Origin of the sequence: Sporobacter termitidis DSM 10068, assembly GCF_900130065.1 — a bacterium.
In the GTDB taxonomy this organism is placed as follows: Bacteria; Bacillota; Clostridia; order Oscillospirales; family Oscillospiraceae; genus Sporobacter; species Sporobacter termitidis.
On sequence record NZ_FQXV01000008.1, the window covers coordinates 1 to 115,343 of the forward strand.

95 protein-coding genes, 2 pseudogenes and 2 riboswitches (1 of these 99 running past the window's edge) are annotated in these 115,343 nt (G+C 55.4%); of the genes and pseudogenes, 75 read left to right on the forward strand and 22 right to left on the reverse strand.

Annotation, left to right across the window (positions count from 1 at the left end; genetic code table 11):
• Positions 1-367: 367 nt before the first annotated feature.
• Positions 368-525: riboswitch (M-box (ykoK) riboswitch) on the forward strand.
• 244 nt (positions 526-769) lie between these two features.
• Both BUB60_RS11645 and BUB60_RS11650 read left to right on the forward strand, forming a co-directional pair.
• The gene (locus BUB60_RS11645; RefSeq protein ID WP_073079161.1) at positions 770-2,020 is read left to right on the forward strand and encodes a magnesium transporter; all 1,251 of its coding nucleotides are present in this window, start codon (positions 770-772) and stop codon (positions 2,018-2,020) included.
• Positions 2,021-2,033: 13 nt separating this feature from the next.
• On the forward strand, positions 2,034-3,287 hold the full coding sequence (locus BUB60_RS11650; RefSeq protein ID WP_073079163.1) for an Nramp family divalent metal transporter: 1,254 nt from the start codon (positions 2,034-2,036) through the stop codon (positions 3,285-3,287).
• Positions 3,288-3,807: 520 nt separating this feature from the next.
• On the opposite strand, the gene ytaF is transcribed toward BUB60_RS11650, so the two are convergent.
• Entirely contained in the window at positions 3,808-4,431 is a 624-nt protein-coding gene (ytaF, locus tag BUB60_RS11655; RefSeq protein WP_073079165.1) for a sporulation membrane protein YtaF, read from the reverse strand.
• A gap of 98 nt (positions 4,432-4,529) precedes the next feature.
• Between ytaF and BUB60_RS11660 the strand changes: the two genes are divergently transcribed.
• The 5 genes from BUB60_RS11660 to BUB60_RS20145 all read left to right on the forward strand — a co-directional run bounded on the left by BUB60_RS11660 (position 4,530) and on the right by BUB60_RS20145 (position 13,165).
• The gene (locus tag BUB60_RS11660) at positions 4,530-7,214 is read left to right on the forward strand and encodes a calcium-translocating P-type ATPase, PMCA-type (protein ID WP_242941195.1); all 2,685 of its coding nucleotides are present in this window, start codon (positions 4,530-4,532) and stop codon (positions 7,212-7,214) included.
• A gap of 622 nt (positions 7,215-7,836) precedes the next feature.
• On the forward strand, positions 7,837-8,688 hold the full coding sequence (locus BUB60_RS11665) for a hypothetical protein (protein ID WP_073079167.1): 852 nt from the start codon (positions 7,837-7,839) through the stop codon (positions 8,686-8,688).
• A gap of 1,031 nt (positions 8,689-9,719) precedes the next feature.
• Positions 9,720-10,517: an SDR family NAD(P)-dependent oxidoreductase gene (locus BUB60_RS11670; RefSeq protein ID WP_084726436.1), complete on the forward strand. Its 798-nt coding sequence runs from the start codon at positions 9,720-9,722 to the stop codon at positions 10,515-10,517.
• A 146-nt stretch (positions 10,518-10,663) separates the two neighbouring features.
• A complete protein-coding gene (locus BUB60_RS11675; RefSeq protein WP_073079169.1) occupies positions 10,664-12,610 on the forward strand; it encodes an FAD-dependent oxidoreductase in 1,947 nt (648 codons plus the stop codon).
• Between the two features lie 267 nt (positions 12,611-12,877).
• Positions 12,878-13,165: a putative quinol monooxygenase gene (locus BUB60_RS20145; RefSeq protein ID WP_073079171.1), complete on the forward strand. Its 288-nt coding sequence runs from the start codon at positions 12,878-12,880 to the stop codon at positions 13,163-13,165.
• A gap of 241 nt (positions 13,166-13,406) precedes the next feature.
• Here BUB60_RS20145 and BUB60_RS11685 read toward each other — a convergent pair whose 3' ends face one another.
• Both BUB60_RS11685 and BUB60_RS11690 read right to left on the reverse strand, forming a co-directional pair.
• The gene (locus tag BUB60_RS11685; protein WP_073079184.1) at positions 13,407-13,589 is read right to left on the reverse strand and encodes a capping complex subunit for YIEGIA; all 183 of its coding nucleotides are present in this window, start codon (positions 13,587-13,589) and stop codon (positions 13,407-13,409) included.
• Positions 13,586-14,500: a YIEGIA domain-containing protein gene (locus BUB60_RS11690; RefSeq protein WP_073079187.1), complete on the reverse strand. Its 915-nt coding sequence runs from the start codon at positions 14,498-14,500 to the stop codon at positions 13,586-13,588. Before BUB60_RS11690 ends, BUB60_RS11685 begins: the two co-directional genes overlap by 4 nt.
• Before the next feature lie 132 nt (positions 14,501-14,632).
• On the opposite strand from BUB60_RS11690, the gene BUB60_RS11695 reads away from it, so the two are divergent.
• The 3 genes from BUB60_RS11695 to BUB60_RS11705 are packed head-to-tail and all read left to right on the forward strand — an operon-like array spanning position 14,633 to position 18,281.
• The gene (locus BUB60_RS11695; RefSeq protein ID WP_073079189.1) at positions 14,633-16,963 is read left to right on the forward strand and encodes a xanthine dehydrogenase family protein molybdopterin-binding subunit; all 2,331 of its coding nucleotides are present in this window, start codon (positions 14,633-14,635) and stop codon (positions 16,961-16,963) included.
• Positions 16,960-17,811: an FAD binding domain-containing protein gene (locus BUB60_RS11700; RefSeq protein ID WP_073079192.1), complete on the forward strand. Its 852-nt coding sequence runs from the start codon at positions 16,960-16,962 to the stop codon at positions 17,809-17,811. Before BUB60_RS11695 ends, BUB60_RS11700 begins: the two co-directional genes overlap by 4 nt.
• Entirely contained in the window at positions 17,799-18,281 is a 483-nt protein-coding gene (locus BUB60_RS11705; RefSeq protein WP_073079194.1) for a (2Fe-2S)-binding protein, read from the forward strand. Before BUB60_RS11700 ends, BUB60_RS11705 begins: the two co-directional genes overlap by 13 nt.
• A 300-nt stretch (positions 18,282-18,581) precedes the next feature.
• Here the strand turns inward: BUB60_RS11705 and BUB60_RS11715 are convergent, their stop codons facing one another.
• Positions 18,582-19,310: a manganese catalase family protein gene (locus BUB60_RS11715; protein WP_073079199.1), complete on the reverse strand. Its 729-nt coding sequence runs from the start codon at positions 19,308-19,310 to the stop codon at positions 18,582-18,584.
• Between the two features lie 158 nt (positions 19,311-19,468).
• On the opposite strand from BUB60_RS11715, the gene BUB60_RS11720 reads away from it, so the two are divergent.
• The 3 genes from BUB60_RS11720 to BUB60_RS11730 all read left to right on the forward strand — a co-directional run bounded on the left by BUB60_RS11720 (position 19,469) and on the right by BUB60_RS11730 (position 21,576).
• On the forward strand, positions 19,469-20,635 hold the full coding sequence (locus BUB60_RS11720) for a DUF4317 family protein (protein WP_073079201.1): 1,167 nt from the start codon (positions 19,469-19,471) through the stop codon (positions 20,633-20,635).
• Positions 20,636-20,668: 33 nt separating this feature from the next.
• Complete coding sequence (locus BUB60_RS11725) at positions 20,669-21,001, forward strand: hypothetical protein (protein ID WP_073079203.1); 333 nt, start codon at positions 20,669-20,671, stop codon at positions 20,999-21,001.
• 77 nt (positions 21,002-21,078) lie between these two features.
• A complete protein-coding gene (locus tag BUB60_RS11730) occupies positions 21,079-21,576 on the forward strand; it encodes a GNAT family N-acetyltransferase (RefSeq protein ID WP_073079206.1) in 498 nt (165 codons plus the stop codon).
• A 57-nt stretch (positions 21,577-21,633) separates the two neighbouring features.
• On the opposite strand, the gene BUB60_RS11735 is transcribed toward BUB60_RS11730, so the two are convergent.
• The 3 genes from BUB60_RS11735 to BUB60_RS11745 form a co-directional block, all read right to left on the reverse strand.
• Positions 21,634-22,548, reverse strand: a complete 915-nt coding sequence (locus BUB60_RS11735; protein WP_073079208.1) for a bactofilin family protein — start codon at positions 22,546-22,548, stop codon at positions 21,634-21,636.
• A gap of 90 nt (positions 22,549-22,638) precedes the next feature.
• Positions 22,639-23,214 (reverse strand): hypothetical protein, encoded by a 576-nt coding sequence (locus tag BUB60_RS11740; RefSeq protein WP_073079212.1) that lies wholly within the window; start codon positions 23,212-23,214, stop codon positions 22,639-22,641.
• A gap of 110 nt (positions 23,215-23,324) precedes the next feature.
• Positions 23,325-23,969, reverse strand: coding sequence for a hypothetical protein (locus BUB60_RS11745; protein WP_073079214.1), 645 nt, complete (start codon positions 23,967-23,969; stop codon positions 23,325-23,327).
• 233 nt (positions 23,970-24,202) lie between these two features.
• Between BUB60_RS11745 and BUB60_RS11750 the strand changes: the two genes are divergently transcribed.
• The 14 genes from BUB60_RS11750 to BUB60_RS11810 all read left to right on the forward strand — a co-directional run bounded on the left by BUB60_RS11750 (position 24,203) and on the right by BUB60_RS11810 (position 37,437).
• Positions 24,203-26,098 carry a hypothetical protein gene (locus BUB60_RS11750; protein ID WP_143162333.1) on the forward strand — a complete coding sequence of 632 codons (1,896 nt, stop codon included), beginning with the start codon at positions 24,203-24,205 and terminating at the stop codon, positions 26,096-26,098.
• A gap of 224 nt (positions 26,099-26,322) precedes the next feature.
• Positions 26,323-26,586 carry a TM1266 family iron-only hydrogenase system putative regulator gene (locus BUB60_RS11755; RefSeq protein WP_073079219.1) on the forward strand — a complete coding sequence of 88 codons (264 nt, stop codon included), beginning with the start codon at positions 26,323-26,325 and terminating at the stop codon, positions 26,584-26,586.
• 1 nt (position 26,587) lies between these two features.
• Positions 26,588-27,688, forward strand: coding sequence for a [FeFe] hydrogenase H-cluster radical SAM maturase HydE (gene hydE / locus BUB60_RS11760; protein WP_084726438.1), 1,101 nt, complete (start codon positions 26,588-26,590; stop codon positions 27,686-27,688).
• The gene (gene hydG, locus BUB60_RS11765) at positions 27,681-29,099 is read left to right on the forward strand and encodes a [FeFe] hydrogenase H-cluster radical SAM maturase HydG (RefSeq protein ID WP_073079220.1); all 1,419 of its coding nucleotides are present in this window, start codon (positions 27,681-27,683) and stop codon (positions 29,097-29,099) included. The genes hydE and hydG overlap by 8 nt, the downstream gene beginning before the upstream one ends.
• Positions 29,100-29,394: 295 nt before the next feature.
• Positions 29,395-30,609, forward strand: coding sequence for a [FeFe] hydrogenase H-cluster maturation GTPase HydF (gene hydF / locus BUB60_RS11770; RefSeq protein WP_073079221.1), 1,215 nt, complete (start codon positions 29,395-29,397; stop codon positions 30,607-30,609).
• Positions 30,610-30,745: 136 nt separating this feature from the next.
• Positions 30,746-30,916 (forward strand): hypothetical protein, encoded by a 171-nt coding sequence (locus BUB60_RS20150; RefSeq protein WP_159435398.1) that lies wholly within the window; start codon positions 30,746-30,748, stop codon positions 30,914-30,916.
• A gap of 44 nt (positions 30,917-30,960) precedes the next feature.
• Positions 30,961-31,791, forward strand: coding sequence for a hypothetical protein (locus BUB60_RS11775; RefSeq protein WP_073079222.1), 831 nt, complete (start codon positions 30,961-30,963; stop codon positions 31,789-31,791).
• A gap of 231 nt (positions 31,792-32,022) precedes the next feature.
• Positions 32,023-33,279 carry a DEAD/DEAH box helicase gene (locus BUB60_RS11780; protein WP_073079223.1) on the forward strand — a complete coding sequence of 419 codons (1,257 nt, stop codon included), beginning with the start codon at positions 32,023-32,025 and terminating at the stop codon, positions 33,277-33,279.
• Positions 33,280-33,386: 107 nt separating this feature from the next.
• Complete coding sequence (locus BUB60_RS11785) at positions 33,387-33,599, forward strand: hypothetical protein (protein ID WP_073079224.1); 213 nt, start codon at positions 33,387-33,389, stop codon at positions 33,597-33,599.
• A 76-nt stretch (positions 33,600-33,675) separates the two neighbouring features.
• Positions 33,676-33,975 (forward strand): hypothetical protein, encoded by a 300-nt coding sequence (locus BUB60_RS11790; protein WP_073079225.1) that lies wholly within the window; start codon positions 33,676-33,678, stop codon positions 33,973-33,975.
• 168 nt (positions 33,976-34,143) lie between these two features.
• Entirely contained in the window at positions 34,144-34,356 is a 213-nt protein-coding gene (locus tag BUB60_RS11795; RefSeq protein ID WP_073079226.1) for a cold-shock protein, read from the forward strand.
• Positions 34,357-34,531: 175 nt separating this feature from the next.
• Entirely contained in the window at positions 34,532-35,491 is a 960-nt protein-coding gene (locus tag BUB60_RS11800) for an alpha/beta hydrolase (RefSeq protein ID WP_073079228.1), read from the forward strand.
• Positions 35,488-36,753, forward strand: a complete 1,266-nt coding sequence (locus tag BUB60_RS11805; RefSeq protein ID WP_073079230.1) for a hypothetical protein — start codon at positions 35,488-35,490, stop codon at positions 36,751-36,753. The genes BUB60_RS11800 and BUB60_RS11805 overlap by 4 nt, the downstream gene beginning before the upstream one ends.
• Before the next feature lie 93 nt (positions 36,754-36,846).
• On the forward strand, positions 36,847-37,437 hold the full coding sequence (locus BUB60_RS11810; protein ID WP_242941196.1) for a DUF6320 domain-containing protein: 591 nt from the start codon (positions 36,847-36,849) through the stop codon (positions 37,435-37,437).
• 85 nt (positions 37,438-37,522) lie between these two features.
• Here the strand turns inward: BUB60_RS11810 and BUB60_RS11815 are convergent, their stop codons facing one another.
• Positions 37,523-38,188, reverse strand: coding sequence for a TetR/AcrR family transcriptional regulator (locus BUB60_RS11815; protein ID WP_084726439.1), 666 nt, complete (start codon positions 38,186-38,188; stop codon positions 37,523-37,525).
• A 188-nt stretch (positions 38,189-38,376) separates the two neighbouring features.
• Between BUB60_RS11815 and BUB60_RS11820 the strand changes: the two genes are divergently transcribed.
• From BUB60_RS11820 to BUB60_RS11845, 6 genes are all read left to right on the forward strand, one after another.
• Positions 38,377-39,168 carry an EFR1 family ferrodoxin gene (locus BUB60_RS11820; RefSeq protein WP_073079234.1) on the forward strand — a complete coding sequence of 264 codons (792 nt, stop codon included), beginning with the start codon at positions 38,377-38,379 and terminating at the stop codon, positions 39,166-39,168.
• Positions 39,169-39,539: 371 nt separating this feature from the next.
• Positions 39,540-40,871, forward strand: a complete 1,332-nt coding sequence (locus tag BUB60_RS11825) for an aspartate ammonia-lyase (protein WP_073079236.1) — start codon at positions 39,540-39,542, stop codon at positions 40,869-40,871.
• A 109-nt stretch (positions 40,872-40,980) separates the two neighbouring features.
• Positions 40,981-41,298: a DUF6951 family protein gene (locus BUB60_RS11830; RefSeq protein WP_073079238.1), complete on the forward strand. Its 318-nt coding sequence runs from the start codon at positions 40,981-40,983 to the stop codon at positions 41,296-41,298.
• Between the two features lie 174 nt (positions 41,299-41,472).
• Entirely contained in the window at positions 41,473-43,194 is a 1,722-nt protein-coding gene (locus BUB60_RS11835; protein ID WP_073079240.1) for an ABC transporter ATP-binding protein, read from the forward strand.
• A gap of 5 nt (positions 43,195-43,199) precedes the next feature.
• Positions 43,200-45,050, forward strand: a complete 1,851-nt coding sequence (locus BUB60_RS11840) for an ABC transporter ATP-binding protein (RefSeq protein WP_073079243.1) — start codon at positions 43,200-43,202, stop codon at positions 45,048-45,050.
• A 534-nt stretch (positions 45,051-45,584) separates the two neighbouring features.
• A complete protein-coding gene (locus tag BUB60_RS11845) occupies positions 45,585-46,844 on the forward strand; it encodes a substrate-binding domain-containing protein (protein ID WP_073079245.1) in 1,260 nt (419 codons plus the stop codon).
• 88 nt (positions 46,845-46,932) lie between these two features.
• On the opposite strand, the gene BUB60_RS11850 is transcribed toward BUB60_RS11845, so the two are convergent.
• Complete coding sequence (locus BUB60_RS11850; protein WP_073079247.1) at positions 46,933-48,450, reverse strand: PucR family transcriptional regulator; 1,518 nt, start codon at positions 48,448-48,450, stop codon at positions 46,933-46,935.
• A 57-nt stretch (positions 48,451-48,507) separates the two neighbouring features.
• A complete protein-coding gene (locus BUB60_RS11855) occupies positions 48,508-50,466 on the reverse strand; it encodes an oxidoreductase (RefSeq protein ID WP_073079249.1) in 1,959 nt (652 codons plus the stop codon).
• Between the two features lie 223 nt (positions 50,467-50,689).
• Between BUB60_RS11855 and BUB60_RS11860 the strand changes: the two genes are divergently transcribed.
• Genes BUB60_RS11860 through BUB60_RS11870 form a run of 3 tightly spaced genes read left to right on the forward strand, consistent with a single transcriptional unit; the run spans position 50,690 to position 51,790 of the window.
• Positions 50,690-50,887, forward strand: a complete 198-nt coding sequence (locus BUB60_RS11860) for a helix-turn-helix transcriptional regulator (RefSeq protein ID WP_073079252.1) — start codon at positions 50,690-50,692, stop codon at positions 50,885-50,887.
• Positions 50,888-50,893: 6 nt separating this feature from the next.
• A complete protein-coding gene (locus BUB60_RS11865) occupies positions 50,894-51,334 on the forward strand; it encodes a hypothetical protein (protein ID WP_073079254.1) in 441 nt (146 codons plus the stop codon).
• Between the two features lie 18 nt (positions 51,335-51,352).
• Complete coding sequence (locus BUB60_RS11870; RefSeq protein ID WP_073079257.1) at positions 51,353-51,790, forward strand: hypothetical protein; 438 nt, start codon at positions 51,353-51,355, stop codon at positions 51,788-51,790.
• A 130-nt stretch (positions 51,791-51,920) separates the two neighbouring features.
• On the opposite strand, the gene BUB60_RS11875 is transcribed toward BUB60_RS11870, so the two are convergent.
• From BUB60_RS11875 to BUB60_RS11890, 4 genes are all read right to left on the reverse strand, one after another.
• On the reverse strand, positions 51,921-53,063 hold the full coding sequence (locus BUB60_RS11875) for a SpoIIE family protein phosphatase (RefSeq protein ID WP_073079259.1): 1,143 nt from the start codon (positions 53,061-53,063) through the stop codon (positions 51,921-51,923).
• Positions 53,064-53,083: 20 nt separating this feature from the next.
• Entirely contained in the window at positions 53,084-54,820 is a 1,737-nt protein-coding gene (locus BUB60_RS11880) for a [Fe-Fe] hydrogenase large subunit C-terminal domain-containing protein (RefSeq protein ID WP_084726442.1), read from the reverse strand.
• A gap of 97 nt (positions 54,821-54,917) precedes the next feature.
• Complete coding sequence (locus BUB60_RS11885; RefSeq protein WP_073079261.1) at positions 54,918-55,181, reverse strand: NAD(P)H-dependent oxidoreductase subunit E; 264 nt, start codon at positions 55,179-55,181, stop codon at positions 54,918-54,920.
• A gap of 18 nt (positions 55,182-55,199) precedes the next feature.
• Positions 55,200-55,853 (reverse strand): redox-sensing transcriptional repressor Rex, encoded by a 654-nt coding sequence (locus tag BUB60_RS11890; protein WP_073079263.1) that lies wholly within the window; start codon positions 55,851-55,853, stop codon positions 55,200-55,202.
• A gap of 233 nt (positions 55,854-56,086) precedes the next feature.
• On the opposite strand from BUB60_RS11890, the gene BUB60_RS11895 reads away from it, so the two are divergent.
• The 8 genes from BUB60_RS11895 to BUB60_RS11930 all read left to right on the forward strand — a co-directional run bounded on the left by BUB60_RS11895 (position 56,087) and on the right by BUB60_RS11930 (position 67,236).
• Positions 56,087-58,006, forward strand: a complete 1,920-nt coding sequence (locus BUB60_RS11895) for an FAD-dependent oxidoreductase (protein WP_073079265.1) — start codon at positions 56,087-56,089, stop codon at positions 58,004-58,006.
• A gap of 538 nt (positions 58,007-58,544) precedes the next feature.
• The gene (locus tag BUB60_RS11900) at positions 58,545-60,305 is read left to right on the forward strand and encodes a helicase-related protein (RefSeq protein ID WP_073079267.1); all 1,761 of its coding nucleotides are present in this window, start codon (positions 58,545-58,547) and stop codon (positions 60,303-60,305) included.
• 151 nt (positions 60,306-60,456) lie between these two features.
• Entirely contained in the window at positions 60,457-60,630 is a 174-nt protein-coding gene (locus tag BUB60_RS11905) for an alpha/beta-type small acid-soluble spore protein (protein ID WP_073079269.1), read from the forward strand.
• Between the two features lie 109 nt (positions 60,631-60,739).
• A riboswitch (TPP riboswitch) is annotated at positions 60,740-60,850 on the forward strand.
• 65 nt (positions 60,851-60,915) lie between these two features.
• A complete protein-coding gene (gene thiT / locus BUB60_RS11910) occupies positions 60,916-61,485 on the forward strand; it encodes an energy-coupled thiamine transporter ThiT (RefSeq protein WP_073079271.1) in 570 nt (189 codons plus the stop codon).
• 205 nt (positions 61,486-61,690) lie between these two features.
• Positions 61,691-62,176, forward strand: coding sequence for an RNA polymerase sigma factor (locus BUB60_RS11915; RefSeq protein ID WP_073079282.1), 486 nt, complete (start codon positions 61,691-61,693; stop codon positions 62,174-62,176).
• Positions 62,169-63,218, forward strand: a complete 1,050-nt coding sequence (locus BUB60_RS11920; protein WP_073079284.1) for a DUF4179 domain-containing protein — start codon at positions 62,169-62,171, stop codon at positions 63,216-63,218. Before BUB60_RS11915 ends, BUB60_RS11920 begins: the two co-directional genes overlap by 8 nt.
• A gap of 161 nt (positions 63,219-63,379) precedes the next feature.
• Entirely contained in the window at positions 63,380-65,542 is a 2,163-nt protein-coding gene (locus BUB60_RS11925) for a Tex family protein (RefSeq protein ID WP_073079287.1), read from the forward strand.
• Entirely contained in the window at positions 65,539-67,236 is a 1,698-nt protein-coding gene (locus BUB60_RS11930) for a B12-binding domain-containing radical SAM protein (RefSeq protein ID WP_073079290.1), read from the forward strand. The genes BUB60_RS11925 and BUB60_RS11930 overlap by 4 nt, the downstream gene beginning before the upstream one ends.
• Before the next feature lie 185 nt (positions 67,237-67,421).
• Here the strand turns inward: BUB60_RS11930 and BUB60_RS11935 are convergent, their stop codons facing one another.
• Together BUB60_RS11935 and BUB60_RS11940 are read right to left on the reverse strand one after the other, a co-directional pair.
• On the reverse strand, positions 67,422-69,359 hold the full coding sequence (locus BUB60_RS11935) for an S-layer homology domain-containing protein (RefSeq protein ID WP_073079292.1): 1,938 nt from the start codon (positions 69,357-69,359) through the stop codon (positions 67,422-67,424).
• Between the two features lie 153 nt (positions 69,360-69,512).
• Positions 69,513-69,962, reverse strand: coding sequence for an Rrf2 family transcriptional regulator (locus tag BUB60_RS11940; protein WP_073079294.1), 450 nt, complete (start codon positions 69,960-69,962; stop codon positions 69,513-69,515).
• Between the two features lie 127 nt (positions 69,963-70,089).
• On the opposite strand from BUB60_RS11940, the gene BUB60_RS11945 reads away from it, so the two are divergent.
• The 8 genes from BUB60_RS11945 to BUB60_RS11975 all read left to right on the forward strand — a co-directional run bounded on the left by BUB60_RS11945 (position 70,090) and on the right by BUB60_RS11975 (position 78,796).
• Complete coding sequence (locus tag BUB60_RS11945; RefSeq protein ID WP_073079296.1) at positions 70,090-70,677, forward strand: NAD(P)H-dependent oxidoreductase; 588 nt, start codon at positions 70,090-70,092, stop codon at positions 70,675-70,677.
• A 154-nt stretch (positions 70,678-70,831) separates the two neighbouring features.
• The gene (locus tag BUB60_RS19800) at positions 70,832-71,146 is read left to right on the forward strand and encodes a hypothetical protein (RefSeq protein ID WP_143162335.1); all 315 of its coding nucleotides are present in this window, start codon (positions 70,832-70,834) and stop codon (positions 71,144-71,146) included.
• A 7-nt stretch (positions 71,147-71,153) separates the two neighbouring features.
• The gene (locus tag BUB60_RS11950) at positions 71,154-72,269 is read left to right on the forward strand and encodes a sugar ABC transporter substrate-binding protein (protein WP_073079298.1); all 1,116 of its coding nucleotides are present in this window, start codon (positions 71,154-71,156) and stop codon (positions 72,267-72,269) included.
• A 128-nt stretch (positions 72,270-72,397) separates the two neighbouring features.
• Positions 72,398-73,390, forward strand: coding sequence for an ABC transporter permease (locus BUB60_RS11955; protein ID WP_073079301.1), 993 nt, complete (start codon positions 72,398-72,400; stop codon positions 73,388-73,390).
• On the forward strand, positions 73,391-74,905 hold the full coding sequence (locus BUB60_RS11960; RefSeq protein ID WP_073079303.1) for a sugar ABC transporter ATP-binding protein: 1,515 nt from the start codon (positions 73,391-73,393) through the stop codon (positions 74,903-74,905).
• Positions 74,902-75,918 carry an ABC transporter permease gene (locus tag BUB60_RS11965; protein ID WP_073079305.1) on the forward strand — a complete coding sequence of 339 codons (1,017 nt, stop codon included), beginning with the start codon at positions 74,902-74,904 and terminating at the stop codon, positions 75,916-75,918. Before BUB60_RS11960 ends, BUB60_RS11965 begins: the two co-directional genes overlap by 4 nt.
• 347 nt (positions 75,919-76,265) lie before the next feature.
• On the forward strand, positions 76,266-78,269 hold the full coding sequence (locus BUB60_RS11970) for an oxidoreductase (protein ID WP_073079307.1): 2,004 nt from the start codon (positions 76,266-76,268) through the stop codon (positions 78,267-78,269).
• Positions 78,270-78,310: 41 nt separating this feature from the next.
• A complete protein-coding gene (locus BUB60_RS11975) occupies positions 78,311-78,796 on the forward strand; it encodes a VOC family protein (RefSeq protein WP_242941197.1) in 486 nt (161 codons plus the stop codon).
• A gap of 922 nt (positions 78,797-79,718) precedes the next feature.
• Here BUB60_RS11975 and BUB60_RS11980 read toward each other — a convergent pair.
• Positions 79,719-80,090: a DUF2512 family protein gene (locus BUB60_RS11980; protein WP_073079310.1), complete on the reverse strand. Its 372-nt coding sequence runs from the start codon at positions 80,088-80,090 to the stop codon at positions 79,719-79,721.
• 158 nt (positions 80,091-80,248) lie between these two features.
• On the opposite strand from BUB60_RS11980, the gene iadA reads away from it, so the two are divergent.
• Genes iadA through cphA form a run of 3 tightly spaced genes read left to right on the forward strand, consistent with a single transcriptional unit; the run spans position 80,249 to position 84,812 of the window.
• Entirely contained in the window at positions 80,249-81,346 is a 1,098-nt protein-coding gene (gene iadA, locus BUB60_RS11985) for a beta-aspartyl-peptidase (protein ID WP_073079313.1), read from the forward strand.
• Positions 81,347-81,364: 18 nt separating this feature from the next.
• Positions 81,365-82,201 carry a cyanophycinase gene (locus BUB60_RS11990; RefSeq protein ID WP_073079316.1) on the forward strand — a complete coding sequence of 279 codons (837 nt, stop codon included), beginning with the start codon at positions 81,365-81,367 and terminating at the stop codon, positions 82,199-82,201.
• On the forward strand, positions 82,173-84,812 hold the full coding sequence (cphA, locus tag BUB60_RS11995; RefSeq protein ID WP_242941198.1) for a cyanophycin synthetase: 2,640 nt from the start codon (positions 82,173-82,175) through the stop codon (positions 84,810-84,812). Before BUB60_RS11990 ends, cphA begins: the two co-directional genes overlap by 29 nt.
• A 163-nt stretch (positions 84,813-84,975) precedes the next feature.
• Here cphA and BUB60_RS12000 read toward each other — a convergent pair whose 3' ends face one another.
• The 3 genes from BUB60_RS12000 to BUB60_RS12010 all read right to left on the reverse strand — a co-directional run bounded on the left by BUB60_RS12000 (position 84,976) and on the right by BUB60_RS12010 (position 90,713).
• Positions 84,976-86,106 carry an aldo/keto reductase gene (locus BUB60_RS12000; RefSeq protein WP_073079317.1) on the reverse strand — a complete coding sequence of 377 codons (1,131 nt, stop codon included), beginning with the start codon at positions 86,104-86,106 and terminating at the stop codon, positions 84,976-84,978.
• 844 nt (positions 86,107-86,950) lie between these two features.
• Positions 86,951-87,898: a hypothetical protein gene (locus tag BUB60_RS12005; protein WP_073079318.1), complete on the reverse strand. Its 948-nt coding sequence runs from the start codon at positions 87,896-87,898 to the stop codon at positions 86,951-86,953.
• 682 nt (positions 87,899-88,580) lie between these two features.
• The gene (locus BUB60_RS12010; RefSeq protein WP_073079319.1) at positions 88,581-90,713 is read right to left on the reverse strand and encodes a sensor domain-containing diguanylate cyclase/phosphohydrolase; all 2,133 of its coding nucleotides are present in this window, start codon (positions 90,711-90,713) and stop codon (positions 88,581-88,583) included.
• Between the two features lie 233 nt (positions 90,714-90,946).
• On the opposite strand from BUB60_RS12010, the gene BUB60_RS12015 reads away from it, so the two are divergent.
• Together BUB60_RS12015 and BUB60_RS12020 are read left to right on the forward strand one after the other, a co-directional pair.
• A complete protein-coding gene (locus tag BUB60_RS12015) occupies positions 90,947-91,399 on the forward strand; it encodes a universal stress protein (RefSeq protein ID WP_159435400.1) in 453 nt (150 codons plus the stop codon).
• An 82-nt stretch (positions 91,400-91,481) separates the two neighbouring features.
• Positions 91,482-92,129, forward strand: coding sequence for a class I SAM-dependent methyltransferase (locus BUB60_RS12020; protein ID WP_073079320.1), 648 nt, complete (start codon positions 91,482-91,484; stop codon positions 92,127-92,129).
• Between the two features lie 2 nt (positions 92,130-92,131).
• On the opposite strand, the gene BUB60_RS12025 is transcribed toward BUB60_RS12020, so the two are convergent.
• Positions 92,132-92,614, reverse strand: coding sequence for a metal-dependent transcriptional regulator (locus tag BUB60_RS12025; protein ID WP_073079321.1), 483 nt, complete (start codon positions 92,612-92,614; stop codon positions 92,132-92,134).
• Positions 92,615-92,739: 125 nt separating this feature from the next.
• Here BUB60_RS12025 and BUB60_RS12030 point away from each other — a divergent pair, with 125 nt between their 5' ends.
• The 18 genes and pseudogenes from BUB60_RS12030 to BUB60_RS12115 all read left to right on the forward strand — a co-directional run.
• Positions 92,740-92,979 (forward strand): FeoA family protein, encoded by a 240-nt coding sequence (locus tag BUB60_RS12030; protein WP_073079322.1) that lies wholly within the window; start codon positions 92,740-92,742, stop codon positions 92,977-92,979.
• Between the two features lie 118 nt (positions 92,980-93,097).
• Positions 93,098-94,420: pseudogene (gene feoB / locus BUB60_RS12035) on the forward strand (ferrous iron transporter B); the annotation flags it as partial.
• Between the two features lie 298 nt (positions 94,421-94,718).
• Positions 94,719-95,840, forward strand: a complete 1,122-nt coding sequence (locus BUB60_RS12040; RefSeq protein ID WP_159435401.1) for a tyrosine-type recombinase/integrase — start codon at positions 94,719-94,721, stop codon at positions 95,838-95,840.
• Complete coding sequence (locus BUB60_RS12045; protein WP_073079325.1) at positions 95,827-96,168, forward strand: SWIM zinc finger family protein; 342 nt, start codon at positions 95,827-95,829, stop codon at positions 96,166-96,168. The genes BUB60_RS12040 and BUB60_RS12045 overlap by 14 nt, the downstream gene beginning before the upstream one ends.
• A gap of 275 nt (positions 96,169-96,443) precedes the next feature.
• A complete protein-coding gene (locus tag BUB60_RS12050; RefSeq protein WP_073079327.1) occupies positions 96,444-97,739 on the forward strand; it encodes an ATP-binding protein in 1,296 nt (431 codons plus the stop codon).
• Positions 97,740-97,966: 227 nt separating this feature from the next.
• Positions 97,967-100,684 carry an ATP-dependent DNA helicase gene (locus tag BUB60_RS12055; RefSeq protein WP_073079328.1) on the forward strand — a complete coding sequence of 906 codons (2,718 nt, stop codon included), beginning with the start codon at positions 97,967-97,969 and terminating at the stop codon, positions 100,682-100,684.
• Between the two features lie 63 nt (positions 100,685-100,747).
• Complete coding sequence (locus tag BUB60_RS12060; RefSeq protein WP_073079343.1) at positions 100,748-101,200, forward strand: DUF6998 domain-containing protein; 453 nt, start codon at positions 100,748-100,750, stop codon at positions 101,198-101,200.
• Positions 101,201-101,430: 230 nt separating this feature from the next.
• Positions 101,431-103,290, forward strand: a complete 1,860-nt coding sequence (locus BUB60_RS12065) for a deoxyguanosinetriphosphate triphosphohydrolase family protein (RefSeq protein ID WP_073079345.1) — start codon at positions 101,431-101,433, stop codon at positions 103,288-103,290.
• A gap of 261 nt (positions 103,291-103,551) precedes the next feature.
• Positions 103,552-105,456 (forward strand): P-loop NTPase fold protein, encoded by a 1,905-nt coding sequence (locus BUB60_RS12070; protein WP_073079347.1) that lies wholly within the window; start codon positions 103,552-103,554, stop codon positions 105,454-105,456.
• 237 nt (positions 105,457-105,693) lie between these two features.
• Positions 105,694-107,019, forward strand: coding sequence for a metallophosphoesterase family protein (locus tag BUB60_RS12075; protein WP_073079349.1), 1,326 nt, complete (start codon positions 105,694-105,696; stop codon positions 107,017-107,019).
• On the forward strand, positions 107,016-108,080 hold the full coding sequence (locus tag BUB60_RS12080; RefSeq protein ID WP_073079351.1) for a GTPase-associated system all-helical protein GASH: 1,065 nt from the start codon (positions 107,016-107,018) through the stop codon (positions 108,078-108,080). Before BUB60_RS12075 ends, BUB60_RS12080 begins: the two co-directional genes overlap by 4 nt.
• An 8-nt stretch (positions 108,081-108,088) precedes the next feature.
• Entirely contained in the window at positions 108,089-109,096 is a 1,008-nt protein-coding gene (locus BUB60_RS19805) for a TRAFAC clade GTPase domain-containing protein (protein WP_143162337.1), read from the forward strand.
• Positions 109,089-109,922, forward strand: a complete 834-nt coding sequence (locus BUB60_RS12090) for a TRAFAC clade GTPase domain-containing protein (RefSeq protein WP_143162338.1) — start codon at positions 109,089-109,091, stop codon at positions 109,920-109,922. The genes BUB60_RS19805 and BUB60_RS12090 overlap by 8 nt, the downstream gene beginning before the upstream one ends.
• Positions 109,919-111,880, forward strand: a complete 1,962-nt coding sequence (locus BUB60_RS12095; RefSeq protein ID WP_143162339.1) for a GAP1-N1 domain-containing protein — start codon at positions 109,919-109,921, stop codon at positions 111,878-111,880. Before BUB60_RS12090 ends, BUB60_RS12095 begins: the two co-directional genes overlap by 4 nt.
• Before the next feature lie 97 nt (positions 111,881-111,977).
• The gene (locus BUB60_RS12100) at positions 111,978-112,370 is read left to right on the forward strand and encodes a VOC family protein (RefSeq protein ID WP_073079370.1); all 393 of its coding nucleotides are present in this window, start codon (positions 111,978-111,980) and stop codon (positions 112,368-112,370) included.
• 142 nt (positions 112,371-112,512) lie between these two features.
• Positions 112,513-112,728, forward strand: a complete 216-nt coding sequence (locus tag BUB60_RS12105; RefSeq protein ID WP_073079372.1) for a hypothetical protein — start codon at positions 112,513-112,515, stop codon at positions 112,726-112,728.
• Positions 112,725-114,365: a recombinase family protein gene (locus BUB60_RS12110; protein ID WP_242941199.1), complete on the forward strand. Its 1,641-nt coding sequence runs from the start codon at positions 112,725-112,727 to the stop codon at positions 114,363-114,365. The genes BUB60_RS12105 and BUB60_RS12110 overlap by 4 nt, the downstream gene beginning before the upstream one ends.
• A gap of 10 nt (positions 114,366-114,375) precedes the next feature.
• A pseudogene (locus BUB60_RS12115) lies at positions 114,376-115,233 on the forward strand (nucleoside recognition domain-containing protein); the annotation flags it as partial.
• A 3-nt stretch (positions 115,234-115,236) separates the two neighbouring features.
• Here BUB60_RS12115 and BUB60_RS12120 read toward each other — a convergent pair.
• A protein-coding gene (locus BUB60_RS12120) for an acyl-CoA reductase (RefSeq protein WP_073079377.1) crosses the window boundary here: on the reverse strand, positions 115,237-115,343 show its 3' end. Its footprint extends 1,180 nt past the window's final position; the window shows 107 of its 1,287 coding nt (coding positions 1,181-1,287); its start codon lies beyond the right edge, outside the window; the stop codon is at positions 115,237-115,239.

The following is a 115,343-nucleotide window of genomic DNA, read 5'->3' on the forward strand; positions in this document are numbered from 1 at the left end:
ACGTGGATTCCCGCCTTCGCGGGAATGACAGGGCTTTGAGGCATCGCAAGATACTTTGGGCGTCGCAAGGCGAGTCCCATCCGCCATGACCGGGGTGACAGCGGCGCGGGACAAAGGCAGGCGAACGCAGTTCGCCCCTACGGCACGGATTGTCCTCGTAGGGGCGAACTGTGTTCGCCTGCTCCTGTCGGCGCGGCGGCAGGGGAATACCTATCGCGGATTCCCTGAAATCGCCAAAATAATAGATGATATGCATAAATAGCGCTGGGAATGGACAGGCCGATTTGTGAATAACAAAGATTATTTGCGTTTTCGGAAATTGATATTGAAAACGCCGGCGGGTGGGGCTATATTTTAAACGAAATGAATAGAACCTCGGTAGGTGAGGCTACCGAAAGGATATGGATTGCTGCCGCGAAGGGTTGGAGACAACCATAGCAGGTCAACAGGCTTTGTCGAATTTCAAGGCATAACCTAACGCAATTTCACCGCCTTTCGGAGCTAAAGCTTGAACGGGCGTGCGCAGCATTTTGATGACCTTCGCCAGTTCAGGATTTGGCGGGGGTTTTATTTATTTTCATTGTTTGCGCGCTATAACCCACAATCTGCAATACAGGAGGAAAGCTTTAAAATGAGCGCAGACCCCAGTCATCGAAAACGGATTTATGAAAAGTGGATACGGTGGGATTGCAGTCTGATTTTCATGTGTGAAGATTAGATTTAAAATACATGTCAAAAATCCCTCCGTAGCCGTATGGAGGGATTTTTTATGTTCAGAGAGACAACGTTCTATTTAAGCCGCGTTCTCGGCAAAAAAGTCTTCACCGACGCCGGAGCCCTCCTCGGGATTCTGAGCGATATCGCCGTTAGTTTCGAGGCCGCGGCGCCGCAGGTGGCGGCGCTTGTCCTGAAAAGCGGCGGCAGAGAGGTGATTGCCGATTACGTCAATTTTACGGTGAGCGAGGAAAAGGGCCAGTTTATCTTCAGATGCCCGGAGCCGGTCGCCTTTCCGAGCCTTGCGGAAAACACGCTGCTATTGAAAAAATACGTCCTCGACAGGCAGCTGGTGGACGTGAGCGGCCGCAAGCTCGTCCGCGTCAACGACCTGCGGCTGGCCGTCATGTCCACGGGGACGTTTCTGGTGGCCGTGGACGTGGGCTTTGAGGGGCTCATGCGGCGGCTCGGCGCCGCCAAGCCGCTGAAAAGCCTTTTGGGCCTGTTCGGCGTGAAAATGCCGGGAAAGCTCATATTGTGGCACGAGGTCGAAACCGTCGATATCGGCCACGCGGGCATCAAGCTCAGCAAGCCCTACTCCAAGCTGGAGACGCTGCACGTCTCGGACCTGGCCGACATCCTGGAGGAAATGGACATCAAGATGCAGGCGGAGGTCTTCTCGTCCCTGGACGACGAAAAGGCCGCGGACGTACTGGAGGAGCTGGAGACGGAGACGCAGCTCACCGTTCTGGAGAGCCTCTCCGTGGAAAAGGCCGCCGATCTGTTGGAAATGATGCCGGCCGACGAGGTGGCCGACATTCTCGAGGAAATGGCGGAGGAAAGGGCCGAGGAGCTGCTCTCGGAAATGGAGAGCGGGGCCTCCGAGGAGGTCCGCGAGCTCATGGAGTATGAGGACAACGAGGTCGGCAGCATCATGACCACCGACTTTATCGCCTACAAAATCAGCATGACGGTCAGCGACGTCATCGAGGAGCTCCGGCGCCTGAAGCCGGAATCCAGCTCGATCTATTATCTCTACATCGTGGACGAGAGCGAGCGCCTGACGGCCACCGTGTCGCTCCGGGACCTCATCGTGTCCGCGCCGGCCACGACGCTGGACGAGATCATGAACACAAAGATGATCTACGTCTACGACACGGACGACATCGAATCCATCGGGGAGATCATCTCCAAGTATAACCTGCTGGCCGTCCCTGTCGTGGACAGGGAGATGGAGCTTCTCGGCATGGTCGTTATCGACGACATCGTCTATAACCTCCTGAGAGCGCGGCGCAGAAAGCTCTGAGGGAGGTGCGGCAATGGCTAAAATTTTAAACGGGTTTAAAAAGAAAAGCTTCTGGAGGAACGCGGCCGTTTTTCTCGCGATCCTGGGGCCCGGCATCATCACCGGCAGCGTGGACAACGACGTGGGCGGCATCACCACGTATTCCGTGGCGGGGGCGCAGTTCGGCTATAAGCTCCTCTGGACGCTCATCCCGGCCTTTATCGTTTTGTATGTGACCCAGGAGATGAACGCGCGCATGGGGATCGTCACCGGCAAGGGCCTGGCCGACCTGATCCGGGAAAACATGGGCGTCAAGGTCACGTTTTTCATCTTTATTTTCCTGCTGGGCGCCGATATCATGAACACCATGACGGAATTTTCCGGCGTGGCGGGCAGCATGCAGATATTCGGCGTCAGCAAATACATTTCCGTACCCGTCGTCGCCGTGGGCGTATGGTTCATCGTGGTCAAGGGCACCTACAGGGTGGCGGAGAAAATCTTTCTGGTGTTCTGCCTGGCGCTCTTCGTCTACGTGGCGGCGGCCCTCCTGGGAAAGCCGGACTGGAAAGCGATCGGCAGCGCCATCGCCAAGCCCGATATCGAGTCGAATTTCCTGTATATTTCCACGGTCATCGGCCTCATCGGCACGACCATCGCCCCGTGGATGCAGTTTTACATGCAGTCGTCGGTGATCGAAAAGCAGCTGCGCGTCAAGGACCTGAAATGGTCGAAGCTGGACGTGCTCATCGGCTGCCTCTGCACCGTTGTCGTCGCGTTCTTCATCGTCGTGGCCTGCGCCTCGACACTGTATGCGGAGGGCATCCAGATCAACGACGCCAGCGACGCCGCCGCGGCGCTGGCCCCGGTGGCCGGCGCGATCGCCTCCCAGGTGTTCGCCTTCGGCCTGCTGGTCGCCGCGATCTTCTCCGCGGTCATCCTGCCGGTGGCCACGGCGTTCTATGTCTGCGAGGCCTTCGGCTATGAGGCCGGCATCGACAAAAAGTGGGACGAGGCGCCGCAGTTTTACTGGCTGTATACGGCCATCATCGTCATTTCCGCCGGGATGATCCTGCTTCCCAATGCGCCGCTGATCCAGATTTCCCTGTGGTCCCAGCGCATCAACGGTATCCTCCTGCCGGTGGTCATGATCTGTATGGTACTGATCGTCAACAAAAAAGACATCATGGGCAAGTACGTCAACAGACCCGTCACGAACATTATTTCCTGGGTCACCATCGTCATCCTGATCGCCCTGTCGGCAACCCTCGTCGTCTCCCTGTTCCGGTAAACAGATATATTGGCGCCCCCGCGAGCCGCACGCTCACGGGGGCGCTGACAAGAGGCGGCGGGAGCAAGCCCCCGCCCTACGATGATACCTAAAATATTATCATTGACGAAGTGCTGTTATTGACGGATTGCTGTCCTTCGTAAAGTATTGCCCTCTCCGAAATATTGTCATTCCTAAAATATTGTCATTCCCGCGAAGGCGGGAATCCACGTTCCCCTGTGCGAGGGCCTGGATTCCCGCCTTCGCGGGAATGACACTTAAATAAATTCGGGGATGACACATAAGTAAATCTATGAATGACACTTAAGTAAACCTGCGAATGACACTTAAGTAAACCTGCGAATGACACTTAAGTAAACCTGCGAATGACACTTAAGTAAACCTGCGAATGATACGCAAGTAAACCTGTGAATGACACTTAGATAAACCCGTGAAGGATACTTAAATAAGCCCAGGAAGGATACTTAATAAGCTTGCAGGGGCCGCCGCCTTCGGCGGCCTTTTGTATGTGAACGCAAGGCTAGTATTTCAGCTTTGTAAACGCCAGCAGCATCAGTATCACGCCGCCGACCCAGGAGAAATCGATTTTGGTGATTTTCGTCAGCAGCTTTCCCAGCAGATATCCCAGCGTTACCGCCAGGATGTTGGACAGGAACGAGAGGATGATGAGCTCGGGGTAGTTGATGGTCGTCAGCCCCCAGCCAAAGCCGGCGGCGAAGCCGTCCAGCGACAGCGCCAGGGCGAGGTAGACGGCCTCCTTGACGGAGAGCGTTTTGGAGTTGTCGATATCGGCCTTTTCGGCGTCGGCGTAAACGGTCAGGACGAAATTCAGGTCAAACAGCCGCAGCTTGAGCTGCCTTTCATTATTGTCTCTTTTCGCGATAAAGCGCTTGAGGAAGTATTCAAAGCTTTTGACAAGCCCGATCACGAAAAGGACGGTAAACGAGACCACCTGCGTCACGCCCGGGGGAATGACGCTCATGACGGCGGTGCCGAGGCCCGCCGAAGCCGTCAGGACCGCTGTGCAGACAAGGCTGATCACCAGGACGGACACGGGCGGAATCTTTGTTTTACCCGCGCCGTAGGCGAGGCTCGCGGTAAAGGCGTCGAGGCAGAGCGCCGTCACCAGCAATATTTGAAACATATCGAGACAACCCCTTAAATATATTTAAAGTGGCTATTTTCATTGACAACGAGAGGAAATATGCCGTCCGGCCGGCGTATTTTCAAAAGGGGACGCGTATGAATCAGCAGAATACCATGGAGCTTTTAGGCAGGATCAAGGGGCTTTCCGAAAGCGACGTGCACCGCTCCAAGGCGCAGCACGGCGACAACGCGCTTGTACGCGGCAAGAAACGCAGCTTTTTCGGGGAATTCATCTCAAATTTCGGCGACCCGATCATCAAGATCCTGCTCGTCGCTCTTGTCGTGAACATTGTGATCCGGCTGAGAAATTTCAACTGGTATGAGACGATCGGCATCGCGCTGGCGATCCTGGTGTCCACCTTTGTGTCCACCCTGTCGGAATACGGCAGCGAATCGGCCTTTGAAAAGCTGCAGGAGGACGCGCTGAAGACGAAATGCCGCGTTAAACGAGCGGGCGGCCTTATGGAGCTGCCCGTCAGCGAGGTCGTCGTGGGCGACACCGTCCTGCTGCAGCCGGGCGACCGCATCCCGGCGGACGGGGTTATCACCAGCGGAGAGCTCCACGTGGACCAGTCGCCCTTAAACGGGGAGAGCAAGGAGATCATCAAAAGGCCGGGCACGGAAAAGCCGGAGGACAGCCGGGATTTCACCAGCAAAAACAGGCTGTTCCGCGGCTGTATCGTCTGCTCCGGCGAGGCGATCATGCGCGTGGACAGCGTGGGCGCCGGCACGTTTTACGGGCGCCTCGCCCTCGATATCCAGGAGGGCCCCCGGGAAAGCCCCTTAAAGCTGCGCCTGGGCAAGCTCGCCCGCACCATCAGCCGCTTCGGCTATATCGGCGCGGCGCTGGTGGCGATCGCCGACCTGTTCAACTCTATCGTCATCGCCCACGGCTCGCAGCTGGACGTGATCATCCGCAGCCTGGAGACGCCCAAGGAGCTTTTCGGCTATCTCGTGCACGCGGCGACACTGGCCATCTCGGTGATCGTGGTGGCCATCCCGGAAGGGCTGCCGCTGATGATCACCATCGTCCTGTCGTCCAATATGAAGCGGATGATGAAGGACAACGTCCTCGTGCGGAAGCTGGTGGGCATCGAAACCTCCGGCAACCTGAATATCCTGTTCACGGACAAAACCGGCACGATCACCAAGGGGAAGCTGAAGGCCAATTTTTTCATATCTGGAAACGGGACAAAGTACGAGGATTACTCGAAATTCAGCCGAACGGAGCTGGGGCGGCTGATGCGGCTGTCCGGCGTCTACAACACCAGCGCCTATATTTCCGGCACCGGCGCCAAGATGCAGGCCGTGGGCGGCAACGCCACGGAGCGGGCGCTCCTGGAATTCGTCATGAACGACAAGCCCAGGCGCGAAAACGTCCGGGTCGCCGCCAGCATGCCCTTCAGCAGCGCCAATAAATTCTCCAGCGTGCAGCTGAAGGGGGATGTCAATCTCACTCTTGTCAAGGGCGCGCCGGAGCTCGTTTTGCCCAACTGTTCTTTTTTTTATGATACGGACGGCGTCAAAAGAGATTTTACGTCTATGAACCGTCTGAAAAAGCTCATGGCCGACATGGCCGCGGACGCCGTCCGGTTCCTCGCCGTGGCGGTTTGCGAGGAGGACATGAGCCCCAATGGCATGAACAGGAGCCTGACGCTTCTGGGCGTCGTCGGCATCCGGGACGAGATCCGCCGCGAGGCCGCAAAGGCGATCCGGCAGGTGACCAGCGCCGGCATCCAGGTGGTCATGATCACCGGCGACAGCAAGGAGACGGCGTCCGCCATCGCCCGGGAGGTGGGCCTCATCAAGGGAGAAGCGGCCGGCGCCGTGCTCACCAGCGACGCGCTGCAGAGGATGTCGGATCGGGAGCTGAAGGACGCGCTGCCAAGGCTGCGCGTGGTGGCCCGGGCGGTGCCGTCGGACAAAAGCCGGCTAATCAACCTGGCTCAGGATTTAGGCCTCGTGGCCGGGATGACGGGCGACGGCATCAACGACGCGCCGGCCCTCAAAAAAGCGGATGTGGGGTTTGCCATGGGGAGCGGGACCGAGGTGGCCAAGGAGGCCGGGGACATCGTCATTTTGGACGACAACTTCCTCTCCATCTCCAAGGCGATCCTCTACGGCCGGACGATTTTCAAGAGTATCCGCAAATTTATCATATTTCAGCTGACCATCAATCTGTGCGCCGTGGCCATCTCCATCATCGGCCCCTTTATCGGCATCAATTCGCCGATCACCGTGCTGCAGATGCTGTGGGTGAATATGGTGATGGATACGCTGGCGGGCCTGGCGTTTGCCGGGGAGACGCCGCTGAAGGAATATATGAACGAGCCGCCCAAGCGGCGCGACGAGCCGATCATCAACAAATATATGTACAACCAAATCCTTGTCGGCGGGATATACACCACGCTCCTGTGCATTTTGTTCCTGAAGCTGCCGGCCATACATACTATGTATAGTCATGGGACAGGTGACGAATTCTTCATGACCGCATTTTTTGCCATGTTCATTTTTGCCGGCGTCTTCAACAGCTTCAACGCCCGCACCACGCGCCTCAATCTGCTGGCGCACATCTGGGGAAACAAGGGCTTTCTCGCCATCATGCTGCTGGTGACCATCATCCAGATCGTCATCATCTATTTCGGCGGCGCCATTTTCCGGACGACCGGCCTCCGGTACTCCGAGCTCCAGTTCGTCATCATCCTCGCCTTCTCCGTTATCCCCGTCGATTTCATCCGCAAGTCCGTTTACAGCAGCAAGCACCGGGGAAACGCGATTTAAAACCCGCCCGCCCAATAGAGGTATAGGGGCTGCGCCCTTATGACCCCGTTAAATTCGGGGCTGTGCCCCGGACCCCTTTTAGATAGGCAGGGGTTTGGGAGTCTCAAGCCATATCCGCTGTTTTTGTGCCGTGCGGCGCCGGGAAGATTCCCTCCTTCAGTCGCCTGCGGGCGACAGCTCCCTCGTCTGAGGGAGCCTTTGGAACGCAGGAGACCCTCATCCGTCGCGGCTTTGCCGCGCCACCTTCCCCCAGGGGAAGGCTTGAGCGGAGGTAAGACTTCCCCTTGAACGGGGTGTGGGGCGAAGCCCCAAGTGGGGTCCGGGGCGAAGCCCCGAAAGCCCCCCCGTCAGGGTCATAGGGGCGCAGCCCCTATACCTCTATTGGGCGGGCGGGTGGGTAAATTATATGAATTGAAGAAGCCGTTTTCGTACGTTCCTACATGTTTACATAATGTGGATTCGTCATAATGACTTTTTACGGGCAAAAGGACAGGGCATACTGCTGAAAATGCCGATTATGAGCACAAAAGCCGTGCGTTTTCCGGCGCTGTTCCTTGCTTTGACCCGTGAATTGGAATAAAATGAAAACAGTGCCGATCACTGTAATGAAGGAGGAAATTTCGTGTCCATTTCCAAGTATTTCGCGCTGGCCGGAATGGTAAATTCCGAGGATGTGGCGATCGACCCGGCCGACGCCCACGTCCGCTCTGTCCGTATGGACGGCAGCTTTTACAAGGGCTGCATGTTCGGCGAGGTGTGCTGGATCGTGAAGCCTTTTTCCCGCGACGATTTTTTCAGGCACCGGTCGGACGAGCTGCTCGTTTTCATCGGCAGCGACATGGACGACCCGGAGAACCTGAACGCCGAGGTGGAGCTCTGGATCGAAAACGACAAGCTCGTCCTGAACAGGACAAGCATCGTTTTTGTGCCGGCAGGCGCCGCCCATGGGCGCATCGAGGTCAAAAACGTCAAAAAGCCGGTCTTCCACTACACCTGCCATCTGAACACGGACACGTATGAGGAGCTCCCGGCCCAGGCGACCGCGCCGAAGGGGACGTATGCCGGCAGCTGGGTGGAGAAATACGCCCCGGTGGACGGCAGGCTGCCGTCGGCGCCGGAGGGCTTTCTTACGCGGCTTTTGTGGATCGACAGCAAGAAACTCCCGGGCGCGCCGTACATGGAGGCCGTCTGGTTCAAGACGAAAAACGACACGGGGCCGGAGGCCCACACCCACGATTTTGACGAGTTTATCGGCTTTATCGGGACGGACCCGGAGCATCCCGAGGAGCTGGGCGCGGAAGTTCAGTTCTATATCGGCGACGAATATTTCTCCATGACGAAAAGCTGCCTCGTGTACATCCCGCGGGGCGTCAGGCACAGCCCGATCCTCGTGCCGAAGCTGGAGCGGCCCATCATCCATTTCTCCGGCGGCAACGGCGGGGATTACAAAAGGGACGGCAGCGAGCAGTTTTGAACGGTTCGGGAGTCAAAAGGCTTCCCCAGGGGGAAGCTGTCGGCGCAGCCGGCTGATGAGGGGACCTGCGTTTGGTGCGTGCGGGAGATTCCGCCTGTGGGAAGGGGGACGCCCCTCCGTAGGGGCAGACCTTGTGTCTGCCCTCCCCGATGCACAGCGCAGCAATGTTACAGGGCGGACACAAGGTCCGCCCCTGCGAGGCCAAACGCCGCAGACCAATCTCGGCGGTACCGCAGCCGGCAACGTATGCGGCGATAAAAAAGCGGCGCTACGGGAGCTGAAGATGACATGATATATCTATAAGATATATATCTGATAGATATATTGCAACGCCGGGCGGACGGGCGATTGATAATCGCCCCTACGGGGTGTGTGCGGGTATATTGCGGGGGCCGGGGATGCCGGCGGCCCTTGGCGCTTTGTTCGTTTCCGCCGTCGTGCTGCGGGAAACGGAATGGTACAGGAGGAATTCCCCAAGGTGCAAAATCTTGCCGATGCCTGTAGGGGCGGACGACCAATGGTCGTCCCTGCGATTTCCAAACAATCCATGCCCCCCAAAGCATTGTCATTCCCGCGAAGGCGGGAATCCACGTTTCCCCGTCCCTCTGTCTCGGCCCGCCGCCGTGCCAATAAGTGGGCGAACACAGTTCGCCCCTATGAAAACCAATAATCCAAGCCATCCTGCGTAGGGGACGCCGTCCTCGGCGTCCTACCGCGCCGCACCCCGGGGAACGGGCGGCCGGATCGACGGCGGGCCGGGTCGTCCCGCCCTACGGCGTGCGGTAAATTATGGCGTTTGCGCAGCCGCATCTTCCGTCCTGGGGCCTCGGACATGTCACCCAGCCGCGGCGCCAACAAGAACGGCGGGAGCAAGCCCCCGCCCTACCGTATATCAATGTTCAAAGCAAAAATACCAAGCCCCGCCTTGGCACGGGTCGCAGGCCCGCAGCCATACCTTCAATGGGTCATAGGGCGAAGCCCCATACCTTTATCGGGCGGGCGGGTGGGTAATTTAGAAAGGAGCGTTTATTATGCCGAATCCAATTACCAATATGACCAATGCGTTTTCTGTAAAGGGGTATAATGTCATCGTCACGGGCGGAAACAGGGGCATCGGGCTGGGGATATCGACCGCGTTCGCGCAGAGCGGGGCCAACGTGGCTATCCTTTGCCGCAATAAGGAGAGCGGCGACAAGGCGGCCGAGAGCTTTAAGCAGTACGGCGGTACATATTTCTGCGTTCAGTGCGATACCGGCGCGCTGGAGAGCGTCAAAAAGGCCGTCGCCGAAGTTTTCAGGGTGTTCCCCGAGGTCAATGTGCTCGTCAACAACGCGGGGGTTTCCACGGTGACGAAATTCGTGGATGACAGGGACCTCAGCGAGTGGCACCGCGTTGTCAATACAAATCTGCACGGGCCGGCGAACACCATTTACGAGGTCGCGCCGCATATGATAAAGGCCGGCAAGGGCGGCAGCATCATCAACATTTCCTCCATCGGGGGCCAGAGCGTCGGCGGGACGAAGCACCACCCCAAGGCGTCCTACCACGCGTCAAAGGCGGGCCTTGAGATGCTGACGAAGGCGTTGGCGGTGGAGCTGGGCGATGACGGTATCAGAATCAACGTCATCGAGCCGGGGCCGACACATTCCGACCTGGACAAGGACCTGCCGCCGGAGGCGTTCGTGCAGATTCAGAACCAGATGCCGATGCACCGCTTTGCCGAGCCCATCGAAATCGGCGCCCTCTGCGTTTTCCTGTCCACGGAGGCCGCCAACCAGATCACCGGCGCCGTCCACATCCACGACGGCGGGTTGGTGCTGGGCGGCTAATATCGTAAGGCATATCGGCGCGCGTAGGGGCAAACCTTGTGTTTGCCCTGTAACGTTGTTTTAGCGCATACCGAAAGAGGGCGGACACAAGGTCTGCCCCTACGGGATCACAGCGAAATTACCGAATTAGGAAAGGGGTCACAGCAATGCCGTCTTTCAATAATTACAAGCATGTGTTCACGCCGCTCAGGGTGGGCGGGACCACGCTGAAAAACAGGGTGGAGTTCGCGCCTATGGTCTGCGATTTCACGGATTCCCACGGCGAGGCCACGCAGCGGTATATCGATTTCGTGGAGATGCAGGCGGCCACGGGCGTGGCGCTCATCCATCTGGGGGCAACGCCCGTCAACTGGGACACGGCGCCGGACTACCCCTCGGAGATCGACGTGACGAGCGAGTTGAAGCTGAACCATCTAAAGCTCATGTCGGAGGCCGCCCATACCCACAACGCCAAGCTCTCCTGCGAGCTCGTCCACGCCGGGCGCGGCGTGGGGGCGGAGCTCATCAAAGCCGAGTGGGGCATCGCCCCCACCAGCATGCCCATCCCCGGCAAGCACCCGTATATCAGGGAAATGAACCAGAAGGATATCGAGCAAACTGTCGCCGATTACGCCGGCTGCGCAAACCGGCTGTACCGCTGCGGCTTTGACGGGGTTTTGATCCACGGCGCCCACGGCAACCTGCTGGCCCAGTTCCTGTCGCCGATGACGAACCACCGGACGGACATTTACGGCGGCTCCTTTGAAAACCGATGCCGGTTTCCGCTCATGGTGCTCAAGGCCGTGAAGGAGGCCGTGGGGCCGGAATTCATCGTGGAGCTGCGCATCAGCGGCGACGAGATCCTCCCCGGCGGCATGCGCATCAACGAGGTCATCGAATTTTTAAAGCTGGCCCAGGAGCATATCGACCTTGTCACCGTTTCGGCCGGCCTGATCGTGGACCCGAACGCGTTTTTCTACGCCATGCCGCCGTATTTCCGCCCCAGGGGCGTCAATGTCCCGCTGGCGCGGCAGGTCAGGCAGTGCCCAGATATCCACATCCCCGTCAGCGTCGTGGGCGGTATCAGCGTGGACATGGCCGAGCAGATCATTGCCGAGGGCAGCGCCGACATGGTGGCCATCGCCCGGGCCTTCCTGGCAGACCCCGACATGCTGAAAAAGTGCTACCGCGGAAAGCCCGAGGATGTCCGGCCCTGCCTCCGCTGCTGGGGCTGCGCGGGCGCCGGCCACGTCCAGTGCGCCGTCAACCCCCAGATCGGCCGCACGGAGCGGTACGCCAGGGTACATAAGGCCGATGAGAAGAAAAAGGTCGTCGTCATCGGCGGCGGCGTCGCCGGGACGCAGGCGGCGCGCACGCTTGCCGCGCGCGGCCACGACGTGGTGCTGTTTGAGAAAAAGGACCGGCTGGGCGGGCTGCTGAACGATATCGACAAGCTGCCGTTCAAGGACGATTTGCTGCGCCACACGGAATGGGTGGTCAATACGACCATGCGCTGCGGCGCCGATATCCGGCTGAGCACCGAGGCCACGCCGGAACGCGTCCTGGCGGAAAACCCCGACGCCATCGTCTTGGCCGCCGGCGCCCGTCCGGCCCGTCCGCCAATTCCGGGTATCGACGGCCCCAATGTGTTTAACGTCCTGGACGTGGACGCCGGGCGGAAAAAGGTCTCCGGCAAAATCGTCGTCTGCGGCGGCGGCGTCTCCGGCTGCGAGTCGGCGCTGGCGCTGGCGATGGAGGGCGGCGACGTCACGGTGGTGGATATCATTCCGGAGGACGGGTTTGCCGCCGGGCTCAGTGAGCTCACCCGCGGGATGCTGATGCTGCTGCTGGGCGAGCACCATGTCAAATTGCTGGGCGACCACATCGTCCGCTCCATCGACAGGGACGGCGTGCACATCGAGGGCAGGGACTGGAAGTATCGGACCCTGGAGGCAGACTATGTCGTCGACGCCATGGGCATGAAAAACGACCCATCCGCCGCGGCGGCGTACACGGACCTCATTCCCGACGTCTTTGTCGTCGGCGACGCGTACGGCGTGGGCAACATCAAAAGCGCCAACCTGTCGGCGTATAACGCCGCGATGAATATTTAAAAATAGTGGCCTTGAATGTGCAAGCACACAGCAGACTATTCGCGCATCCCGTCCCCGTATCGTTCCTTATGCAATAATTTGGCAACACGGGGGCGTTTCGCGCAGTCGCAAACCTCGCCGCTATGCGTAGGGGCGATTATCAATCGCCCGGCGTTTCCACCACCCGTCGTCCACCGCGCCGACAAAAACGGCGCGTCTGGGACGTCGCGGCGACGCAGACGGGGCGTGACGCAGAGACTTAACAACATAACAGCAGGAGCCGATTTTATGATTATCGATCTGATCAAATTTACGGCAAAAACGGACTGTATCGACAGCGCCATTCGGGCGATGAAGACACAGACGGCGCAGAACAGGCGGGACGAGGGCTGCCTCATGTCCCACGTCTTTCAGTCGGGCAGGAATCCCGCGGAGCTCTATATGCTCCTGGGTTGGGAGAACCGGGAGGCCTTGGAGAAGCATCTGGCCGCGCCCCATGACGCCGAGTTCCGCGCCGACATGGACGATAAAATCGCCGGGCCCCCGGAATTTTTCGACTGGACGCAGCTTGTCTGAAAATGCCGCTCAGCCTGTTGAAAAACCCGCATACAGAAGGGAAAGCCTCGCAGAGTTTGCCGCCGGGGCGGCAAATAAATTCATCATTTGTCGCGCAGGAGGACATGCGCCTCCGGAGTGACTCTTCTCATGCAGCGCGCGGTTGAGCGCGCGGCATGCATCTCCTTGTCGATAAAGCCCATAGGGCTTTATCGACAGTCTGCAACGGCCTGGCTCTCAAGAGCCGGGCCGCTATTCATTTTTACGAGCCGATCAGCAGGTAGTCGCCGTTTTTCAGCTGGACGACATCGGCTTTGAGGGCGCGACCAAGCTCCACCGTCAGGCGCTTTGTCTCCTCGGGGTCCGTGGACAGGAGCGTCAGCGGATCGCCGCCGAGGACCCTGTTTTCATCGGCTGTGATGTATACCAGAATGTTCTTGCTCATGACTGCTCCTCAAACGTCGTTTTCATGACGCGCCCGATCTTGCGGCTGTTTTCCAGGATGGGCGTGTTTTTTACCGCGGCGACGAGCCTTTTCGGGTCGTTCAGGATCGGCACGAAGGCGATCAGGACTTTGCCGCTGTCAAAATTCCGTTTCATGAATTTGTACCGCTTGACGCCGAGGGCTCGCACGGCCTCGAATAAAACGGCCTGGCGCTGGCCGGCGTTCTCCAATGTGACACGGCTGACCGGGTCGCGGGGCGTCAGGACGACGGCCAGGCCCTCGGTGCGGAACAGCTCCCGGCTTCTGTCCGTGCCCAGATAATTCGTCACGAACATGCCGTCCACAAAGAGCTCGGAGCCGCGCACCTCGATCGACCCCAGGCTGACGGCGCAGATCTGGCCCACGTGGCGGCCTTTTGTAAAGCGGTAGGAAAAGTATAAAACGACCATGCCGCCGGCGGCGCCGAGGAGGATGGTCAAACAGATATTTGAAAGCGGGACGGCTTTCATCAGCAGCACGGAAATAAGGGCGGTGAGCATCGAGAGATAATTCCGCGATTCAAAGGTTTTTGAAATGCCGTCGATATACGCCGCGCCGCGCCGTATATATTCCGTCTCCTCCAGCTGCTCGAGGCTCTCCTGCTCCGAGGACCTGATGTCCCGGAACTGCTGGACCGCGATGGTCAAAAACGTGACCGCCACGAAATCGCGGGCCAGAAACGCCGGCACGGCGATCGCGCCGAGGGCGGCGGCAATGAAGCCCAGAATGATGTTGTTGAAGTACGCGCTCGGGTAGGACGGAATCTGCCGCATATCGATCTTCAGCGTGTACAGCCGCGCCGCGGTGCCCATGACGATGCCGGTCACGATGATATAGATGTCGGCGGCGCTCAGAGATTTCGCAGTTTCCAAAATATCAGCTCCCGAGCATATAATTTCCTCAATTTCGGTAAATAGACAGAGAAAGACTGGAATTCCGGCCGGTATATTTCGCCACCCGCCGGCCAATTCTAAAGAAATAAGAATTTAAAGGACGGTGACGATATGCCGGAGACGGGCATCGGGGTGGCGGTGCCGCGCAAGGAAGCGGCGGATAAGGTGACGGGCGGCGCCAGATACACGGACGACCATATTTCCCCCGGCGTGCTGACGGCGCGGACCGTTACCAGCACGTGCGCCCACGGGACAATCGTCTCGCTGGACGTTTCAGCGGCGCGGGAGCTGCCCGGTGTGCGGGCGGTGCTCACGGGCGGTGACACGGACGTGCTCACCGGCTCCGTCATCGAGGACAGGCCGCCTCTGGCCAGGGACAAGGTGCGGTATTACGGGGAGCCGGTGGCCCTCGTAGTGGCGGACAGCGACGCTGTGGCGGCGCGGGCGGTGACGCTCGTCCAGGCGGCGTACGCGCCGCTGCCGGTGGTCAATTCTCCGCTGGAGGCCGTGGCGCCGGGGGCGGCCCTGGTGCACGAGGCGCTGGGCAGCTATAAAAAGCCGGTGGAGGACGTGTATCCCGAGCCGGGGACGAACATCTGCGACCGGGAGAAGATCAGGAAAGGCGATATCCAAAAGGGCTTTGCCGAGAGCAACGTCATCCTCCGGGCGGCGTTCGACCTCCCGCAGACGGACCACGTCGCCATGGAGACCCGCGCCGCCCAGGCGCGAATTGCCGCGGACGGGTCGGTCTACATCCATGCGGCCACCCAGGGGCCGTTCGAGGTGAAAAAAGCGCTGAGCAAGCTCTTCGCGCTGGACGAGGGCAAGGTGATCGTCCAGGTCCCGCTGGTGGGCGGCGCCTTCGGCGGAAAGGCGGGGACGGAGCTGGAAATTCTGGCGTACCTGGCGTCAAAGGCTGTCGGCGGCCGGCCGGTGCGCATCCGCAACGACAGGGAAGCCGACATGACCTCGTCGCCCTGCGGCATCGGCCTCCACGCCGAGATGCGCCTGGGCGCCATGTACGACGGGACGATCAAGGCCGCCGAGATGACGTTTCTCGTGGAAACGGGGGCGTACACGGACACGGGGCCCCGGATGACCAAGGCTATCGCCGCCGACTGCACCGGCCCGTACAACATCGAAAATCTCTCCGTCGACAGCCTGTGCGTTTACACAAACCACCCCTACGTCACCTCGCTCCGAGGCTTCGGGCACACCGCCATGACCTTCTGCATGGAACGGATGCTGGACAAGCTGGCCGCGAAGCTCCGCTTTGACCCGGCAAAGCTGCGGGAGAAAAACGCGCTGAAGCCGGGGCAGACGTCCCCGGGGCAGGTAAAGCTCACCGAAAGCAGCCTCGGCAACCTGCCGGCCTGCATTGAAAAGGTCAAATACCTCATCGGCTGGAGCAACGGGATACGTACCGTGTCCGGCGGCAAGATTATCGCCAAGGGGCTCTGCTGCTTCTGGAAAACGTCCACCTCGCCGCCGGACGCCGTTTCCGGCGCGCTCGTCAGCTTCAACGAGGACGGCACGGTCAACCTAAACGTCGGCTGCGTGGAGATCGGCCCCGCCATGAAGACCACGGCGGCGCAGATCCTATCGGCAGCCCTGAAAATGGACGTGGGCCGCATCCACGTCAACATGGACGTCGACACGCGCTACAGCCCCCGCCACTGGAAGACGGTGGCCAGCATGACGGCGTTTATGGTGGGCAGGGCCGTGCTGTCGGCGGCGGAGGACGTCAAAAGGCAGCTCGTGGGCTTGGGCGCGGCCGTGATGAAATGCGCGCCGGAGGACCTGGAGGTGGGGGACGGCAGGGTCTACCGCAAAAGCGACCCGGCGGTGCACCATGTTTTCAAGGACCTGGTCCACGGCTACCAGTTCGAAAACGGCAACGCCGTCGGCGGCCAGCTCTTCGGCCGGGGCAGCTATGTAATGGGAGACCTGAACTATCTGGACCGGGAAACCGGCAAGGGCAAGTCCGGGCCGTACTGGACGGTGGGCGCCCAGGCCGTGGAGGTGGCGTACGACGAAAGGGAGTACACCTACCGCCTGCTGCGCGCCGCCACGGTCATCGACGCCGGGAAGATCCTCAATCCCGCCATGGCGGCGGCCGTCGTCCGGGGCGGCATGTGCATGGGGCTCGGCAAGGCCAGCCGGGAGCATTTCCAGTACGGCCCCGACGGACGGGTGCTGGATACGAGCCTGAGGACATATAAGGTCATGCACTTCGCCGAGACGCCCCGGTATCTCGTGGACTTCGTCGAGACCCCGAATCTGGACGGGCCTTACGGCGCCCGCGGGCTCGGCGAGCACGGCGTTATCGGCATGCCCGCCGCGCTGGCAAACGCGCTGTCGCTGGCTTCCGGGGCCGAACTCGATGAGCTCCCGCTCCTGCCGGAAAAAATCTGGCTCAAAAAGACAGGGGGCATTATATGATCCCTTTCGATTTCGAATACTACAGGCCGGATACCCTGGGGGAAGCGGTCGGGCTTTTCGGCCGGCTGGAGGACGAGGGCAAGAATCCCGTCTGGTACGGCGGGGGCAGCGAGCTCATCTCCATGGCGCGCGCCGGAAACGCCGCCTTCGGCGCGGTGCTCGACATCAAGGACGTCCCGGAGCTCCTCGGGTTGGGTACGGACGGCGAAAACCTCACCTTCGGCGCGGCGCTGACCTTGTCCGACCTCATCGTATCCGGCAGCTTTCCGCTGCTGGGGAAGACGGCGGGCCGCATCGCCGACCACACCATGCAGAACAAGATCACGCTGGGCGGCAACCTGGCCTCCACGATCATTTACCGGGAGACCGCGCTGCCGCTCCTTTTGGCCGACGCCATCCTGACGGCGGCGGGCAAGGACGGCCTGCATACGTACCCGATCGATGCGGTATTTGACGGCCGTCTGCGGCTGCCGAAGGGCGAGGTCCTGGTCCGGACGGCCGTGCCGGCCGCCATTGCCGCCGCGCCGTATTTTCATCAGAAGAAGACGAAAAACGAAAAGATCGACTATCCGCTTTTGACAACGGCGGCGGTGGTGACGGGCGGGCGCCTCCGTATCGCCTTTTCGGGCCTTGCCCCGTATCCCTTCCGGGACCGGAGCGCGGAGGAGATTTTGAACGACGGCAGACTCGGGGCCGACGCGCGGGCCGAGCTGTTCGTCAAAGCGCTGTCGGGCGTTATCCAGAGCGACCTGAGCGGCTCCGCGGACTACCGCAAATTCGTTTTAAAGGATACGATCCTGAACATACTGGAGGCCGTAAGGGAGGAGAAGCTGCCGTGCTTGTGCTGAAGGAAAAAACCGCAATAAAGCTCCGGGTGAACGGCGCCGAGCATGAGCTTTTTGTCCGCCCGGCGGAAATCCTGCTGGACACGCTACGGGAGGGGCTGGGCCTCACCGGCGCCAAGCCCGGCTGCCTGAACGGGGACTGCGGGGCGTGCACGGTGCTGGTGGACGGGCAGCCGGTCAAATCCTGCCTGATGCTGGCGGCCGAGGCCGTGGGGAAAGAGATCACCACGGTGGAGGGACTCCGGGGCACGCCCACCCAGCGCGCCTTTATCGAGAAATTCGCCTTTCAGTGCGGCTACTGCACCTCGGGCTTTTTGATGGTCTGCCACGCCCTGTCAAAGCTCCCGGAGCGCCCCGACGACGCGGCGCTGGACCACTGGCTGGAGAGCAACATCTGCCGCTGCACCTGCTACGAGGAGATCGGCGCCGCCGTCCGCGCCGTTTTGAACGGGGAATACGAGGAAAATAAGTAAGATACGTCGGGCGATTAATAAGACGAGAACGCTTCCCTGGCTCCCTCAGACGAGGGAGCTGTCGCCGCAGGCGACTGAAGGAGGGAGCTTTGTCACGCGCCCTGGATTACTCCTTTTGGCGCTGCATCCTGTCGCCGGCGGGCGACGGAGGGAAAGATAACGCACCATAAGTGCCGTGTATCTCTCCTTCCGTCATTTGCTGCGCAAATGCCACCTCCCTCATCCGAGGGAGGCAAAAGAGCAGACGCCCAGCCGTTGGCAATAAAATGCGGGGGCGGAGTTCCATCTCCGCCCTCGCAATCAATGCGCCATCGTGTAATTTTGCTGGTTCGGGTTCTGCTGCTGATTCTGCTGGTTGGGGATGATGAACTTCGGGGGCTTCGGGTTTGAGAGGTTGTTCTGGTCGAAGAACTGGCCCGGCGTGGAGAGGTCGAAGTACTGCTTGGAATCCTGGGTGACGCCCCAGTCGGCCAGGGAGCCCGTTTCCTCCAGCATGTTGAACGCCTGGCGGAACAGGGTGTTGTGGGCCTCCTCCCGGTTCAGGAGGAAATCGATGGCCTCCCGGACTCCGGTGTCGTTGATCTGCCGGTACAGGTACTGGTAGACGACCTTGGCCCGCTGCTCGGCGGCGATATCCGAAATGATGTCCGCCGCCAGGTCGCCCGTGTCCTCCATATAGGCCCCGGTCCAGGGATAGCCCGAAGCGTTGGCCAGCATCGGCGTCAGGCCGGACTGGACGGAGGCCTGTATATTGCCGGCCGTCGTGCCGGCGGCGTCGACCTGATGCCCGTTGAGCAGATTGACGAGCGTTGCCACCATTTCCATGTGCCCCAGTTCCTCGGAGGCAATGTCGAGGAACAGGTCCTTGATCCGCTCGTCCTTGATCCTGAAGCTCTGGGAAAAATACTGCATGGCGGCCTTCAGTTCGCCGTGGGCGCCGCCAATCTGCTCCTGCATCATGTTGGCGTAATTCGGGTTGGGCTTGTCCACCCGGACCTCCTTTAATAGCTGCTTGTCATGTCTGAACATGGTTTTCCTCCTCCGTTGTTTGAAAAAAGTTCCTGTACTATTCTTTGCAGCGCGCCGAGAAATATGAGGAAACGGCCGGCCGGATACCTTTGGGTTGAAATCGAAGGAATAAAATAGTAATATAGGCTTCGACTACAATAATCCGACAGGAGCGACGCATGAACAAAAAAGAATTATCCGCATTCAGAAGACAGTTTAAGGCGGACAGCTACCAGCTGCAGCTGAAGCAGCTGTATACGGCCTACATAAAAAAAGACAATCAGAACATCCTGTACGCCGAGCTCTGCTCGTTCGATATGAAGAGCGAAACGGAGCAGGAGATATACCTTAGCAATTTCAAAAAGCTTTTGACGGGCGGCTTCAATTCAAAATTATTCGAGCTGTCCTTTGACGACGGGGCCCCGGAGGGCGAGGGACAAGCCCGGTTCCGCCAGCTGCTGGGCGCCGAGCGGGAGGCCTTTGCCGACTGCTGCAACAAATATATCGCGCAGGTCGCCGCCAATTTCAATTATGATTCCGACGTCGTCATCTCCTTCGCCTCCGGCAAGTACAACAAGCCTATGGGCAGAAGGGGCAGAAAAGGCGAGGAGGAATCGCTGGACGGTTTTGACGACACCTCCTTCGGCTTCAATTTCGTCCTCTGCAGCGTCTGCAGGGCCGACGACGTGAAGCGCGGCATCTATTACAGCGCGTCCTCGGAAAAATTTGAGCTGAACTCCGCGCTGGACAAAACCGTCAACTTCCTCTCGCCGGTGGACGGCTTCATGTTCCCGGCCTTTAACGACAACTGCGCGGATATCAATAAGCTGCTCTACTACACGGCCAAGGCAAACGTCCGGAACGAGGCGCTTTTGGAAAATGTGCTGCATTGCCGGTACGAGCCGACGGCCAGGGAGGAGCAGGAGAAGTTTGGGGAGATCCTCCGCCTGGTGAACGGCGAAAAAATAAAGCCCGAGCTCCTCAAAAACATCTACGAGGCGGTGAGCGAGAAAATCGAGGCCTATGCCGACGACGGCGAGCAGGTGACGCTGGACGCCTCGGAGCTGAAAGACATCCTGGAGGAGAGCGGCGTTGCGGACCTCGAGGGATTTGAGTCCGCCTTCAATCAGGCGGCCGACGAGGGCTTTGAGTTCAAGGCCGCCAGCCTGGTTTCCGGCGCGGCGCAGATGAAAATAAATACCGGGGTGGGGGACATCGCGGTAAACCTTGCGGACCTGGGGTCCGTCCGGCAGGTCATTAACGCCCGGGGCAGAAAGTGCCTGCAGATCGAGCTCAGCGACGACGCGGAATTAAACGGCATGGTGCTGGAAACGGAAAATATTTAACAGTGGTCCGGCAGACTTTAAGGGGGATGTCGTATGGAAGTCAAAGAGGCGCAGCACATCCTTGACCAACTGGGCAAAAACGAGTACGCCAGGGTTGAAACGGCGCTGGGGCCGCCGTTTTTAAAGCTCGTCGAGACAATCGACGACGCGCCGGACCCGGGCGATATGTCCGCTCCGGCCGTTATTCCGCCCCTGCCGGCGATGACGGACATCAACGACGGTATGGCGTGCCTGTACTGGCAGAACCTGAAATCGCTCCTCAACGGCGCTTTGGACCCGGAGGAGGAGGACGACGACGAGGGGCCGTACCGGCGCGGCCGACGAGGCCGCCGGCGAAAAAAACGCCGGCCATGGCAGACGCCGTGACCGGGCATGCGGAGGTTGCCATTTTTCGATTAAAGAGTATAATTGTATGAAACGCTGGGGACAGGTGGAGACGGCAGATGCAGAATGTGGCCATTGAAGAAATCCGGGAAGAACACTTAAAGGACGTGCTCGACATCTATAATTATTACGTCCTGAACTCGACGGCCACATGGCATTATCACCCGCTGGAACCCGCCGAGATGCGCCCGCTGGTTTTTTCCGGGGACAGGCGGTACAGGACGTACGTCATCAAAACGGACGGCGAGCTTTGCGGTTACGTGTCCGTGCGGCAGTTCAAGGCGCGGGAGGCTTACGGCGACACCGCCGAGATCGGCATCTACCTGAAAAACGGCTGCCGCGGCAGAGGCATCGGCGGCATGGCTTTGAAGCACATCGAAAGGTTCAGCGCGGAACAGGGCTTTCACGTGCTGCTGGCGTCCATCAGCGGCGACAACGAGGACAGTGTGCGGCTCTTTGAAAAAAACGGGTATGAAAAATGTGCCCACCTCAGGGAAGTGGGCACAAAGTTCGGAAAGATCCTCGACAATGTGATCTATCAGAAAATTCTGGGCTGATCCGGGCCGGAAAACAATAAACAATAAACCAGAGGGCATCGTCCTCTGGTTTCACTATTATACGGGGTTTTCCCCGGCGCTGTCGGCGTCGATGATAACCTGTTTCGGGAAGGCGCTGTCGCCGTGCTCTTTCAGGAAGGTGGTGTTGACGAAGCCCCGGATATTGGCGCCGTCCTCGATCGAAATCGTGTTGGTGTTGATATTGCCCGCCACGATGGCGTTGTGCCGAAGCTCGACCTTGCTGCTAATGTCGATATTGCCCTTGACCTTGCCGTCAATGCTGGCGAACTGGGCCTGGACGTCGCCGAGCAGGATGGAATCGCTGTCGATGTACGTGCTGCCCTTTGTGGAGACGTTGCCCTGGATGGACGAGCCGCGGATATCGGTGTTGTTGCACGTCAGGTCGCCGATCAGCATCCCCCGGATGCTGGCGTCCTTCAGGGCGTCGACCTTACCCCGGACATTGCCCTCGATGGTGATGTTGGCCAGCGTTCTGATATCGCCGACGATCATCGTGCTTTTGGAAATAATCGTCATTTCCTCGGCCTGACGGAACATCCGGCCGAATTCGCCGTCCTGCGACTGGGAGAAACCGGAAGGCGTGGGCCTGAAGGAGGTGTGCTCCTCATACGGCGGGTTCTGCCAGTCGGTTTCGGATACGCTCATGGTGATCTTCGACGAGTCCTGGTCAAACGGCACGTTGCCGGAGGGGCTGCCGGGCGCGCTGCCGTATGTGCCGGTGTACGTGCTGCCATACGTGCCGCCGTAGGTATTGCCGGGAGTGCCGGCGGGTTCGCCTTCCGGAGCGCCGCCGCTGTGGGCAGCCGGTTCGGCCGTCACCGGCGCCGGAGGTTCCAGATAGGAATCAAGGTCCGACTTGGCCTTTGCCTTTTCCTCCATCTCGGACCCCACAAGACCGCCTTTGTTGAGCAATTCCCTCATTGCCTGATTAAAATTTTCTTTCAGCCCCATATGAGTTCTCCTGTTCTGAATGATGATGACTGCCGCGTGACAAGCCATCGTCCGGTTCACAGCCAGAAATGCCTGATACGGTATGTAGTCCTAGCCGTTGCCGCCTTCCGCTCCGGGCTGCGGGCTGCCCTGCTGCTCCAGCAGCGCGAACTCCCGGCTCAGAGTTTCGTTCATCTGTTTGATGATTTCGGATGTCTGTTCATCCAGCTTTTTGTTGAATTGCTGCTCTATTGCCGCGGTCTGGCTTTTAATAAGGCTTGTCAGCTGCTGCTGCGTCCTGGCCTGCTGGCCGCTTAACGACTTCTCCTGGTCGGACAGCGATTTGTCCATCGTCTTCTGGACCGCGGAGAGCTGATTTTTTATATCGCCGTTAATCTGCGTGTGCAGGGCGTTGAGCTGCGCGTTCATCGAACTGTCGACCTGCTGCTGAAAAGTCGGTATTTGTTTGTCAAAGGAACTGTTGAGGAGTTCTGAAAGATGCCCGACCAATTCATCCTGCCCGGAGGCGTCGTACTTGCTGACGACTTCCTGGACCGCCGCCAGCTTGCCGGCGGACTCGTGATATTTTATGCCGAGGCGAATTGCAAAGAACGTGGGCACGACAAGGATAAGCACCAGCACCGTAAGGATTAGGTGGCGGAAAAACCTGACGCTTCCAAAATACATCCTTCATCTCACTCCAAACGGGTTGTTCATAGGCTCAAACCGGCGCATTTTGTCGATTTTTAAGGTACAAACTCGAAGTCTATTATATAGTGGCGGCTGGAAAAAGTCAATCATGGGGCGACAGGTTTATTTGAGGCTATTAACGTATTCAGGCGTGTTTCAAATTCCTTTTCTAGGCATAAATAATAAAGCGGGAAAAGAACGTCCGCCGCACCGGTGAAATAAAGGTTCCTGTTGGAGATATCCGCCAGCTCCGGGACGGAGGTGTAGATATAGGTCCGGAACCACTCGGCGCTGTACGGGGGAACGCCCTTGCCGCGCCGGACGGACGCCATCACGCTCTCATAGCTTTCCGCCACGGCGCCGCCGGTATTCGATATGCCGCGCTCCAGCACGGCGCTGTAAATCGCGTCGGTCTGCCTGACGGTCAGGCCGCCGCTGCCTGATCTGACGTTGCACAGGACGGGCAGCCTGGCGGCAAAGCTGTAGATGATGAGCGGGAAGATGCTGAAATATTCCCGCGTGTTCAGCGGCACGCACGCGTCGCCGTCGATACTGATCTGAAAAGCGCTCAGCACGTCGGCGTTGAAAATGTTGTTCAGGATCACCTTGAAAAAGTCCTTGATATCGCAGTGATAGTAGCTTTCGGAGGTGAGGGCGTAAAGGTACTTTGTGGCTTTAAAAAGATTGGCGCCGGCTTTCAGGATCATATCGCTCAGCTGCACTGTGACTTCAGATTCATTCGGAATTGTCATGCGTCAAACCAGCCTTTTCAAATATCTGTCGTGTCGAAATTTAGCGAATATTGTTTGAAAAATTATACCCCTGCTTTTATTAAAAGACAATAATGAATTTCTTGAAAACTCATATGCCGTATGCTATGATGAATCCACCGCGGCGGGAATTGCGACTATCGTCGGACAAGGACGAATCCTGCCGCTTTTCCGTGGAAGACGGCGAAAATCTGCGGTGTGAAATGGGGCGTGACATGAAAGACATTCTATCATTTTCCGTGCCGGGCAGCGATGCCGTTCATGAACTGCAGCTGGGCGAGTCGCTCATCCGCTTTGCGGCGTTTGATCTGCCCTATTTCAGGGAGCAATGCGTCGGCGTTTACAAGAGAAACGACGATTTTTTCGGCAAGGCCGCCCATCTGAAGGCGTACCTGCAAAGCTGCCACCCGTACTGTAAAGCCCTTTTAAACGCGGATTTTGACAAAATTGTCCTGGACTGCGTGATCGACGATATCTGCGCCTCGGAAGGCGCCGGCCTGGAGGAGCTCTGGGTCAGGAATATGACGGCCCAGGACCGGCTGGGGCAGGCGCTTTTCAGGCGCATCACCGAATACAAAACAGGCGTGGCGATCAACCAGTGGATCAACCTGCTGCGGATGCAGGCTTACGCCGTTTCAAAAATGACCTTTGTTTATGGCGGCGCGGCGGCGGACGCCGGCCTGCACAAGGCCAGAAAGCTCTATTACGACCTGGTCTTTACCTCGACGGCGGCGGCCCTGGGCTTCCAGCCCGCCGACCTGCCCAAAACAGAGGTCGGCTCCGTCCCGTTCCTGCCGCAGTCGGGCACCATTATGAAAGCGGCAGTCAACGCCATCGTCCCCGTGGTGAGGACACTGACGAAGGATGTCAATGCCAAAAATCCCCTGAAGGGCGGGGAATGTGTCCGGGACCAGATGGCCGGTCTTGTGCTGCGGGCCATGTCGGGTCTCGAGCCGCCCGCCGATGACGATATTGAAATGATCAGGCGCAAGTACGGCGCGCAGCCCGGTATCGTCTATGTCCCCGCCGGCTTCAAGGCCATCCTCGACCTGGAATTCGACCAAATGCTCGAAAAGGGCTTTTACATTCAGCTCGGCGGGAACACCCGCGTGCGGATGAAATATTCGGCGAAAAGAGACTCCGCCCCGGCCGATGAAATCCCGGAGCCCGCCCCGGCGGAGCCGGAGCCGGCGGCCGTAATCCCGGAACCCGTCCCGGCGGCGCCGGAGCCGGCGGCCATAGTCCCGGAACCTGTCCCGGCAGAGCCGGAGCCGGCGGCCGTAATCCCGGAACCCATCCCGGCGGAGCCGGCGGCGGCCGTAATTCCGGAACCCATCCCGGCAGAGCCGGAGGCACCGGCCATAGTCCCGGAGCCCGCCCTGGTGGAACCGAAAGCGGCGGCCGCGAGCCTGATGCCTGTCCAGGAGAAGCCGCAGATGCTGACCGTCGTCCTGGAGCCCGACCCGGCGGAGCTGGAATTGCTGGCCAAGATCCCGGAGCCTGCCCCGAAGAAGCCGAAGACACCGGCCAAAGCCCCCGAGCCTGTCCCGGAAAAGAAGGCGCCGGCCACCGGCAAAGCCCCGCCGAAAAAGACAGCCGCGCCGTTCGACGCGCTCCCGGAGTTTGTCCCGCCGGCCGCGCCGGACAAAAAGCCGGCCGCCCTGGAAAGGACGGCACAACGGGACAAAAAGCCCCTCCCCAAGGAAAAAACGGCCCGGAAGGATAAAAAACGGCCCGACATCCCGCTGCCCACGGCGGTCGAGACGCCCCAAAATCAGAAGCCGAGCCCCATTATCAAGAATAGTGTGGCTGTTATGGAGACTGGAAATACCGGAAAAGTCAGGATGATCATCGGCATGGCCGAGGACCTGGAGCGGGTACCGTCCAAAAAACGGACGCTGCAGGAGGTCAACACGCGCTGCAATCTCATCTGGACGAGCATGAATGTCCAGACCGGCTGGAGCATCACCTCCGAGGACGCCTCCGAGTGGTTCCGCTATCTGACGCGCCTGCGCTACGGGATCAACACGGGAGAACTGGCGCCGGAAGCCCTCGATAAGTTCCTGGACGCCACGCTGGAGGTTTATAAGCTGCTGCCGGACAATTCATAACCCGCTGTTAAATTTGTAACAATATTCGCTTGATGTTTAACAAGCGATATGATAAAATACGGTCAATAATAAGCTGAGCCGCAAGAGCTTCTTCCGGCAAAGCCAGTCCGCCGCCTGACACGAAGAGTCATCTGAAGTGGAAGCCCGCATGTCCATAACGCACGTATGGTCGAAATGCGCCTTTCACGGCGCATTTTTTATTTTTAACTCGGAGGTTAAAACGTATGGAAACACGCGTTGCCGTCGTCGGCATCATCGTTGAAAACATGGACGCCGTCGAGCAGCTGAACGCCGTCCTGCACGAATACGGGGCGTATATCATCGGCCGGATGGGCATCCCGTACCGGGCAAAAAAAATCAACGTCATCAGCATCGCCGTGGACGCCCCCCAGGACGTCATCAGCGCGATGTCCGGAAAAATCGGCAGGCTCCCCGGTGTCAGCGCCAAAACGGCGTATTCAAACGTCGTCACAAAGCCGGAAGAATGATATGAAAGCTTTGATCGACAAGCTCCGGCGGGACAGGGTCCTCAGCCGGGAGAAATTCAGGGCGCTCCTTGAAAACAGGGACGAGGACGCCGCGTCGTATCTCTTTGCCCGGGCCAGGGAGGTCCGGGAGGGCGTCTACGGGAAAGACGTGTATATGCGCGGCCTCATCGAGTTCACGAATTACTGCAAAAACGACTGCTATTACTGCGGCATCCGGCGGTCAAACGATGGCGCCGAGCGTTACCGCCTCACGGAGGCGCAGATCCTGGACTGCTGCGATAAGGGGTACGCGCTGGGCTTTCGGACCTTCGTCCTCCAGGGCGGGGAGGACCCGTATTATACGGACGCGCGCATGTGCGCCATCGTCCGCGCCGTCAAGGAAAAACACCCGGACTGCGCCGTCACGCTCTCCATCGGCGAAAAGAGCTATGAGACGTACAAGGCGTTTCGGGAGGCCGGGGCCGACCGCTACCTTCTCCGTCACGAGACGGCCAATGACGGCCACTACAAAAGGCTGCACCCGCCTGAGCTGTCGCTGTCCAACAGAAAGCGCTGCCTCTATGACCTGAAAGCGCTGGGCTACCAGGTGGGCTGCGGGTTCATGGTGGGCTCGCCGTATCAGATGATCGGGGATATCATCGACGACCTGCTGTTCTGCAGAGAGCTGGACCCCGAAATGGTGGGCATCGGGCCGTTCATCCCGCACCATGACACGCCCTTTCGGGGCGAGGCGGCGGGGACGATGGAGCTGACGCTCTTCCTTCTGGGCGTTCTCCGGCTCATGCTCCCCGGCGTCCTGCTCCCGGCGACGACGGCGCTGGGGACGATTCACCCGCTGGGGCGCGAAAAAGGGCTGCTGGCGGGCGCCAACGTGGTGATGCCGAACCTCTCGCCCACCGGCGTACGGAAAAAATATCTGCTCTACGACAACAAAATCTGCACCGGCGACGAGGCGGCCGAGTGCGTCCAATGCCTGAAAAGGCGCATCGACAGCACCGGGTACACCCTCGTCACGGCGCGCGGCGATTATAAAAAGGATCCTGAAAAACTAACGGCGAAGAAGCATCTGACCCGAAAGAAAGAGGTAAACGCGCATGTATAATCCAAAATCCATGAAAGCCGAGGAATTCATCGACCACCAGGAGGTGCTGGACACGCTGGCCTACGCCGCAGCGAACAAGTCCAACGCCGCGCTCATCGGCGATATCCTCGCCAAGGCCAGGGAACGGAAGGGACTCACCCACCGGGAGGCGTCCGTCCTCCTGGAATGCGATATCCCCGGGAAAAACGAGGAGATTTTCGCGCTGGCCAAGCAGATCAAGGAGGATTTTTACGGCAACCGCATCGTGATCTTCGCGCCGCTCTATCTTTCCAACTACTGCGTCAACGGCTGCGTCTACTGCCCCTACCACGCCAAAAACAAGCACATTCCCCGAAAAAAGCTGACCCAGGAGGAGATCGCCGCCGAGGTCGCGGCGCTGCAGGATATGGGCCACAAGCGCCTGGCCATCGAGGCCGGAGAGGACCCCGTCAACAATCCCATCGAATACATCCTCGAGTCGATCAAAACGATTTACGGCGTCAAGCACAAAAACGGGGCCATTCGCCGCGTCAACGTCAATATCGCGGCAACCACGGTGGAAAACTACAAAAAGCTCAGGGAGGCCGGCATCGGCACCTACGTCCTGTTTCAGGAAACGTACCACAAGGAGAGCTACGAAAAGCTCCATCCCACAGGCCCGAAGCACGACTACGCCTGGCACACCGAGGCCATGGACAGGGCCATGCAGGGCGGCATCGACGACGTGGGCCTCGGCGTTCTCTACGGCCTGGAGCTGTACCGCTACGAGTTTGCCGCCCAGCTGATGCACGCCGAGCATCTGGAGGCCGCCTTCGGCGTCGGACCGCACACCATCAGTGTCCCCCGCGTCAAGCACGCCGACGATATCGACCCCGCCGCCTTCGATAACGGCATCGACGACGACACCTTTGCCAAGATCGTGGCCTGCATCCGCATCGCCGTGCCGTACACCGGCATGATCATCTCCACGAGGGAGAGCAAGGAGACCCGCGAGCGCGTCCTGGGCCTCGGCATCTCCCAGATCAGCGGCGGGTCCCGCACCAGCGTCGGCGGGTACTGCGAGCCGGAGCCGGAGGACGAGAAAACCGAGCAGTTCGACGTTTCCGACAAGCGCACGCTGGACGAGGTCGTCCGCTGGCTCATGGAGCTCGGCTTCATCCCCAGCTTCTGCACGGCCTGCTACCGGGAGGGCCGGACGGGCGATCGGTTCATGGCCTTCTGCAAAAGCGGCCAGATTTTAAACTTCTGCCATCCCAACGCCCTCATGACGCTGGAGGAATATCTCATGGATTACGCCTCCCGCAAAACACGGCAGCCCGGCGAGGCGCTCATCAAAGCCGAAATCCAAAAGGTGCCCAACGAAAAGATCAAAGCCCGGGCGCTACAGAATTTAGAAGATATCAAAAGCGGCGCCCGTGACTTCAGATTTTAAAATCCCGCCCACCCGCCCAATAAAAGGTATAGGGGCTGCGCCCCTATGACCCCTTTGAATTCGGGGCTGTGCCCCGGACCCCGCGGGCTGCGCCCTGGGCCCGGCTGAATCCGGGGCTGTACTCGCGTTCCGTGTCATTCCCGCGCAGGCGGGAATCCACGTCTCTTCGTTCGCCGGGCTCCGGCCTCGTAGGAAGCGGCTTCAGCGCGCCTGGTACTTATCCCCGTATCCACCGCCGCACTTACGGGAACGGGTTGAAAATGCCATAAACTATAAATTCCAAAGAGGTGACATTATGGGACTCAACGACACGCCGTCGGCGGACCGGGTGCATATCGGGTTTTTCGGGCGGCGCAACGCGGGGAAGTCCAGCGTCGTCAACGCGGTGACGGGGCAGGACCTGGCGGTGGTTTCCGACGTGAAGGGGACGACGACGGACCCCGTATACAAGGCAATGGAGCTCTTGCCGCTGGGGCCGGTGATGATCATCGACACGCCGGGCATCGACGACGAGGGGCAGCTGGGCGCGCTCCGGGTCAGGAGGACGAAGCAGGTGCTCAACAAGACGGACGTGGCCGTGCTCGTGGTCGACGCGGCGCTCGGAAAAACGGCAGCCGACACCGAGCTCATCCGGCTTTTTGAGGACAAGAAGATCAATTACCTCGTCGTCTACAACAAGGCCGACCTGCTGGCGGAGGACGCGGCGCCGGCGTTCAATGAGATATACGTCAGCGCGCTGAAGGGGACGAACATCGAGGCGCTGAGGGAGAGGCTCTCGGCGCTGGCGCCGTCGGAGGACACCAAGCTCCGGCTCGTCGGGGACCTCATCAGTCCCTCTGATTTCGTTGTCCTGGTCACGCCTATCGACAAGGCCGCGCCGAAGGGGCGGCTCATCCTCCCCCAGCAGCAGACAATCCGCGACATTCTGGAAGCGGACGCCGCGGCCATCGTCGTCAAGGAATACGAGCTCAGGGAGACGCTTCAGCAGCTGGGCAAAAAGCCGAAGCTCGTCATTACCGACAGCCAGGTCTTTGCCAAGGTCTCCGCCGATACGCCTCGGGACGTCCTGCTCACGTCCTTTTCCATCCTGTTCGCCCGGTATAAGGGGCTCCTGCGCGCGGCGGTCAGGGGCGCGGCGGCGCTGGACACGCTGCGGGACGGCGACACGGTGCTCCTGTCCGAGGGCTGCACCCACCATCGCCAGTGCGACGACATCGGCCGCGTCAAGCTGCCCCGGTGGATCAAAAACCACACGGGAAAGGACCTGAACTTTGAATTCACCTCCGGCACCGAGTTTTACGACGATTTGTCGAAATACAAGCTGGTTGTCCACTGCGGCGGCTGCATGCTGAACGAGCGGGAGGTCAGCTACCGCCAGAAATGCGCCGTAGACCAGAACGTGCCGATCACGAATTACGGCATCATCATCGCTTACATGCAGGGGATTTTGAAGCGGAGCCTGGAGGTGTTCCCGGGCATCCTGGCGGAGCTCGGCTGGGAGACCTCTTGAAGGTATTCAAGAGGTCAGGGGTTTACAAGAGATCAATGGTTCAGTTGTGTTTTTGGGTATGAGCGGTCTCCTCTTTTGCATTATTTGCAGTATTGTGGTATACTTACTTTATGTAAACTGAGGAGGCGTGTTTTTTATGACGACGGAGGGCAAAATCAGACTCCTGGTAAGCAAGTCATTTGCGTATAAAGCCGGTTTTAAAAGAGCCGTTCTCAGCGGCGACACTGTAACGGCTGAAAAATGGAGAGAAGGATACCACGTCATTAAAGAGAAAATCGACGAACTGAAGGAAGAATTAGCCGGGTAATTCTTTCATTAACTCTCTCTACAGCCCGCAGGGAGGAAATACATATGACCATTGAAAAGCTGCAGGAAATCACGGCGGCTATGCTCAAGCAGGATATTAACAGGGTCACCATGAATAATGCTGTTAGCCAAGCTCTGATTGGGTTGAGGTTTTATGACGATCCTATTTTCGGTATTGCCGATGCCGATGATCCACTGTTTCAGACGCTGCGCAAACCCGGTATCGTCGGTCCGGGGGCTCTGCTCCCCGAGGACATCCTGCCTGCGGCAAAAAGTGTCATATCATGGTTTTTGCCATTTACCGCAGAAGTCCGAAGAGGCAACCGCGAAAGCATGACACAGCCGAACGATGCCTGGCGTCAGGCCCGTATCGAAGGGCAGGACACCAATTTTGCTGTCGGTGATGCCGTTTGCCATGCACTTGAAGCAGAAGGATTTATCGCTGTCCAAGTATCAAACAGCGGCAAGTTTAAAATGCTTGCTCCTTTTTGCAGCAATTGGTCGGAACGCCATGTTGCCTACATCGCGGGGCTTGGTACCTTTGGCCTTTCAAAAGGACTTATCACCGAAAGAGGTATGGCCGGACGGTTTGGGAGCGTCGTCACGGAGGCTGCGCTCCGGCCCACGCGGCGCGCATATAAAACACCATTTGAATATTGCATCATGTGCGGGGCCTGCGCTAAAAACTGTCCCGGCTTTGCAATTGATCCTTTAAAGGGCGTATCTGAGGGCAAGGATCATATCGCATGCAAATCGTTTTTGCAAACGACGGAAGAAACGCAGCGCTGCGGCGAGGGTGAGCGTTTTCGTTATGGTTGTGGTAAATGCCAGGTAAATGTCCCATGTGAGAGCCGTAATCCGAGCGGTCTTCGATAATATAGACTTGTATCTAACCACATAATATCTTTAAACCTATATACAAATGGTTTGTTTTAGTGTAAGCTGATTATAATACAATGACGGATATCATCGTAATGCACTTGCAAATTATAGGGTGGAACGCTCTTTAACGGGTGGTCCACCCTTTAAAAATAGACGATTAAATGACAAAGTATGCCTATTGCTTCTATGTGCTTTATGGTGAAGATTAAGGGGAAAACAAAATTAATGTCCTTTAAAGACCTGAAAATTACAGAACCCATTTTAAAAGCCCTGGCCAAAGAGGGGTACACGACCCCGACGCCTATCCAGGCCGCGGCAATACCGCCGCTGCTTGAAGGCCGCGACCTGCTCGGCTGCGCGCAGACCGGGACAGGGAAAACAGCCGCATTTGCAATCCCGCTTATTCAGCGGCTAGCTCAGGAAAAAACCGCTGTTAAGAGGCCACGGTTACTTAAAGCGTTGATACTGACGCCGACGAGGGAGCTTGCCGCGCAAATCGGCAACAGCTTCACCGCTTACGGGGCCTTTGCCGGTCTGAAGCACACCGTCATCTACGGCGGTGTTTCACAAAACCCGCAAATACAGATGCTGAAGCTTGGCGTCGATATCCTTGTGGCCACGCCGGGACGGCTTATTGATCTTATGAATCAAAAATACGTTGATTTCAGCAACATCGGCTTTTTTGTCCTTGACGAGGCCGACCGTATGCTGGACATGGGCTTTTTGCGCGATGTGGAGAAAATTATAGATGCGCTGCCTGATAAAAGGCAGACAATGCTTTTTTCGGCAACAATGCCTGCGGAAATTGAGAAGCTGACGAAGAAGATTCTGACAGATCCGGTCAAGGTGACTGTAACGCCGGTGTCGTCAACAGTCGACAGCATCGAACAGTCTGTCTATTTCGTCAATAAAGCAAACAAGACCAAATTGCTGATCCATCTGCTCAAAAATACCGGCATCGTGTCGGCCCTGGTGTTTACAAAGACAAAACACGGAGCAAACAATCTGGCTGAAACGCTTCGGGCTGCCGGCGAGTCCTGCGAGGTCATTCATGCCAATAAGTCTCAGTCCGCCCGCCTGCGTGCTTTGGAAAAATTCAAATCGGGCCAGGCGCGGCTTTTGGTCGCGACAGACATCGTTGCCAGGGGAATCGATATTATCGAACTGTCACATGTCATTAATTTTAACATTCCCGATTCGCCGGAGGATTACGTGCACAGGATCGGCCGCACCGGCAGAGCGGGACTTGCCGGAACGGCAATATCTTTTTGTGACAGCCTTGAAAAAAGGTCGCTTGTCGATATTGAAAAGCTTATCGGTAAAACCATTCCCGTTATAACAGAGCAGCCCTATCCGCTTGTTGAGGCGCCAGAATCCAATCAGTCAGATGAAAGGACCGCCGCCCGCACAAAAAGGGTTCATTACAAAACAAGCAATAAAGGCGTATCGCGAACAACCTTCCGGCCTAATAGATCCAAATAGGGCCATGCGGTCCTGCCGCTGAGCGGAATCAGCTGTATATATGCGAACAAACATCATTTGAAGTAAATTTGTTTTTAATGATGCTCGTTGAGTTAAGGAGTGCGTATATGGATTTAAAAAACAATAAGATTTTGTTCGGTGAAGTATTGAAAAACCCCGGAGCAGAAATGATCTTCGCTAAGCTTTTCCCGGAATTAATGAATCCGTTTTTGCTTCATCAGGCCAAGAAAATGACCCTGGAGAATATTCTGAAGATCTCCACCGGCCCTGATGCTCAGGAAAAGATTGAAAGAGTTATCGCTAAGCTCGAATTGCTTTGAGGTTCTTTCGATACCGCAATAAAACAGATGGAGGGCGAGTCATATTAATCTTAACGGTGAGTTTATAAATCATAAGGTGTTTGGAAGAGGTCAGATCATTGAACATGGAACGGACTTTGTCACAGTACAATTTAGCAAGACAAACGAGAAAAAGAAATTCATTTATCCATCGGCTATTCAAGCATTTTTAGTGCTGGAAGACGCAGAAACCGCTAAACAGTATAAAAAATATTCGGACGAGATGGTCAGTCATAACGCAGCGGCGCAGGCGGCGGCTGCGGAAAGACTGATCTTAGAGAAAAAAGCGATGCAGGAACATGCCAAGGCACTTAAAAAGTCGATAAAAAAGCCGGTAAAAAAAGCCAAGGCGCCTTGATGGAGTTTCAAGGAATTGGCAGTTGACTATACGCTTTGATGATGATATAATATTTGCAATCAATATGAACGTCTTGATCTCACATGTTTGTAAATCATTGTTCTTATCTTTGATTTACAGCGTGTGATTTTTGTTAATATTGAAATGTAAATATTTAGGAGAGTCAATATGAGCGTTGGCACAGTAAAGTGGTTTAATGCAGACAAGGGGTTTGGGTTTATCGCCAATGAGGAAGGCGGCGACGATGTGTTCGTGCATTTTTCCGCTATCACGGCGACGGGTTATAAATCTCTTGAGGAAGGCCAAAAGGTTACTTTTGATATTGAAAGCGACCCTAAAAACAGGCAAAAAACGAGGGCTGCGAACGTTCGCTTAGCTTAGCTGGCAGTTGGCGGGCGGCGCAAGTTGTATCTCTGTAAGCCATTAATCCTAAAATAGCGCGGGGCATATGTGTCCCACGCTATTATTATTAGCAGCTATCGGGTAATAATTTATTATTATTCCAGCTCCGGAAATAGCTTGGATAATATGCGGCACATAGCAAGTGAGGGAGCCCATGAATCAGTTTGAAAAAGCGGTATTAAAGGTTGTTTCAAACATCCTGGCAAATGTCAAGAAGTATTACAAAATATACCGTGGATTTTTGCGCTTGGCAAATCCTTATTTTAAGCCGATCTACGGCGCCCTTGACCGAAAAATGACGGTAAATGGCAGGGAAATACCGGTGCGCGTTTTCCGCCCGAAAACAGACGGCCTGCCGAAAGTCATGATTTTTTACCATGGCGGGGGCTGGGTTACGGGAAACATCGATACGTATACCAAAATATGCGCGTATATGGCCGAGCAGACAAAACACACGGTTGTGTCGGTGAACTATCGGCTCGCTCCGGAAAATTCATTTCCCGCCGGGCTGGAAGACTGCTATTATGTCACCAGAGAAATATTTAACGATCCGTGCCTGATAGACTGTACAGCAGAGGATATTACTCTGATAGGCGATAGCGCCGGAGGCAACCTGGCCGCGGTTGTATCGCTGATGGCGAGGGACAAAGGAGAGTTTTGGCCGAGCAAACAAATTTTGATTTATCCCGCCACATATTATGATCATAGCGAGAATTCACCATTTCCCTCTGTTCGGGAATATGGGTCAAGCTATTTATTGACAGCAGAAAAAATTCAAAATTATATGGATTTGTATATTCGAAACGAAGAAGATAAGCTTAACCCGTACGTTGCGCCCTTATTGGCGGACGATCTGTCAAATCAGCCGAAAACATTGATTATTACAGCCGAGTACGATCCCCTCCGGGATGAAGGAGAGGCCTATGGAAACAGGCTGAGAGATTTTCAAAATGACGTGTGTATTTGCCGGATAGAAGCAGCGCTGCATGGCTTCCTTGCATTTCCCAAAAGGTCGAAATCGGTGATAAAATGTTATGAAAGCATCAATAGCTTTTTATGTGACGGCAGCAATGCGTCAGATTTAAATATACCGGCGAATGAGGTTGATAAATGAAAGCTCAAAAATATGTTGAGTGGTCAAGACTTGACAATGCCTCAAAAATATTTCCTGCAACATGGACCCTGAAAGATCCAAAGGTGTTTCGAATTGCGTGTGAGCTTACTGAAGCGGTAAAGCCTGAGCTCCTGCAAAAGGCGCTCGATCAGACCATTGACGATATCCCCGTCTATAAATCGGTCCTGAGAAGGGGTATGTTCTGGTATTACATGGAGAAAAGCGACATGCGCCCTGAGGCTCATATGGAATCGAACACGGTATGCGCCCCGATTTACGTAGGGCTCAGATATAATTTGCTGTTTCGGGTTTCTTTTTTCAAAAACAGAATCAACCTTGAAGTATTCCACGCCCTGTCCGACGGCGCCGGCGCGCTTCGTTTTCTCCAGACTCTTGTACATTATTATATAATTCTCATCGGCAAAGGTAAATTTGAAAACACAGCGGCGGCAACGGACAATGCCTCCGTCAGCGGGTTGATGGATGATAGCTTCGGTAAACATTTTATTGGCCAGTGCGGTAAAAGAAACAGGGCTGACGTTAAGGACGCAAAAGCATATCAGATCCGCGGGGTAAGATTTGACGATAACAGAATGCAGCTTATCGAAGGCTCCATGTCGGCAAAAAAGGTGTTGGATGAGGCCCATAAAAACGACGTGACATTAACGGCCTATCTCGCGTCATTATTTGTTTATGCGATCGGTAAAGAAATGCGCGCACGCGGAAGAAAATATCCTGTTGTATTAACCGTACCCGTAAATCTGCGTCAGTATTATGAATCGGTTACAGTGAGGAATTTTTTCGGTTTCATTAATATCAGCTATCGCTTTGACAGCGATACTGAGGATTTGACTACTGTGATTCAGGGTATAAGCGAACGCTTTAAGAAGGCCTTGACGGTCGAACAGCTTGATTATCAGTCAAATAAATATATGTCGATTGAGCGGAACCTGTTCGCACGTATCGTCCCGCTGCCTATTAAAGATCTCGTCGCGCGATTGGTGGTGAGCAAGTCGGTCAGACATACCACATCGATTATATCGAATATCGGGAAAATAACCATGCCCTTGGAATTCGCTCCCTATATCCGCCAGTTTTCCGTCTGCACAAGTGCCCCGAGGCCTCAAATGACACTCTGTTCTTACGGTGACAGGCTGGTGGTCAGCATTTCCTCCCCTTATCGGGAAACCGATATACAAAGGAATTTTTTTCGGGTGCTGTCCGATTATGGAATCGATATAGAAATATCGTCCAGCTTCTAGTGAAAGGATAATGATATGCTGTATTGCCCGCAATGCCGGATTCAAATCCGGGGGGTTAAGGAAAGATGTGTGTTATGCGGAAATACTCTTTCAATGCTTGACCCTGATAAAGGGAAGGAAGAGGTTTTCCCTGTTATATCGCCTGCTTATGAGCGCCATCTTGCCATACGAATACTGGTATTCATATCCTTTGCGGCAGTCGTTGCCAGCTTTGCCATCCGTATGATCTTCCCCACGGATGTGAACTGGCCTTTATTTGTCGTTTTTGGACTTGTCAGCATGTGGCTGAGCTTGGTCGTCATTGTTCGAAAAAGCCATAACATACCGAAAACGATCATGTGGCAGGTGACCGTTGTGACGTTGCTTTCAATTTTGTGGGACTGGCAGACAGGCTGGAGAGGCTGGTCCATAAATTATTTAATGCCTATCATCTATGTTTCGGCCGAGTTGGTCATGTATATAACAGCGAGGATTATGAAGCTCAGTATCAGAGACTATATTACCTACGCCATGCTGGACGGCTTGTTTGGCATCCTCCCGGTCATTTTTATTCTGTTTGGTTGGGTACAAGTCCTGTACCCGTCCGTGATATGCATTGCAGTCAGCGTTATTTTCCTTGCCGGAATATTCATTTTCCAGGGGGAAGATATTAAAAATGAATGGAATAAAAGAATGCATATATAAGCGGCGTGTTCGAACAGATTACACAGCCCAGCTTCCTTGTTTTGGCAGAGATAAGCGGGATATAACACGATAAACAGGCGCTCATTTAGAGCGCCTGTTTTTTATAACGAAGCCCGTCACAAACAATAGACAGCAATTGGTTGAATCTGTTTCTGTTGGGAACGCCTTCGTGCTCATCGATAGCCATGAGAAGACCGGACATAAGGGCGATCAAATCCATAACTTCAATATCTTCCCGCACCGCCTTTGCCTGCTGGGCCCGGGTGAGGAGCTCGGCACATGCCGACTGAAAGTCCAGCAGCACACCGGACGTTGCCGTCCGTACACGAAAAGTGCCGATTCTGAAAGCGTCCCTTACCGCCCTGCTGGTAAAGCCCTCTTCCATGATGCGAAAAAAGAAGTCAAAGAACGCCTTGCCGGGATCGGGATGCGTGATAAGAGCTCTGGCTTCCTCCGTAAGCTCTTGTTTATAACTGATATTGACTGCATTGAACAATGCGTCTTTGGTGGGGAAATGGCGGTATACCGTGCCGATGCCGATGCCGGCTTGGCGGGCGATCTCGCTGATTGGAACGGCCAGCCCCTTTTCGGCAAAAATCTTATGGGCCGCTTGCAATATCTGCTCTCTGTTTTGTTTCGCGTCTGCCCGCAGCGCCTTTTCGGAATCAGAAAAGCGGGGATCATTTGGCCGTACGCCCGCTGCTTCGCCGGCGTTGCATGTTTCGCCCGAAGTGCGTTCTTTCTTTAGCATGAAGGCAGCCACCTCTTTCCGCTCTATTTTACCTTAAAAAATGGATGTTGACAACGGAATCATGATTCCGTATAATGTGACCTGCAAGCGGAATATATATTCCGCTTGAGAGATTAATTGTTAAGGCGGCTCTTTTTGTAAATATGCACACGATATCCACGCCATATAACAAAGGGGGTTAAAATATAATGAGAAAAAACATCATTTTCGTCTTTTCAGGGACAGGCAACAGCTTATGGGCCGCAAAGAAAATCTCAGAAGAACTGGAAAACTGCGAAATTGTGTCCATGGGCTGCCATAAGGACTATACCCTGACAGATGAATACGATGTTATTGGTTTTGTCTATCCAACTTATTATCGGGGGATGCCTGCAAGGGTCCGGGATTTTGTTTCGCGATTTGATTTTCGAAATAACAAGAACGCCTATTTTTTTGCCGTTGCCACCTGCGGGAGTGTTGACCGCGCCTGCAACGCGACAGTCGGACTGCGCAATTTGCTGAAGCGGAAAGGAATCACGCTCAGTTACGCTGAAAAACTCGATATGTTTTCAAACTATATCATCATGTATGACATGCGTGATACGGTTGAAGAGGAAACCCGGCAGTCGACCCGTGATTTGGAGCCGATCATCGGTAACATTAAAAAAAGGACCGTCGATCTGGCAGCATCGAGAGTCAAGCCGTTCCAGCAGCTTATGTATAAGGGGATTATGCACTTTATCCCTCGTGCGGATAAGCATTTCAATGTATCCGGCGCGTGTACGCATTGCGGTATCTGTCAAAAGGTCTGCCCTGTAAACAACATTGATTTGGGCCGGGACAAAAAGCCCTATTTCAAACACCACTGCGAGCAATGCCTGGCCTGTATTCAGCATTGCCCGGCGAAAGCCATCAACTACAAGGAAAAAACTCAAAGCAAAAAGCGGTACACGCATCCCGATATCCCATGGCGGGAACTGGCAAAGCTGAATGGTTATTAGAAGCTTGCTCCCACTTGACATGAATATCCTGGAAATGTATAATGAGCGCAAGAAAAAGGCGCTGCCGATAAGCGGTCAGCCCCTCAGTATTGGCTAAGAAATAACCGTTACTTTGGAGAGTGGGCGGTTATTTCTTTTTGGCCTTGATAACAAGTCCAATAACGCCGATGACAACAAGGCAGAACTGTAACAGTTCCGGCAATGTTATGTACACGGCATCACCCCCTTTCAGGGGCAGTCAACCGCCTATCGCTATGGCAGCGCCTAATTGTATTCTAGCATTTAATCACATATTTTACAATAATTACACGGTTGCGGGACGGTCGTGGCATTGCCCGAAAAACAAAACCAAAAAGAGAGGTGACAGCCCCGTGAGAAAAGAAAAGGACGGCCTGGGCGCGATGGAGATCGACGAAAATGCGCTGTATGGCCTGCAGACGGCGCGGGCGGCGAAGAATTTCGCGCTGGGGTACAGGAGGACAAACCTCCGGCTGATTTACGCTGTTGTGACGGTCAAAAAAGCGGCGGCGCTCTCTTATTTAAAGCTCGGCGCCGGCAGGGAGGGCGTCTACGAGGCGATACTCAAGGCGTGCGACAGGATTCTGGCCGGGGAAGCGGACGACCAGTTTATCGTGGACGCGCTGCAGGGCGGCGCGGGGACGTCCACCAACATGAACGTCAACGAGGTGATCGCCAATCTGGCCCTCAGGATATCGGGCGGGGAGCCCGGGGATTACGCGCTGCTCCACCCCCTGGACGACGTCAACCGCGGACAGTCCACAAACGACGTCTATCCCACGGCGCTGCGCGTCGCGGCCATCGGGCTGCTGCGGGACCTGTCCGACGGCTGCGCCAAGCTGCAGACGGCGCTCCAGCTGAAGGAAAATGACTTCGACGGCATCAAGAAGCTCGGTCGGACGGAGCTGATGGACGCCGTGCCGATAACGCTGGGCGCGGAGTTCGGGGCGTACGCCCAGGCCATCGCCCGGGACCGCTGGCGGCTTTACAAGGCGGAGGAGCGCCTCCGGCAGGTCAACCTCGGCGGCACCGCCGTCGGAATGTCGGACAATGCCGAGCGCCTGTACCGCTACGAGGTGATCGAGCAGCTCCGGAGCCTCACGGGCATCGGGCTGGCCGTCGCCGAGTACCCCATGGACATCACGCAGAACAACGACGTTTTTGTGGAGGTATCCGGGCTGTTGAAGGCCCTGGCGGTGAGCCTCATGAAGATCGCCAATGACCTCCGCCTTATGAATTCCGGGCCCCACGGGGGCTTTGGCGAGCTCCGGCTGGCCCCCCTGCAGATGGGGAGCACCATCATGCCCGGCAAGGTGAACCCCGTTATCGCCGAGATGACGATACAGGCCGCCATGAAGGTCATCGCCAATGATACCGCCGTCACCCTGGCGGCCGCCCACGGGGAGTTTGAGCTGAACGCCTTTTTCCCGCTCATCGCCGACGCACTTTTGGAGAGCCTGTCGCTTCTGGAGCGGACCGTCTTCCTGTTCAGGACCCGGTGCGTGGAGCTGGTCGAGCCCGACCGGGAGCGGTGCCTGGAGCTCTTGAACGGCTCGTACGCGTTCGCCACGTCGTACACGGGGAAGCTGGGCTACGGCGCCGTTGCCGCCATTATCGACAAACACAGGGGCGACCCGGAGAAGATCAGGGCGGCCCTTGAGGCGGCGCTCGGTCACGACCGGTGAGGCCCTGAGATTTATCAAAACGCTGTGGCGCCGGGGGCGATACCGTGATATCATCACAGACAGGAGCGGCGCGCTCCTATAATCTGATGGCCAAGGAGGCTGATGCGGAATGGTGGAAGTCAAGGTTAATCCCGGAATCTGTGGGCTTTGCTCGACGATCCGGTGCGATTCGGACGACATGCAGGAGGTGACGGTCGACTTCAAGACCGACTGCCCGAACCTGAAGCCGCTGGAGCAGGAGCTGAAAGAGGTCGACGGGTACGACATCTGCTTTGCGAAATTCGGAGACGGGGAAATTTGCGAGCTGGCCCACAAGTATTGCAAGCACGCGGCCTGCCCCGTGCCGGCGGCGCTCATCAAAGGCGTCGAGGTCGCCTGCGGTCTTGCCCTGCCGAAGGACGCCGACATCAAGATCGAGAAGAAATAGACCGTGACATAACAAGCTGAAGCACTGTCCTCCCGAGCGAAGGAGGACAGTGTTTTCCTGTGAGGCAGGACGCGCGCCCGGCGATTTGTTCATAATTTGTTAAAATTTATCGGCGCGCGCCTATGCTATGATGAGAAAAAACATGTTGGAAAGCGGGTTTGGCTGTAACAGGAGATGCGAATTTACGGGAAGTATTTCAATAAGTACAAGGTCCTTTTCCTGTCCGGGGTGTTGTTTGTCCTGCTTGAGGCGCTGTGCGACCTGATGCAGCCGACGATCATGTCCCGGATCATCGATGACGGTATCAAAAGCGGGCAGATGTCGGTGATCCTGCATTACGGCCTGACGATGCTGGCCGTCACCGCCGCCGGGGCGTGCTTTGCCGCGCTGCGGAATATTCTGGCCAGCCGGGTCTCCCAGAATTTTGGGGCGGACCTCCGGGAAGACGTGTTCAAGAAAATCATCGTCTTTTCGGAGAGCAGCGCCGACAAAATCGACAGCGGGTCGCTCATCACGCGCATGACGAACGACACGAATCAGATCACACAGTTCATCAACGGCATGATGCGCATCTTCGTCAAGGCGCCCGTCACCTGCGTGGGGAGCATTATCCTGGCGGTGCTCCTGAGCGTCCGGCTGAGTCTCGTGCTGCTGGCGGCGGTGGCCGTCGTAACAGTGCTGATCGTTATCAGCATGCGTCTGAGCTACAAACGGTTCGCGAAGGTCCAGTACGCCATCGACAAGGTCAACGCCGTCGTTCAGGAGTATCTCCTGGGCGTCCGGCTCGTCAAGGCCTTCGGGCGGTACGGCGACGAGGAGGAGAAGTTCGGCGCGGCAAACGAGAGCCTGGCGTCAAAGAGCATCGCCTCCCAGCTTGTCATCGCCTGGTTTTCCCCGCTGATGTCCCTGACGATCAATATCGGCATCGTGCTGATCCTCTTTTTCGGCAGCGTGTTATTTGCCGGAGGGGGCATCGAGGTGGGCAGGGTCTCGGCATTTTTGACGTACATGACGCAGATTCTGGCCTCGCTCATCATGATCACCGCCGTCTTCAACATGTTCGTCCGGACAAAGGCGTCCACCGAGCGGATCGCGGAGGTGCTGAACAGCGAAGAGGATTTCCCCGGCGGCGGGAGCGGCGCCATCACGGGCCCGGCGGCGCTGGAGTTCAAAAGCGTCACCTTTGCGTATCCCGCCGGCAGCGGGCTGCCGGCGATCCGGGACCTTTCTTTTGAAATCGGGGCGGGGAAGACGCTGGCGGTCATCGGCCCCACAGGCTCCGGGAAGTCCACGCTGGCGTGGCTGTGCCTGCACTTTTACGATTTAAACAGCGGCGCGATTTATTTGAACGGCGCGGATATCAAAAACATGGACACAGGGACCCTGCGGGAGAGCGTGGCGCTGGCGCCGCAGAAGAGCATGCTTTTTTCCGGCACGGTGAGGGATAATATCGCCTGGGGCAAGCCCGGCGCCACAAAAGAGGAGATTATTGAGGCCGCCGCGGCGGCGCAGGCCGACAGCTTCATCTCCCGCATGCCGGAGGGGTACGAGAGCTTTCTCGGCCAGGCGGGCGTGAACCTCTCGGGCGGGCAGAAGCAGCGCGTCTCCATCGCCCGGGCGCTGGTCCGGAAAGCGCCGGTTTTGATCCTGGACGACTGCACCAGCGCGTTGGACGCGGTGACGGAGGTCAAGGTGCGGCGCGGCATCGCCCGGCTGAACGCCGGGACGGTCGTCATTATCACCCAGCGGATCACCACGGCCATGAACGCCGACATGATCCTGGTGCTGGACAACGGCAGGCGCGTGGGCTTCGGCAGCCACAGGGAGCTGCTGGCGTCGTGCCGGATTTATAAGGAAATATTTGATTCGCAGATCGGCGAAGAGTTTATGAGGTAGGACGTATGGCGGAGATCAACAAAAGCTATGAAAAAATGCCCGGCCTCGGCCGGGCGCTTGGCGGCAGCCACCAGCGCTTTCGGCCCCATCAGAAGCCGAGAAACACCAAAGGCACCATCCGGCGGCTGTTGACGATGCTGCTCCAGTGGCGCGGGACGATGCTGGCCGCCGTCCTGCTGACGACGCTGTCCTCCGCCGTGTCCATCACGCTGCCGCTCCTGATCGGCCGGGCGGTCAACACCTTCAACATCGCGGCGGGGACGGTGGATACGGCGGGCCTGACGACCATCCTCCTGGTGATCGCCGCCTGTTACCTGACGGCCTGGGCCACCGACACCACAAACGGCGTCGTCATGGCCAAGGTCACGCAAAAGCTTGTAAAGGCCATCCGCACGCAGCTTTTTGCCAAGCTGCAGAAGATCCCCCTGGGCTTTTTTGACACCCGCGCCCACGGCGACACCATGAGCCGCCTGACAAACGACGTGGACAACATTTCCCAAACGGTGTCCCAGGCGACGACGCAGCTCGTGTCAAGCTGCCTGACCATCACGGGCACGCTCGTCATCATGCTGACGCTGAGCCCTGTGATGACCTGCGTGGCGCTCGTGTCCATTCCGCTGTTTTTGCTGCTCACCCGGACCATCTCCAAGCGCAGCAGCGGTCTGTTTCTGGAGCAGCAGCGCAAGCTGGGCGCTCTGGGCGGCATCATTGAGGAAAACATCGTCGGGCTTAAAATGGTCAAGGCGTTCAACCGGCAGAAGAACGTGACGGCGGAGTTTGCCCGCGTCAACGCCGAGCTGCGGAGCTGCTCCGCCAAGGCGCAGACCTGGGCGGGCTTCCTGATGCCGTTTATGAACGTCATCAACAACCTCAGCTTCGGGCTCATCGCCACGGCGGGCGGTGTCCTGTCGGTCCGGGGCATGCTGTCCGTAGGGCTTGTAGTGAGCTTTCTGACCTACTCCAGGCAGTTTGGCATGCCGCTCAACAGTATCGCCGGCATGTTTGCCAACATCCAGTCGGCCCTGGCCGGCGCCGAGCGCGTTTTTGAGCTATTGGACGAGGCGGAGGAGGCGGCCGACCGGGAAGACGTCCGCGAGATAACCGACGTCAAGGGTAAGGTGGAGTTTAAGGACGTGACGTTTTCCTACATCCCGGGCAGCCCCGTTTTAAAGGATGTCAGCTTTACGGTGAACCCCGGCGAGGTCGTCGCGCTGGTGGGAGAGACGGGCGCGGGGAAGACGACGATCGTCAACCTTCTCACGCGCTTTTACGAGCTGGACGGCGGGAGGATTCTGATCGACGATACGGACATCCTGGATATTTCGAGGGAAACGCTCCGGGGCTGCTTTTCCGTGGTGCTGCAGGAGACCTTTCTCTTTACCGGCACCATCGCGGACAATATCCGGTATTCAAGGCCCACGGCCACCGATGAGGAGGTCAGGGCGGCCGCAGGGCTGGCCCACGCCGACGACTTCATCTCGCGCCTGCCGGGCGGTTATGAGACCATCGTTACCGGCAGCGCCGATAACCTGAGCCTCGGCCAGCGCCAGCTCATCGCCATCGCCCGGGCGATCCTTGCCGAAGCCCCGATCCTGATCCTGGACGAGGCCACCAGCAGCGTAGACACCAAGACGGAGAAGGAGATACAGCAGGCGCTGCTGACGCTGATGAAAAGCCATACCAGCTTTTTGATCGCCCACAGGCTGTCCACCATCCGCGACGCCGACAGGATCATGGTCATCGGCGGCGGCGAGATTTTGGAGAGCGGCACCCACAACGCGCTCATGGCGAACAAAGGCGCGTATTACGAGATGGTGATGAGCCAGCTCGGCATGGGCGGCGGCATCGGCGCGTAAGGCGTAAGCGCCGCTGCGCCGCCCAAAATAATGAAACGGTTGTCATAAAGACGGCCTGTAAAGCGTTTGCTTTACAGGCCGTCATAATTTTTCGGGTCGATATGCCATTTTCAGATGCTACTCGGATGCTACAAAGTGTAGTTAAATAGAGCTCAAGTTTCTACAATTTGAGCATTTATTGTTATCTTGAATAAAATTATAATAAGGTTATTACAAAAGTTTTAACGAAAACGCAAACTACCATGATGTTCGACATTTTTCACGTCTTTCCGCCATCATGGTCATCATGGTCGACACAACCAAGCGGACGCGTTTACTATAAATCCGTCCGCGTGATTTAAGCGTATAATGGGCTGTCCGCCGAGCTGTCGGCGAAACGGTATGACTATTACAATAGTCAGCTTCAAGATGAAGACTACCACAGTAGTCAACTCTTGTCAAGCCGGTTTTGTAATTTATTTGCCGTATATTATATTTTTTCGTTTTACAGGCGTTAGTAACCCGGGAGGGTTCATATAAAAAGGAGGTTAATTCATGAAAAAAGTAATGGCAATCGTCCTTGCGCTTATGCTTGCTGCCTCGCTCTTCGCCTGCGGCAGTCCGGGCGCCTCGACGACATCCCCGAGTGCGTCCGCGAGCGCCTCGCCGAGCGGATCAGCTCCGGCAACGACGCCCAGCGCAACCCCAGGCGCCAGCGGATCGACCGAAGTGGGCTATTATGATCCCAGCTATGATTACAGCAAGAACAAGAACTACAAGGTCGCTTACGTCATGGCCAGCACCAGCGTTCTGTACGATCAGTTCAGCAAGGCCTTCAAGGCTTGGTCGGACCGCGCCAATGTGACGTACAACGACTTCAGCTGCAACAGCGATAACGACCTGTTCATCACCACCATCCAGACATATGCCGACCAGGGCTATGACGGACTGCTGATCGACCCCGATTCCACCATTTATCCGCGCGCCGTTGAGCTTTGCAACGAGCTCAAGATCCCGTGGATGGGCTGCATGTCCCCCGCCCTCGACGACAACGGCAAAATGGCGCACCCCTACATCGGCTTCGACAACTATCAGGCCGGCGTCGCGATGTCAACCTACAACACCGAGTATGCCAAGAAGACCTGGCCGGATGCCAAGCCCAGCGAAATCGGCGCCATCTTCATTGGCTACTCCGTCGTTCCGGTGCTTGCCGAGAGAGAAAAGGGCTATACGGACGTCTTCTTCAAAGAGTTCCCGGATTCCGCGAAGAACTACTACTTCTGCGACGGCTCCGTCACGGGCCTGATGAACGCCCAGGTTGGTTACGACTTGGTGTCGGCGACCGTGTCCGCCCATGCAGACATCAAGTACTGGCTGATCAGCGGCTTCTTTGACGACTATACCGACGGCGCCGCCCGCGCGATCGACGCTGCCGGCAAGACGGCAACCACCGTGTGCTCCACTTTCGGCGGTTCGGGCCTCATCAACCAGTGGGATGCCGGCGAAACAGGCAGCGCTTGGAGAGCGGCCATCTACACCGACCAGAGGCTGTATGCCGAGCCCATCTTCTTCGGCCTGTACGCGCTGATGTCCGGCCAGGCGACCCCGGAAACGCTGTGGCCTGAATGGGTCAACCATAAGAACGGCGATACATACGCCTCCGTCCTGCTTCCCACCGTTGTCATCACGCAGGATATGTATCAGCAGTATCTGATGTGGGTGCAGGAATACACCGGCATCAAACAGAACGATTACGACGTGGCGCCCGGCAACTACACCTCGAAGGTCGACGTTCCGGATTCCTACAAGGCTTAAATTCAGCAATATAAAGGGCCCGCTGTGCTTCGGCACAGCGGGCCCTTTTATGCTGTCGATAAAGCCCTTGGGGCTTTATCGACAGCATTTATACCGGTTTTGTTTTGTCCAGGTAGCGGAAGGACAGCTCGACGTAAAGAATTTCGTCCTGGTTGTTCAGGTCCACCTTTGTGAGCTCGGCGATGCGCTCGATGCGCTTGATGAGCGTCGTCCTGTGGATATACAGGTCTTCCGCCGCGTGGGTATAGCTGAATTTCCGGCTGAAGAACGTGCGGAGCGTTTTATAGTATTCCGTATTGTTTTCCCTGTCGTACGCGATCAGCTGGAGCAGGACCCTGCTGCAGATCTGCTCCGGGGAAAAGGCCGCCGTGCCGTAGCTCAGCCAGCAGGGGAGGGCGTAGTCGTCAAAGCAGTAATACCAGCACATGGGATCGCATTCCCGGCCGAGCGTGACGGCCAGCTCCGTCTGCCTGTAATAGGCCGGCAGATGATTCAGCCCCGTAAACGCGCGGCTGATGCCCGCCAGCATGAGCCCGTCGCGGAGGAAATACGCCAGGTCCTGCATGAAGTCCCGGCTGCTTTTCGCGGAAAAGACGGTCCTGTTCAGCAGGACGACCACATAATTGTCGTTTTCCACGGCGCAGACGCCCGGCCATTGCCGCTCCATCATCGGGATCAGGTAGTTGGCGTGCAGCTGCCATTCGTGCCGGAACTCGGGCTGGAGCCTGATGAGGGCATACTCGTCAAAATACGCCCAGCCGTTTTCGTTCAGCCGGTATTCGGTGTATTCCCGTTCAGGCGGGGCGCCGCGCAGACAGCTGAGCAAAATCTCCCTGAGGGACGAGAGGGATTCCTTGGGCCGCAGGAAGGACCCGTATTTCCGGAGCATGGCCTCGATTTTCTGCGCCAGAATGCGGAACAGGTAGGTGCAGGCGCTCTTTGACAGGCTGCTTTTGAAATACAGCGTCAGCCGCCCCAGATATCTGTTTTCCTTTTTGTAGTTATAGGACAGAAAAAGCTCGCCGCCGATGTTGAATTCAAACACGTCGTTGTTGTACAGGCCCTTGTTGAACAAAGGGTCGGAGATCAGCTCGCTCATGATGGAGGTAGAGACCTTGTTTTCGTCCACGTCGTCCCTGAAATAGCCGCCGCGGTTGTCGGAAAAGGCGATGATGGTAAAATCGTCGTCGACGATGGAGATCGGGCAGCGGAGGAATTTTGTGGCGCAGTCGATGAGCTCGGCGTATCCCTTGTCCGTCTCGACGATCTCCGTCATTTCGCTTTCCCAGGCGTCGTAGTAGTCAAAGGTCTCCTGGAGGCGGTTGAACAGCGCGTCCGCCGGCACCGAGGCCGGCACGGCGAGCACCTCGATATTCCCGGCCGAAAAATCCGGCGGCAGGCTCCCGAGCGCGATGAATACGGTGCCGTCCGGCGCCTCCCGCGGCAGCTCCCGGGCCGGCACGATAATAAGATGATCCGACAATTGAGCGCCCTCCGCGTAAAACATCGGCCTTCCCGCCGGCGTATCCCGGTTGCCGGACACGGCGTATCTGATATCAAAGTACTCCGAGAGTACGTTAAATATCAGTTCAGTTGTCAGCTTCATCGAACCACTTCTCTCCGTACTGAATTCGGGGTCTTATGCCCGCTGCCGCTGTATGTATCAGAGCACCCGGCCGATATTCCGGACGGCGGCGTCCGCCATGGAGGTCGCCTGCATGATATTTTTCGGCACATGGCAGTCCCCGATCATATAAAATTCCGGCGCGGACTCCCGCAACGCGTCCGCTTCCGCCCACAGGGGCGTCTGCCCGATGGCATAAATCACGGTGTCGGCTTCAAAAAGCGCCGGCGCGCCGCCCTCTTCGCCGGCAGGTACGCCGACGACGCCCCGGCCGGTGATTTCGACGGCCCTCGTCCCAAGCGCGAGGGCGATGCCGCGCCTGTCGATTTCCCCGTCCAGCGCCAGCTGGTGGAGAATGTTGCCTCCGCTGTTCAGCGCCGGCATCATCTCCAGGATGGTGACCGCCCGGCCGAGGGCGGCCAGATGGATGGCCAGCTCGACGCCCACCAGCCCGCCGCCGAGAACGACGGCCTTTTGCCCCACCTTCTCGGGATGGTCGTAGACCTCCTCGGCGCTTAGGACATTGTCCCCGTCGATGCCCTTGACCGGCGGCACCGTGGGCCGGGCGCCGAGGGCGGCGATGATAACGTCGGGCCGGAGCTCTGACGCCAGCGCGGGCGTGACCGCCGTGTTCAGGCGCACGTCGACGGGCGACTTTGCCATTTGCCGGGCCTGATAGGCCAGATAATCCCGGATTTTTGATTTGAAGGAGACGGTTTCCTCGCAGCGGAGCGCGCCGCCGAGACGGCCGCTTTTTTCACAGAGGATGACGCGGTGGCCCGCTTTCGCGGCGCCAAGGGCGGCCTGCATGCCGCCGACGCCGCCGCCGGCCACAAGGACGGTCTTTTTTACGGCGGGCACAGGGGTACAGCGGTATTCCGGCTCCCGGCCGATCATGGGGTTGACGGCGCAGTAGATCTGCCCGTTTGTGATGAGGTTTGAAAAGCAGGCCAGGCAGCGCAGGCAGGGGCGAATCTCCTCCGGCTTTCCCATCCGCGCTTTCGTCACAAGGTCCGGGTCGGCCATGAGCGCGCGCGCCATTTCGACGACGTCGGCCTTTTTGGAGGCGATGATCTCCTCCAGAAGCTCGGGGTCGCAGTGGGCGCCCACGGACGCCACCGGCGTTTTGACGTGCTTTTTGATGGCGGCGGCATAGCCGATGTTGGCGCTGTCGGGGCTGAAAATGCTGGGGTGCGTGACGGTAAAGACCTCTTTCCGCTCGTGGTGGCCCGCCGAGACGTGGATGAGGTCCACGTGCCCGTCCAGCATTTTCGCGATGGCGATGCCCTCGTCCAGGTCATACCCCATCGGCGTGACCTCCGAGCCGCTTATGCGGATCTCAATGGGGAAGCCGGGGCCCACGCTTTTGCGGATGGCGTCGATGACGGCCAGGGGAAGGCGCATCCTGTTTTCAAGGCTGCCGCCCCATTTGTCGCCGCGCAGATTGACCTTGGAGGACATGAACTGGCTCAGGAGCCACCCATGGCCGCCGTGGACCGTCACCATGCCGAAGCCGCAGAGCTTGGCCCAGGCCGCGGCGCCGGCGTACGACGCGATGATTTTTTCGATGATCTCCTCCGGCATTTCCTGATATTCGTTCCCCAGGGAATCGACGCCGGCGCAGGGGCCGTACACCGCGCTGCCGGCCGCCCGGGAGCCGTAGGCGTAAAGCCCCGCGTGCTGCAGCTCGACGGAGGCCACCGCGCCCTGGCGCGTCACGGCGGCGGACAGGAGATTGAGGGCGTGATGCGTGCCGGGGTCGTCCAGATGGACCATGAACTCGCCGAACAGGCCGTTTTTCGTATCCACGACGCAGTCGCCGACGCAGACGGAGGCGGCGCCGCCCATGGCCTTCTGCTCGTAAAAAGCGATACAGTCGTTGTTGGGCCGGTTTCTTGAATCGAGGGCCCGTTCCGAGATGGGGGAAGCAAACATCCTGTTCCGGAACGTCGTTTTGCCGAGGCGGATAGGTTCAAACAGATGCGGATATCTGAGCATGGCGCCTGAACTCCTTGATCATTATGATGTGTTTATTTCCAGATAAATCAATCATAACGAATTATCCCGGTTCTTTCAAGAGCCTGTGTTAACGATATCCTTCCCGGATAATTATAGGAAGTCACGAAAAATGAATAAAGAAATGGAAAGCACGCTTGACATTCTTCCGCAGGTGTGGTAATTTGAAAATGTAAAGTATACTTTCCGTAAGTGAGGCGGTATCTTGAAAAACAGACTGGAAGAGCTCAGAAAAGCGCGGGGGCTCCGGCAGGAGGAGCTGGCGGAAGCTTTGGAGGTTTCGCGGCAGACCATCGGCTCGCTGGAGAACGGCCGGTACAATCCGTCGATTTTGCTGGCGTTTAAAATCGCCAAATTTTTCGGCCTGGCCATCGAAGAGATTTTTATTGACGAGGAGGAATAAACGGTGATGAAAAACAGGAGCGCCGGCAAATATTTCGCGTTCGCCGTTCTGGGCTTCGCGCTGCTCGCCGGCGGGGCGCTGTTTGCCCACGCCACGCGGGAGACGGCGGACGGGATATTGAAAACGCTGCCCTATATCTGCATCGGCATCGGCTCCGGCGTGTTCGGCGCCAATCTCGGCACGGCGGTCAACATCCTGGCGCTGCGCAAGGACCCGCGCGCGGCAAAGCGCGCCGAGATCGAAACGAATGACGAGCGCAATGTCTCCATCAGAAACAGGGCCAAGGCAAGAGCTTACGATATCATGGTGTATGTATTCGGCGCGCTGACTCTGGGCTTTGCCCTGATGGAAACCGCCATGTACGTCATCCTGGCCGTCGTCGCGGCATACCTGATCGTTATCGGGGCGCATGTTTACTATCTCGCCAAATTCAGCAAGGAAATGTGACAGGGAGGAAGCACGGATATGTACGCTAAAAGCAAAAAAGGCGCGCTGCACGGGCTGACCGCGTGGATTGCCGGCATCGTTTCGCTGGCGGTCGGCATCATCGGGTATCTGACACAGCAGCAGCTGCAAAGCAGCACGAAAATGTTTCTCGGCATGCTGACGGGCTTCGGCTTCGGGATTCTTGCCGTCGCCGTTTTTGGCCTGCTGCATCAAAGGCTCGCGCCGGCAAAAAAACTGAGGCAAGAGGAAATAAATTCAAAGGACGAGCGGAACATCCAGCTGACACGGGCCTCCTACACGGCCGCGAGCGTTGCCGCCACCGTCCTGTTTGCCGTGCTGGCGTTTTTGTTCATGGGGCTGGGCTACATTGTCCCGGCATTCGTCACCGTGGGGGCGATGCTGGTCCAGGCCGCGGTGATTGGAATCGCGTACAGGATATACGGCAAGAGGATGTGACGACGATGGGAAATACGAAAAGGCAGGCGATATGAAAAGGGCGAACACAGTTCGCCCCTACGGGGATGCAGTGCGGACGGGCGATTGATAATCGCCCCTGCGGTGTCCAAAAAGCGGGTTCTCCGGCAGGCTAATAGTATTCCTCCACCACGAGCTTGCCCATGGCGCGGAGCTGGCCGGCGATCAGGCGGATGGTGGCCTCGCGGGGGCGGATGCCCAGCTGCTTGAAGAGGAGCTCCGTGTGGGCGGTGTTGACGGCGCGCCCCACCATAAAGGTGACGGCGTCGGCCTTGACGAGCAGCGCGCACAGGCGCTCCACAGGCGAATCGGACACAAAGCGCTCGGGATTTTCGCCCAGAATGTTGTAAATCTGGTTGAGGATCACGGCGCCCTCGGTGATCACGTCGATGCCGTCCATCATATATTCCGGCGGGCTGCCGAAGGAGTTGCCGGGGCTTTTCAGCAGCACCTCCCGCTTCAGCTCCCGGCCCAGGATCTCCGCCGTTGTGGAACCGCAGACCACGTGGGTGCACGGCCGGGAGATAAAACGCTCCACAAAGGCCCGGTCCTTCGATTTTTGAGACGGCGGACCGGTGAGCATCAGGACCTCCTGCGCCTCGCGGCAGCTGAGGACCGCCACGGTCGCGTCGTCCTCATGGCGCCGGCCGGACAACAGCTCGGCCACACCGATGATTTTTCCGGGCAGCGCATTGACGCCCACGCCCTTCTGCAGGCACAGGTTGATATAGTCGGCGATGCCCTCCGCGCCGATGCCGAACGTATAGCCCTTCCCAAGGCCGGCCTGGGTCACGCCGTCGGAGCAGAGGACGAGACAGTCCCCGATGTCCAGCGTGCCGGAGGATTCGCCGATGACCTCGCTGCCCGCCGAATGGAAGTGGGGCTTCAGGACGGCGGCGGTGCCGTCCTTGATATAGATGGGCGCGGGCGCTTCGTAGGAGTAGACGGTGAACTGGCCGTTCGGCAGAATTCTGGCGGCGGAGAAGGCGGAAAAGGGCATGGCCTCCTTCCGCGCCCGGTGCATGGAGTCCGCCACCATTTCACACGCCAGCTCCTGGGAGACGCCCGTCCGGAAAAGCTCCAGGAGGCGGCTGGCGCAGGAGATGGCCGCCACGTTGGCGTAAACGCCCGAGCCGATGCCGTCGCAGAGGACAAACTCGGTGCGGTCAAGCGTCCGGTCGCACAGATATGAGTCGCCGCAGACGAGCTTCCCGTTCTTGACGGCCTGACCGGTAAAGTCCTCAAAAAATTTCAATCGCGCGCACCCCCGCCGCCTTATTCAAAGGAGCCCTTCTCCTCATACAGGTCCATCAGCCGCGTCACCAGCTCCTCGCTGCGCGCCGTGCTCTTGCCGAGAAAATGCGCCATCTCCTGGGACACCCTGATCTGGTGGTCCAAGAGCTCCTTGGCCTGCTCGACGGTCTGCCTTTTGATGAGGTCGATCTGGCTGTTGTCAAACCGGATCTTCGTGACGTCCGTATACAGCCCGACATACTGCCCTTCGGCGGTCAGCGTGTACAGCTGCTCGTGATATTTTTTGCCGTATCTGCTCTTGATGGCCTCGTACTGGCTCAGCTTGCCGGAGGCCATTTTCTCATACCCGTCGGCGTCCAGCAGATAGGAGATGCGGCGGCCCAGGATGCTGCCCGTGCACATGAACATGTGCTGGAAGGCCGGGTTCATGTGGATGATCGTCAGTTCGCTGTCGAGGATGACCACGCCGTTGGGGCTCGTTTCGATAATCCTGTCCGTGCGCTGCTGCGCCAGGCGCCGCATGTACGGCAGGCACATCTCCGGCTCCGCCATGCCCTTGGTGACGGCAATGGCGTTGTCGCGGCAGGACTCGTATCCGCAGGCGCCGCAGTTGAGCTGGAGCTCCGGGTCAAGCTTGCCCTGGGATTCCAGTACCTGGCGGATTTTCTCCTCGTCGACCTCCTCGGATATCAGGCCGATACTATCGCCGGAAAAGCCCGCCCGGGCGGGGACCGCCCTGTCGATATCGCTGTCCGGCACCTCGGAGACGCTCTCGGCGTAGGCGATGACGTCCTGTTTTCTCAGAAAGACGTTCTTGTCGCTGGAGATTCCGGGGCCGTTGATGCAGCCCCCGGCGCAGAACAGCGGCTCCACGAGGGAGAAACGCCACTGGTCTTTCGGAATATCCAGCAGGTCGATGATGTCCTTGGCGCCGCTGACGTGCAAAACGTCGGCGTTCGTGCCGTCGCAGGGGACGTCCCCTGTTTTCAAGAGGCCGCCCTGCAGCGGGAACAGCCGCGCCTTGTCCAGCGTGCCGAAGCTTTCAAAGCGGCTCTCGGGACAGGCGGCCAGATCGATGTTTTCGTCGGCAAGCCAGCTCCGCAGCTCGGTAAAGGTCAGAACGGCGTCCACGGCGCCGGCGTTTTCCGGCCGCTGCGCCTCGCGCTTTTTTGCCGCGCAGGGGCCGATAAAAACGACGGTGCAGTCGCTGCCGAGCCGCTTTTTCAAAAGGCGGCCGTGGGCGACCATCGGGGAGACGACGGGAATGAGCATGTCGACAAACTCGGGCCGGTATTTTTCGATGAAATTGACCACGGCGGGGCAGGCGGTGCAGATGGCGCCCTTGTCCCTGTTTTTCATCGTCTCCTCGGTGACGAGCTGCGCGCCCTCCGCCGTCTCCGAGACGTAGCCAAAGCCCAGGCGCTTCAGGGCGGACGGCAGCCGCGCGGCCAGGGGCCCGTCAAAGATGGCGGCAAAGGACGGCGCCACGCTGGCGGCGACCATGCGGCCCGATTCCAAAAGCTCCTTGACCGCGTACAGGCTGGAGCGGATCGTTTTGGCGTGCTGCGGACATTCGCGGACGCAGGTGCCGCATTTGATGCAGAGGTCGTCCTCGATGCGCGCCTGTCCGTCGCGCACGCTGATGGCCTTGACAGGGCAGACCCGGACGCACCTGTAGCAATCCTGGCAGTTTGCCGTTACCGTATAAACGGTATTTTTCTTTTCGTGCTTATTGATACCAGCCTCTTCGGAGGACATGCCGGAACACCTCTTTTACTCTGTTGATCCTGTCATTTTGAGCGGCGCGAAGAAGCTTCAGCGCCGTGCCTCGGAATGACGGGGCCATGCGTTGTTCTTATAAATCAAAAGCCTTTTCGATCTCCGCCGCGGCCTTTTCCACGGTGCAGCGCTCGATCACCCGGCCGTTGACGGCGAGGATGGGGCCTTTTTCGCACCGCTGGCAGCAAAAGGAGACCTTGAATTCCGTCTCGTCGGCGATGCCGCGGTTTTTGACGTAGTCCATCAGCCCGGTGTAAAGCTCCCGGGCGCCGCGGACAAAGCAGCTTGTGCCGAAGCAGACATTCAGGGTGAGCTTTGCTTCCTGTGTTTGATTTGGCATAATATCTCTCCCGTCGGCTCAGGCCTTGCTCATTTTCTTTTTCAGATGCTTGGACAGCAGGGCGAGGGAAGAGGCCATATTTTCATTCTGGACCAGGATGTGCGCCGGGACCGTCAGCTGGGCGGGGGCGAAATTCCAGATGGCCAGAATGCCCGCCTCCACCATGAGATCGCAGACCTCCTGCGCGTTCTCGGCCGGCACGGCGATAATGCCGATGTTGACGTGCATCCTATGGCAGAGGCTCACCAGCTTTTCGAGCGGCAGGACCTTTTTGCCGCAGATTTCCGTCCCGACGACGGTTTCGTCCACGTCGAAGCCCACCACGATATTGAGGCCGTAGGTTTCAAAGCCCTGATAGGATATCAGCGCCCGCCCCAGATGCCCGGCGCCGACGAGCACGGCCTCGTTGACGTTGCTGTAGCCAAGATATGTATCCAGGTCGCCGATCAGCTTTTCGAGCAGATAGCCGGTCCTCGGCCGGCCGCCGCTTTTGATGGCCGCCAGGTCCTTTCGCACCTGCACCTCGTTCAGGCCCAGCGCCTTGGCGATGGCCGGCGACGATATGATTTTTGTCTTTTCCCGGTCCAGCGACTTCAGGTAGTTCAGGTAAAGCGGCAGCCGCTTCAGCGCCTGGACGGAAATAGCCGTATAAGTCTTGTCGAGCTCGGTCAAGGTAAAACCTCCCAGCGGTAATCAGTAATGCGTTATCGATATCAGTATACTGAATGGAGCCGGCATCGTCAATATCACAACCTGGAGTTATTGTAAAATATCCTGATTTTTTGCGTAAACAGCCGCAACAACTGCGAGAGCGGGGAAATGCGCCAAAAGAACGGAATTGTTTTGCCGGCCCGGCGATATGTGATATAATCCTTACAAAAACTGAAACGGAAAGCGTGATTTTAGTGCAGAGAAAGTTTCCCAGCCTGTTCAGCCCGCTGAAGGTCGGCGGCGTCACCCTGAAAAACCGCATTATCTCCGCGCCCATGACGTATCCGCTTTTGACCTCCGACGGCTGCCTGACGCCGGAGGCGATCGCTTTTTACGAGCTCCGGGCCAAAGGCGGCGCGGCCGTGGTCACCGTCAGCGAGGTCATTGTCGACAGCGGGACCGGAAAATATTACGACGTTCAGGTGGTGCTCGACGCGCCCAACGCCAAGGACAGCCTGGCGCAGGCCGCCCGGGCGATCAAGAGGCATGGGGCGATTCCCAGCATCGAGCTGTCCCACGGCGGCAAATACGCGCTCACCGGCGGCCCCGCCCTCGGCCCCAGCGACGATTATGAAAACGGCAAAATGACCGCCCGGGCCATGACGGCGGCGGATATCGAAAAGCTCCTCGACGCCTACGGCCGTGCGGCAAGGCTGTGCAAGGAGGCCGGCTTTGAGATGCTGCTCATCCACGCCGGCCACGGCTGGCTGCTGCAGCAGTTCCTGTCTCCCGCCGCCAATCACCGGACGGACGGGTACGGCGGCAGCCTGCCCAACCGCGCCAGGCTGGCGCTGGAGGTCATCGACAGGGTCCGCGCCGCCGTGGGCCCCGGTTTCCCGCTGGAGCTCCGCATCAGCGCCCAGGAGTATCTGGACGGGGGCTATTCGATGGCGGATATCACTGAGTTTGCAAAGCTCGTGGACGGCAGGATCGATCTTTTGCAGGTGTCCACCGGCGCCCATCACGGCAGCTTTGACAAAACGCACCCCTCCATGTTCATGGCGCGCGGCGTCAACGTCCATTTCGCCGCCGAGATCAAAAAGCACGTCAAGATTCCGGTGGCAGCCATCGGGGCGCTGAACGAGCCCGGGATGATGGACGATATCATCAAGAGCGGCGATGCCGACGTTGTGGAGATGGCCCGCGCGCTGCTGGCCGACCCCTTCCTGCCGCGCAAGGCGTGGGCCGGCCGGGACGACGAGATCGTCCGGTGCTGCCGGTGCTTTACCTGCATGGCCGAGCGCCTGGCCACCGGCCTGCGCATCTGCGCTTTGAACCCGGTGATCGGCAGCGAATACGAGCTGAGCTTTGCCGCCGCCCCCACAACGCCCAAAAGGGTCCTCGTGGCCGGCGGCGGGCCGGGCGGCATGCAGGCGGCGCTGACAGCTGCCGAACGCGGGCACCGGGTCGTCCTCTGCGAAAAGAGCGGGGCGCTGGGCGGCGCGCTCAAATCGGAGCAGGGCATCCCGTTTAAAGCGGACCTGTACGGGTTTATCGCCGCAAAGGCGCGGCAGCTGGAAAAAGCGGGGGTGGAGGTGCGCCTCAATACCGAGGTGACGCCGGCGCTGGCGGAGGAGCTCAGCCCCGATGCGCTCATCGTCGCCGTCGGCGCGGCGCCCATTGTCCCGCCGATCCCGGGGATCGAGGGGGATAATGTGATCGTCGCGGGCGACCTGTACAAAAACCGGGAGAAGGTCGGCAAAAGAGTTGCCGTTCTGGGCGGCGGGCTCGTGGGGTGCGAGACGGCGGTGCATTTGGCCCGGGAGGGCCGGGACGTCACAGTCGTTGAGATGCTCCCCGACGTCTGCCTGGACGCCAACGGGCGGCACCGGCCGCTCCTTGTGGCCGAGCTGAATAAATCGGTCGCGTGCCGGACGGGGCTGCGCGGCGTCCGCGTGACGAAGGACGGCCTCGTCTGCGCCGACGGGGACGGAAACGAGGTCACGCTGGAAGCGGACACCGTCGTCGTCGCCGTGGGCCAGCGGCCGCTGCGTCCCGTGGCGGACGCGCTCCGGGACTGCGCACCCGAGGTCTTCGAGGTGGGCGACTGCGTAAAGCCCGCGCAGGTGACACAGGCGGTGTTCCGGGGGCATTTCGCGGCATTGGACATATAGCCCCGATTCCCCACGCGGCGGGCCGCGCGGGGGGCCCTATTGATTTAATCTGCCGGGCGGAAATGAATTCCGCCTCGGCATAAATCTCGCTGACGCTCGATTTTACGCCGCTCCGCTCTTTACGATCGCGGAGTTCCCTCCGGCTATCGGCTACGCCGAACCCGGCGCGGCGCACTCTCGTTCGCGGCGCTGCGCCCCTGTGACCCTGCACCTTGGGGCTTCGCCCCAAACCCCGCGCGGGGCTCCGCCCGCGGCGGCGTTTTGCTCATTTCCAACGTCGTTGTCATTCCCGCGAAGGCGGGAATCCACGTTCCTCGTGTCCTCCCCGGAAGATAGCCCTTTTCAAGGGAGCTGTCGGCAACGCCGACTGAGGATTCCACCGGGTTTCGCCCGGCTGTAGGGCGGGGGCTTGCTCCCGCCGCTCTTGTTGGCGCGGCAGTAACATGGGTCAGGGAGCGACAGCGCGCATCACGAATAGTTTTGATTGAAATAGTTACGATAAATATATCAGTGTATCAAGGTCAAGGACGGTGGGCTTATGAAAAAAGCGCAGAAGGCGATGCGGGAATTTGACAAGATCAGCGCGCAGCTGGATCAGACGGCCCATATCGTTCACAATACGAAGGACGGGAAGCTGTGGGACCACGAGGCCATCGTCCGCAAGCGCATAAAGGCGCTCAAGGAGCTGGAGTTCCGGGAGTTTAAAGGCTTTGACGACGTTTACCGGGGGTACCTGGAGCTCCTGGACGAGATTTCCGTCCGGATTTTGCGGCACTACAACAAGAAAAAAGGCACCGATTACGATTTTGACGAGATCGTCAAAACGGACAGGGCCGGATATCTGAGCTCCGGCATCATTTCCGTTTTGGTGACGAGCCACATCCCAAAGCTGGTGGCGCAGGAGTTCAACCGCCACTTCCCCGCAAATCCCAAGGACGAGTACGACGCGGCCCGGAAAATGAAGCGGGGCTTTATCCTGCACCTGGGCGAAACGAACACGGGCAAGACGTACAGGGCCATCCAGCGGCTGAAGGAGTCCCAAAACGGCGTATATCTGGCGCCGCTGAGAATCCTGGCGCTGGAAAACTACGAGAGGCTCAACCGCGAGGGCGTCCCTACGAGCCTTCTGACCGGCGAGGAGGAACTTGCCGTGGAGGGCGCGCGCCACGTCTGCTCGACGATCGAAAAGCTCGATATCGAGAAGGAGTACGACGTGGCCGTCATCGACGAGGTGCAGATGATCGGGAACAGCCAGCGCGGCTTTGCGTGGACGCGGGCCCTGCTGGGCCTCAGGTGCCGGGAGATTCACGTCTGCGGGGCACTGAACGCCAAAAGGCTGCTGGTGCGGCTGCTGGAGGACTGCGGGGACGAGTATCAGATCATCGAATATAAGCGCGACACGCCGCTGGAGGTGAGCGACACGCCGTTTGAGCTCCGGGAGATTCAGCAGGGCGACGCGCTGGTGGCTTTTTCAAAAAAACGCGTTTTGGAGCTGTCAAAATATTTTCAGGACAGGGGCGTCAAAAACAGCGTTATTTACGGGGACCTGCCGCCGGAGGTGCGCCGGATGCAGTACCACGCCTTTGTCAAGGGCGGGAACCGGATACTGATCACCACGGACGCCATCGGCATGGGCGTGAACCTGCCCATCCGGCGGATCATCTTTATGGACCTGCAGAAGTTTGACGGCGAGGAAAAGCGCTACATCACCTCCCAGGAGGTCAAGCAGATCGCCGGCCGCGCCGGGCGGAAGGGCATTTACGACGTGGGGTATGTCTGCACCACCAGCATTGACCACCTGTTTTTGCGGGAAAACCTCGAGACGGAGGACGAGCCGCTGCAGGAGGCGGTGCTGGGCCCCAGCGAGGCGATCATGGACATCAAGGGCCTCCCGCTCAGGGAAAAGCTCGCCCTGTGGAGCACCAATCAGGAGCGGCTGGATTATTACAGGAAAATGGACGTGCGCGACTATCTGCTCGTCCTGGACAGCATCAGGCAGTACCGCCTGCCGGAGGCCGCCGAATACAAGCTGATGAAGCTGCCCTTCGACGTGGGGGACACGGAGCTGCTGGGCGTATTTCTGGATTACGTGGACGAATTTTTTGTAAAGAAGCAGCGGGAGATCACAAGACCGAAGCCGTCCGGCCATCTTTTATATGAGCTTGAAAAATATTACCAAAAGCTGGGGCTGTATTACTCCTTCGCCAAAAATTTCGACGCCCGGTTCGATCCCGAGTGGGTGTACGGCGAGCGCGTCAAAACCAGCGAGCGCATCAATAAGCTGCTTGTCCGGCTTTGAAAATTGAAACAGCGCGCATAATATCTGCCAGCATAATAAACGCGTTTTGGCCGACACTAACCTTGCGCTGATGATTCGGCGCAGAGCAGACGAGAAGAGCTGCCGCACCACGATGGAAGTTTTCTTTGATGAACATTAAGGAGGAACGGATATGAGTGGACGTCACAGCATCATGTCTGACAATCTCAAGGCGGAGATCGCCCGGGAGCTCGGGGTATACGAAACCGTCAAAAACGGCGGATGGGGCGAAGTCTCGTCGAGAGACTGCGGCAATATCGTAAAGAAAGCCATTGAGTTGGCGGAGCGCAGTGTCAGCGGACAGTAGGCAGTTATACGGCAGATAGATAGTCTGATGGGGGGAGAGAGTCATCTCTCCCCCTTATTATACGCCGGGCATATTGACAAGGCCGGCGATGGACGGTATAATTTTACCCAACTGAATAACGGGGTGCTGAGTGTGCTCGGCTGAGATACGGCGGATTGACGGCGTAAACCCTTGACCTGATCTGGATAATGCCAGCGTAGGAAATGGTGGGAGCACTCTGCGTATGATCGGGAGTGCTTTTTTATTTGGTGCGCGCCTGGCGAAAAAAACGTTGGGAGAATGATTATGAAAAGAAGCAGAATACTTACATTGGCCGAATGCGCGATGATGATCGCCCTGTCGACGGTACTGAGCCTGTTCCCGATCTTTGCCATGCCGCAGGGCGGCACCGTCACCCTGGCCAGCATGGTGCCGCTCGTCCTGGTGTCATACCGGCACGGACTGAAGTGGGGGATACTCACCGCCTTCACCCACAGCCTTTTACAGATGCTGATCCTGTTCAACGTCCCGCCCGCGCAGACCTTCTGGGCGTTTGCGGGCGTTGTCCTGCTGGACTACATGCTGGCGTTTACGGTGCTGGGCACAGCGGCGTTTTTCGGCAGGCCGTTTAAGAACAGGGCCGTCAGCGCGGCTGTCGGCGCGGCGGCGGTGGCTTTTTTGAGATTTATCTGCAGCTTCCTCTCCGGCATCCTGATCTGGGGCAGCTACGCCCCGGAGGGCACGCCCGTCTGGCTGTATTCGCTCACCTACAACGGCAGCTACATGCTCCCCGAGCTCATCATCACCGCCGTCGTGTCCCTGATCCTGGTGCCGGTGCTCGACCGTGTGGCAAAATACGAGCCGCGAAAAGTTTAAACGAACCGGCTTATTGATAGCAGCGCCCTTTCTCCTGCGGGAAAGGGTGTTGCTTTTTTCTGCAAAATTTTATAATGGAAATGAACCAAAGCACCTCGTTATCGCTCTAATAGACAGAGCGTCGTCAATGCCGGCCGGCGGAGAGGCTCGTATGCAGCCTGTCGCGGCGCCGCAGTGACGGGCGTCAAAAGGAAGAAGTGATGACATGGATATCGACGAATTTGGAAAACGTGTGACGGCGGCCGAAAAAACGCTGTACCACATTTCCAAATCCATTCTCAGGGACGACGCCAGCTGCGCCGACGCCGTACAGGAGACGATCGTCACGGCGCTCGAAAAGCGCCACACGCTGAAAAATGAGCGGTATTTCAAAACCTGGCTGTGCCGGATACTCATCAACGAATGCTATAAAATGCGCCGGGCGGACAAAAGGCTCATCTCCCTTGAGGAGTACATGGAACCGGCGGCGCGCGGCCCGGAGCAGGAAGAGAGCATCATCTACGACGCCATCATGCGTCTGAAGGAGGAGCTCCGCCTCGCCGTCGTGCTGCACTATATCGACGGCTTCAGGACCGCCGAGGTGGCGGATATCCTGAAGCTCCCGGAGGGCACGGTCAAAAGCCGCCTGCACAGGGCAAGAGCGGAGCTGAAAGCGCTGCTGAACGATAATGAGGAGGTTTGCAATGAATAACAATATCGGCTGGGATAACGTCTTCCCGGAGGTTTCGGAGAACTTTCACCAAAGAATCGCCGACACGCTGAAAAACGCGGAAGGCCTGCCGCCGAGAAGAAAACCCTATAAAAAGCGGTTTCTGCTGCTCCTGGCCGCCGTGCTGGCCATCGGCACCCTGACCGCCGGGGCCGTATACATCGCGCGGTGGAACGACAGGCTGGCCAACCGTTTCGAGGCCGATGAAACGCAGCAGAGCGCGCTCGTTTCCGCCGGCACGGCCGCCACGGTGGAGCAGTCGGCGAGCGCCAACGGGCTGACGGTCACGGCGCTCCAGACGATCGCGGACAAAAACGGCATTTACGTCCTGCTCGATATCAAGGCGCCGGCAGGCACGGCGCTGACGGACGAATCCTGCTTTGAAGGCGTCGGGCTGCAAATTGACGGCGTTCCCGGCATAAACACCTCCAGCGGCTTCTGGAGCGATACGGAGCTCTCTGAAAGCGGCGGTGAAAAGCTGCCGGCAAACGAGCGGTATTACGCCATTCACGCCCATAACAGCAATAAAGCTGACATCAACGGCAGGGCCGTCACCGTCGGCCTGACAAATCTCATGACGGATAAGGGCAAGCTCCAGCTCGAAAAGGTCTTGGACGGCAAATGGGAGCTGCGCTGGACGCTCAGCGCGCCCGATACGTCGCGGAAATTCGACATTGACAAGGTGTGCGCGATCAATGGCCACGACGTGACGGTAAAGTCCCTGGAGCTCTCGCCGATATCCGGCACGCTGACGCTGGACGGCAAGGATATGCTGGCGTTCAAGCCGATGCTCGACCAGTTGGACGAGCCCTTTATCTCCTACCTGCTCATGAAGGACGGCTCGTTCTTCGCGCTGAACGGAATGGGCAGCGGCGGCTGGGGAGATATGGGGACCGACCTCTACGTCAGGACCGCCTCCTTCGATATGCTGTTAAAGGTGGACGAGGTCGCCGGCCTCGTCCTGACCCCGCCGGGCGTCGCGCCTACTGCGGACAACGCGCTGATGCTCTCGGGGCAGGATTAAGGTTTCTCGCACTATATAGCCAAAAGACGCGCGGCAGCTGCCGAAGAGCAGCCGCCGCGCGCTTTTGCCGTTTTCGCTCTGAAAAACATGGTCGGTCAGGTTTTTATTTTTTGGCAGGCTATGCTATAATAAGTAAAATTTTTATACTGAAGAGGATCGTTATGGATATTGCCGCTCTGCTCTCAAACGAATTTAAGCTCAGGCTTGAGCACGTAAAGAATATCATCACCCTCATCGACGACGGGAACACGATCCCGTTTATTGCCCGGTACCGCAAGGAGATGACCGGCTCCTGCGACGACCAGGTGCTCCGGGAGCTTGCCGACCGGCTGGCGTATCTGAGAAGTCTTGAAAAGCGCAAGGGGGAGGTCAAGGAGAGCATCGCGGCGCAGGAGAAGCTGACGGACGAGCTGGCGCGGGCCATCGACGGCGCGGCGACGCTCTCCGAGGTGGAGGACCTGTACCGCCCGTATCGGCCGAAACGCCGGACACGCGCCACCATCGCCCGGGAGAAGGGGCTCGGCCCGCTGGCGGCCCTGCTCCTGGCGCAGGATATCAAAAAAGGGAGCCTGGAAGAGCTGGCCGCGCCCTTTGTCAGCGCGGAGAAGGGCGTGGCGGTCTGGGAGGAGGCGCTGGCCGGCGCCGGCGATATCATCGCCGAAGACGTCTCCGACGACGCCGAAGGCCGCAAACGCCTGCGGGAGCTCATGCTGCGGGAGGGCAGGCTCGTTTCCAAAGCGGAAAAGAACGAGAAGTCCGTTTATGAGATGTACTATGACTACGCCGAGCCCGTGGCCAGGATCCCGAGCCACCGGGTGCTGGCCGTCAACAGGGGCGAAAAAGAGGAATTTCTCAAGGTTTCTATTGAATTAAATGACGATTCAGCTATAAAAATACTGAGCGGCGCGTTCGTCAGAAATGGCTCCGTCACCACGGGGGTCGTTCAAAACGCCGTCCAGGACGCGTGGAAGCGGCTCATCGCGCCCTCCATCGAGCGGGAGGTGCGCAACGCACTCACGGAGCGGGCCTCCGAGCAGGCCATCCACATGTTCGGCCTCAACTTAAAGCCGCTGCTCCTGCAGCCGCCCGTCAAGGACAAGGTCATCCTGGGGCTGGACCCCGCCTACAGGACGGGGTGCAAGATCGCCGTTGTCGACAGGACCGGCAAGGTGCTGGATACCACGGTCGTCTATCCGACCCCGCCGCAGAAAAAGACGGAGGAGGCGAAAAAGGAGCTCAAGAGGCTCATCGACAAGCACGGCGTCGACGTCATTTCCATCGGCAACGGCACGGCCTCCAAGGAGTCGGAAATCTTCGTGGCCGAGCTGATCTCGGAGCTTTTGCGGCCCGTCAGCTACATGGTGGTGAGCGAGGCGGGGGCGTCCGTCTACTCCGCGTCGAAGCTGGGCGCGGAGGAGTTCCCGGATTTCGACGTGACCCAGCGGAGCGCCGTCTCCATCGCGCGGCGGCTTTTGGACCCGCTGGCGGAGCTGGTGAAAATCGACCCGAAGTCCATCGGCGTCGGCCAGTATCAGCACGACATGCCGCCCGCCCGGCTGGACGCCGCCCTGGGCGGCGTGGTGGAGGACTGCGTCAACAGCGTGGGCGTCGATCTCAACACCGCGTCGATGTACCTGCTGACGTATATCGCCGGGCTCAACACGGCGGTGGCGAGAAATATTGTGGCCTACCGGGATGAAAACGGCCACTTCACGAGCCGGACGGCGCTGAAAAAGGTCCCGAAGCTGGGGCCCAAGGCCTATGAGCAGTGCGCCGGCTTCCTGCGCATCCCGGGGGGCAAAAATATCCTGGACAACACGTCCGTCCATCCGGAATCCTACGAGGCCGCCGAAAAGCTGCTCAAGATGTTCTCGCTGACGATGGCGGATAGAGAGGGCGTCGAAGCGCTCCCCCAACGCGTCAGGGAGCTGGGCGAGGAGAAGGCGGCCGCGGCCGCGGGGGTCGGCGTGCCGACGCTCCGGGATATCGTCAGGGAGCTCACACGGCCGGGGCGCGACATCCGCGACGAACTGCCCCCGCCGATGCTCCGCACGGACATCATGGACCTTAACGATCTGAAGCCCGGCATGGAGCTCACCGGCACGGTACGCAACGTCATCGACTTCGGCGTGTTCGTGGACATCGGCGTTCACCAGGATGGCCTGGTGCACATTTCCGAGGTCGCCGACCGGTATATCCGCCACCCCTCCGAGGTCGTCAAGGTGGGCGACATCGTCAAGGTCACCGTCCTCGGCGTGGACACGGCAAAAAAGAGGATATCGCTGTCCATGAAAAAACGCGCCGAGCCGGGCGCGCGACCGTGAGGGCCGTCATCTGCGCGCTGAACTCCAAGTTTGTCCATTCGTCTCTGGCGGCCTGGTATCTGCTGGCGGGCGTGGAGACATACGGCGCCGGCGGCGTGACGGCGGAGGTGCTGGAGGGGACGGTCAACGAGGATTTTCATGCCGTCGCCGCGCGCATCATTGATAAAAAGCCAGACGCGATCGGCTTCGGCTGCTATATCTGGAACATCGGCTTTGTGAAAAAGCTGCTGCCGGCCATCAAAAAGGCCCTGCCGGGCGCCGCTGTCATCCTCGGTGGGCCGGAGGTCAGCTATAACGCCGGGGAGGTTCTCAACAGCGCGCCGCTGGTCGATTTTATTATTTCCGGCGAAGGCGAGGAGCCGCTTGCGCGGCTTTTAAACGCGCTGGCGGAGGGCGCGCCGGTTGACGGGATACCCGGCGTCTGTTTCCGGCGGGGCGGGGAGATCGTCGCGGCGCCGCCGCACTGTCCGGCGGGAGAGCCGCCGAATCCATACGGCAAAGCGTATCTCGCCGCGCTGAACGGGCGCCTTGCCTATCTCGAAACGAGCCGGGGGTGCCCGTTTTCCTGCGCCTTCTGCCTGTCGGGGCGGGAGGGGAAGGTCCGGTACTTCGGCCTTGACAGGGCAAAGCGCGATATCCTGCTGCTTGGGGCGAGCGGGACGCGGACCGTCAAATTCGTCGACAGGACGTTCAACGCCGACAGGGCCCGCGCCCGGGAGATTTTCGGGTTTATCATCGGCAATTACGGGGCGGCCATCCCGCCGGGCGTCTGCTTCCATTTCGAGATCGCCGGGGACCTCCTGGACGGTGAGACGCTCACGCTGCTGGAAACAGCGCCGAAGGGGGCCATCCAGTTCGAGATCGGCCTGCAGAGCTTTAACGGCAAAACGCTGGCGGCGATCAACAGGAAAACGGATACGGCGCGGCTGAAAGAAAATATCGGGCGGCTGGTTTCCTTCGGCAGCATCCACGTGCACATTGACCTCATCGCCGGGCTGCCGCGGGAGGCCATGCGGAGCTTTGCCGGGAGCTTCGACGCGGCGTATGCGCTGCGGCCGCACATGCTGCAGCTGGGGTTTTTAAAGCTGCTGCACGGCGCGGACATGCGCGCGCGGCCGGACGCGTATCCCTGCCGGTACGATCCCGCGCCGCCCTATGAGGTGCTCGAAACGCCGTGGCTGACGGCGCCCGAGCTCAAACGGCTGCACGGCGCCGAGGACGCGCTGGAGCGGCTGTACAACAGCGGCCGCTTCCGCAGGACGCTTTGCTATGTCCTGGAGCGGACGGGGATGACGCCCTTTGCGCTCTTCATGTCCGCGGGCGATTTTCTGGCGGAGCGGGAGGTTTGCCGGCTGCCGCTGGACGACTTTACAGCGCTGGCGCTGGAGTTTTTCGGCGCGCTGGAGGGCGTTGAGAGGGCGGCGCTCCGCGACGCGCTCGTCTGCGACAGGCTGGCCACCAACTCGACCGGTCGGCTGCCGCGGGTCCTGCAGAGCCAAAGCGGCCGGATAAAACCGGTGATGACCGCCGTCAACGCGGCCAATCCGCTCAAAAAGGGCGTGAAGCGCGGCTTCGCCCTGCTTCAGGGCGAAAATGCCGCCGTCTACGCCGATTATACCGACAAGGACCCCGTGACCGGGGAATACGCGCTGCATAAGGTTTTGCTTCCGGGCAAGGGAACGGCGGGCGATTGATAATCGCCCTTACAGAAATCATTATATTCCCCTCAAACCGAATACTGTAGGGCGGGGGCTTGCTCCCGCCGTTTTTGTGTCGCGCCCCACAGGAATGTGGCACGACACAAAAAAACGACGCAGGGGCCGGTGTAAATCCGGCCCCTGCGAAAATATTATTGTTCCTATTGTAGGGGCGTTTGACGTTACGCGCCCGGCTGGACGACGATGCCGTTCGGCAGGGTGATGGACGGAATTTTACCGAGGTTCTGATAGTCGACGGTGAGGTCCATCGTCACCTTGGCAAGGCTCGCGGAGCTCTCCTGATTCTGGCCGGAGAAGTGGTATTCCTGACGGACAAGGGTGTTGCCAACGACGTAGAGGTCAATCTCATAGGTATACCCCTTGCTGAAAGCGGCGCTGAAGAGGTTTGAGTCGGCGGTCGTCCTGCCGTAGACCTGCATGATATCGTCGCCGTCCAAGCGGATGGCGTATTCGGCGGCCTGCTGGCCGTTCAGGCTCACCATGCCGAGCCTTTCAATGGGGAGGTTATTGTAATTTGAGACGAGCTTTTGGCTCACGGTGCCGGACCCGACTTTTTTCCCGGTGCCGATGGGGTCAAGGCCTGTCAGTGCGGAAACGTCGCTGAGATACTGACGCTGCGAGTTCAGCCAATCCGCCGGTATCGGGTCGTTAATGGAGGTCACGGTGACGGACGGCATCGTATCGGTGACGGCGTCCACGCTGAGTAAGGGGGCGGAAATCCTCTTGTAGATGAGATTTCTGGCGGCACCGCCCTGCTGCAGGGCGCATTCCAGGTCGGTCTGCGACGCCACCCCGTTTGCCTGCTTGTCAAGACTGTAGACCAGGTTTATCTGCGCGTCCGGCTGCGGGTCGCCGCCGGAAATCGACTGGGTAAAGGTACCGTTTGCCACGACTTCTCTTGGCACGCGCGAAAGATTTACGTTTGCGTCGTCGTACAGGGCGGCGCGGAGCTGGGGATATTCCGCCAGCGCGTCCGTGGTAACGGTAACGGTATTCGCCGCCGGGTCGTTATCGTAGGGTGTTTCCGTGATCGCGCAGATGTCCTCCAGGGGCAGGTACAGCACCCCATTATTCACGACAGGCGCCGTCTGGAGAGGCAGGGCGTTGGCGGCATACGCCTCCGGGTCCTCAAAGGGGCTTTGCTGTACAAACCCGCTCTTGTACGCCGTTTTTTCGCCGGCCTTGAACCACAGGGTGTTGTAAAAATTGCCGTATCCCGAGCTCAGGTGGTTATACCCCCACCGCAGCGCCAGGCAGGTGGTACCGCTGTCCGTGACTGCGGCCCCGCTTTCCGCGGGACCGAAATACCGGTAGAAGAAGTCCGCGGGCAGCAGCACCGCGCCGTTTTCGACAAGCGGGGCGTGGGAAAGCGCCATGACGTCGCCGTTGAAAACGACGGCGGGACCGCCCGTATCCGTGCTGATCGGAACGCTTGCTTTGGCCGGAGACTGTATGACTTTTCCCAGAAAGCGGTCGATGACGGCGGCGGCCTGCTCCTTGGGGGCGGACGCCAGGGGGCTGAAGGTATTGTTGGGGGTGCCTTTCATGAGGCCGCTCTTCAGCGCCAGCAGCACGCTGTCCTTTGCCCACGCCGATATTTCCGCGCCGTCCGACAGCTCGCTGACGTCCCGGATGGTGACCGAAAGGTCCTCGAACTGGCCCGACGCGTCAAACGCGCGGACGAAGAGCGCGGCCATCTGCTCCCGGGTGCAGGGCGCATTGAGGTCGAACTCGTCCTGGGACACGCCCTTGACGAGCCCCGCCATGTACGCCGTCTCGACATACGGAAAGGCCCAGCTGCCCATCGGCACGTCCTTAAACGTCGCCGCCGCGGGCAGGCTGCCGGCCCGGATGCCGAGGGAGCCCAGGGTCCGGACAAGCAGGGCGGCGGCCTCGCCGCGCGTGATCGTCCGCTGCGGGTTGATATTCCCGCTTTCGTCGCCCGTGAGGATGCCCTTTTCCGCCAGGTCCTCGACGTACGCTCTCGCGTAGCCGGACGTTTTGTCCAGGTCGCCGATCGCGGCCGCCTTCGCGTAAACGGCGGAGGCGCTCAGAAGCAGCACGGCAATGAGGACTGCAATTCCCTTTTTTAACACCATAAGTTGCTCTCCTTGTTATGTTAACTTTTAAAAGCTTAACACAGCGGAAAGCGGCTTATCAACGTCAAAAAGATGGCACGGGAAGAAACAAAAAGCAGCAGCCCGGTAAAGGGCTGCTGCCAGCTTGTCAAAAAAACCTGCGCACATTGCCGTTTAGCAGAGGGCCGAAAAATCCCGCTCTATTTTGCCCAGGTCATCCAATAAATCGAGGAGTGTTACAGACCGTAACTGCTCAATTGCGGCAGCTATCACGCTTTCCAACCGACAAGTGAGGATATAATTCACATTTCTTCCGACCGGGCACCACTCCGCGCTGTTTTGGTTCAAATGGAACATATCTGAAAACAGATACTCCTCAACCGCGGCATAAATGGCATAAAGGGTGATTTCAGCAGGCGCCATCGCCAGCTTTGCTCCGCCTGGCCCCGGCTTCACTTCAATTAGGCCCGCGCTTTTCAGCCTGAGAAAAACATGGCGAATTGTTACGGCGTTCATTCCGGTACTTTCCGCAATCAAACCGCTTGTCATTTTCAGCTTGCCCTGTGATGCGGCAATCATCATGAGCGAATGCACCGCGACGGAAAAACGTGAATTTCGAATCATAGCTGCCACCTCTGACATTATTGTAGCATGATATATAATAAAAATCAATCTGTAGCCATTGACGCAACAAATTAAACGTGCTATTCTGTAGCTGAAAATACTACAAACTATTAAAGGAGAACGCACGATGATAACAATTATTTATGCGCACCCACTGGAAGGCAGTCTGAACTCGGCCATACGGAATGCGCTGGCGGAGCATTTGCGCACAAACAACCAGCCGTATCACTTGATCGACCTTTATAAGGATGGATTTCAGCCCGCCATGACGCCTGACGAACTCAGGACATTTTTTACAGGCACGGGCAATTCCAGCGACCCGCTGGTAAAGCGGTATCAGGATATGCTTCGGGAAACAGACCACCTTGTCTTTATCTTTCCGGTCTGGTTTCACGCGGAACCGTCGATAGTCAAAGCCTTCTTTGAGCGGACTTGCCTGCCCGGATTCGGATATGCATATGTTGAAAATGGTACGAAACCTTTGCTTACCTATATTCAGCGGCTGACAGTTTTGACGACCTCCGGCGCCCCCACTGAAGTGCTGGTCAATCATTTCGGCAACATGATTGAAAATCAATTTATTAACGATCTTGTACGCAATATGACAGGGCCTATGGATGGCAGGGATTCCGCCTGGCTGAATTTTGGAGGTGCCTTGTCCCCTTCAAAGGAAGCATTGAATGCCCATATTGCTAAGATACTGGAGAGGTTTTAGACGTCTGTATGAAAATGCTTGTGATAAACGGCGGGCCCAGGAAAACCTGCAGCACCGCCGCTTTGCTTAAAAAGGCGATGGAAGGGGCATAAAATAAACGGCCTGACCGGAGTGATGTCGTCAGGTCAGATTGGACACAAAGAGGCCAAAACCCGTGGCGGTTTTGGCCTCTTTGCGTATACCCGGCCTTGCGGTGCGGCCCGGGCCGCCGGAATACATAAATATGCAGCAAACTGTTTTAAAACACAAAAGCGGCCGGTGCGAATCCGTAATAAAATACAAAGCATTTTCAGGGGGGATGAAGTATAATGCGACTGTAATATTTTACCATTTATTACTGCGCCTGAAAAAGAATTTTGTGAAAATTGTCATAAAATATCGCCTGTCTGCCCGCTTGCCGCGCCCCCCTGTTTTTTGTGTCCCGGCGCGTAAACCGATGAATCCGCTCAATTTTAATTTAGGAAGGTAGGAATGAAATGAAAAAGGTAAAAAGAGCGCTGACGCTGATCCTCCTCGTGCTCACGGTGGCGGCCCTGCTGGCGTCGTGCACCGGCAACACGGCCACCACGACCCCCGGCACCCCGCCCTCCGCGTCGGCCGGCGCGTCGCCAAGCGGCGGCGGTACCGAGAGCGGCCAGGCCGGCGCCGGAAAGCTGGGCGGCGGCAAAGACATTTACAACGACCCGGTCAAGATCGCGTGGATTCCGCTGTCCACCGCCGGGCAGGTCAATCAGGTCATCGACCTCGTCTGGAAAGACGCGGTGAGGATCTATCCCAACGTCACCATCACCGCCTTCGACCCCGGCTACGATATCAACAAGCAGATTTCCATGATCAACGAAGCCATCACGGATAAATACGACGCGATCATGCTGCTGGCCATGGACACCGCCGCCTGCAACGACGCCATCACCCAGGCGGAGAAGGCCGGCATCCCCGTCCTCACCGTCGACTGCGGCGCCACCGCCGTACATACCTTCCACCTCCAGGGCACGGACTACGGCTCCGGGCAATTGGCCGGCCAGGTGGTGGCCAAGGCGCTCAATAACACCGGCAGCTATCTCGTCCTCGACGCCCCGGCCGAGCAGAAGGCCATCGGGCGCATGGGCGCCGGCTTTATCGATTACATGAACGCCAGCACCCAGTGCAAGATGCTGGAGGACGTCAGCATCCCCAACTGGTCGCAGGAGAACGCCAACACCACCATGCGCGACCTTTTGACAAAATACCAGCCCGGCCAGCTCCAGGCCGTCTACTGCGCCTCCGACGATATCGCCATGGGCGCGCTGCAGGCCATCCAGGCCGCCGGCCGCGACAAGGAGGGTATCATCCTTTACGGCAACGTCGGCTATCTCCCAGTCCTTAACGCCATCAAGGCCGGCCAGATCTACGGCACCAACTATTCCGACACCTACGCGCACTTCTATACCGTCTTCCACATGGCGCTCTACTTCATCGAGACGGGCACCACGGCCGTCACCGCCGGCTATACGGCCACGCCCGTGGTCTACGACACGCTGATCCCCGTCGACAAATCCAACGTTGATTACATCATGAGCGTCAGCCGGTACGCCTACGTGCAGGGCCAGTAGCGGCCGCGCCGGTATTCCAGACGCGGAACAGTCACTTATTACGGGGCCGCTGCCCGGCGGCGGGGCCCCGTAAAAGGCCCCGGCGAAAACTGCAAGAACTCCGCTGATATTGGAGGTCCTGAGAAAGAATGAATACAAAAAACATCCGTAGAATCATATCGGTGCTGCTCGTTTTGATATTGGCAGTCATCTTTTCGTTTACCACCAGATCGTTTCTGGACGCGCGGAACCTTGTTGAGTTGTTCAGGGAATCGGCCCTCGTGGGCATCGTCGCGCTGGGGGCCTCCTTTGTGATCATCGGCGGTGGCATCGACTTGTCCACCGGCGGCATCGTCACCGTGTCGGGCCTTGTGTGCGCCAGACTCTCCTTCATCCCGGGCATCCCCGGCGCCCTGGTGCTGCTGGCCGGTGTTTTGACCGGCGTCGTCTGCGGCCTCTTAAACGCGGTTTTGGTAACGCGGGTGCACCTGACGGAGTTCGTGGCCACGCTGGCCTCCGGCTTCGTCTATTCGGGTCTGGCGATGCTCATCGCCTTCCGGGAGGGCGGCATCATCCAGTCCCGGGCGATCACGAACGCCAGCTTCACCTTCCTGGGCGGCAAGATCGGCGGCATCTACAATATCACGGCGGTCTGGGTCGTCCTCATGATCGTCATGATGCTTGTCCTGACGAAAACGACCTTTGGGCTGCATACATACGCGCAGGGCTCCAACGCCAGGTCGGCGCTCATGTCGGGCGTCAACAACGATTTTATCAAGGGCAGCGGCTTTGTCATCTGCGGCGCCTGCGCGGGCCTCGCCGCCGCCTTTGTCGTGGCCAAGAACGCCGCCGCGCCCGTGACGCTGGGGAGCGACGTGGCGTTTGAGGCCATCGCCGCCTGCGTTGTCGGCGGGCTCGTCCTGGGCGGCGGGCGCGGGGACGCCGTCGGCGCGTTCCTGGGCGGCTTGTTCATGCAGCTCATCCTCAACGGCATCTACAAGTACAATCTGCCGATCGCCTACCAGTGGATTCTCATGGGCGCCATCATCGTGCTGGTCACGGCGTTTGACGCGCAGTTCAACAAGCTGCGCTTCGGCCAGAAAAAACCGCGCCCCGTAGAGAGGAAGGAGGCGGTCGTTTAAATGGCAGAGAACAATTCCCTGCTGGCGTGCCGGGGCATCTGCAAGCAGTTTGGCGGCATCCCCGTCCTGAAAAGCGTGGACCTGGACATCGGGCCCGGCGAGGTGCACGCCCTGATGGGCGAAAACGGCGCGGGCAAATCCACCGTCATCAAGATCATCACCGGCGTCTACGCCATGGACGAGGGGCAGATATTCATCGACGGGGCGCCCGCGGCCATCGCCTGCCGGCAGGACGCGCGAGAGCGCGGGATATCCGTCATCTATCAGGAGCTCAGCCTGTTCCCGGCGCTGGACGTCACGGAGAATGTCTTTATCGGGCAGGAGCTGAGCCGTTACGGCCTCACGCGGAAAAAAGAGATGCGCCGGCGCGTCCGCGCGCTCATCGACAAATACGGCTTCGACCTGGACCCGGCGGCCGTCGTCGGCTCCATGGGCATGGCCCAGCGGCAGATGGTGGAGATTTTAAAGGCCCTGTCCATGGACGCCCGGCTCATCATCATGGATGAGCCCACGGCGTCCCTCTCCGCCTCGGAGACGGAGAAGCTCTTTGAGACGATCGACAGCCTGCGCAAAAAGGGCACGAGCATCCTCTATATCTCCCACCGGCTGGAGGAGATCTACCGGCTGGCCGACCGGCTCACCGTCATGCGCGACGGGGAGAACGTCGGCGTTCTGACGCGGGACGAGATCACGCCCCAAAAGGTCACCGCCATGATGATCGGCCACGAACTCAAGGAGGACAAAAACAGGGAGCGGCGCCACAGATTCGAGGGCAACCGCCTGGAGGTCAAAGGGCTCTGGTACAAGGACCTGCTGCGGGACGTGAGCTTTACGGCGTACGGGGGTGAAATCCTCGGCATCGGCGGGCTCGTGGGCTCCGGCAGGACGGAGCTCATCCGGTGCGTCTACGGCGCTGCCCGGCCCAGCCGCGGCGAAATCGCCTTAAACGGCAGGCCGGTGAGCCGGTCGGTTGGGAAAAACATCAAGGCCGGCTTCGGCCTGGTGCCGGAGGACCGGCGCGGCGAGGGCTTCGTGCCGCTCCTGTCCATCGAGAAAAATCTCGCCGCCGCCAGCTATGACAGACTGGCCAGCTTCGGCTTTGTCAGCCGGAAAAAGGAGGTCGCTTTCGCCACGGAGGCCATCAGGAGCTACGATATCCGCCCGCCGGTGCGGCAGCTGCCGGTGGGCAATCTCTCCGGCGGCAACCAGCAAAAGGTGGTCCTCGGCCGGTGGCTGTCCCGGAAGCCCCGGGTGCTGCTCCTGGACGAACCCACGGCCGGGGTCGACGTGGGCGTCAAGCACGAGCTGTATCACTACATGCGGGCCCTGGCGCTGTCCGGCTCCATCGTCGTCATGGTCTCGTCGGACCTGGAGGAGCTGACCCGGGTCTCCGACCGCATCCTTGTCATGTACGGCGGCCGCTTCTTTGAGGAATTCGAGCACGAAAAGGCGACACAGTCCGCCGTCCTGCTGGCCGCCTCCGGCCAGCACACCGGGGAGGGCGCCGCGCTATGAAAAAGGTGATCGGTTTCCTGGGCAACCCCTGGGGTCAGCGGCTGACGATCCTGGTCATCATCGCGGTCGTCATGGCCGTCTTCCAGCAGAATTTCTTCAGGCCGTCGAACTTCTCCAGCATCCTGCTGGCGATCTCCCTGTACGGCATCATGGCCTGCGGCATGCTCTTCGTTGTGCTGCTCGGCGGCATCGACCTGTCGGTGGGCTCCATGGCGGCGATGACGGCGTCGATTCTGGCCATGAGCGCCCAGAGCAGCGGGTATACGGCGGCCGGGTTTATCACGGGCGTCCTGCTGGGGCTCGCCGCCTGCGTCGCCGTCGGCATTGTCCACGGCGTCCTTGTCACGTATTTCGCCATCCCGGCATTCGTCGTGACGCTGGCGACGAAGTATATCGTCTACGGGCTCGTGCTGCTGGTCACGGGCGGCCACTTCGTGCAGATCATCGACAAGGGCATCCTGTATCAGCTGGGCAACGCCAGGCTGTTCGGGGCAATCCCCATGCCGGAGGTGATCTTTATCCTCTATGCCGTCCTCTGCGCCGTCATTTTGGGCAAAACCGTCTTCGGGCGGCGGCTGTACGCCACGGGCGGCAATCCCGTGGCGTCAAAGCTCGTCGGCGTCAAAACGAACGGCACCGTGCTCGTCTCCTACGTCATCTGCAGCATTTCGGCCGGCATCGGCGGCATGATCCTGGCATCCATGAACATGCAGGCCGGCCCCACCACTGCGGGCGGCTACGAGGGCAATGTTTTAACGGCGATGGTCGTCGGCGGCCTCAACCTGGCCGGCGGCGAGGGCGGCGTGGTGGGCGCCATCTTCGGCGCGCTCCTGGTCGGCATCATCAACAACATGCTGATCCTCCTGGGCGTCCCCTCCGATTACACCACGTTTGTCCAGGGCGTCATCATCATCGCCGCCGTCTCGCTCAACATGTACACCAGCCGCCGCAGCCAGGGCCTGACGCGCCGGCGGACAAAAAAACCGCCGGAAAAGATCCCGGTAACAAGGTAGGGCAAGGGCTCTGCCCTTGCCGCCGCTATCCCCGTCCGTGCCGCCCGCGTCCTCATTCGTACCGCCCCTACGGCCTTGCCTCCCTCGGACAAGGGAGGTGGCGCGAAGCGCCGGAAGGAGTGAAGCTTGTGCCGCGCGGCTGAGTGTGAGTTTCCGCCGCGCCGGGAAGGTTCCCTCCTTCAGTCGCCCACGGGCGACAGCTCCCTCGTCTGAGGGAGCCTTGGAAGGGGGCGGCCCGCCGTCGTTCCCCGCCGCCCATCTCGAAATTCCATATTTTCACACCGGGGCATTGCGTGATATAATCGCAGGTAACAGGAGGCGGAGCGCCAGACGTTCCGGATTTTATTATGAAATATAAACACCTTTTCGAGCCGATCCAGCTGGGGAAGCAGCTTTTCCGCAACAGGATATTCGCCTCGCCCCAGGATTTTCCCGGGCTCACGTCCGACCGGTTTCTGACGAAGGACGGCACGGCGTTTTACGAGCTGAAGGCGCAGGGGGGGTACGCCTCCGTCTGCGTGGGCGATTTCATGGTGGACTCCCGGGCCGGGCACAGCCATCCCTTCCAGCTGCGCGGCGACGACGTCAGGGGCAAGGTCAGCCTCACGCTGACGGCCAACGCCATCACGCGCCACGGCGCCGTGGCGTCGGCGGAACTCAACCACGCCGGCATCAACGCCAACGTGATGGCGGAGCGGGAGGGCTTTATTTACGGCTTTACCGACGGCGTCCGCCCGGACGGCGTGCCGGTCAGGGCCATGGACGAGGCGTGGATCGAGCGCCTGATCGGCCTGTTTGCCTCGGGCGCGGCGTTTGCCCGCCAGTGCGGGTTCAACATGGTCACCATCCACGGCGGCCACGGCTGGCTGTTTTCGCAGTTCATGTCGCCCCGGGACAACAAGCGGACGGACCGCTGGGGCGGCACCTTTGAAAACCGCATGCGCTTTCCGCTTTCAGCCATCGAGGCAATCCGCAAGGCCGTGGGGCCCGGCTTCCCTGTCGAAATTCGGCTGAGCGGCGCGGAATACTTAGGCGACGACGGGTATGACCTGGATTACGGCACGGCCATCGCCAAAGCGCTGGACGGCAAGGTGGACCTCATCCACGTCTCCGCCGGACACCATGAGATCGACGCGGCCAGCATGGTGACGCACCCCAGCATGTTCATGCCGGACGGCGTCAACGTCCATCTGGCCGCGGAGATCAAAAAGCATGTCAAAACGCCGGTGGCCACCGTCGGCGCGCTGACGGACCCCGTTATGATGGAGGAGATCATCGCCTCCGGCCAGGCCGACGTGGTGGCGCTGGGCCGGCAGACGCTGGCCGACCCGAACCTGCCGCTGAAGGCGCGGGCGGGCCGGGAGGACGAGATCAACAGGTGCCTGCGGTGCTACAACTGCTTTTCCTACTCCACGATGGGCGGTGTCTTTTACTGCGCCACAAACCCCGTCATCGGCAACGAGCTGGAAAGCATGTTCGACATTCCGCCCCGCAAAAAGAAAACCGTCCTCGTGGCGGGCGGCGGCATCGGCGGCATGCAGGCGGCGCTGACGGCGTCAGAGCGGGGCCACAAGGTCATATTGTGCGAGAAATCCGGCCGCCTCGGCGGCGTGCTGCGCTGCGAGGCGCATATTCCGTTCAAGAAGCATTTGGAGGAGTATCTGGATCTCCAGGCGCGGCTCATCTCCCGGTCGACCGTGGAGGTGCGCCTGAACACGGAAGTGACGCCGGAGAGCGTGGCGGCACTCAAGCCCGACGTCGTCATCGCGGCGCTCGGTTCCCGGCCCGTCGCGCCGCGCATCCCCGGCATCGACGGCGACAATGTTTTCGGGGCCGAGGACGTCTACGACAGGCCGGAGCTCGTGGGCAAAAGGGCGGTCATCCTGGGCGGCGGCCTCGTGGGACTGGAGCTGGGCGTCTATCTGGCCGAAACGGGCCGGGAGGTGACGGTTGTGGAGCTGCTGCCGCGCACCTGCGCCTCCCCCGACGACAAGGAGACCTCCGAGCGGTTCTCCGCCTTCGGGGGCATGGTGGTGGGGGACCCGCTCGTCCACGGCATCGCCATCCGGGAGTATCTTAAAAAGCTGCCGAATATGACGATCCGCACGTCCACAAAGGCGCTGGAGATTAACGATAACGGTATCGCCGTCGAAGGGCCGGACGGCGTCCAAACCATCGGCGCCGACACGATTATTTACGCCGTCGGGCAGCGCCCCCTCCGCGAGGAGGCTCAGGCCCTTGCCGCCGCCGCGCCGGAGTTTCACGCCCTCGGCGACTGCGTAACGCCGCGCAACATCTTTTCGGCCACTCAGGCGGCCTGGTCGACCGCCCGCGATATCGGCCGGGTGTGACAGATAAAGCCGCCCTGAGGCGGCGGAGGAGGTAAAAAAACATGAGCAAAGCTTCGATATCGATGGGCGCATTATGCATCGACGCCGGCAACGCCGGTCGTCTGGCGGATTTTTACGCCAGGCTTCTCGGCTGGGAAAAATTCCACGACGCGGACGGTTGGGCCGCGATCAGGTCGTCCGACGGCGCGCAGCTGCTCAGCTTTCAGACGGTGGAGGATTACACCCCGCCCGTCTGGCCCTGGGAAGCGGGAAAGCAGGCACAGATGATGCACCTGGACCTCAATGCCGACGACGTGAACGCGGCGGTCGAATTTGCGCTCTCGTGCGGCGCGACGGTTGCGGATACCCAATACTTCGGCGACATCGCCAAGACTGATGCTGGACCCCGCGGGCCATCCGTTTTGCCTCTGTCCCACGGAGTGACGCCGCTTTCCGAAACGGTGACGCCGCCGGCGCAGACAGGCCGCTGCGGCGCTGTGTCAGCGCTCCGCGATCCCCTCATCGGCACGCTCAGTATAACATACTGAGCGTGCCTTTTCCGTTATGAGAAAGCCGTCTTCCCACCCGCATACTCATTCGACATAAAACGACAAACGCCCCCAATCGGCGTTTTTAAAAATATAAATATAGCACAAATTAAGATTCTCGAAAATCAATTATCCAGTAACCCCAACGCTTTGACCGCTTTTCAAGCCCCCAACGCTTAATACTTTCGTAACATATCAAGGAAAATATTGCGCCAATCTGCCCCCTTTTAAAGGTTTACAAGGCATTTTTATTCCAAATCAGTCCCAAAACATCAAATAGAAGCCCTTTTTCATCCAATACAAGCCTGTTTTCCTGTCGAATCCGTCGCAGGGGACGAAGCCCACATCGCCCCGTCGGTCCTTCCCCACAGGCCACCGCCGCGCCGACAGAAGCAGGCGAACACAGTTCGCCCCTACGAAGACAATCCATGCCGTCCCCTCGCACCGCACCCCGGGGAACGGGCCGCCGAAGGCGGCGGCCCCTACATGCCGCGCGCGTATCCCCGTTCTTCCCCGGCTCCCTCAGACGAGGGAGCTGTCGCCCGCAGGCGACTGAAGGAGGGAACCTTGCCGGCACGGCGCCGTACAAAGCTGGCATGGAAATCCTTATAGTTTTATGTAGGGGCGATTCATGAACATGGCTATTAGGTTAACTCAGCAAAGCTGCTGCGCACTGGTAGCCTTCCCCTTGGGGAAGGTGGCACGGCGAAGCCGTGACGGATGAGGGCGGCTTGCGGCGCGTCACACGGTTTTTAGTTCAACCGCCTGCGGCGGACCCTCATCAGTCGGCTGCGCCGACAGCTTCCCCCAGGGGAAGCCTTTAGATTGACGGGCTCCTGAGTTAACCTAATAGAACTGCCGGAGACGAACACAGTTCGCCCCTACGCGGGCATCCTTCCTCCCGGGTTATCCGCCGCGCGGCTTATGTGCGCTTGCGGCTTTTGCGGCGGTTGGGATAGACGGTTCTGACCATGAACCGGTGGAAGAAAATCTCGCCGATGGCCAGCACGAGCGCGCAGATGACCGCGTTGACGGCGGATATCGTCGGGTAATTTGACCAGTAATTGAACAGATAGATCGTCAGAAACGACAAGACAGCGTCGCACAGCGTGGCGACGATGTTATTGGAAAAGGCCAGGACCAAAAGATCGCCGATGAGATAGGAGACAGCCGTCACGGCAATCGATACGACGAGGGCCTGGCCGAAGGACAGGGCCGTGAGCAGCCCCAGCATAATCTCCAAAAGAATAAAGACCATAATAAATTTAAAGAGCAGCGCGATGAGATGCTTCATAATTCACCTTTGTTTTGAGGCGTTAACGCCGTAATGATGCTTATAGATTTACCGCCTTTAAGTTTTGTATTCTTCGGGGCCGCGCAACAAATATTTACCGCGCCGTATAGATTCGCGTTTTGTCTGCAAAATATCATCGTCGGAGGTGACGGATATTTATGCTGACTTTGCTCAGGAGCGTTACGTGCTGCTGCCCGCAGCCGGCCGGGGAAAAGGATATACTCATCGCCGGCTCGAAAATCTATAAAATCGCGCCGCCCGGCGAAATCGCCGGCAGTCCGCTGTTTGAAAAGGTCGTCGACTGCCGGGGGCTCACCGCATTCCCGGGGTTTATCGACCAGCACGTCCATATCCTGGGCGCCGGGGGAGAACAGGGATTTCAGAGCAGGCTTCCCGAGCTCAGCGCGGAGGAGATACTTAGCGCGGGCGTCACCGCCGTGGTAGGGCTTTTGGGCGCCGACGGCGTTACCCGGCGCATGGAGGCGCTGTACGCCAAAGCGAAAGCGCTGGAGGCCCAGGGCCTTTCCACATACCTCTACGCCGGCAGCTACGCCGTCCCGCCGGTGACGCTGACGGGGAGCCTGCTCACCGATATGACGTTTATCGACAAGGTGGTGGGCGCGGGTGAAATTGCCATCGCGGACCACCGCTCCACCAGCCCGGACGCGTGCGCCCTCGTCAAAATCGCCGCGGAGGTGCATCTGGGCGGCCTGCTGACAGAAAAGGCCGGGGTGGTCCACCTGCACGTGGGCGACGGGAAGGACGGCCTGCGGGTTTTGCGGGAGGCCGTCCGGGAATCCGACCTCCCGCTGGAGATGTTCGTCCCGACGCACACGAACAGGAATCCCGATTTGTTCAGGCAGGCCGCCGACTATGTAAGGAGCGGCGGGCGCATCGATCTGACGGCCGGGGAGCAGGCGGGCCTCACGGTGCCGGAGGCCGTCCGGGCGCTGGCAGCCGACGGCGGGGCTTTATCAAGGGTCACGGTGAGCTCGGACGCCGGCGGCAGCACGCCGGCCGGCGGGGCCGGCAAGATATCGGCATTATATTCGGATTTTGTGGAAATAATAAGGCAATCGGTCCTGCCGCCCCATGAGGCGGTAAGGCTTTTTACCGAAAATCCGGCCAAGGTCCTGAAGCTGAACAAGGGCGCGCTGCGCGAAGGCGGCGACGCGGATATCCTGGTGACGGACGGCGGCTATCACATCAAACTGCTTTTTGCCATGGGCCGGTTACTCCTTGACAGGACGGCCTGAGACGGCGGGGAGAATACATTGGAAACTGTAACAAGAGGCCATCTGCTGATTATCGGCGGGGCGGAAGATAAGACTGACGGCAGCGTCATCCTCAAGCAGGCGTCGGAGATGCTCGGCGGCAGCGACGTGCTCACCGTGCTGACGACGGCGACGGAAAAGCCGGAGGAGGTGGGGCAGAATTATCTGTCCGTATTTTCGCGGCTGGGCGTAAAAAACGTCCAGGTGCTGAACATCGCCACACGGGAGGAGGCGGGCACCGAGGCGTATATTGAGAAAATACGCCGGTCAAAGTGCGTTTTCATGACGGGCGGGGACCAGCTGCGGATCACCAGCATCCTGGGCGGTACGTCGGCGGGCGCGGCGCTGAAGAGCCTTTACGCCTCCGGCGGCATCGTCATGGGCACGTCGGCGGGCGCATCCGTCATGAGCTCGACGATGATCGTGAAGGGGGACGACAACGAGCCGGCAAAAAAATGCACCCTGAAAATGGCGCCCGGCCTCGGGCTCATCGGCGGCGTGATCATCGACCAGCATTTCGACCAGCGCGGCCGGTTCGGCCGGCTTTTGTGCGGCATCGCGGAAAATCCGGAGGTCATCGGTATCGGCATCGACGAGGACACCGCCGTCAAGGTTTTTCCGGACCTGCATTTCGAGGTCATCGGCACGAACGCCGTATCGGTCATCGACGGCAGCACCATCGAAAGCTCCAACGTTTCCGAGCTGCAGCAAAACGAGATCCTGGCCATTGTCGGCGTCAAGGTGAGCGTGCTGCCGCAGGGCTACGGCTTCGATTTATTAAAAAGAAAGGTCATACGTTTTAAATCAGATGAAGGCGAATCAGATCAGCATCAGTGAACTGACGATCTACAGCGGAAAAAATATCTACAGCCACAAGCCCGTCATGAAGATGACGGTCGACATTGGCGCCTACGGCGATATCCCGACGAAGGATATCCCCATGTTCAACGACAAGCTCCTCAGCCTGCTTCCGGGGCTGAGGAAAAACTGCTGCGGCCTCGGCTACGAGGGCGGCTTTCTGGACCGGCTCCGGGAGGGCACCTATCTCGGCCACGTGCTGGAGCATGTAATCCTGGAAATGCAGTATGTCCTGGGCTATGAGGTCAGCTTCGGCCGGACGCGGACGATCACGGCGCCGTCCCTTTACTATCTCGTCTACGAGTACCAGAACGAGGTCTGCGGGCAGGAATGTGCGAAGGTCGCCGTTTTTATCCTGAACCATTTGATCTGCGGCGACGATATCCGCATCGGCGAGTTTATGGACTATCTCCGCAAAATCTCCGCGGAGGCGGAGCTGGGCCCCTCGACGGCCGCCATCGTCGACGAGGCGAAAAAACGCGGCATCCCGGTGACGCGGATCGGCCACGAAAGCCTCGTCCGCCTGGGGTACGGGAAAAACTCCCGCCTGGTGGAATCGACGCTGACGGACGCCACGGCCTGCGTCTGCGCGGATATCTCCAGCAACAAGCAGCTGTCCAAATACCTTTTGGGCGAGCACCGGATACCCGTGCCGTACGGCAAGGTGGTCTATTCGGAGATTTCGGCGCTGATGGCGGCAAATCAAATCGGGACGCCCGTCGTCGTCAAGCCACTGGACAGCAACCAGGGCAAGGGCGTCCGCCTGAACCTGACGAGCCCGGGTGAGATCAGGGAGGCGTTCAGCCGCGCGTCCAAATATTCCAAGGGCGTCATCATCGAGCAGTTTGTGAAAGGCGATGACTACCGCGTCCTCGTCGTGGGCGACGCAGTCCGGGCGGTGGCGCGGCGCGTTCCGGCCTGCGTCACGGGCGACGGGGCGCACACGGTCCGGGAGCTTGTGGATATCGTCAACGAGGACCCGAACCGGGGCGAAAAGCATGAAAAGCCGCTCACGAGGATCCGCCTCGACGACGTTGCCGAGGCGCTCCTGAAAAAGCAGGACATGACGCCGGAGACGGTCGTCCCCTCGGGCGTGACGGTCCAGCTGCGGCAGAACGGCAACATCTCCACCGGCGGCACCGCGGTGGACTGCACGGATATCATCCACCCGGACAATGCCGACCTTGCCGTCTGCGCCGCGGGCGCCCTGGGCATCGATATCGCCGGCATCGACATTGTCACGGAGGATATTTCAAAATCGATCCTCGACACCGGCGGCGTCATCGTGGAGGTCAACACGGCGCCCGGCATCAGGATGCACCTGTATCCCTCCGTGGGCCAGCCGCGCAACGTGGCCAAGGACATTGTGGACTTTTTGTTCCCGAGCGCGTCGTCGGTCCGTCTCCCCATCGTGTCCGTGACAGGGACGAACGGGAAAACAACGGTGGCACGGCTCATCCAGCACGTTTTGATGACGACGGGAATGACGGTGGGCCTGACGAGCACCGGGGGCACGTTCATCGGGAAAAAATGCATCGCGCGGGGGGATAACTCAGGGCCCCTGAGCGCCCGGTCGCTCCTGTCCAACAAGGCCATCGACGCGGCGGTGCTGGAGACGGCGCGGGGCGGCATCGTCCGCGAGGGGCTCGGCTATGAGGCCGCCGACGTGGGCGTCATCACGAATATCACCGAGGACCATCTGGGGCTGGACGGCGTCAGCACGCTGGACGATCTGGTGTATGTGAAATCCCTCGTGGCCGAAGCGGTCAGGGAGGACGGCGCCGCCGTCCTGAACGCGCTGGACCCCACGACGCCGGCCGTATTAAAGCGCATCAAGGCCCGGCCCATTCTCTTTTACAACGACATGAAGGCCGACGCGCAGTTTACCCGCCTCGGCTGCGTCCGCGTTTACAACGACGGGGGCTGGATACGCATCAGGGACGGCAGGGAAACGTACAACGTCGCCCATGTGCGGGAAATCCCCATCACGCTGGGCGGCGCCATCGGCTGCAATATCGACAACGCGCTGGCCGCCGCGGCGGCGCTGTACGGCCTGGGCATCCCGGCGACCCAGATCAAGGCGGGGCTTATGAGCTTCACGGACAACGCCGGGCGGTTCGAGCTCTACGACTGCCGGGGCGTCACGGTGATGCTGGATTACGGCCACAATCCGGCCGGGTATGAAACCGTCCTCGGCGCGTGCAAAAACCTGGAGCACCGCCGCCTTGTCGGCATCATCGGCATGCCGGGGGACCGGCGCGACGCAGACATCCGGGCAGTCGGCGAAATGAGCGGCAAGACCTTTGACCGCATCCTCGTCAAGGAGGACACGGACAAGCGGGGCAGGGAAAAGGGCGAGGTCGCCCGGCTTCTCTGCGATGCCGTCCTCGCCGCCGGATTCCCGCCCTCTCAGGCCGCCGTCGTCGAGGACGAGCTGGAGGCGCTGAAAAAAGCTATCGCCGAATCAAAAGAAGGAGACCTCATCGTGGTGTTCTACGAAAAGCTCAGCCGCCTGCAGAAATTCCTGACCGAAGCCGGCGCGCAGAAGCAGTATGCTCCGGCCAATAACCGGGTGCTGGCCTCCGTGTAAAAAATTCGGGCGCATAAAGGCGTAGGGGCGGACCTTGTGTCCGCCCTGTGCCGTTTTCCACAGCATGGCGCAAGAGGGCAGACGAGGTCTGCCCCGACGAAAGCGCGCGGCGACAAAAAAGGCACGGCTGCCCTGGCAGCCGTGCCTTTCTGATATTACAGCCTTACTCAAGCGCCGCGACGACCCTTTTCAGCTCGTCGACGATGTTGATCTTCTGGGGGCAGACGGACTCGCAGGCGCCGCATTCGACGCATTCGGAGCCCTTGGCGCTGCCGAACTTCTGCTCCAGCGCGTAGCCGAATTTGGCCGCGCCTAGGTCGTTGTAGACGAGATAGCGGTTCATCGCGTCGAAATAGCCGGGGATGCGGATGCCCTGGGGACAGCCCTTGACACAGTATTCGCAGGAGGTACAGGGCACGCGGGGAATCGACTCCAGCGCCAGGCGCGCTTTTTCGACGACGGCTTTTTCCTTCTCACTGAGGGGCTTGAAGTTTTCCATATAGGAGAGATTGTTCTCCATCTGCTCCAGCGTGGACATGCCGCTCAAAACGGTGATGACGTTGGGGAGCGAGGCCGCGAAGCGGATCGCCCAGGAGGCCTGGGACGCTGCCGGGTCCGTGTCCTTGAGGATATTGGCCACGCTCTCCGGGAGATTGGCCAGGGACCCGCCCTTGATGGGTTCCATGATGATCACGGGCTTGTTGTGCTTCATCGCCGTCTCGTAGCATTTCCTGGACTGCACGCCGCCGCTTTCCCAGTCGCCGTAGTTGATCTGGAGCTGGACGAACTCCATCTCGGGGTGCTCGGACAAAACCTTGTCCAGCAGGTCCGCCGAGTCGTGGAACGAAAAGCCCATGTGCTTCACGAGGCCCTTGTCCTTCAGCTCGCGGACAAAATCCCAGATGCCGAATTTGTTAAAGGAATCGAGCCGGCTGCCGCCGATGTTGTGCAGGAGATAGAAGTCGAAGTATTTGGCGCCGGTGCGCTCCAGCGACGTCCAGAACATCTGCTTGGCTTCCTCGGCGGTTTTCGGGCCGGCCCAGGCCGGGAGCTTTGTGGCCAGCTGGAAGCTCTCGCGGGGATAGCGGTCCACGATCGCCGCCTTCGCCGCGGCCTCGGACTTGCCGTCGCCGTATCCGTAAGCGGTGTCAAAATAGGTAAAGCCCTTGGACATGAACAGATCGACCATCTTTTTCATCTGCTCCAGGTCGACCTCGCCGTCAAAGCCGCCGAGCATGGGCAGCCGCATGAGACCGAAGCCGAGTTTCTTAATGTTTTCACCCAAATAAGCCATAATTGACCTCCTAAATAAATGCGGCCCGTGCGGCCGTCGGCCGCAGCAGGCGTTATGATTAGCTACAGAATAGTACAAGCGCGCGCCCGCGTCAAGCAAAGACTTGTTAAATTGCGGAAGCGCGCGCCGTGAAGCATCCCCGCCGGTATATCCGGAAACCCCGTCGCTCCCGCCATCACGCGGGAAGTATAGACGAAAAATATAATGAATGTAAGTTCAATTTATTGTCGATCTAAAATTACAGCATTTATGCGCCGGCGTTCACGCCGGCGCCAATGTTCCGCTGGTTGCATAAATATGCCGCCGGGCAGAGTCGGACGACCGAAGCAAGACGGTGTCTGCCGCATGTGTGTTACCAATTTCCTTTAAGCGGCTTACCTCCAAGAACGTATGTCCGTTATTTCAATATATTGAAGGTATATTCAACATATTTTACGAAAAATATTTAATCAAGCGTTAGGTTTTTCGACAGACACCGCCAGAAAATAAAGCAGGACGATTTGGTATCGTCCTGTTTTTTGTATCAAATTGCCGAACAGCAGGGGAAAAGTTCTATATCCGCACATTGCGCAGCACGGCAATGCGGCGCGGGCCGCCGAGGGCGGCGGCCCCTACGAGGACGGGGATACGTGGATTCCCGCCTTCGCGGGAATGACAACGCTGCGGGGAGGCAGGAGTTCTATTCGCAGTATGGGGGTCTGCATGGGATAGCGTCACGTTCCTGCGTAGCCGCGGCTTCCCAGACGTGCCTTCTCTGTCTGCGCGGCAGCGACTGCAAGTATACTGTAGGGCGGGGGCTTGCTCCCGCCGTTCCTTACCCGCACGGCCCGCGCCTTGGGGCAGTTTACCAGCCGGCGGGGTAGGCTGGATAGATGGCGTCGTTGCTGCGGAACTTCAGTACGGCGTAGGGCATGCCGTCGTCGGGGGAGAAGCCTGCCGAGACGTTGTAGCGGTCGGTCTCAGGGCCGAGCTTCAGGGTCAGGACCGTATTTGCTCCGTCGTATTTCACGGAGACGAAGCTGCGCAGCTGGTCTCCGCTGCCGGCCTTCGGCGCTTTGAAGCCGGAGGATAGCGCTGTGCCGTAAAACGTGACGTAGCAGCAGCCGTTGCCGCTGGCGACGGTCGCCCTGGGCATGGACCCGTGCTCCCGGCCGGGCCGCGGCGCAAAGCTGACGGTCACGGCGTCAACATCCAGGGTGATGCTTTTCAGGCTGGCGGGGCTGTCGGTGCCCAGCGTGAAGCTTTGGGCAAGCGGCATGAAATACGGGCTTGTCCCGTTGAGGTACCGAAGCGCCTCGGCGGCGTCGTTAAAGGCCGAGGTGCAGAGCTCCGGGAACCATTGGCTGCCGCTCTGATCATCCTTCCCTGTCGTCAGAATCGTCAGCTTTTTATCCGGCGTGATCTCGTACTTGTCCACGGAGACACCGGCGGCCACCACGTCCCGGGCGCCTGTGGCCCTGTCAAACCAGGCGAAGCTCGACAGGGCGCGGCCGTCGGCGCCGGGCGCGCCATACCGGACGACGGTGGCGCCGCCCGCGTCCCGGATATCCTGGACGTCAAAGCCCGCGCCCTTATAAAACGCCGTGATGCCGTCATTTGTATAATTACCGGCCGGGCCGGAGGAAGAGGCCGGCGTGGGTGACGGCGCTGCCGGGGACGCCGTCGATGACGGCAGCGCTGCGCCACCGCTCAGGGTGCTGCTTGCCGTGCAGGACGACAGCCGGTACACCAGGACGACGACGATGATGAAAAATATGAGCATCGGGAATATGGCGCGCTTAAACCGGTCCAAAGCCCTAAACCTCCGGCTGTAATATGTCTTTGCCGGAGACATGCCCGCCAATGCGGCGGCGCGTGTGCGACCCGGCAAAATTACAGTTACTTTAAAATCTTTTTGATATAAATATCCTTTTTCCGAAACGATCATATCAGCTTTCACCTGCCGGTTCAATACGGATGATCGAAAATTTAGGCTTGACATTTTACAAAATATTGATATAATAGCATATACTGTTATAACGAAAGGGCTGGAGAGCGCGGAGCGCGAAAGCTCGGCTGTCCGGCGTTAATTAATAAGGGTATCGCTATGAAACATGTATCGTATTCGGATGATTCCGACCCAAAAGATGAAGATATCGATGATATGATCTACAAAGACGAGGATTATTCAATCAGCGATAAATAAAAGGGCTGCCGTTACGGCAGCCCTTTAGTTTGCCAAAAGACTTATACACAAGGGGGAAAGCCTCGCAGAGTTTGCCGCCGGAGCGGCAAATAAATTCATCATTTGTCACGCAGGAGGACATGCGCCTCCGGAGTGACTCTTCTCATGCAGCGCGCGGCTGAGCGCGCTGCATGTATCCACTTGTCGATAAAGCCCAAAGGGCTTTATCGACAATCTGAGGGCTGCCGTAACGGCAGCCCTTTAGTTTGCCGACACCCCCGCATACAGGGGGCAGCCCTCAGGCCGCATGTCAGATATCATAGCCGCCGCTGAGGACCTTTTCCACAAATATGCGGACGACCTCCGGGTCAAACTGCGAGCCGGAGTTCTTTTCCAGCTCGGAGACGGCCTCGTCCCTGGTGAGCGCCTTTCTGTACGGGCGGTCGTTCGTCATGGCGTCGAAAGCGTCGCTGACGGCGATGATTTTTGATTCCAGGGGGATCGAGTCGCCTTTGATGCCCCTGGGGTAGCCCTTGCCGTCCGGGGACTCGTGATGGTAGAGGACGTAGTCGGCGAGCAGGGCGTATTCGTCGGAATTGCACAGGATGCGCCAGCCGGACTCGGCGTGCTTTTCTATCTCCTCCCGGTCGGCTCTGGTGAAAATGCCCGGTTTGTTGAGGATGCGCTCGTCCACGCCGATTTTCCCGATGTCGTGCAAAAGGCCCGCGACGCTGATCTGATTGACCTGCTCGGGGTTCAGCCCCAGCTCCGTGGCGATGGCCGCCGCAATCCGGCTGACCCTGTTGGAGTGCTCCGTCTCGCCGATACATTTCTCGTAGAGCGTCTGCATGATGATGCCCACCGTTTTGCTGCGGGTGGTCGCGCTCTCATGCATCTTGTTCTTGTACATCTTGTTCTCGGCCTCCGAGACGACCAGCTCGATATCGGATCGGACGTCGTGCTTGACGGCGTAGCCGAAGGACAGAGAGAGCTTCAGCTGGCGGATGGTGACCTTGGATTGCAGCTTTTTGATGCGCCGGACGATTTTGCCGGCTTCCGTACTGTCGGTATTTGGCAGGAGGATGACGAATTCGTCGCCGCCGATCCTGGCGGAGATATCGTCCTTCCGGCAGCCCCGGGTGATGACCTCGGCGGCTTTTTTCAACAGTGCGTCGCCCTCGGTGTGCCCGAAGGAGTCGTTGATCAGCTTGAGCCCGTTGACGTCCGCCATCACGACGGCCAGGGGCATGAACCGCTCGTCGTTCATGCTTTTCAGCACGCTGTCAAAATACCGCCTGTTGAACAGGCCCGTCAGATGATCGTGGTAGCTCAGGTACTTGATTTCGTCAAACGCCCTTTCCCGCTCTGTGACGTCCCGGATATAGGCGCCCACGCCCGTTTTCCTGCTGCCAATGGACACTGGGAACTTGACGGCCTCAAAAATCTTGCCGTCGGCCGCCATCTTGGAGACGCTGCCCGTTTTGCGCCCGATGACCTCCCGGTCGGTGCTCTCCGCTTGACAGGAGACGTCCCCCGGGCGGAACTCAAAATCCGTCCTGCCGACGATTTCGGAGCCCTCACAGCCGAACTGGTCCAAAAGCGCGTTGTTGACGATGACGTACCGGAGATTTTCATCCTTCAGGTAAATGACATCGTTGCTGGCGTTGATAAACGTGCGGTATAAAAGCTCGCTTTCCACCAGGTCGTCCTCCAGCGCCTTGTAGGAGGTGATGTCCTGGCAGTAGATGGCGTGGCGGTCCTCGGAGACCGTGCGCGCGTTCAGTGTCAGCCACCGCGTCTGGCCTGATTTCGTTTTGATCTGCAGCTGGCACGCGGCCTCGCCGGCGGTCAGGAGGTCTTTGAAAAACATGAGCGCCATGATGCGGCTGCTCCGCTCAATGAGGTGCTGGAGATTCAGGCGGCAGAGCTCCCCGGCCGTATAGCCGGTGATCCGGCAGGCTTCGGGATTGGCTTCCTCGAGCCCGGCCCGGTTGCTGACGACGATGAGGCCGAGAGGGGCGAAGTCCAGATAGCGCTGGAGCTTCCGCTCGCCTTCGGCCGCCGCACCGGCTTTGTCCTTTTCTTCGGTGATGTCTGAGAAGAGCGTGACGCAGTATCCTTTTTCGGGGCAATAGCCCTCCACGAAGAACCAGCGGCCCAATGCCTGCGCATACCGCTCACAGCGGAGGGGCGCGCCCGTTTGCGCGCCGTCCCCGGAGGAGGCGGGCCAGACAAAGCCGCCGTCCAGAAGCCACGGGATGACCTCCGAGGCGCGGCGGCCGATGATATCGCGGGCGAAAAGCCCGGTGAGCTCCTCAAATTTCCCGTTGACGTCCACAATTTCAAGATCGCGGGGGCGGCCGCCGTCGTCCGGGATGATTTTGTGGAGGCCATACGCCAGCGGCATATGCCGAAGGACGCTGTTATTCAGCGAATTATCCATGAATGCCGACCTCATGTTTTAACAACAAAAGTCCACTTCCCATTTAATGTACTTTATTTACTATTTTCGTCTTTTTTCTCTCGATTGTCCAGATAAAAAATACGAAAATTTCATCAGCAGGCCGAACGGGCGGACAGGCGGCGCCGGTCTGAATCAAAAACCGGCTTGGTTTTTTTGCCGGGATATGCTATGATGTGCTTACCAATAAAACGTACAAAAATGGAGTGATTTCATTGAAAAAGATACTTGTCCCGGTCGACGGGTCCGCCGCGTCAAAAAAGGCTTTCGAGGAGGCTGTGTCCATCGCGAAGAAATACGGCTCCGAGGTCACGCTGATCTCGGTCGTCGAGATTGAAAGCGACGTGGCATATACGGAGATGGGAATCGCGATCTCCGGGGAATATGCCGGCGTCCGCGATACGCTCATCAAGATCAAGGAGGAGAGCGCCGACAAGCTGCTCGACACCATGATCAAAAGCGCCGACTGTACGGGCATCACCGTCGGCAAGCTCGTCAGGGTCGGCAGCGCCCACCCCGAAATCGTAGACGCGGCGTGCCAGGGGAAATACGACCTCATCGTCATGGGGCACCGCGGCCTGAACCCCGTCAAGCGGTTCTTTATCGGCTCCGTTGCCAAGCGCGTCATCGAGGACGCCCCGTGCTCGGTGCTGATCGTCAAGGAATAAAACAGCCTGAAAACACGAAACCTCCGCTCAGAGTATGAACGGAGGTTTTATCTTTACCGGCGTATGATGATTGGAGGGCACGATGAACGAGGCGGAAAACAGGAGCGGAATAAGGACGGGCCGCCAGAGCTTAAAGCCCGTCTACGACTTGTGGCTCGAGAAATACGGAGACGTCCTGGAGGCATCGCGGCGCCAGCCCGTGCTGGACCTGGGCTGCGGCCATGGCAACGACAGCCTCTATCTCACCGAGCGGGGATTTCAGGTCGTCAGCTGCGATATCTCCGAGGAGGCGATCGCGGTGCTGAGGGCGGAGGTGCCGGCGGCGCGGGGCATGGTGGCCGACATGCGGGACGGCCTGCCCTTTGACGACGGCGGCTTCCGCGTCGTTATCGCGGATCTGTGCCTGCACTATTTCAGCTGGGCGGACACGGTGCGGATCGTGGGCGATATCGGGCGCGTCCTTCAAAGCGGCGGCGTTCTGCTGTGCCGCTTGAACTCCGTCAGCGACGTTCATTACGGCGCGGGGCAAGGGGAGCGCCTTGAGGAAAACTTTTACCGCATCGGCGGGACCGAAAAAAGGTTTTTTGACCAACCTCAGATAGACGCGCTGTTTGCCGGCTGGGAAAAGCTCCATGTGGGCGAATACCGGATGGACCGGTACAAGAAGCCCAAAATGCTCTGGGAAGTGGCGGCAAAAAAGCCTGAGCGCGGCGAAGGGGGTATCCTTTAAATTCACTTGCCCTTGCCTGCCCTGTATGCTTCGTACGCTGACCGGGCCTCCGCGTTGCTGCTGAAGAACTCGAGCAGGTCGTTCAGATCCCGGACGGTGGAAGGGCTGAGCGAGTGCTCGATGAGCTCCGCCTCCTCCAGCGGATTAGCGCAGCCGATCAGCTTTAAAAACTCCTCCACCGTGTTGTGCCTGCGCAGCAGATAGGCGCCAAGCTCCCGGCCCTTCTCCGTCAGGAGGATGATCTCATATCGGTCGTATTCCAGAAATCCAAGGTTCGCCAGCTTGAAGATCATTTTGGAGGCGGACGGGGGCTTGACATTTAAAAGCTCCGACAGCTTGCCCACGCGGGTATACTCATTCTGCAGGCAGAGCCTGTAGGCCATTTCCAGATAGTCCTCCATGGCGGGGGTCAGCTGCCCTTCCTGCTGATTGGCAAGCTGATATCCCCGAACGGTCCGGAAGCTCGAATTTTCATTGTCATTCATACGAATCAACCTTTTTAAATTTTCTCGAATCAATTCAGTATATTCGTAACACATCCAGCTTAGGAGCCATATATTAGCGTAGGGAAACTTATTTTCCCTGCGCTATCTTTTTTGGAGGACTTCATATGAATATCAGCCAGATACCTCTCAATCAGCTGCCGATCGGGAAAAGAGCCAGCGTCGCGGCGCTTACAACAGATGGCGCCACAAGAAGACGTATGCTGGATCTGGGCCTTGTCGGCGGCACGGAAATCGAGCCGCTGTATGAGAGCCCATCCGGCAATCCGGTGGCGTATCTCATCCGGGGCGCCGTCATAGCCCTGCGCTCGGATATCTCAAGCAAAATCATGGTATCGGTATCATAATCGAACATGGGGCGGGTCGGGCTCCGGGCCCTGCGCGTACATAAACCGCGAGAGGTATCGCGCGGAAAAGGCGTACCGGACCGGATTCCGCCCCAAATTATATAAGGGAGAATCAACAGTGGGACTGACAGGAGAATCGACGGGGGCCGGCGTACTGAGCTGCTGCGGCCTGAATATTGTAAAAATCACAAAGCAGGATAAGGTTGTCGCGCTGGCGGGCAACCCAAACGTCGGGAAAAGCACGGTGTTCAACGGCCTAACCGGCCTGAACCAGCACACCGGGAACTGGCCCGGAAAGACGGTGACGAACGCGCAGGGCCGGTATTGGCACAAAGGCAAAAATTTCGTCATGGTAGACATACCGGGGACATATTCGCTCATGGCGAATTCGGCGGAGGAGGAGATCGCGCGGGACTTCATCTGCTTCGGCGGGCCGGACGTGACGGTGATCGTCGCCGACGCCACCTGTCTGGAGCGGAATCTGAATCTGGTGCTCCAGACAATTGAGATCACGAATAAGGTTGTCGTCTGCGTCAACCTGATGGACGAAGCAAAAAAAAAGAAAATACATATCGATCTGGCGTTGCTGGAAAAGAGGCTGGGCGTGCCCGTGGTGGGCACCAGCGCCCGCAGCGGCAAAGGCCTCGACCGACTGATGGACGCGGTGGCGGCCCTGGCGGAAGAAAGCGGGAATACCGCGCCGCTGCGCGTCGTATACGACGGCGAGGTCGAAAAGGCCGTCGCCATGCTTGAGCCAGCCCTCGAAAAAGTCCTGCAGGGGCGCATCAGCAGCCGCTGGAGCGCCTTAAAGATCCTCGAAGGGGACGAGAGCCTGCTCAGGTCCCTGGAGGAATATTTGGGGGTCGACATTGTCCGGCACGGCGAGCTGTCTAAGAATATCGCGGAGGCCAGGGATTATCTCGAGGAAGCCGGGGTGACGGGCGACAGCTTCAGGGACCGCGTCGTCACCAGGATCGTGGAGACATGCGAGAGCGTCGGGCGCGAAACCGTGATGTTTGAAAAAAACAATTACGCGGCGCGGGACCGCAAAATCGATAAGCTCCTGACCTCAAAGCTTACCGGCATCCCCATAATGATCCTGCTTTTGTTCGGCGTGTTCTGGGTAACGATCACCGGGGCGAATTATCCCTCCGGCTGGCTGGCCGACGGATTGTTCTGGCTGGAGGACAGACTTTCGGCGCTGTTTGCCTGGCTCTCGGCCCCGGCCTGGCTGAAGGGCCTTTTAGTGGACGGGGTGTACAGAACGCTGGCGTGGGTCGTTTCCGTCATGCTGCCCCCGATGGCAATCTTCTTCCCGCTCTTCACGCTCCTGGAGGACTCGGGCTATCTGCCCCGGATCGCCTTCAATCTCGATAATTTTTTCAGAAAAGCCTGTGCCCACGGGAAACAGGCGCTCACCATGTGCGTAGGCAATTTATGCTACCAATAAAAACAGCTGCAATCAGCCGGTTTCTATATAGTTCCAAATAAATATAAGCACCCGCAATGTCCGGAGATAAATGGGACAAGCAGGTGCTGATAAGGATGGAGGGTTTACAAAGTGAGAATATTGATAAATCTGTAAAACGGGAATTGACCAACCTTTTGTGTACGTTGCTGTTGCCAGCGGCGGATTTTGAGTCCGCTACGTCTGCCGGCATGAATTGTCATGACTGCTATAGTTATAACTACCTAGTTTGAAAGGTGGTTATATTTTAATGGTAGCAGGACACTTACGAGTGAAAAATGGCTATTGGCACATGATTCTTAGTTACAAAGAACCGAGTGGAAAGCGAAAAACGAAATCTATTTCTACTCATCTAAAAGAAAGGGGGAATAAAAAGCGTGCAGAAGAAATGCTATTGGAATTACGCAGACGGTTTAGTGTGGAGTTTCAAGGCATATCTCAGCCGACCGAGATAACCTTTGCCCTCTATATGGAGGAATGGCTGCGGCAGATTGAGCCGACAGTCGCTCCGACAACGTTTGCGACATATTCATATGTGGTTAAATCCGCGATAATTCCGTATTTTCAGGAACGGAGTACTCTGTTGAGTCAGTTAAAGCCAAAGCATATTGAGGGCTACTACGATACCTTATTAACTCGAGGCCTTTCGCCAACAACGGTGTTGCGTCATCACGCGAATATCCGTAAGGCGCTGCAAAAAGCGGTTACGTTGGAACTGATCCCATCGAACCCTGCCGATCGGGTGACACGTCCGCGGAAAGCCGATTATCTCGCAGGTTATTACTCTGTTGAGGACGCAACGGCACTACTGCGGGCAGTTACCGGCTCAATTCTTGAAATTCCGGTGACTTTGGGGTTGTTTTACGGTCTGCGTCGCAGTGAGGTGTTGGGACTGCGTTGGGAAGCCATCGACTTCGAAAATCATGTTATACGTATTATTCATTCAGTTACTCAAATCGAGGTCAACGGAAAAACCAGCTTGGTCGCGCGGGACATCTTGAAGCGAAAGTCCAGTTACCGCACGCTTCCGATGCCGCCGGCTATCGACTGCCTGTTGAAAGCTAGGCGCAAGGCGTCCGGATATGTGTGTTTGGATGAAAGCGAGAAGATACTGGTGCCAGACAATTTGAGTCGAGGATTTTCCTCGATGCTAGAGAAAAGCGGGCTGCGCAAAATAAGATTCCACGACCTTAGACATACCTGCGCCACATTTCTGATTAATGCTCAGATACCGCTTATTGAGGTCCAACAGTGGCTGGGACACAGCACTATTTCTACCACCGCTGATCTTTATTCGCATCTGCAGTTTACATCAAAGCTACGTAGCGCTGAAATTTTGAATCGATTACTTACTAATAAAAAGAAAGAGGAAAAAAATAATGCAAAAACATAAGATGAATATCGTAGACGCCGTTGAAAGACTTAATGAGGGACTAGGAAACGAGGCTAATGCTTTACTGCACGGTGATATTCTGATTCGTATGGAGCAAGACGAAGAATTGGTATTTAATGCGGAATTCATCGAAAGAGGCAGAGAAATCCAGACTGAGGTTGTTCTGTATGACAATCTGGATATTGAAGAGCTATACTGCGATTGTGGACAATCCGGCGTATGCCCTCACATTGCAGCGACATTGATTGGCGCAGATATTATGCTGTCACAAGATTGCAATGATTTGCAATCCGCACTTAGTGCGATCCGAGAGGAATACCCTCAATAAACATCATTTAAAACAGTAAAAGCCGAACCGTTATGGGCCCGGCTTTTACTGTTTCCCGAGGACAAGCGAAATTTGCGCAGATTAGCATATAAAAAAATCCGTGCGGAGAATTAACACTGGAGCAAATGGCGTCCGCATATTCACAGGGAAAAACAAGTCACCAAAAATCTAAATCGCTTATTCGCGTGATATAATGTAGATAATCAAGAATATTCCCTTGATTTTTACGCGATAATATAATACAATAGCGTTATTATCCATATGGAGGCACTTTGATGTACCGCAAAATCATGGAATATCTGACAGAATGGAGGAGCAGCCCCTACCGCAAGCCCTTGATTTTACAGGGCGCGCGGCAGGTAGGTAAAACCTATTCCATTCTTGAGTTTGGGCGGACGCAGTATGAGAACGTCGCCTATTTTAACTTTGAAACAGACCCATTGCTTGTTAAAACCTTTGAAGAGAGTATCGACCCTGGCTACCTGATCCCCATTTTATCACGTATGTCGGGGCAAACCATCATTCGTGAAAAGACGCTGATCGTGCTGGACGAGGTGCAGCTTTGCGAACGGGCGCTGACCTCGCTGAAATACTTCTGTGAAAATGCGCCCGAATATCATATCATCGTTGCCGGCAGTTTGCTGGGCGTAGCGGTTAATCGGGAGCGATTTTCGTTTCCGGTCGGCAAAGTAGATATGAAAACGCTCCATCCCATGGATATGGAGGAATTTTTGCTGGCCTGCGGTGAAAGCGAGCTTGTCGGGCAGATTAAAGGCTGCTTCCAGAACGATACGCCTATGCCGGCTGTGCTGCATGATGCGGCGCTGACGTTTTACCGTCAGTATCTGGTTGTGGGCGGCATGCCGGATTGCGTGAGCAAATACCTGGAAACCAGAGATTTTATCCTGGTGCGACACACGCAGGATATGGTACTTCAAAGTTATCTCAACGACATGAGCAAATATAACTCGCAAAATGAAATCAAGAAAACTAGGCTGGTTTATGACAATATTACCGTCCAGCTTTCAAAGAAGAATACCCGATTTCAATATAAGCTGATAAAAACGGGGGCGCGAGCGGCGGAGTTTGAAAACGCCATTGAATGGCTGTCCCTCTCCGGCATCGTTACCCGTATCTACCGTGTGGAGCAGCCCAAGAAGCCGCTGGAAAACTATCGGGACATTGATTCGTTCAAGACTTACGTGTCCGATGTGGGTCTGCTTTGCGCCAAGAAAGATATCGTCGCCGAGGACGTTATATATCTTTCAAGCGAGCTGGATGATTTCAAAGGTGGCATGACGGAAAATTACGTTTGCTGCCAACTCACCGCGAATGAATATAGAAGCTATTATTGGACCTCCGAGCGCGGCGCCGAGGTGGATTTTATCATCCAGCGGGAGGGCAAGATTATCCCCCTAGAGGTCAAGTCGGCGGATAACACGAAGGCCAAAAGCCTGAACGTCTACATGGATACGCATAAACCGCAGTACGCCATCAAACTGTCCACCAAAAACTTTGGATTTGAGGATGGGAAAAAGACGGTGCCGCTGTACGCCGCATTTTGCGTGTAATGTTGGTACCAATTGAAAATAGCGAATGAGAAGTTGAATCGGAGCAAATCAAGCAAGTGATGGGAAGCTAGAAAAAGTGCACATTATAGCATTATGAGAAGTTTAGAATGCGCAATATTCATAGAGGCCATGAATTCTATGTTCCCGTTATATAGCTATGATGCTCAATTGAACATCATAGCTAAGTGAGTGTTCTGAGATAACTAGTAGGTACAGGAGGCTAGAGTATGTTGAGAATAGATAAAGCGATCCTAGATACCAATGAGGTAATCTGCGATAACATCTCAAGATTTGACACATCTGAAAGAGGTTTGCTAAGCCAGAACATACTTGGTCATGTAAGAAATTTTGTTGAGTATGTTGCCATAAAAGCGTTCTCTAATGGGGTGGATATCAATCCAAATGATTATGCTCTAAATGTTGCCTCTCTAAAAAATATGCAGGCGCGTGGCGATTTGCGCTTTCTTTATAGATTCCATGAAATGCTTCAGAAATCTGTCTCCCACTACACGGTAGATAAGGACGGATCGGAACGATTAATGCTGAAATATTATGAACACCTCTTAAGGATAAAAATATATCTCAAGGATACATACAACCTAGAGGTTCTCGGAAATATTCAGGATTTTCCGTTAAATACAGATACTGAGCTCTCGGATTATTATGCTATGATTGCGGGAAGAATTGAAGTTCCAAGCGTTCTAAATAGGCCCGTTCCATATAGTGATCGATACTATGTACAGAAGGTTAAGCCGTTCTTCGTAAACCAGAATATTTACTACGAGGTTACATTCACTGCTGCAAATGCCAAAGCAAGCAAGTTTGATCGAGTAATTGCGTTTACCAAGCATGAAATTACTGATAACTATGCAGTGAAATTCTCCATTCATAACGACACAATTCATATACTTAACAAGGATATGACGATCCAGGTTATTGATAGCTGGTCAGTTTCTATTCGTCCATGCGAATGGGAGAACCTATCAGAGATATTTGGCGCGCGGGTGAGCATTAGTGCATCTGCCAATGAATATAAGGAGCTCATGAAATTCCTTAGCACCGTAAGAATGTCATTAAACGAGCTAGTAGCAAGCGATCGGAGCTATTTCGAATACATAAAAGCCCAAATAACTGCACGTGCTCAGTCGGTAAAAATATTTGAACTTCTCGATCAATGTCGGGATGTTGTTATTAATAGTAAGCCTAGCGCTAATGTTATCCGGTATCTGCTCCACAAGATGAATAATAGGGTTATAAAGTGGCAGTTATGGAACGAACAGTGCGGCGGGCTCTCCAATCTTTATCTAAACTATGGTTGCATGCCGTTTGATCAAATGCCTTATTGTACTTCGCTACGACAGCATAATCCCCGAATTTACGATCTGTTTGAATCTATACCAATAGATGGACGCGAGCATGAACTTTTCGCGAGATTTATCAAGAATAATACAGAAATTGAAGGACAGCTTTTTACTTCTAAAAAGGATATTGAGAGCTTTGATGATATTGATGGTCTAATTAGAAAATATAATAACTCACTCTATTATAAACACGTTGACCGAAAGCTCGAAGTTTATAAGGAACATATTTACATAAAGGGGTATGCCGATGATAGCACTGTGATAATTAAGAAACTGCAAGAGCTTGCTGCTACAGGAGTGTCTCAGTATACGAACTCCGTTGATTCTTGGATAACACGGGAGTCTTATGAAATTGATGACGGAAGTAAAAAAGAGACGCTGCGCCAGATGTTCTCCAATTCACATGTTGCTCTAATATATGGATCAGCCGGTACTGGTAAATCAACATTAATTAAGCATATCTCAAATTTCTGGGCAGATAAGAAAAAGATATATCTGGCAAATACACATCCTGCCGTAGATAATATGAGCAGAAAAGTTACTGCTGGAAACAGTAGTTATAGCACGATAGCAAGGTTCCTGTCTAAGAAGAACAACGATACGGACTGTGACGTCCTTTTTATAGATGAGTGCAGCACAGTAAGTAATGCTGATATGCGAAAAGTATTAGAAAAGACAGATCTTAAGTTGCTTGTTCTAGTCGGCGACACTTACCAGATTGAGTCGATCTACTTTGGAAATTGGTTCAGTATTGCTCAGAAATTTGTGCCAATAACCTCTATTTTTGATTTGAAACATCCCTATCGGACTACAAATAAAGAGCTTCTTACGGTGTGGGACCGTGTCCGCAATGTTGATGATGCGATTCTGGAACCACTTGTAAAGAACGAATTTACGACTAAACTTGATGAATCAATATTTGAGCATACAGAGGATGATGAGATTATTCTTTGCCTTAACTATGATGGGCTATATGGTATTAATAATATTAATCGATTTCTTCAGAACAGCAATCCGAATGATGGTGTTTTTTGGGGCATCAGTATTTATAAAATTAGCGATCCGATATTGTTCAATGAGTCAAATATATTTTCTCCACTCATACACAATAACTCCAAGGGGAGGATTGTGGGTATCCGCCCCGAGGACCAGCAGATATGGTTTGATATCGAACTTGATGAGTCAATTAATGAAATCGATGCATGGGGGTACGATTTTGAGCTTATAGGTGAGTCTGTCACGGGGAATTCTATTATTTCTTTTAGCGTTAACAAGTATCGTAGTACTGATGAGGATGACGATGATAATGATTCGACCGTAGTTCCATTTCAGGTTGCTTACGCCATTTCAATTCATAAAGCACAAGGCTTGGAATATGACTCGGTAAAAATTGTTATTACGAATGAGACCGAAGAACGTATTACGCATAATATCTTTTACACGGCAATTACGCGCGCAAAAGAAAAACTGAAAATATATTGGAGTCCCGAGACCGAAAAAGCTATCCTCGAACGTTTGAAAGTGAAGAATTCAAATAGTGATGCTTATTTATTGGCGCAGCTTTCTTCGCTAACAATGGCGTAAGCATATAAATACCAGTATTTTTTATCGAAAGAGAGCTGCATAAACTATATAAAAGGAAACCCAATGAATGATATTAGATTTGAGATATTGAGTATAAAAATAAAAGAGTTATATTCGATTGTAAGTGAATTGGAGATGCAGTTTCCCGAACGACACTTCACTCCGGATGGTCATTTAGTTGGGAGTATAGGTGAAGTGCTTGCAGCCAGTTATTATGGATTGAAGTTATTACCTGCATCTTCCGAAACACATGATGCGATTTCTAAGGACGGTAAGATGGTTCAAATTAAAGCTACCCAAGTCGGTTATGTTAGCTTATCAAGTGAACCTGAACATCTTATTATTCTAAAAATCCTACGAAGCGGTGAAGCTGATGAAGTTTATAACGGCCCCGGAAAACGTGTATGGGAAGTTACCGGCAAGAAGCAAAAAAATGGACAAAGAAGTATATCGTTGAGCAAACTTAAAAGTCTGATGAACAATGTTCCGTTAAGTGATAGGTTGGAGCGAATATAAAACAACGTAGGCTCATGCCTGTTCATTATTAATTACACAAAATCCATATAAGAGTCGGAAATGGAGGGACCCTCGGTTAAGTATATGGATGGCTCATTTAAAGCAGATCATAGTAGTAACGGGCAGTTTAGACAAGGTTAAATTATAGCTATAATACGAGTCATCGGATTATTTACATAAATAGCAGCTCAAACAATAATACATATTTTGTTTTTGACAGGAGTGACTTTATGAGTGAATTTATTATGGTAAAGGCGAAGGACTCTTTGCCCTCTCTTAGATATCTTGAAGAAAGCTATATCGATAATGGGGCAAAAAGGCATTTTAATATCACAAGTGAACCAGACCGAGCCGTAGTACGCGATTTAGCAGACAAAATTTATCCCACCTATTTTTTGGTGTTTTCTGAGTTGGATGGTGTACGAACTGTTAAATACATCTATATTGGAGAAGGCATCAAAGCCGGAACAGCGGGCAACCCTTCAATCGAGATATCTATTCTACAAAAAATAGCAAACAAATCAATGCTCGATAATTTTCTTTCTTGTTCCGAAATTGATTTAACGCAAGACTTTGAGCGTAATTCCTATATTACCATTGAAAACCTCCCAAGCCTTGTCAGGCAAATGAATTTTATTGCTAAGCCACCGTATAAGAACGATGATGTCACACAAGTAGTTGAGTATCCCAGTATAGATGAGGAAGATACGCTCCATTCTCTGGCGCAGCGGAATGAGTATTGTCTCCGTGAGTATTCATATCCAAACACAGATAATTCCCGTGGGGAGTTCCAACGAGATTATGATCGCATAATACACTCTAAATCATTTAGACGAATGGTAGATAAGGCGCAGATCTTTTCAGCGGACAAAGGTGATCATTACAGGACACGCATGACCCACTCTATTGCTGTCAGCCAAATAGCCAAAAGTATAAGCAAGGCGCTCAAATTGAATGAAGCATTGACTGATGCCATTGCATTAGGCCATGATATTGGTCACACGCCTTTTGGCCATCAAGGAGAGAGAACACTTAACGAAATCCTGACTGGGAAAAAGGCGTTATTAAGAGATGTGCTGGACAAGGGCGTTTCCTATGGTGGCTTTAAGCATAATTATCATTCACTAAAAGTCGTGACCAGGTTGGAAGAAAAATATGTTGCGTTTGATGGCTTGAATTTATCATATCAGACTCTTGATGGGATTTGGAAGCATACCAAAACAAATTTGACGGATGATTCACTAAGCCATTTCATTTCTTCACAGAAATTAAACGAATACTTGATAATTGAAAAAGCGATTCCGAGCACACTTGAAGGTCAAGTCGTAAAAATGGCGGATGAGATTGCGCAAAGAAGCCACGACTTGGAAGACGCTTTTGCCGCCCAGAGATTATCAATAGAAGAAATAAAAAATTATCTCATGCTCAGCAAAATGAATGAATTGAAAGTAAGAATTGACGCTATCGAAGATGAATTTATTCAAGCGTCAGAACTCAATCGTTTTTATGCTGATCAGGCCGAGCTTTTACATGGCCGTATTTCATCAGCGGTAATTGATTTCTTTGTAAAGGATGTAATTGCCCAATCTAAAACTAATTTGGATGATTTTCTTGCTTCAGATGGGCTGCGAAGGTTTCGTGATGCAGAACATAGAGTTCAAACAATCTTGATCTTCTTTTCCATAAAAGCCAAAAAACTTTGTGATTATCTTGAGAAAATAATTTCGAAAAAGGTTATTAATAGTGCAGAGGTATCCTTGTTTGACAGTAATGGCGCCTCTATAGTCGAGTCTCTTTTTACTTCTTATTATAATAATCCGCGTTTATTACACAGAGGAACGCTACATAGAATCATGCAGGATTTCCGCAAAATAACAAAAAATGTGATTGATTTTGAAGAAAGTGATCCAAGTATTATTGAATTAGAATGGAAAAAGATTGCTACTGCTACAGCAGGCGAGGAAGATGATGATTTAGCTGAAAATGAATATTTGGAAAAGAATAAATTGCTTGTAGGAAATATTGCTGATTTTATTGCTGGTATGACAGACTCCTATGCTATGAATGAATACAATAGGATACGACGGTAAACAGAGGAGGCTCTCATTATCTTCATAATCTATAACTTTGCATAGCCTTCTTTTTACTTACTATGAATAGAGAATTTAACCGAGCAAAACGTAGTTTTTATGGTCTAGAGACCTACCCATCAGCGGTTTTGCGCTATGTTTAACCATGGCAACCCAGCAGGGTCGCCGTGTAGCTTTTATTACCATTGTGGGAAGCTTAACATAACAGTTCTTCAAGAATATAGGATAATTACTTTACAAAAGAAACAGGGGGTTATCCCGATGAGTTATCTCAGCAATGATGATATTATTAAGTTAGTATCTGAATATCTTAAAGAGAGTTTTTATAGTTATGCAATAATGCTTGATGGTAGTTGGGGGAGCGGCAAGACTTATTTTATAAAAAATATTCTAATTCCAAAATTGAAAGGAGATATAAAGCAGCATTCAATTTATATATCGTTATATGGTATTAGAAAGACTGAAGATATATCAAATGCTGTTTTTACTGCTATTGCAGAAGATAGAATCGGCAAAGGAAAGAAACTGATCCCTTTAATTAGTAATAGTGTAAGGGTGCTTGCAGAAGTTGTTGGCAACAAAATAGGAAGCGATACAGCCGGAGACACAGACTTGCAAAAAGTGTTTTCACCTTTTATAGACTTTACGAGTTACTTTTATATTTTTGATGATCTTGAACGTTGCTCGATGCCTATTAATGATGTAATGGGATATATTAATCATTTTGTTGAACAAAATGATTCAAAAGTTATCATTGTTGCAAACCAAGTGGAGATTGGCTCCTTGGATAAACAAAACAACTTGGAATTGAAGTATTTTTTTGCATCTCAAGCTGGAATTAGTTGGCCAACGGAGAATAACAATCAAGCAATTTGGGGGTCAAATACAATATCGGAAAAAAACCATGTAGTTGATCTCGAGGAAATAAAAAAGCGTATTAATTATGTCTTTGATGAGAATATTCTATATATGCAAATTAAAGAAAAACTTATTGGAAAAACAATATACTATCAGCCTGATTTAAGTATAATCGTGCCAATGTTGTTCAGCAAATGTCTCGAAATTGAAACAAGAGAATTAGACCTATGGTCCTCCTTGGTATGCGATATTTTTACTGAAGAAAAACATTTTAATATTCGTACACTTCAGTTCTCACTACTATTTTTCGCAAAGGTCACTGCTGCCATAACGCCTATGGAAAAAAACAATGAAATATTAAAGGATATACTTTTTGCAATTGTGAGAGTAGCAATTGGCCATAAAAAAGGAAATCCACCATATGTTTGGAGTGATAATAGTGAATATGGGGTTATTTCTTTAAAAAATGATATCTTGAGTATACATGGGTATTTTCAATCATTCAAATTTATTCATGACTATATATATTATTCTGATTACAATGCCGAACATATTGTTACTGTAATATCCAGTTATTCAAGAAGTAAAGAGAGTTATGCAGACCCAACTAATAAACTAAAACTTTTTTGGCAGATGGAAGATGATGCTATAGAAAATGAAATAAGTATAATGTTTAAAAATTTAGAGGAAAGAAAATATAAAGGCGAATCATATAGATGGGTTATCTCGTTGATATTTATGCTTAAAGGGATTGATATTGAACCAATTCCTGTAACAAAATTTATTGATATGATAAAGTCTAATATATTAGAAGGCGAATCTCTTTCTACAATGCAACAACCTGCAATAAATCAAAATTCACCATGTTTTTTGGATTATAAAGAATGCATGGAAAACCTGGTAGTTTTTGAGAATGAAGTTGAAAAAACAAAGACCTCTGATAATATAAATACAATATTTGAGATGGCATCAGGTTGGGGAGAAGGTTTTTACGATTATTACAATAGAAATGAGAGTAAAATCCTCAAAGCTAAAGAATTTTTCAAACATGTAGACGTTGAGAGATGTGTGCAACGAATTATTGACTCACCCGTTAAAGAATTAAGCGATTTTTTACGAGGAATAGGAAGCATATACAATTTCTCAAATCTTAAAGATTATTTTGAGGCTGATGGTGAGAATTTTAATAAGCTAAAGCACACTTTACAAAGTAGTAAAATTAAGGGAAAAACAAAACAATATAATATTAGCATACTTAATTCTCATATTGATGAGATTCTAAAGCGTTTAATGTATAACCCAATATAGCATGACATGAGGTTTCTGTTATCCATATTATATGACGATGAATGAACTTCCAGTTATCCATAAACTAGTCAAGTCAGGCCTCCCCAGGTCCTTGACTCTGATAATAGCAATTATGGAAGTTGGGATGCGGTTAGGTTGTGGATACTAATATACAAATTACTAAATGCAAAAATTACTGTGCAGACGTTAAATTATGGTATAATATTTTTGAGTTAGCCTAGATTGGATGGTGATTTTTTGATAAAAATATCGTTTATTCATCTTTCGGATATTCATTTTGTGAAATCAAGCAATAACCCTGCTGATATAGACAAGGCTTTGCGAGATGCGATAATTACAGACTTGACTGTGAATGCCAAAAAATTACTTAATAATATTTCAGGTATTCTTGTAACTGGCGATATTGCTTTTTCTGGTGCAAGGACAGAATATGAAATTGCCAAAAAATATCTAAATGAAATATCTGATATTTTCTCAATTAAACCCAGCGATATTTATTGTGTCCCTGGAAATCACGATATTGACCAAATAGCTGCAAGAGAAAGCCATATTGTCTATCAAGAACAATGTGCCATTGACAGCCACAGCAGTATTGATGATGCCGATAAGGCTTTTGCCAAATCGATTAATGCACCTTGCTTCAATGATGTTTTGTTTGAGCCAATACGAGAGTACAACGAATTCGCCAGTCGTTTCAACTGCAATATATCTCCCAAACGAATTACTTGGATTAAAGAATTTGAGTTGGATTATGGGCTGAAGCTGTCTCTCTTTGGCGCTAATTCGTGCTATTTGTCGAATAGTAGTGATCATCAGCCCGGTCAGCCTGATCGTTTAATGTATATCGGACAAGCTCAAATTCCACCACGCATGGCGGACACTGCTATTTTATTGATGTGCCACCATCCACCAGAGTGTTGGAAATTCAAAAGCGATCTTATTGATCGAATCAATAAGAGGGCTGATATACAATTATATGGGCATATGCATACCCAATCAATAGAACTAAACGATAATAATGCAATTTTGTACTCAGGGGCTACTCACCCTACAAGATCGGCAGATTGGGTGCCACGATATAACTGGATTACGATCAGTAGTAACATAGATAATGGTGATAGATTTTTAAATATAGAAATTTATCCTAGAATTTTATCGAAAAACCGAGATTGTTTTCTTGCTGATACAGCAAATACAACTAATGGCATCTACCTCCGACACTCAATAAATATTGACAAAAAGCGTAAAATCGATTTAGAAGATGTTATCATGGAAATTAGCAATGACCTGAGTTCAAAAGATAGAAAAGAATACACAAATGATCAAACGGATATGCATCAAACATATGACGAAGAAATCAATGAACGCGAATTAATATATGGTTTTTACGAATTATCAGTTGTACGTCAACTGGAGTTATTAGGTGAACTGGAATTGTTATCAGAAGATGATAAAGGAAAATCAATGACATCCGTGTTAAACAGCGTAATTCAGCGCTCAAAAGAGCAAGGCAAATTTCGTTTATTATGGAATAGCATAGAAAATAAGGGGGAAATTGAATGAAACAGTTTTTTTCCGAAAGTTATTCAACAGTTTGCGTAGATGCCAATCGTGAGCAATTAGAAATGCGGTGGAAAGGCATTGAACAGTATTGTGGGAGAAAAGAATTTAAGATTTGTGAATTAGTTAAAATGTTTTACTTGCTAACTGTCAATGATGATTTTTTTCAAGACTTCATTTCTGTTTTCAACGAAATTGACATATCTTTCAGTAGAAACAATAAAAAGGAGTTATCAGTTTTAGCTGGAAACATACTTGTCCATTTAATGGAACATGCAGATTTCAAACTTGATATAATTTTTACAATCATATGTTTATCAAAGTATAACATTGATGTTTTAATACCACAGGTTATTGAAAAAGCTTATACAATTTTTGGCTACTTATCTGCAGAAACTAGAGAAAGAGAAATGGCATGTAAAATTATTTCTACAAAATCATTGAAGGAATATGCTCTAAAACTTAAAGATCTTGCAGAAATGGGGACTGAAGAAATCACCGGATTAGCTACTACTATCAACACTATTGCTTCAAGCATATCTATGTTAATGCAGAACCAATCGGAAACCAAAAAAGCGATAGAAGTCTACCATGAGGATTCTAATATTCTTGCATGGTTATTTGGCAATTGGAGTAATGACTTGGGCATTGCACTAACAAAAAAAATAGCGCAAAAGGATGTTGCATTAATTTTGGCAAAAGAATTGGCTGACCTGGTGTCTGTTATGCCTGGTCCATATCCAATTGTATCATTCTTAAATAAAATGCTTGATTTATGTAAATCAGATACAAAGAACTACTCTCTGGTAGAAATGGTAGACGCAATTGATGGTGATATGAAACAAAGCATTATTGAAAAATACAACTGTACCAGCGAAACGCCTGAAAACACTCCCATACTATTTTCGATTAAAAGTGCAAGAGATGTTAATAAACCTGAAGTCTGGAAACATGTAGTATCAAGTCGCATGGGATTCGAAATTGATTCTATTCAGAACAGTATTTTGGATTGGGCCTTCTTGATGTATTTTGAATGTATGCTAATCAAAAGGCTTGAAATGTGAGTGACAATATGGCAGATAACATTATAACAACAACTAAATTGCCTGAGTTAGAAGCCGAGCGTTTAGCTGATGTAGATAATTTAATCAGTGATGATATTGAGATGTCTGATTCTGAAAATTTAAGAGAAGATAGCATAAGAAAAGGATATCAACGGTTGCCTTCTGGCCGAGCACTTTCTCTACATGAAACATATAGCGTGATGGCTGCTGAAAATACTGTGCTTATTATTCTTATTGGCCCTTCTGAATGTGGCAAAACGACTATTGAAACAACGTTATATCAACTTTTTCAAAGGAACTCGGTGTCTGAGTTTCTTTTTGCTGGCTCAAAAACAATCCAAGGATATGAAGAACGGGCATTTTATACGAGAGTAAATTCAAAACAAGAAGTTGCTACTACACCACGAACGAGTCGCGGATTGCAGGAGATATTTTTGCATTTATGCTTATTTGATCGAAATAAAAAGCAGAGAATTAACTATTTATTTGCCGATTTATCTGGTGAAGAAATTCAAGCGCATTTGGCCAATGTTAATAGTCTCACTCAGAATATGTCTTTCATAAGGCATGCGAACTCTTTCACTGTCATTCTGGACGGCGAACGTTTGGCCAATAAGCATCAAAGAAATGGCGTGATTGAAGAAGCCTCAACAATATTAAGGACAATTCTTGATGCAGGGCTCTATTCATCGTCGACTAAAGTTCAACTGGTAATTAGTAAGTACGATATTATCGAAGCAAGCAATGATGCCAATACAAAACAATACATAGAAAAAAACTTACAAGAATTGCAGCTATTAATAACAAAGTATATAAACAAAATTTCAGTTCACAAAGTTGCTGCAATGCCAAATAAAGGTTCTTTGGAAGTTGGCTTTGGACTGGATAACTTATTAACATCATGGGAGTACATTCCATCATATTTACAAATGAATATTACATATGGTGTCAAATATTCATTGAAATCGGAGTTCAACAAACTATTCTATAAGTTGGCAGGTGAAGCTCATGAATAAGAGATGTTTTATTATGGGGCTTCCGGGGGCTGGCAAAACGACTTTTCTTGCTGCATTATGGCATTCTATTAATAATAATTCGGTTGAAACTAAACTAAAGCTAAACAAAATTGACAATGGACAATACCTTGCGCAATTAAGCCGAAAATGGGTTGACGCTGAGCCTTTAGAGAGGACGGTGCCAAGCAATGAGCAAAAGGATATTTGCATTAACCTAATAATGCCCGCTAAAAAAACTTTCGATTTGTTTTTGCCGGATTTATCTGGTGAATCTTTTCAGAAGCAATACGAACGACGCGAAATTTCCGAAGAACTTGTAGAATATATAAAGGCCGCAGATGCAATCCTGTTTTTCATTCATGTGGACGGGGTGAAACCTCTTGGATTCATTCCTGAACACTTTGCTACTTCTCTTGGAAATGATAGTGTTCAGCGAATAGTTCGCGAGCCACAAAAACATGATCCTTTACAAGTTCAAACTATTGAGTTATTGCAATTTGTTTTAGATATACGCAAATACGAACAAACAAATATAGGTTTTGTGTTTTCGGCGTGGGACTTAGTAAAGCAAGTTGATATCCAGATGACACCAGAAAAATTTTTGTTTGATCATATGAACATGCTTTGGCAATTTTGTAATTCAAATCCTGATATACTGAGCTATAGCCTATGGGGAATTAGTGCGCAAGGTGGAAAACTTGATAATAGAGATACTCTACTCGAAAAGGATTTTCCAATCGAGCGCATAGTTGTGGAGGATGCTCATGGAAACAGAGGGTGGGATATAACTCTTCCCTTATATTCTTTAATGGGTGATATCGAATGACTAATAAACCAATAATTATACATCAAACATTACATGGTTACTCGAATGGTCACCATCTGCTGGCATCTTCAACCATTTTATCTGATGCAACAAAACGAAAAATGGACATATTGAGTGACCTTTCCGGCCCAGACTTATCGAAAGGGTTTGAGAGTTATTATTCTGGCTATTTTCTCGAAAATGAGCAATTTCTGGTTTTGGCAAAAACATGGTATGCAAACGAAATGAGCCGTCCAGGTTGTGTCTGGACACATTCATTATTGCTAGGACTTAATGATATAGAATATTTGATATACCAAATACCAAATTTGCTTTCATATTTTGTACGGCCTGATTCTCAAGATAGCTTTGTTTATTATTCAAGACCATTAGAAACTGAGGTCGTGATACATTCACAGGATCAATTTGACCAAAAGAAAATTCAATACTTGCTATGGACAATGCTGGGGCACGAACCCCCAAACATAGTATATTCGCATAATTCCGTTGAATACATTAAAGAAGTAATATATGTCTGGCTTATGTGTTATAACGAATTACCCCCGGAATATTCGTTTATAACAGGTTCAATGTCTATTAGATGTGACAATGCAAAAATAATTAGCCTTCAGTTTGTACCTAATGAACTCAGGAATAAGGTATACCGTTCTGATGATGGCATATCAACTATGAAAAATATTAATGAAGTTCAAAAATTTCCTCCTTGGGTCACTTTCACCTATGACATTATTCAAAACAATGGATGGCATTCTTTTGTAATGTTCAGGAAACTTTTTGGTACAGCTTATAATAAGTATAAATATCTAACGCTGTTTATTAAACTATATTCAGTATTTCGTGGGGATAATGGTTGTCTAAATATTTTCGAGTCATTAGAATTGATTGAGAAAGTCTTTTCTACTGATAAAATTTATGTTGGCAATAAATTTATAGATCTCTATTTTGAAGGAGCCTTTTCTTTATGGGGAACAGATATATCCTATACAAATACAATAATTGCAACTTTAAAGTTTACATGGCTCTCAATAAGTGATGATATGCTTAATGCTTTAATTGGCAAAGGATTTGTTAAAGATCAGATAGGTGCAAAAAAAGTTGTGCAATATCTTACTAAGGTCGAAGATAACCAAATACAAGAACGGTATCTGTTTAGTTATGCTCACTTGTTAACAGCCGATCTCCTTGAGAAGTTTTCAGATATGGATTATAGTATTTGTAGTGTACTCGTAACAATAAATCCTTCCCTTGCGGAATGTGTGGCAATCTGGAAACAATCAAGGGGTTATCAAAAAGGAATTTTAGACTCTCTTAGAATATGTGAAAATGATAACAGACTGAATATAAATTTGATTTATACCATTCTTGACAATAGCATATATGATTTTGCTTCTGAAATCTATGCGCTGTGGGGCGAGGCGTCAATTGACATATTCTTAGAATATCTGCTCCAAATTCGCTTTTTGCTACATGAAGATACGCAGACAATGCTTGAGTTATGCAAAGCACATTCTAAGACAGCAACGTTAATGTTTGAAAAACAGTTCACTAGTCTCTCTAGTAAGCAAATTTGTACGTTATTAAGCATTATCAACCCATATTCTGATAGAATAGCTAATCAACCATTAGTCAACATGTTTAAGATGTTAAACATTAAAGATTTGAGTAGTAATCAAAAGGATGATTTAGCTGACTTTTACCTTCCAATAATTCTTAGGAGCAGCCAGTACTTCCCGGATGATCTCGTAGCGTTCGTTGCATATAATGTTCACGATCGATTGGCAAACCTTGTCTATCCCGAAAATAAGTGGAGAAAACTTCAGTCTCTTTTACCCGAAACTTCTTGGCTGAACCAGTGGGACAAATGTAAAAGAGTTCGTAAAGCAATAAAGAAAAAAGGATATAATATAAAAAAACTGGAAGAGTATAATGATAACGATTTCGATATTCATCTACTGTAATTACTGGTTACCCATATACCCCAAACAACTGCCCACTATATTTAAACCATGCATCAGAAGCTAAATCCGATGATTTATACTGAAAGAAGGCCTTACCATGAAATTAGGGGCTATGGCTATTATCCTGGACTCCGGCAACTCGGAGGAACTCTCGGACTTTTATTCAAAGATGCTTGGCTGGACAAAGCATAAATCTGACGACGGGGAATGGATTGTTGTCGTCAACGAAAGTAAAGAAGGAACGCCATGGCTGACCTTTCAAGAAATTGAAAATTACGAACGGCCGGTTTGGCCCGCGGTACCGGGCAAGCAACAGCAAATGCTGCATTTGGATTTCCATGTTGAAGAAGTGGAGGAAGGGGTAAAACAAGCATTAGCGTGCGGCGCGGTGCTTTCCGACATACAGCTGGAGGATTCATGGCGTGTATTGCTTGACCCTGCCGGGCATCCTTTCTGTATTCTTCCCATGCCCACGTTCTTATCTGATTAGCTAATCCATATATGTAAATCTATACCTCTCATCGTAGCCCTTATCCCACATATCGTACAACCCACCTCACATAAACTGATACCAGACGAAATGCCGTCTGGTATTTTTTATGCCCGAAATCAGCCGAAAGGAGGCCGTACCAATGACGGGTCCAACCTGCGTCATAAGCACAAAAGAATATCCGGCAAACGATGGAATGCTTACTATAGAAAATATCGCCGTAGGAGCCAGAAAAAAAACTGACATAATCAGGGGAATTATTGAGCACATGGCTTGTCCGCCTGACATGGGTTTGGTACAATCGGCTTATAGAAACACGGCTGATTGCGGCTCTCAGGAAAAGGAGGCTGGAGATTGAGAGCCGACGCGCGGCGGGGGCCGCCTGCCCCCGGCCTGTATCATGCGGCGCTGTACATGAGACTCTCGAAGGACGACGACGGGACGCTAGAGAGCGCGAGCATCGCAACACAACGGAAGATGCTCCGCACCTACGCCGACGAAAACGCCTATACGATCGCCGGCGAGTACATAGACGACGGATGGTCAGGAACCAACTTTGACCGTCCGGACTTCAAACGGATGATCGCCGACATCGAGGCCAGAAAGATCAACATGGTTATCACAAAGGATTTTTCGCGCCTCGGCAGGGACTACATCACAGCCGGGCAATATACAGAAATGTATTTCCCCGAGCACAACGTCCGTTACATCGCCATCAACGACGGCTACGACTCGACGAATCCGTTTAACGACATCGCCCCGTTCAAGCATGTCATCAACGAGATGTACGCGCGCGACACAAGCAAGAAGATACGCTCCGCTTTCCAGACCAAGATGCTGGAGGGCAGCTACATCGGAAATTTCGCCCCATACGGCTATAAGAAAGACCCTGACAACAAGAACCATCTCATTATCGACTATGAAGCCGCCGCTGTGGTGCGGGAGATTTTTCAAATGGCCGTTGCCGGCAACCGTCCTTCGGAAATTGCCGCACAGCTCAACCAGAGCGGCATCGCATCCCCCGTGATGTATCGCTGCCGGGCGCGGCCGAATCTTGATCCGAACTCCTACACAACCCGCAGGGAGTGGACACCGTCGACCATCTGCAAGCTGCTTGCAAATGTCGTTTACCTCGGTCATACGGCGCAGGGCAAGACGTCAAAGCCGTCCTTCAAGAGCAAGACGGCCTTCCGGAAGCCGCGTGACGAGTGGTATATCGTCGAAAATACACACGAACCGCTTGTCACACAAGATATGTTCGACCTAGTGAGAAAGCGCAGTGTGTCGAGGCGGAATGAGCCGAAAACCGGTTTTCAAAATGTCTTTTCCGGCATAGCCAAATGCGCAGACTGCGGCGGGAACATGTCCACAACCGGCTCTCGGAAAAAGGGTTCGCCTTACAACCTTGTGTGCGGGCGGTATAAGCTATACGGCAGCAAAGAGTGTTCCAACCACTTCATCGACTATGAGCTTCTCTATCAATCCGTGCTGTCTGAAGTTAAGGAAATGCTCAAGCTGTCCGAAAAGGACAAAAAGCAGGTGCTGGCGGACATGGAGAAGGCAAGGCGCAGTGAAAAGGCAAATGAGACGGATCATGAGATGGTCAAACTTCTGAAAACGCTGAAAGCTCGCGATGAGGAGCTCGACGCGCTGATTCGCCGGCTGTACGAGGATAACGTAAGCGGCAAAATCAGCGACGAACGGTTCACGAAGCTGAACGCTGCGTATGAGGCGGAGCAGCGGCAGGTCGGCCAAAAGATAAAGTTGTTAAAAAAACCCGCCGTTGAGGAGACAAGCGACAAAGAATCCCGCCGGCGTTTCATGGAACTGCTCGACGGCCTTGCCGATATCAGTGAGCTGACGCCAAACCTTGTTAAGCGGCTCATAGACCGCGTCGAGGTCGGGCAGGGCGGGTATGAGCAAACGCCGGAGGGCAAGAAAAAACGCCAGACCGTAAGGATATTCTGGCGCTTCGTAGGAGAATTGAGCGCGTAGCATATATTGACTATCCATGTGCATGGGCTTTGGCTGCAACGCGGCGGGCGTCATCGGGTGCCGGATCATAGATTCTCCGCGCGAGCGGCTGATTGCAATTATCACCAACAATTTCGTCCCCTGCAACGGCCGGTTCCCGACCCTGATCGCCATCATCACCATGTTTTTCGCCGGCGCGGTGGGCGGGGCGTTCCAGTCCGTCGTCTCAACGCTGGCGCTCACGGGAGTGATCGTGCTGGGCGTTGCGATGACCGTGTTTGTCTCCAAGCTGTTATCCAAAACGATACTGAAGGGCCTGCCGTCGTCCTTCAATCTAGAGCTGCCGCCGTACAGGCGGCCCCAGATCGGCAAAGTCATCGTCCGGTCGATCTTTGACAGAACGCTGTTTGTGCTGCGGAGGGCCGTGGTCGTCGCGGCGCCGGCGGGGCTCGTCATCTGGGCGCTGGCGAATATCCAGACAGGCGGCGTCAGCCTGCTTGCCCAATGCGCGGCGTTTCTCGATCCGTTTGCCCGCTTTATCGGGCTGGACGGCTACATACTCATGGCGTTCGTCCTCGGGTTCCCCGCCAACGAGATCGTTGTGCCGATCATGATCATGAGCTATATGGCCACCGGCTCCCTGGTGGAGCTGGACAGTCTGTCCGACCTCCACGCGCTGTTTTTAGCCAACGGCTGGACCTGGCTCACCGCCGTATGCGCCATGCTCTTTTCGCTGATGCATTGGCCCTGCGGAACGACCTGCTTTACGATAAAAAAAGAGACGCAAAGCCTCAAGTGGACGCTCGTTTCCTTTGCCGTCCCCACGGCGGCGGGGATTGCCGCGTGCGCCGTTGTGGCCAACGGCGTCCGGCTGCTTGGGCTGGCGTAGGCCTTATGCCAGGCTGACGAGCCTCGTATAGCGGCGCAGCGGATACTCTCCGTCGTGGGGCGCGCCGCCGTACGGGGAGGACATATCCGCCCCCGGACAGACCCGGACGA

Excerpts from the sequence above, each read along its gene's own strand:
- BUB60_RS11645 (WP_073079161.1), top strand. The coding sequence starts at position 770 with ATGTTCAGAGAGACAACGTTCTATTTAAGCCGCGTTCTCGGCAAAAAA.
- BUB60_RS11650 (WP_073079163.1), top strand. The coding sequence starts at position 2,034 with ATGGCTAAAATTTTAAACGGGTTTAAAAAGAAAAGCTTCTGGAGGAAC.
- ytaF (WP_073079165.1), bottom strand. The coding sequence starts at position 4,431 with ATGTTTCAAATATTGCTGGTGACGGCGCTCTGCCTCGACGCCTTTACC.
- BUB60_RS11660 (WP_242941195.1), top strand. The coding sequence starts at position 4,530 with ATGAATCAGCAGAATACCATGGAGCTTTTAGGCAGGATCAAGGGGCTT.
- BUB60_RS11670 (WP_084726436.1), top strand. The coding sequence starts at position 9,720 with ATGCCGAATCCAATTACCAATATGACCAATGCGTTTTCTGTAAAGGGG.
- BUB60_RS11675 (WP_073079169.1), top strand. The coding sequence starts at position 10,664 with ATGCCGTCTTTCAATAATTACAAGCATGTGTTCACGCCGCTCAGGGTG.
- BUB60_RS20145 (WP_073079171.1), top strand. The coding sequence starts at position 12,878 with ATGATTATCGATCTGATCAAATTTACGGCAAAAACGGACTGTATCGAC.
- BUB60_RS11685 (WP_073079184.1), bottom strand. The coding sequence starts at position 13,589 with ATGAGCAAGAACATTCTGGTATACATCACAGCCGATGAAAACAGGGTC.
- BUB60_RS11695 (WP_073079189.1), top strand. The coding sequence starts at position 14,633 with ATGCCGGAGACGGGCATCGGGGTGGCGGTGCCGCGCAAGGAAGCGGCG.
- BUB60_RS11700 (WP_073079192.1), top strand. The coding sequence starts at position 16,960 with ATGATCCCTTTCGATTTCGAATACTACAGGCCGGATACCCTGGGGGAA.
- BUB60_RS11715 (WP_073079199.1), bottom strand. The coding sequence starts at position 19,310 with ATGTTCAGACATGACAAGCAGCTATTAAAGGAGGTCCGGGTGGACAAG.
- BUB60_RS11720 (WP_073079201.1), top strand. The coding sequence starts at position 19,469 with ATGAACAAAAAAGAATTATCCGCATTCAGAAGACAGTTTAAGGCGGAC.
- BUB60_RS11725 (WP_073079203.1), top strand. The coding sequence starts at position 20,669 with ATGGAAGTCAAAGAGGCGCAGCACATCCTTGACCAACTGGGCAAAAAC.
- BUB60_RS11730 (WP_073079206.1), top strand. The coding sequence starts at position 21,079 with ATGCAGAATGTGGCCATTGAAGAAATCCGGGAAGAACACTTAAAGGAC.
- BUB60_RS11735 (WP_073079208.1), bottom strand. The coding sequence starts at position 22,548 with ATGGGGCTGAAAGAAAATTTTAATCAGGCAATGAGGGAATTGCTCAAC.
- BUB60_RS11740 (WP_073079212.1), bottom strand. The coding sequence starts at position 23,214 with ATGTATTTTGGAAGCGTCAGGTTTTTCCGCCACCTAATCCTTACGGTG.
- BUB60_RS11745 (WP_073079214.1), bottom strand. The coding sequence starts at position 23,969 with ATGACAATTCCGAATGAATCTGAAGTCACAGTGCAGCTGAGCGATATG.
- BUB60_RS11750 (WP_143162333.1), top strand. The coding sequence starts at position 24,203 with ATGAAAGACATTCTATCATTTTCCGTGCCGGGCAGCGATGCCGTTCAT.
- BUB60_RS11755 (WP_073079219.1), top strand. The coding sequence starts at position 26,323 with ATGGAAACACGCGTTGCCGTCGTCGGCATCATCGTTGAAAACATGGAC.
- hydE (WP_084726438.1), top strand. The coding sequence starts at position 26,588 with ATGAAAGCTTTGATCGACAAGCTCCGGCGGGACAGGGTCCTCAGCCGG.
- hydG (WP_073079220.1), top strand. The coding sequence starts at position 27,681 with ATGTATAATCCAAAATCCATGAAAGCCGAGGAATTCATCGACCACCAG.
- hydF (WP_073079221.1), top strand. The coding sequence starts at position 29,395 with ATGGGACTCAACGACACGCCGTCGGCGGACCGGGTGCATATCGGGTTT.
- BUB60_RS20150 (WP_159435398.1), top strand. The coding sequence starts at position 30,746 with ATGACGACGGAGGGCAAAATCAGACTCCTGGTAAGCAAGTCATTTGCG.
- BUB60_RS11775 (WP_073079222.1), top strand. The coding sequence starts at position 30,961 with ATGACCATTGAAAAGCTGCAGGAAATCACGGCGGCTATGCTCAAGCAG.
- BUB60_RS11780 (WP_073079223.1), top strand. The coding sequence starts at position 32,023 with ATGTCCTTTAAAGACCTGAAAATTACAGAACCCATTTTAAAAGCCCTG.
- BUB60_RS11785 (WP_073079224.1), top strand. The coding sequence starts at position 33,387 with ATGGATTTAAAAAACAATAAGATTTTGTTCGGTGAAGTATTGAAAAAC.
- BUB60_RS11795 (WP_073079226.1), top strand. The coding sequence starts at position 34,144 with ATGAGCGTTGGCACAGTAAAGTGGTTTAATGCAGACAAGGGGTTTGGG.
- BUB60_RS11800 (WP_073079228.1), top strand. The coding sequence starts at position 34,532 with ATGAATCAGTTTGAAAAAGCGGTATTAAAGGTTGTTTCAAACATCCTG.
- BUB60_RS11805 (WP_073079230.1), top strand. The coding sequence starts at position 35,488 with ATGAAAGCTCAAAAATATGTTGAGTGGTCAAGACTTGACAATGCCTCA.
- BUB60_RS11810 (WP_242941196.1), top strand. The coding sequence starts at position 36,847 with ATGCTTGACCCTGATAAAGGGAAGGAAGAGGTTTTCCCTGTTATATCG.
- BUB60_RS11815 (WP_084726439.1), bottom strand. The coding sequence starts at position 38,188 with ATGCTAAAGAAAGAACGCACTTCGGGCGAAACATGCAACGCCGGCGAA.
- BUB60_RS11820 (WP_073079234.1), top strand. The coding sequence starts at position 38,377 with ATGAGAAAAAACATCATTTTCGTCTTTTCAGGGACAGGCAACAGCTTA.
- BUB60_RS11830 (WP_073079238.1), top strand. The coding sequence starts at position 40,981 with ATGGTGGAAGTCAAGGTTAATCCCGGAATCTGTGGGCTTTGCTCGACG.
- BUB60_RS11835 (WP_073079240.1), top strand. The coding sequence starts at position 41,473 with ATGCGAATTTACGGGAAGTATTTCAATAAGTACAAGGTCCTTTTCCTG.
- BUB60_RS11840 (WP_073079243.1), top strand. The coding sequence starts at position 43,200 with ATGGCGGAGATCAACAAAAGCTATGAAAAAATGCCCGGCCTCGGCCGG.
- BUB60_RS11845 (WP_073079245.1), top strand. The coding sequence starts at position 45,585 with ATGAAAAAAGTAATGGCAATCGTCCTTGCGCTTATGCTTGCTGCCTCG.
- BUB60_RS11850 (WP_073079247.1), bottom strand. The coding sequence starts at position 48,450 with ATGAAGCTGACAACTGAACTGATATTTAACGTACTCTCGGAGTACTTT.
- BUB60_RS11855 (WP_073079249.1), bottom strand. The coding sequence starts at position 50,466 with ATGCTCAGATATCCGCATCTGTTTGAACCTATCCGCCTCGGCAAAACG.
- BUB60_RS11865 (WP_073079254.1), top strand. The coding sequence starts at position 50,894 with ATGAAAAACAGGAGCGCCGGCAAATATTTCGCGTTCGCCGTTCTGGGC.
- BUB60_RS11870 (WP_073079257.1), top strand. The coding sequence starts at position 51,353 with ATGTACGCTAAAAGCAAAAAAGGCGCGCTGCACGGGCTGACCGCGTGG.
- BUB60_RS11880 (WP_084726442.1), bottom strand. The coding sequence starts at position 54,820 with ATGTCCTCCGAAGAGGCTGGTATCAATAAGCACGAAAAGAAAAATACC.
- BUB60_RS11885 (WP_073079261.1), bottom strand. The coding sequence starts at position 55,181 with ATGCCAAATCAAACACAGGAAGCAAAGCTCACCCTGAATGTCTGCTTC.
- BUB60_RS11900 (WP_073079267.1), top strand. The coding sequence starts at position 58,545 with ATGAAAAAAGCGCAGAAGGCGATGCGGGAATTTGACAAGATCAGCGCG.
- BUB60_RS11905 (WP_073079269.1), top strand. The coding sequence starts at position 60,457 with ATGAGTGGACGTCACAGCATCATGTCTGACAATCTCAAGGCGGAGATC.
- thiT (WP_073079271.1), top strand. The coding sequence starts at position 60,916 with ATGAAAAGAAGCAGAATACTTACATTGGCCGAATGCGCGATGATGATC.
- BUB60_RS11915 (WP_073079282.1), top strand. The coding sequence starts at position 61,691 with ATGGATATCGACGAATTTGGAAAACGTGTGACGGCGGCCGAAAAAACG.
- BUB60_RS11920 (WP_073079284.1), top strand. The coding sequence starts at position 62,169 with ATGAATAACAATATCGGCTGGGATAACGTCTTCCCGGAGGTTTCGGAG.
- BUB60_RS11925 (WP_073079287.1), top strand. The coding sequence starts at position 63,380 with ATGGATATTGCCGCTCTGCTCTCAAACGAATTTAAGCTCAGGCTTGAG.
- BUB60_RS11935 (WP_073079292.1), bottom strand. The coding sequence starts at position 69,359 with ATGGTGTTAAAAAAGGGAATTGCAGTCCTCATTGCCGTGCTGCTTCTG.
- BUB60_RS11940 (WP_073079294.1), bottom strand. The coding sequence starts at position 69,962 with ATGATTCGAAATTCACGTTTTTCCGTCGCGGTGCATTCGCTCATGATG.
- BUB60_RS11945 (WP_073079296.1), top strand. The coding sequence starts at position 70,090 with ATGATAACAATTATTTATGCGCACCCACTGGAAGGCAGTCTGAACTCG.
- BUB60_RS11950 (WP_073079298.1), top strand. The coding sequence starts at position 71,154 with ATGAAAAAGGTAAAAAGAGCGCTGACGCTGATCCTCCTCGTGCTCACG.
- BUB60_RS11955 (WP_073079301.1), top strand. The coding sequence starts at position 72,398 with ATGAATACAAAAAACATCCGTAGAATCATATCGGTGCTGCTCGTTTTG.
- BUB60_RS11960 (WP_073079303.1), top strand. The coding sequence starts at position 73,391 with ATGGCAGAGAACAATTCCCTGCTGGCGTGCCGGGGCATCTGCAAGCAG.
- BUB60_RS11965 (WP_073079305.1), top strand. The coding sequence starts at position 74,902 with ATGAAAAAGGTGATCGGTTTCCTGGGCAACCCCTGGGGTCAGCGGCTG.
- BUB60_RS11970 (WP_073079307.1), top strand. The coding sequence starts at position 76,266 with ATGAAATATAAACACCTTTTCGAGCCGATCCAGCTGGGGAAGCAGCTT.
- BUB60_RS11975 (WP_242941197.1), top strand. The coding sequence starts at position 78,311 with ATGAGCAAAGCTTCGATATCGATGGGCGCATTATGCATCGACGCCGGC.
- BUB60_RS11980 (WP_073079310.1), bottom strand. The coding sequence starts at position 80,090 with ATGAAGCATCTCATCGCGCTGCTCTTTAAATTTATTATGGTCTTTATT.
- iadA (WP_073079313.1), top strand. The coding sequence starts at position 80,249 with ATGCTGACTTTGCTCAGGAGCGTTACGTGCTGCTGCCCGCAGCCGGCC.
- cphA (WP_242941198.1), top strand. The coding sequence starts at position 82,173 with ATGAAGGCGAATCAGATCAGCATCAGTGAACTGACGATCTACAGCGGA.
- BUB60_RS12000 (WP_073079317.1), bottom strand. The coding sequence starts at position 86,106 with ATGGCTTATTTGGGTGAAAACATTAAGAAACTCGGCTTCGGTCTCATG.
- BUB60_RS12010 (WP_073079319.1), bottom strand. The coding sequence starts at position 90,713 with ATGGATAATTCGCTGAATAACAGCGTCCTTCGGCATATGCCGCTGGCG.
- BUB60_RS12020 (WP_073079320.1), top strand. The coding sequence starts at position 91,482 with ATGAACGAGGCGGAAAACAGGAGCGGAATAAGGACGGGCCGCCAGAGC.
- BUB60_RS12025 (WP_073079321.1), bottom strand. The coding sequence starts at position 92,614 with ATGAATGACAATGAAAATTCGAGCTTCCGGACCGTTCGGGGATATCAG.
- BUB60_RS12030 (WP_073079322.1), top strand. The coding sequence starts at position 92,740 with ATGAATATCAGCCAGATACCTCTCAATCAGCTGCCGATCGGGAAAAGA.
- BUB60_RS12045 (WP_073079325.1), top strand. The coding sequence starts at position 95,827 with ATGCAAAAACATAAGATGAATATCGTAGACGCCGTTGAAAGACTTAAT.
- BUB60_RS12050 (WP_073079327.1), top strand. The coding sequence starts at position 96,444 with ATGTACCGCAAAATCATGGAATATCTGACAGAATGGAGGAGCAGCCCC.
- BUB60_RS12055 (WP_073079328.1), top strand. The coding sequence starts at position 97,967 with ATGTTGAGAATAGATAAAGCGATCCTAGATACCAATGAGGTAATCTGC.
- BUB60_RS12060 (WP_073079343.1), top strand. The coding sequence starts at position 100,748 with ATGAATGATATTAGATTTGAGATATTGAGTATAAAAATAAAAGAGTTA.
- BUB60_RS12065 (WP_073079345.1), top strand. The coding sequence starts at position 101,431 with ATGAGTGAATTTATTATGGTAAAGGCGAAGGACTCTTTGCCCTCTCTT.
- BUB60_RS12070 (WP_073079347.1), top strand. The coding sequence starts at position 103,552 with ATGAGTTATCTCAGCAATGATGATATTATTAAGTTAGTATCTGAATAT.
- BUB60_RS12080 (WP_073079351.1), top strand. The coding sequence starts at position 107,016 with ATGAAACAGTTTTTTTCCGAAAGTTATTCAACAGTTTGCGTAGATGCC.
- BUB60_RS19805 (WP_143162337.1), top strand. The coding sequence starts at position 108,089 with ATGGCAGATAACATTATAACAACAACTAAATTGCCTGAGTTAGAAGCC.
- BUB60_RS12090 (WP_143162338.1), top strand. The coding sequence starts at position 109,089 with ATGAATAAGAGATGTTTTATTATGGGGCTTCCGGGGGCTGGCAAAACG.
- BUB60_RS12095 (WP_143162339.1), top strand. The coding sequence starts at position 109,919 with ATGACTAATAAACCAATAATTATACATCAAACATTACATGGTTACTCG.
- BUB60_RS12100 (WP_073079370.1), top strand. The coding sequence starts at position 111,978 with ATGAAATTAGGGGCTATGGCTATTATCCTGGACTCCGGCAACTCGGAG.
- BUB60_RS12105 (WP_073079372.1), top strand. The coding sequence starts at position 112,513 with ATGACGGGTCCAACCTGCGTCATAAGCACAAAAGAATATCCGGCAAAC.